Raw genomic sequence first — 96,158 nt, 5'->3', positions numbered from 1 at the left:
CGGCTGACCGCGGCACGAGAGCCTGGGCACGCGCGCCGGCCCGCGGCGGCGCTCCGGGGCCGGCATCGCGGCCTTTCCCGTCGCGCGCCGTCGCGGGCGGGACCGCGGTGGCCGGGGCGGCGGCGCTTCCCCCCCGCGGCGATTTCGTCTAGGGGTTGGAGCACTCGAACTTGCCTCGGACGGTCATGCGCGAACTCTCCCTGTTCCTCCCCGACGCGGCGGCGACCGATGCGCTCGGCGCAGCCCTCGCCGCCCGGCTCGCCCCCGGCGACACGCTGCTCCTCGACGGCACGCTGGGCGCCGGGAAATCCAGCCTCGCCCGCGCCGTCATCCGCAGCCGCCTCGCCGCGGAGGGCCGCGCGGAGGACATTCCCAGCCCCACCTTCACCCTCGTCCAGGTCTATGACACCGAGGCCGCCGCCCTCTGGCACTGCGACCTCTACCGGCTCGGCCATGCCGACGAGCTGATCGAGCTCGGCCTCGACGAGGCGCTGGAGGAGGCGATCTGCCTGATCGAATGGCCCGAGCGGCTGGGCAGCCTGCGCCCGGCCCGCGCCCTCACCATCAGCCTCGCCGACGAAGGCGAGGGCCGCCGCGCCCGCCTCACCGCCACCGGCCCCGGCTGGGACCCCCTGTTCGGAGCGCTGGAGGCATGAGCCGCGAGAGCCTGAAGACCGAATTCCTCGCCCGCGCCGGCTGGGGCGAGGCCACGCGCCGCCCGCTTGCCTCCGACGCCTCGGCCCGCGCCTACGAGCGCCTCACCGCGCCGGATTGCCGCTCCGCCATGCTGATGGACGCCCCGCGCGAGCGCGGCGAGGACGTGCGCCCCTTCCTCGCCCTCACGCTCTGGCTGCGCAGCGCCGGCTTCAGCGCGCCGGAAATCCTGGCCGAGGCCGCCGATGACGGGCTGCTGCTGATCGAGGACCTGGGCGACGACCTCTATGCCCGGGTCTGCGCCGCCGAGCCCGCGCAGGAGGCGCCGCTCTACGCCCGCGCCGTCGACCTGCTCGCCGACCTGCACCGCGAGACACCGCCCCTCGCCCTGCCCGCGGCCGGCGAGACCTTCGAGGTCGCCCCCTACGATGCCGCCACCCTGCGGCGCGAGGCGGAGCTCGTGACCGGCTGGTACCTGCCCGGCCCGGTCTCGGCCGATCTCGCGGCGGAATACGCAGCACTGGTGGACGCCGCCTGCGCGCCCGTCGCCGGCGCGCGCGACTGCCTGGTGCTGCGCGACTACCACGCCGAGAACCTGCTCTGGCTGCCCGGCCGCCCGGGCAGCGCCGCCGTGGGCCTGCTCGACTACCAGGACGCCCTGCGCGGCCATGCCGCCTACGACCTCGTCTCGCTGCTCGAGGACGCCCGGCGCGACACCAGCCCGGCCCTGCGCGAGGCCATGCTCGCCCGCTACATCGCGCGCGCCGCCCCGGCCGATCCGGAGGCCTTCCGCGCCGCCTACGCCGCCCTCGGCGCCCAGCGCAACCTCAAGATCGTCGGCATCTTCGCCCGGCTCTGCCGGCGCGACGGCAAGCCGGGCTACCTGCGCCTCATCCCCCGGGTCTGGGCCCACCTGATGCGCGACCTCGAGCACCCGGCGCTGGCCGGGCTGGGCCGGTTCGTGGCCGCCCATGTGCCGCCGCCGGAGCCCGCGCAGCTGGCCCGCATCGAGGCCGCCCGTGGCTGAGCCGGTGATGGTCTTCGCCGCCGGGTTCGGCACCCGGATGGGCGCGCTCACCGCCGATCGCCCGAAGCCGCTGCTGGAGGTGGCCGGGCGCAGCCTGCTCGACCGCGCGCTCGACCGGGCCGAGGCCGCCGGCTGCCCCCGCGCCGTGGTGAACCTGCATTACCGCGGCGCCCAGATCCGCGACCATCTCGCCGGGCGCACCGCGCCCGAGATCGCCTTCTCCGAGGAGCAACCCGGGATCCTCGACACCGGCGGCGGCCTGCGCGCTGCCCTGCCGCTGCTGCGCCCCGGCGCGGGCCCGGTGCTCACCCTCAATTCCGATGCGATCTGGACCGGGGAAGACCCCGTCGCCACCCTGCGCGCCGCCTGGGGGCCGCAGGTGGGCGCGCTCCTGCACCTCGTGCCGCGCGAGGCCGCCATCGGCTACACCCGCCCTGGCGATTTCTTCCTCGAGCCCGACGGCCGCCTGCGCCGCCGCGGCGCCGCCGCCACGGCGCCCTACGTCTTCACCGGCGCGCAGCTCCTGCTCACCGGCCCGCTCGCCGCCCTGCCCGCGGGCGCCTTCTCGCTCAACCTGCTGTGGGACCGGCTGCTCGACGAGGGCCGGCTCTTCGGCGCCCCCGGCCCGGGCGGGTGGATCGACGTCGGCACGCCGGAGGGGCTCGCCCTCGCCGAGCGCACGCTCGGGGGGGCGTGATGCTGTTCACCGGCCCGGCCCCGCGCGTGTTTTCCCTCCCCCCGGGGGTGGATTTCCCGGCCGCCTTCGCCGCCGGGCTGAAGGCGCGCGCGCAAGGCCTGCCGCCCGAGGCGCTGGGGCGCGTCGAGATCATCGTGAACGCCAGCCGCGCGGCCCAGAGCCTCACCGCCGCACTCGCCCGGGCACTGGCGCCCGGCCTGCTGCCCCGCGTGGTGCTGCTCTCCGACATCGCCGCCCGGCCGGAAGCGCCCGAGCTGCCGCCCGCGGTCGACCGGCTGCGCCGCATGCTGCGCCTCTCCGAGCTGGTGCGCGCCTTTCTCGAGAGCACCGGCAGCTTCGCCCCGGTCTCGGCGCGCTTCGACCTCGCCTCCAGCCTCGCGGAGCTGCTCGACGAGATGCAGGGCTGGGCCGTGCCGCCCGACCGGCTGGAAGGCCTCGACGTGGAGGACCATTCCGCCCACTGGCAGACCACGCTCGCCTTCCTGCGCATTGTGGCCCGCGCCTGGCCCGCCATGCTGGAGGAGGGCGAGGCGGGCGCGCTCGACCCCGAGGCGCGCCAGCGCGCCGCGGTGGAGGGGCTCGCCGCCCGCTGGGCCGCCGAGCCGCCGCAGCACCCGGTGATCGTGGCGGGCTCCACCGGCAGCCGGGCGGCCACGGCCGAGCTGATGCAGGCCGTCGCCCGCCTGCCGCAGGGCGCGCTGGTGCTGCCGGGCTTCGACGCGCATCTCCCCGGCCCGGTCTGGGCCGAGCTGCCCCCTGACCACCCGCAGGCGAGCCTCGGCCGGCTCCTCACCGCCTTGGGGCTCGACCCCGAGCGGCTGGAAAGCTGGCACGGCAGCGCCCCCGATCCGGAGCGCGCGCGGCTGGTGAGCCTCGCCCTGCGCCCCGCCCCGGTGACCGATGCCTGGCGCGACGCGGTGCCCCGCGTGGCCGCCGAGGCCGCCGCCGCGACCGCATCCCTGAGCCTGATCGAGGCCGACACCGCGCGGGAGGAGGCGCTTTCCATCGCGCTGGCGATGCGCGAGACGCTGGAGCGCCCCGGCGCCCGCGTGGCGCTGGTGACACCCGACCGCGTGCTGGCCCGGCAGGTGACCGCGGCCCTCGCCCGCTGGGACATCCGCCCCGATGACACCGCCGGCCGGCCGCTCTCGCTCACCGCGCCGGGCATCTTCCTGCGGCTCGCAGCCCGCATCGCCGGGCGCCCGGCAGCGCCCGACGCGCTGATCGCGCTGCTGAAACATCCGCTCGCCGGCGGCGCCGGCAGCATCCGGCGCGACCACATGCTCACCGTCTCCACCCTGGAGCGCGACCTGCGCGACGAGGCGGTGCCCGAGGTGACGCCCGACTGGCTCACCGCCTGGGCCGAGCGGCGGCTGGGGAAGGCCGAGCGCTCCGGCCGGCCGGTCACCGGCGGGCCGGAGGCGCTGCTCGCCTGGGCGGCCTGGCTGGCAGGCGCCCTCGCCCCGCTCACCGCGCCGGGCCCGGCCGAGCTCACCCGCCGCGCCGCCACCCTGCGCGCCGCGGCCGAGGCGCTCTGCGCCGGGGTGGGCGGCGGGCCGGCCGAGGCCGCGCGGCTCTGGGCGCTGTCCGACGGCGAGGCGGCGGAGCGGCTCTTCGCCCGGCTGGAGGAGCAGGACCGGGTGGGCGCCAGCCTCGGCGCCACCGACCTTGCCCGGCTGATGGACGAGCTGATGCAGGCCGAGAACGTGCCCCCCTCCGACCCCGGCACGGCGCCGGACCGGCGGGTGATGATCCTCGGCGCGCTGGAGGCGCGGATGCAGGTGGCCGACAGGCTGATCCTCGCCGGGCTCAACGACGGCACCTGGCCCAAGCTGCCCGGCGCCGACCCCTGGCTGTCGCGCCCGATGCGCGCCGCCCTCGGCCTGCCGCTGCCCGAGCGGCAGGTGGGCCTCTCCGCCCATGACTTCCAGACCGGGGCGAGCGCCGGCGAGGTGATCCTTTCGCGCGCGAAACGGGTGGAGGGCACGCCCACCATCGCCTCGCGCTGGCTCATCCGCCTCACCAACCTGCTGGAGGGCAGCGGCACGGAGGGCGTGGCGGCGCTGAAGGCGATGACCGCGCGCGGCGACCGCTGGCGCGCCCTCGCCCGCCGGCTCGACCGCCCGGCGGCCGGGGTGAAGCCCGAGCCGCGCCCCGCCCCGCGCCCGCCGGTGGAGGCCCGGCCGCGCGCCCTCTCGGTCACCCAGATCGAGACGCTGATCCGCGACCCCTATGCCATCTACGCCCGCCACGTGCTGGGCCTGCGCGCGCTCGACCCGCTGGGCCGCCCGCCCGATGCGCGCGACCGCGGCCAGGTGCTGCACGCGGTGATGGAGCGCTTCGTGGCCGAGACCGAGGACGGGTTGCCCGAGGCGCCCCGCGCCCTGTTCGAGCGCATCGTGGCCGAGGAGATCGACGCCGAGACCCCCTGGCCCGCCCAGCGCCGGCTCTGGCGCGGCCGCATGGCCCGCGGGGCTGACTGGTTCCTCGAGCAGGAGGCGGCGCGGCGTGAGCTAGGCCGGCCGCTGCGGCAGGAAGGGCGCGGCGTGCTCACCTTCGAGCTGCCCGCCGGCCCCTTCACGCTCAAGGCCAAGGCCGACCGGCTGGACCGGCTCACCGACGGCACCATCGCCATTCTCGACTACAAGACCGGCAGCCCGCCCACCAAGCCGCAGATGCGCGCCTATGCCCGGCAGCTCTGGCTGGAGGCGGCGATTGCCCGGGCGGGGGGCTTTTCCGGCATCCCGCGCGCCGAGGTCTCCGAGCTGGTCTACATCGGCCTGCCGGCCAGCGGCACCGAGGGCAAGGTGGAGCAGGTGGTGCTCGGCCCCGGTGAGCTTGCCGAGGACTGGCAGCGCTTCGTGGAGATGATGGCCCGGTTCGACGACCCCGACACGCCCTACACCGCCCGGCTGCGCCCGGATTTCCTCAGCTACGGCAGCGATTACGACCATCTCTCGCGCAAGGGCGAGTGGGATGACGGGGAGGACGCCGAATGACCGGCATATCCGACGCGACCCGCGCCCAGATCGCCGCCTCCGAGCCGCTGGCCTCCACCTGGGTGGCGGCGAACGCGGGCTCGGGCAAGACCCGGGTGCTGACCGACCGGGTGGCCCGGCTGCTGCTGGCCGGCACGCCGCCGGCGAAGATCCTCTGCCTCACCTACACCCGCGCCGCGGCGGCGGAGATGCAGTCGCGCCTGTTCCGCCGGCTGGGTGCCTGGGCGATGATGGAGGACGACGCCCTGCACGCCGCGCTGCAGGAGCTGCAGGTGGCGCCGCTCGAGGCCTCGCCGCAGCGCCTCGCCACCGCGCGGCGGCTCTTCGCCCAGGCGCTGGAGACGCCCGGCGGGCTGAAGATCCAGACCATCCACGCCTTCTGCGACACGCTCCTGCGCCGCTTCCCGCTCGAGGCCGGCGTCTCGCCCGGGTTCCGCGTGCTCGACGATCGCTCCGCCACCCGGCTGCTGGAGGAGGTGCGCGACACCCTCGCCCTCGCCGCCGAGCGCGGCGAGGACCCCGCCTTCGACGAGATGGCCGCCCTGCTCACCGAGGACGGGCTCTCCGGCATGGTCTCGGCCGTGCTCCACCACCGCGCGGCCTTCGCCGGCGAGGTCTCGCGCCCCGCGCTGGCCCGGGCGCTGGGCCTGACCGCCGAGCGCCCGGCGCCCGAGCGGCTCACCGCGGCGGTGGACGGGCTGCGCCCGCAGGACCTCGAGGACATTGCCACCACGCTGATGATCGGCGCGGGCAAGAAGGAGCAGGCCCTCGCCGCCGCCCTGCGCGCCGCCGGCAAGGCGCTGGGCACCAACCAGCCGGGCGCGGCGGAGGCAGCCCTCGCCGGGCTCGAAGCCGCCTTCCTGAAGAAGGACGGCGGGGCGCTGGCGGCAAGCTCGCTCACCACCAAGAAGACCCGCGAGGCGGACCCGGAGATGCCGGACACGCTCCTCGCCCTGCAGGCCTGCGTGGAGGCGGTGCGCGAGGAGCGCCTGGCGCTGGCCACGCTGGAGCGCAGCCTGAAGCTGCACCGTTTCGCCACCGCCTTCCTCGGCGCCTACGAGGCGCGCAAGGCGGCCCTCGGCATGCTCGATTTCGACGATCTCGTGCAGCGCAGCCGCGCCCTGCTCACCCGCTCCTCGATGGCGGCCTGGGCGCTCTACCGGCTCGACGGCGGCATCGACCACATCCTCGTCGACGAGGCGCAGGACACCAGCCCCGCGCAATGGGACGTGATCACCGCCCTCACCGAGGAGTTCCTCTCCGGCCTCGGCGCACGGGAGACGGCGCGCACCCTCTTCGTGGTGGGCGACCAGAAACAGTCGATCTACTCCTTCCAGGGCGCCGAGCCGCGGGCCTTCGGCGCGAAGCGCGACTGGTTCGGCGCCCGGCTGGCAGAGCTGGGCTCGGCGCTGGCCGAAGGCGCGCTGCTGCATTCCTTCCGCTCCGCCCCGGCGATCCTGGAGCTGGTCGACCACGTGTTTGCCGGCGAGGCGGCGCAGGGGCTGGCGCGGGCGGGCGAGCGGATCTCCCACATCGCCTTCCACGCCGCGAAGCCCGGGCGCGTGGAGCTCTGGCCCTTCCTGCCCGCGCCCGACAAGGCCGAGCAGCCCGAGTGGTGGGAGCCGCTCGACCAGCCGGCCCGCAACGACCCGAAGCTGCAGCTCGCCGCCACGCTGGCGCGCGAGATCGACACCTGGCTCGCCACCGGCCGGCCGGTGCCCGGCGCGGGGCGGGCGATGCGCGCCGGCGACATCCTCATCCTCGTGCAGCGGCGCGACCTGCTGGCCCGCGCGCTGATCCGCGAGCTGAAGGCGCTCGGCGTGCCGGTGGCCGGCGAGGACCGCATGGTGATCGGCGCCGAGCTCGCGGTGCGCGACCTGCTGGCGGTGCTGCGCTTCGTGGTGACGCCGGAGGACGAACTCTCCCTCGCCGCCGCCCTGCGCTCGCCGCTCTTCGGGCTGAGCGAGGAGGGGCTCTTCGCCCTCTCCCGCGCGCGTGACGGCGGAACCCTGTGGCAGGCGCTGCGCAAGGGCGGGCACGAGGCGGCCGTCGCCCTGCTCACCGACCTGCGCGACAACGCCGACTACCTGCGCCCCTTCGAGCTGCTGGAGCGGCTGCTCACCCGCCACGGCGGCCGCGCCCGCCTGCTGGCCCGGCTCGGCCCCGAGGTGGAGGACGCGGTCGACGAGCTGCTCGCCCAGGCGCTGGCCTACGAGCAGGCCGAGGTGCCCAGCCTGCCCGGCTTCCTGCGCTGGATCGACGCCGACGCGATCACCGTGAAGCGCGAGATGGACGCGGAGGCCGACCAGGTGCGGGTGATGACCGTGCACGGCTCCAAGGGGCTCGAGGCCCCGGTGGTCATCCTGCCCGACACCGCCCCGCGCCGCATCCGCCCGCGCGGCGACGTGATCGCGCGCGAGGGCACCGGCCTCTGGGCCACGGCGAAGGCGAGCGCCCCGCGCGCCGTGCTCGACACCCGCGACGAGGAGAAGACCGCCGAGGCGGAAGAGCGCCGCCGGCTGCTCTACGTCGCCCTCACCCGGGCCGAGAGCCTGCTCGTGGTCTGCGGCGCGGGCGGCATGACGGACTGGGAAAACGGCTGGTACCACCTCGTCGCCCAGGGGATGGACCGCGCGGGCGCCCGCTCCGCCCCCGCGCCCGAGGGGCTGGAGGGCGAGATGCGCGTCTTCGCCCCGCTGGAGGAGGCCGAGGGCGGCGGACCGGGCAGCGGGACGGCGGAGACACCGCCACCCGGCACCCCGGCCACCGGGCCCGTTTCGCCTGACACGCCGCCCCTCACGCCGCACGGCTCACCGGCCGGGAACCAGGCCGGGGCCGACCTGCCCGAGCTCGAACTGGAGGTGAAATCCGCCGCCCCGGCGCTGCTGCCCGGCTGGCTCTCCGCCCCGCCGGCTCCGGCCGCCCCCGAGGCGCCGGTGCTCGCCCCCTCGGCCCTTGGCGGCGCGCATGCCCTGCCCGGCGAGGCGGGCGAGGAGGAGGCCGCGGCGCTGGCGCGCGGCACCGCCCTGCACCTCTTGCTCGAGCACCTGCCGGCCCTGCCGCCGGCGGCCCGTGCCCCCGCCGCGGCCCGGCTGCTCGGCCCGGAGGCCGACCCCGCCCTGCTCGCCGAGGCGCTGGCGGTGCTGGAGATGCCCGAGGCGGCGGAGGTCTTCGGCCCCGACGCGCTGGCCGAGGCGGGCGTGGCGGCCGAGCTGCCCGCGCTCGGCGGCGCGCGCATCGCCGGCCGGCTCGACCGGCTGGTGGTGCGCGAGGACCGGGTGCTCGCGGTCGACTTCAAGTCCAACCGCGTGCTGCCCGGCACCCCGGAGGCCGTGCCCGAGGCGCTGCTGCGCCAGATGGGCGCCTACCAGGCGGCGCTGGAGCTGGTCTGGCCCGGCCGGCGGGTGGAGACCGCCCTGCTCTGGACCGCGGCGCCGCGGCTGATGCGGCTGCCTCGCGCACTCGTGTTGCAGGCGCTCACGCGGGCGTGCCCTACATCTTGACCCTGCCCCACCAACTCCCTACCTTCCGTGGCCAGTCGAACCGACACATCTTTCCTCAGGAGGCTGCAATGTCCGCTACCGTCAAGGTTACCGACGCCAATTTCGATGCCGAGGTCGTCAACTCCGACGTCCCCGTGCTGGTCGATTTCTGGGCCGAATGGTGCGGCCCCTGCCGCATGATCGCCCCGGCGCTCGAGGAGCTTGCCACCGAGTATGAAGGCAAGATCAAGATCGCCAAGGTGAACGTGGACGAGAACCCGAACACGCCCTCCAAGCTCGGCGTGCGCGGCATCCCCGCCCTGTTCATGTTCAAGGACGGCGCCATCGTGTCGAACCGCGCCGGCGCCGCGCCGAAATCGACCCTGAACGACTGGATCAAGAGCGCCATCTGAGCGCCTGCCGCGGCCCCCGGGCCGCGCGACGGATCCCCGAGCGCCCCGGCCCCAGCGGCCGGGGCGTTCGCATATCGGCAGACGGGAGGGGTGGCATGACCACGCGGCGCATCTTCGTCTTCGGGGCCTCGGGCGCCGGCACCACCACTCTGGGGCGGCTGCTGGCCTGCGCGCTCTCGCTGCCGCATTTCGACACCGACGACTTCTACTGGGACCCCGCGCCGCCGCGCTTCAGCCGCAAGCGCCCGGTGCCCGAGCGGCTGGCGCTGATGCAGGCGCTGTTCCTGCCCGGACCGGCCTGGGTGCTGAGCGGCGCGGTCGACCCCTGGGGTGACAGCATCGCGGCGCAGTTCGACCACGCCTTCCTGCTCTCGCTCCCCGACGCCCTGCGCCTGCCGCGGCTGGAGGCGCGCGAGGCACAGCGCGCCACCAGCAGCCCCGAGGCCACCCGCGCCTTCCTCGACTGGGCGGCGCTCTACGAGACCGCCGGTTTCGAGACCCGCAGCCGCACCCGGCAGGAGGCCTGGGCCGACGCCCTGCGCTGCCCGGTCACCCGCCTCACCGCCACCGGAACCCCGCGCGACACGCTCGCGCAGGCGCTCGACGCCCTCGGCCTCGAACCCTGCGCCGCCTTCCGCGACCCGCGGCCCCCGGCACCGCAGCCCACCCCGCCCGCGGGGGCCGGACCCGGGGTGCTCAAGCCGCGACGGGACTGAAGGCCGGTCGCACAGGCCTGCACAGTGTTGGTGATCGCCCTGATCCCGGCACCCGGGCACCTGCGCAAGCGGCGGCCCGGATCCGCATTGCCCGGCCCGCGGCCGGAGCCGGAGGCCGCGGGCGCATGGGCCCGTTGCGGATCGGCCCACGGGTGCTGACTTCCGCAACCGGATGTTCCGCGCCATGAGCGGGCACAGGCAGCGGCAGGCCCGGCGTTTGCAGCACTGCGGGCAGGCAGGCCGACCGCCGGGGAACGGGAGGGTTGCGCGCTGCGGGCCGCCTTCGCCGGATGTCGGCGTGCGGGAGGCTCAGGAATAGTCGCGCAGCACCACGCCGGCGAGGTAGAGCGAGCCGCAGATCAGCACGCGCGCGCCCGGCGTTTCCGCGAGGATATCGGCCAGCGCCTCGCCCACCGAGGCTGCCTCGCGGGCGTCGATGCCCTCGGCGCGAGCGGCGGCGGCGGTGATGTCGGCGGGCAGGGTCGCGGCCGCCTCGGGGATGGAGACGGCCCGCAGCCCCTGCAGGTGGGGTGCGAGCGGGCGCAGGAAGCCGCCGATGTCCTTGGTGTTGAGCATGCCGCAGATGGCGTGGGTGGGGCGCGCCGGCAGGGCGGCGAGCACGGCGGCCAGCGCCTCGCCCGCCGCGGGATTGTGCCCGCCGTCGAGCCAGATCTCCGCGCCGGTGTCGGTGAGCGGGCCGTGGCGCAGGCGCTGCATGCGCGCCGGCCACTCGGGCCCGGTCACGGCGGCCTCGGCGTCGCCCCGGCCGAGCCGGCGCAACGCGGCGATGGCCATGCCGGCATTGCCCAGCTGGTGGGCGCCGATGAGCCGCGGCATCGGCAGGTCGAGCAGCCCGGCATCATCCTCGTAGACCAGCCGGCCATGCTCGGTGCGCACCATCCAGTCCTGCCCGTGCACGAACAGGGGCGCGCCGACGCGGGCGGCCCGGGCCTCGATCACGTCGCGCGCCGCGTCATGCTGGGGGCCGACGATGCAGGGCACGCCGCGCTTGAGGATGCCGGCCTTCTCGCCGGCGATCTCCTCCAGCGTCTCGCCCAGGTACTGCTGGTGGTCGAGATCGACGGGAGTGATGACGGTGAGCGCCGGGCGCTCGATCACGTTCGTGGCATCGAGCCTGCCGCCGAGGCCGACCTCGAGCAGGGTCCATTCCGCCGGCGCCTCGGCAAAGCCGAGCAGGGCGGCGCAGGTGGTGATCTCGAAATAGGTGATCGGCGCGCCGCCGTTCGCCGCCTCGCAGCGCGCCAGCAGCTCCTCCAGCGCGGACTCGGCGATCAGCGCGCCGCCGAGCCGGATGCGCTCGTGGAAGCGCACGAGATGCGGCGAGGTGTAGGCATGCACGCGGTCGCCCGCGGCCTCGAGCCCGGCGCGGATCATCGCCTGGGTCGAGCCCTTGCCGTTGGTGCCCGCCACATGGATCACCGAGGGCAGCGCCCGCTCCGGGTGGCCCAGGGCCGCGAGCAGCCGGTGCACCCGGTCGAGCGTGAGGTCGATGATCTTGGGGTGCAGCGCCATCATCCGCGCGAGGATGGCGTCGCTCGGCGCGGGCGCGGGGCCGGCCGCGGCACCCGGGAGGATCTCGGAAACGGTCACGGGCGGCGCTCCGGCGGAGAGGGAGGGGGGCCTCAGCCGCGCGGCGGCTGGGCCTCGGCCTTCGCGGCGGGGGCCTTCGCGGCCGGGGCCGGCTCGGGCGCGGGCTCGGGCAGCGGTGCGGGGGCGGCGGCCTCGGGGGCCGGCAGGTCGCCGTGGCTGCGCGGCGGCAGGCTCATGAGCATGCGGATCAGGGTGGCGAGCTCGTCGCGCATGTCGCGGCGGTGCACCACCATGTCGAGCATGCCGTGGTCGAGCAGGTACTCGGCGCGCTGGAAGCCCTCGGGCAGGGTCTCGCGGATGGTCTGGGCGATCACCCGCGGGCCGGCGAAGCAGATCAGCGCGTTCGGCTCGGCGATCTGCACGTCGCCCAGCATGGCGTAGGAGGCGGTCACGCCCCCGGTGGTGGGATGGGTGAGCACGGTGATGTAGGGCAGCCCGGCCTCGCGCAGCATCTGCACCGCCACGGTGGTGCGCGGCATCTGCATGAGCGAGAGGATGCCCTCCTGCATGCGCGCGCCGCCGGCGGCGGCGAAGAGGATCAGCGGGCAGTGCTTGGCCACCGCGCGCTCGGCGGCGGCGATGATGGCATTGCCCACCGCCATGCCCATCGAGCCGCCCATGAAGGAGAAGTCCTGCGCGGCGCAGACCACCTCGGCCTGGCCGATGGTGCCCTCGCCCACCAGCATCGCCTCGTGCTCGCCGGTCTTGCGGCGGGCCTCGCGCATGCGCTCGCCGTAGCGCTTCTGGTCACGAAAGCCCAGCGGGTCGGCCAGCGGCTCGGGCACCGGAACGGTCACGAAGGCGCCGCCGTCGAACAGCGCCTCGAAGCGGGCGCGCGGGCTGATCGCCATGTGGTGCTGGCAGGAGGGGCAGACCATGAGCGCGTCGGTGAGCTCGCGGTGGAACAGCATGGTGCCGCACTCGTCGCACTTGCGCCAGAGGTTCTCCGGCACCTCGCGGCGGGAGAACAGCGAGTTGATCGTCGGCTTGACGTAGTTCGAGATCCAGTTCATGCGCGCGTGCCCCTGTTCTTGGCCCATGCGGCGCTAGATAGAGCGCAGCGCGGCGAAACGCAACGCGGGGGTGACGGAATTCCCCCCCGGCCCCGTTTCGCCCTCCGGGCGCCCCGCGCGCCCGCCGCCCCTTTCGGAGACAAGACATGACCGACCTCTCGCGGCGCGCCCTGCTGGCCGGGCTCGCCCTCACGCCGGTGACCGGCCTCCTGCGCCCGGCCCGGGCCGCTGACACCGGCCCGGCCTGCCGCCCCACCCCGCAGACCCCGGAAGGGCCGTTCTACTCCGACGCCCGGCTGGTGCGCGAGGACATCACCGAGGGCCGCGCCGGCCTGCCGCTCACCCTCGTGCTCGAGCTGCGCGACACCGGCTGCGCCCCGCTCGCCGGCGCGCGCACCGATGTCTGGCACTGCGACGCCACGGGCGGCTATTCCGGGGCCGACGGCGGGCCCGCCACCTTCCTGCGCGGCACCGGCTTTGCCGATGCGCAGGGCCTCGTGCGCTTCCGCACCATCTACCCCGGCTGGTCGCGCGGGCGCACCACGCATGTGCACTACAAGGTGTTCCTCGGCGGCGCCTGCGCCCTCACCTCGCAGCTCTTCTTCCCCGACGCGGTGAGCGAGACGATCTATGCCGGCCAGCAGCCCTACGCGGCCCGGGCGGCGCGGCGCGACACGTTCAACGCCTCCGACCCGCTGCGCCCCGCCCTCGGCGATGCGGTGACGGCGGAGCTGGAGCACGGCGCGCAGGGCATCACCGCCCGGCTGTCGGTGGTGGTGGCGCGACCGATGCCGGGGCGGGCGGGCTTTGCATCCGCCCCGCAACCGGTCTAGGCTCCGCCCGGTTCAGGGAGACACGCATGGCATTCGGCACGAAGATCCGCACCTATTTCGACGGCAAGTGGCATGAGGGCAACCTGCCCGTCATGGGCGCTGCCGATCACGGCACCTGGCAGGGCACGCTCGTCTTCGACGGCGCCCGGGCCTTCGAGGGAGTGACCCCCGACCTCGACCTGCACTGCGAGCGCGTGCTGCGCTCGGCCTCGGTGATGGGGCTGGAGGCGCCGCTCACCGCGCCCGAGATCGCGGCCATCGCGCTCGAGGGGCTCGCCGCCTACGCAGCCGATATGCCGGTCTACATCCGGCCGATGATGTGGTCGCGCGGGGCGCTGCCGGGGATGATCGCGCCCGACCCGGCGAGCACCGTCTTCGCGCTCTGCCTCGAGGACCTGCCGCTGGCCGACCCCGAGGCGGGCATGAGCCTCACCGTCTCGCCCTTCCTGCGCCCCCACCCGCTGGCGGCGATGACCGAGGCCAAGGCCGGCGGGCTATACGCCAACAACGGCCGCATCCTGCGCGAGGCGCAGATGCGCGGCTTCCACAACGCCCTGTCGATGGATTTCGAGGGCCACGTGGCCGAGACCGCCTCCACCAACGTCTTCGCGGTGAAGGACGGCGAGGTGTTCACCCCGGTGCCCAACGGCACCTTCCTCAACGGCATCACCCGCCAGCGCATCATCGCCCTGCTGCGCGCCGACGGCGTGAGCGTTCACGAAGTGTCGATGACGGTTGCCGATTTCGAGGCGGCGGACGAGATCTTCCTCACCGGCAACGCCAACAAGCTGCTGCCGGTGACCCGCTTCCAGGAGCGCCCGCTCGGCCACGGCCCGGTGGCCCGCCGCGCCCGCGCGCTCTACTGGGACTATGCCCACGCCACGCGGAGTGCTGCCGAATGAGCCTGCCCGGAACCATGCCCGAGAACATGACCGCCATCGAGATCTCCGCCCCCGGCGGGCCGGAGGTGCTCAGGCCCGTCACCCGGCCGGTGCCCGTGCCCGGCCATGGCGAGATCCTGATCCGGGTGAAGGCGGCGGGGGTGAACCGGCCCGACTGCCTGCAGCGCGCCGGCAGCTACGCCCCGCCCCCCGGCGCCTCCGACCTGCCGGGCCTGGAATGCGCCGGCGAGGTGGCAGCCATCGGCCCCGGCGTGAGCGGGGTCGGAGTGGGGGATGCGGTCTGCGCCCTGCTGCCCGGCGGCGGCTACGCGGAATACGCGGTCACCCCCGCCGCCCACGCCCTGCCGGTGCCCGAGGGCTACACCTGGGAACAGGCCGCGGCGCTGTGCGAGACCTTCTTCACCGTCTGGACCAACATGGTCGAGCGCGGCGGGCTGAAGGCGGGCGAGAGCTTCCTCGTGCACGGCGGCTCCTCGGGCATCGGCACCACGGCGATCCAGCTCGCCTCGGCGCTCGGCGCGCGGGTGTTCACCACCGCCGGCTCGGCGGAGAAATGCGCCGCCTGCCGCGACCTCGGCGCCGAGATCGCGGTGAACTACCGCGAGGCGGATTACGTGGAGGTGCTGCGCGAGGCCACCGGCGGCCGCGGGGTCGACCTCATCCTCGACATGGTGGGCGGCGACTACCTGCCGCGCAACGTGAAGCTGCTCGCCGATGACGGCCGGCTGGTGCAGATCGCCTTCCTCTCCGGCCCGAAGGTGGAGCTGAACTTCGCCCAGGTGATGATGCGCCGCCTCACCATCACCGGCTCCACCCTGCGGCCGCGCAGCGTGGAGGCGAAGGCGGAGATCGCCGCCAGCCTGCGCGCGCGGGTGTGGCCGCTGCTCGCCTCGGGCCGCATCGCCCCGGTGATGGACCACAGCTTCCCGCTGGAGCAGGCGGCCGAGGCGCATGCGCGCATGGAAGGCTCGGGCCATGTCGGCAAGATCGTCCTCACCCTCGGGTGAGGCGCATCCGGCGCGCTCTTCCCCCCGCCGCGCGGGGGGCGGAGCCTCCGCCGGGGCGGGTGCGCAGCACCCGGACATGCCCCAGGGCGCCGCTCGGCGGCGCGAAAGGGCGGTTCAGCCGGCTCAGTAACGGCGCAGCGAGGATCCGTCCCTGATACAGTCGGCGATCGAGCCCAGGGCCCGGTCGAGGTGTTCGGCGGAAGACACGCATTCGATCTCGCGGGCTTCCCGTGCTGCCCAGATCAACATGCGCGTGAGCGTGAGCCGCCGCATCGCGGCGTCGCTCACGGTGTTTTCCACGCGGGTATCGGCGTCAGTGGTCAAATCCAAAACCCCCAAGACTTGGACCTGCGTCTAGACTCTTACTGTGGAGCCAATCAGGTAAAATTGAAACAAGAAAAGGTTAACCAACAACTAAGCTAAAGGTTGATCAACGCAACGGTTCGATGTCAATCGTCTCGAGATTGCAATCCTGCCGTGTATCTGCGGCACAGTTTCGCGGCTCGAGTGCGCGGGTGAGGCAGATACGCAGCTCGGTGAGGCGCCCGGAGCGACAGCGCACGGTGACGCCATCGGGCCCGAGGGCGGGATTCGCCGCGAGCATCAGCGCCTCCACCCGGGCGGGCGAGAGCGCCTCGCCCCCCGCCCCGGCCAGCGCCGCGGGGGCACGGATGGCCTCGTAAGCGCGGCGCGAGAGGTCGAAATAGGCCTGCGCGGTCAGGCCGCTGCAGCGGCCATGCGCCTTCCACTCGTGCCAGGCGAGCCCGGCGGAGCCCATGATATCGGCCATGGCGGCGGTCTGGGCGCGGGTTGCGTCGGGCACCGCGGCGCGGCAGTCGCGCGGCCAGCCGCGCTCGTATTGCGGCCAGAGCCCGTGCAGGCTGAGGCCGCGCCCCGCCCCGGCGGCACATTCCGGCGCGCGGCGGGCATCGCCCTCGAGCGCGCACCAGCCCGGCGACCAGCTCAGCGCCAGCACGTAATAGTCGAACCGCCCGGGCACATCGGCCCGTGCCGGCCCGCCGGCGGCCACCAGCAGCGCCAGGACGGCCGCAACCACGCGGGCAATGCCCATGCCGAAACCCCTTTATCCTGTGGCATTATGCTTCTATATACAGGGCGATTCCCCCCTCGGAAACATGAGTAGCGTCCTGCGCCCGCGTTTTCGCAGCGTGGCGGAGCCGTTGTAAAAGCAGCCCTCGGACGGGAGAGAAGCACGATGACATTGCCGCTGATGCCCAAGGCCACCGCCGTGTGGCTTGTCGAGAACACCACGCTGACCTTTGCCCAGATCGCCGATTTCTGCGGCCTGCACGAGCTGGAAGTGAACGGCATCGCCGATGGCGAGGTCGCGCAGGGGATGAAGGGCTTCGACCCGATCGTCAACAACCAGCTCACCGCCAAGGAGATCGAGCGCGTCGAGAGCGACCCCTCCGCCCGGCTGAAGCTGAAGTTCAACCCCGCCGCCGAGGGCGAGATGAAGCGCAAGGGCCCGCGCTACACCCCGCTCTCCAAGCGCCAGGACCGCCCGGCCGCCATCGCCTGGCTGGTGAAGTTCCACCCCGAGCTGGCCGACAGCCAGATCGCCAAGCTGGTCGGCACCACCAAGCCCACCATCCAGACCATCCGCGACCGCACGCACTGGAACATCGCCAACATCCAGCCGGTCGACCCCGTGGCGCTGGGCATGTGCCGGCAGGTCGAGCTCGACAGCGCCGTGCAGAAGGCCGCCGCCAAGAAGGCCGCCGCGCAGGAAACCACCATGACCGCCGAGGAGCGCATGCGCCTGCTCGCCACCTCGCAGTCGCTGCACATGGAGCCGGACCCGCGCCTGCCCTCCTCGGTGAGCGGCTTCGAGAACTTCTCGCTCGGCGACGGCTCCGACCCCCGCGGCGAGGAGGAGGACGAGGACGACAACCGCTCCACCCTCGTGGACGCGGACAGCTTCTTCAACCTGCCCAAGGGCGGCAAGGACGACGACGAGGACGAGCAGCCCTGAGCGCCCCGCGCCACGGCCACACCCTTTCGAACGGCCCGGACAGAAGTCCGGGCCGTTTTCGTTTCGGGCGGCGATCGCCGGCGGCGCGGCCGCGGCGCCGCATCGCCCGCCCCCGACGGCACCCCGCCGCCCCGCGCGCCGCAGTTGCATTCGCGCGCGCCTTCGCACAGGCTCTGGCGGCCCCGCAGCGCTTCCGGCAGGACGGATGACCAACCTACGCGACCTGCAACTGCTCGCCGCCCTCGCCCGCCACCGGCATTTCGCCCGGGCGGCGGAGGCCTGCGGCATTTCCCAGCCCGCCTTCTCGGCCCGCATCCGCAATCTCGAGACCGAGCTGGGCACTCCTGTCGTGCAGCGCGGCAACCGCTTCATCGGCCTCACGCGCGAGGGCGAGGTGGTGCTGAAATGGGCCGGCCGGCTGCTGGCCGAGGCGGAGGGCCTGCGCCAGGAGATCGCGGCGCTCAAGGGCTCGCTCTCCGGCCACCTCACCGTGGGCTGCGTGCCCACGGCGCTGAGCTTTGCCGCCGACCTGCCGGCCCGGCTGCGCCCGGCCCACCCCGGGCTGGTGCTGCGCATCGTCTCGGCGAGCTCGGCGCAGATCCTGCGCGGGCTGGAGGATTTCAGTTTCGACGCGGGGCTCAGCTATCTCGACCAGACCGTGCCCGCCGGCATCCGCGCAACCCCGCTCTACCCCGAGCGCTACGTGCTGCTCGCCCCGCCCGCCCTCGCGCCGCGGCCGCGCGGCACCGCGAGCTGGGCCGAGGCCGCCGCCCTGCCGCTCTGCCTGCTCTCCTCGAACATGCGCAACCGGATGATCGTGGAGGAGGTCTTCGCCTCGCTCGGCCTCATGCCCGCGCCGGTGACCGAGACCACCGCCCTCACCGTGGCCCTCACCCAGGCGGCTTCCGGCGACGTGGCGACCATCGTGCCCGAGCGCCTCGCCACCAGCCTGGGCGCGGGGCTGGGCCTGGTGATGCTGCCGCTCACCGCCCCGGAGGTGGAAAAGCCCATCGGCCTGCTCACCCTGCAGCGCGACCCCGAGCCCCCCGCCGTGACCGTGCTGCGCGCCGAGGCGGAGGCGCTGGCCCGCTGATAGCCCCTCCCCGTGATAGGACTTCCCTATCACGCCTTCCCGAAATGCGATTTGCCGCCCCCCCGGCCCAGCAGAGATAATGGCCCGGAATTCCGGGGAGGAAACCGCCGAATGGCACCACTCGATCAGCGTGAAGGCGTCTGGAAGTCCGGGCGCGGCAAGGGCCGTCGTACACCCAAGGGCCGGCAATACGAGGACGGCGCGCTGGAAGAGGTGCGCGCCCTGCTGGGCGACCGCGCCCGCCGCCGCGACCACCTGATCGAGTTCCTGCACCTGATCCAGGATCGTTATCACCACCTCTCCGCCGCGCACCTGCGCGCGCTGGCCGAGGAGATGCGCCTCTCCCAGGCCGAGGTCTACGAGGTGGCGACCTTCTACGCCCATTTCGACGTGGTGAAGGAGGGGGAGCAGGCGCCGCCCGCCCTCACCATCCGGGTGTGCGACTCGCTGTCCTGCGAGATGGCCGGCGCGCAGGAGCTGATGGCGAAACTCTCCGAGCAGTACAACGGCGGCCGCGAGGTGCGGGTGCTGCGCGCCCCCTGCATGGGCCGCTGCGACACGGCGCCGGTGCTGGAACTGGGCCACAACCACATCGACCATGCGACGCCGGAAAAGGTGGCCGAGGCCATCGCCGCGGATGACACCCATGCGCATTTGCCCGGGTACCAGGACTATGCCGCCTATGCCGCCACCGGCGGCTACGGCGCGCTGAAGGCCCTGCGCGAGGGTGCGCGCAGCCCCGACGAGGTGCAGGAGGAACTGCTCGCCTCCGGCCTGCGCGGCCTCGGCGGCGCGGGCTTCCCCTCCGGCAAGAAGTGGTCCTTCGTGCGCGCCGAGCCCGGGCCGCGCCTGATGGCGGTGAACGGCGACGAGGGCGAGCCCGGTACCTTCAAGGACCGGTACTACCTCGAGCGCACGCCGCACCTGTTCCTCGAGGGCATGCTCATCGCCGCCTGGGCGGTGGAGGCGCAGACCGTCTTCCTCTACATGCGCGACGAATACCCCGCGGTGCTGGAGATCCTGCGCCGCGAGCTGGCGCGGCTGGAGGAGGCGGAGCTCATCGCCCCCGGCTTCGTCGAGCTGCGCCGCGGCGCGGGCGCCTACATCTGCGGCGAAGAATCCGCGATGATCGAGTCGATCGAGGGCAAGCGCGGCATCCCGCGCCACCGCCCGCCCTTCGTGGCGCAGAAGGGCATCTTCGGCCGCCCCACCCTCGTGCACAACGTGGAGACGCTGTGGTGGATCGGCCGCATCGCCCACGAGGGGCCCGACGTGCTCGCCGCCACCGAGAAGAACGGCCGCAAGGGCCTGCGCTCCTACTCGGTCTCCGGCCGGGTCAAGGAGCCTGGGGTGAAGCTGCTCCCCGCGGGCTCGACCATCCGCGACGTGATCGCGGCCTCAGGCGGCATGGCCGAGGGGCACGAACTGATGGCCTACCAGCCCGGCGGCCCCTCCTCCGGCCTGCTGCCCGCCACGATGGACGACATCCCGCTCGACTTCGACACCCTCCAGCCGCACGGCACCTTCATCGGCTCCGCGGCGGTGGTGGTGCTCTCGCAGGCCGACCGGGCGCGGGACGCCGCCCTCAACATGCTGCGCTTCTTCGAGAGCGAGAGCTGCGGCCAGTGCACCCCCTGCCGGGTGGGCTGCGAGAAGGCGGTGAAGCTGATGCAGGCCGAGCGCTGGGACCACGAGCTGCTGCTCGACCTCGCCAAGGTGATGGAGGACGCCTCCATCTGCGGGCTCGGCCAGGCGGCGCCGAACCCCATCCGCCTCATGCTGCGCCATTTCGCCGACGAGATCTGACGGAGAGAGACCATGAGCATCACATTCAGGCTCGACGGCCGCGACGTCACCGCCAACGAGGGCGAGAGCATCTGGGAAGTGGCGAAGCGCCACGGCACCCGCATCCCCCACCTGTGCCACAAGGACGCCCCGGGCTACCGCTCCGACGGCAACTGCCGCGCCTGCATGGTGGAGATCGAGGGTGAGCGCACCCTCGCCGCTTCCTGCATCCGCGCGCCGCGCGAGGGCATGGTGGTGAACTCCGCCGGCGAGCGGCCGGAGAAGGCCCGCCAGATGGTGATGGAGCTGCTGCTGGCCGACCAGCCGGCGCAGGAGGAGGCGCATGACCGCTCCTCGCACCTGTGGGACATGGCGGAGCTGAACAACGTCTCCGGCTCGCGCTTCCCCGCCATGGCGGCGGACCATGTGCCGCTGCTCGACGACAGCCACGTGGCGATGCGGGTCAACCTCGACGCCTGCATCCACTGCAATCTCTGCGTGCGCGCCTGCCGCGAGGTGCAGGTGAACGACGTGATCGGCATGGCGGGCCGCGGGCATGACGCGAAGATCGTCTTCGATTTCGATGACCCGATGGGCGCCTCCTCCTGCGTGGCCTGCGGCGAATGCGTGCAGGCCTGCCCCACCGGCGCGCTGATGCCGGCCTCCGCGCTCGACACCGCCCAGAAGGGCGACAGCCGCGATTATGACCGCGAGGTGAAGTCCGTCTGCCCCTATTGCGGCGTGGGCTGCCAGATCTCCTACAAGGTCAAGGATGACAGGATCGCCTGGGTCGACGGCATCAACGGCCCGGCAAACGAGGGCCGGCTCTGCGTGAAGGGCCGCTTCGGCTTCGACTACATCGCCCACCCGCACCGGCTCACCAAGCCGCTCATCCGCCGCAAGGACGCGCCGGAGAAGGGGCTCAACGTCGACCCCGCCAACCCCTGGACGCATTTCCGCGAGGCGAGCTGGGAAGAGGCGCTGGAGGTGGCGGCCCACGGCCTCTCCGACCTGCGCTCCTACTACGGCGGCAAGGCGGTGGCGGGCTTCGGCTCGGCCAAGTGCTCCAACGAGGAGGCCTACCTGTTCCAGAAGCTCATCCGCCAGGGCTTCGGGCACAACAACGTCGACCATTGCACCCGGCTGTGCCACGCCTCCTCGGTGGCGGCCCTGATGGAGAACGTGGGCTCGGGCGCGGTCACGGCCACGTTCAACGAGATCGAGAACGCCGACATCGCCATCGTCATCGGCTCGAACCCGATCGAGAACCACCCGGTGGCGGCCACCTATTTCAAGCAGTTCGCCAAGCGCGGCGGCAAGCTCGTCCTGATGGACCCGCGCGGCATGGGGCTGAAGCGCCACGCCTGGCGCACCCTGCAGTTCAAGCCCGGCACCGACGTGGCGATGCTCAACGCCATCATGAACGTGATCGTGGAGGAAAAGCTCTACGACCGGCAGTACATCGAGGGCTTCACCGAGGGCTTCTTCGAGTTCCGCGACCATATCCGCGCCTTCCCGCCGGAGCGGATGGCCGATCTCTGCGGCATCCCCGCCGAGACCCTGCGCGAGGTGGCGCGCGAGTTCGCCCGCTCCCGCGCCGGGATGATCTTCTGGGGCATGGGCATCTCGCAGCACATCCACGGCACCGACAATTCGCGCTGCCTGATCTCGCTCGCGCTGCTCTGCGGCCACGTGGGCCGGCCGGGCACCGGGCTGCACCCCTTGCGCGGGCAGAACAACGTGCAGGGCGCCTCCGACGCGGGCCTGATCCCGATGATGCTGCCCGACTACCAGCTGGTGGCCGAGGCGGACAACCGCGAGCTCTTCAAGCACATCTGGAAGGGCACCGAGATCGAGGCGAAGCCCGGTCTCACCGTGGTCGAGATCATGGACGCGATGTACCGCGGCGAGATCCGCGGCATGTACATCCTGGGCGAAAACCCCGCCATGTCCGACCCCGACGTGGAGCATGCCCGCAACGCGATGGCCAAGCTCGAGCACCTCGTGGTGCAGGACGTGTTCCTCACCGAGACGGCGAATTACGCCGACGTGATCCTGCCCGCCTCCGCCTGGGCCGAGAAGACCGGCACCGCCACCAACACCAACCGCCAGGTGCAGATGGGCCGCCCGGCCGTGCCCCCCCCGGGCGAGGCGCGCGAGGACTGGCGCATCATCGTGGCGCTGGCGCGCAAGCTCGGGCTCGACTGGGATTACGACCACCCGCGCGAGGTGTTCTCGGAGATGAAGATGTCGATGCGCAGCCTGCATCACATCACCTGGGAGCGGCTGGAGCGCGAGGGCGCGGTGACCTACCCCTGCCTCGGGCCGGAAGACCCCGGCCAGGCGGTGGTGTTCGGCGACGGCTTCCCCCGCCGCGCCGGCCGGGCGAAGTTCACCCCCGCCCGGGTCACCCCGCCGGCCGAGATCCCGGACGCGAACTTCCCGATGATCCTCACCACTGGGCGGCAACTCGAGCACTGGCACACCGGCTCGATGACCCGCCGCGCCAGCGTGCTCGACGCGGTGGAGCCGGAGGCGAACGCCTCGCTGCACCCGCGCACCCTCGCGCGGCTCGGCATCGCGCCGGGCGACATGTTCCGCATCACCACCCGGCGCGGCACCATCGAGATCATGGCGCGGGCCGACAGGGCGGTGTCCGAGGACATGGTCTTCGTGCCCTTCGCCTATGTGGAGGCGGCGGCCAACGTGCTCACCAATCCCCAGCTCGACCCGTTCGGCAAGATCCCGGAATTCAAGTTCTCCGCGTGCCGGGTGGAGCGCATCGAGGGGGCCGTCGCGGCCGAGTGATCGGCCGCGCCTTTCCGGCCCGGACGGGTAAGCCGGCCTGCATGCACCTTGGCCGGGTGCATCGGCCGCGCCCTTCAATTCTGCCCGGGTGAGTGTGCGCGCAGGTCCGCCTCGGCCGGGGCGGTCGGCCGCGCCATTCCGTTTTCCCCGAGCGGGCGACCGACCAGCCGGCTCCGCCGGGCAATCAGCCACGCGCGCCCGCTCCGGCAGGGTCATCGGTGACGTCAGCTCGGCCGTACCGGGCACGGGGTTGCGCACCCGTGCCCGCCGCGCGCGGCGGCCCGCTTCAGACGGGGCTGCCGGCGCCCTCGGCGCGGAAGCGGGCGATCCACTCGGCGCTGAGCGCGTCGGAGAGCCGGGCGGTGGGGGCGGCCACGCCCTCGGCGAGGGCGGGGTCGAGGCCCAGCGCGCCGAGCACCTGCGCCAGCACCGCCTGCGGCGCGCGCGACAGCGCATCATAGGTGAGGCGCAGCGGGGTGATGCCCTGCGCGGCAAACCATGCCTCCCAGGCCGCGTCGGCCGCGGTCATGTCGGCCACATGGGCCGCGATGGCCGCGGCGTCATAGGCGGGGGGCCGGGGAGCGGAGAGGCGCTCGAGCTCGCTGCCATCCGCCCTGCGGTGCCAGAGCCCGGTCTGCTCCGCCTTCAGGCGGGAGACGGCCTGGGCCAGCTTGTCCTCCCGCGTCAGGTGGATGAAGAGCGTCTCGCCGAAGGCGGCGCGCAGGCGCTCGGCGTCGCTGCCCGCCTGCGGAAAGAGCGCGCCGAGCCGCTCCATGAAGAAGCCGAAACTGTGCTGCTGCAGGCGCAGGCCGAAACAGCCGGTGTCGCCGCTGCCCCGCGCGATCGCGGCCTTGAGCACCGCCGCGGTGAGGGCGCGGTCATCGGGGAAACTCTCCGGCGCGAGGCCGTAATCCTCCGCCCAGGCGGCGAGCGAGGGCTCGTGGAAATGCGAATCCGGCAGGCCGGCGCGGCCGGTGGCCTGCAGCAGCCGGCACAGCAGGGTGCTGCCGCTGCGCGGGCTGGTGCAGATGATGCAGGATCGCATGCCGGTCTTCCCTCCCCATCCCGGGCCATGCTTCCTTCTAGAGCGCCGCGGGGCGTCGCGCCAGCCCCGCGCTTTGGCCTTGCAATGGCCCGGGAAACGGATCACGCAAGGGGGGCCTTCCCGGAGTTCCCGCCTGATGCCCCAGACAGCCCCCGTCTACACGCTCGCCCAGAACATGCGGGGCGCGGGCCTCATGGTGAGCTGCACCGGCATCTTCACCCTGCATGACGCGCTGATGAAGCTGGTGGCGGCGGAGATCGGGCTCTGGGAGTCGATCTTCCTGCGCGGCTGCATCGCCAGCGCGCTGCTCGCCGCCTTCACCGCCCGGCTCGACCGCTCGCGCCTGGCGCTGGCCCGGGCCGACAGGCGGGCCCTGGCCTGGCGGACGGTGGGCGAGATGGGCAGCACGCTGATGTTCCTCGCCGCCCTTTCCCACATCCCCTTCGCCAACGCGACCGCCATCCTGCAGGTGGCGCCGCTGGCGATGACCCTCGCCGCCGCCCTGCTGCTGCGCGAGCGCGTGGGCTGGCGGCGCTCGCTCGCCATCGCGGTGGGGTTCGGCGGGGTGATGCTGATCGTGCGGCCGGGCACGGAGGGCTTCACCGCCTGGTCGCTCTCCGCGCTCGGCGCGGTCGGCTTCCTCGTGATGCGCGATTTCTCCACCCGGGCGCTCTCGCCCGGCGTGCCCTCGGTGCTGGTGGCCTTCGTGGCGGCGACCTCGCTCACGCTTGCCGGGGCTGCCGGCCTCGCGGTGACCGGCTGGACCATGCCCTCGGCCACCGCGGCCCTTCAGGTGGGCCTCGCCGGGCTGCTGGTGACGGCGGGCTACATCCTCATCACCATGGCCATGCGGGCGGGCGACATGAGCTTCATCGCGCCCTTCCGCTACACCGCGCTGGTCTGGGCGCTGGGGCTGGGCGTGCTGCTGTTCGGCGATTTCCCCGCGCCGCTCACCTTCGCCGGGGCCGGGCTGGTGGTGGCCACCGGCATCTTCACCTTCCTGCGCGAGCGCGCCCTGGGCAGGCGGGCCGAGCGCGCCGCCGCCGGCACGCCGCCGCGCTGAGCCTCAGTCGCGCCAGAACAGCGGCGAGAGCAGCACCAGCGAGCCGAGGATCTCCAGCCGGCCCAGCACCATGCCCACGGAGAGCAGCGCCTTCGCCGTGTCCGGCAGGGTGGAGAAGTTGCCCGAGGGCCCGATCACGCCGCCCAGCCCCGGGCCCACGTTGGTGATGGCGGTGAGCGCGCCGGTGAGCGCGGTGAGGAAGTCGAGCCCGCAGGCGCCCAGCAGGATGGAGAGCAGCCCCAGCGTGGCGATGAAGGCCATCATCATCACCATGGCGGAGCGGAAGATCTCCGGCGCGATCTGCCGGCTGCCGTAGCGCATGGGGAACACGCCGCGCGGGTGCAGCAGCTCGGCCAGCGAGGTGCGGATGAGCTCGATCATCACGATCAGCCGGTAGGTCTTCAGCCCGCCCGCCGTGGAGCCCGCGCAGCCGCCGAGGAAGGTGAGCACGTAGAACACCGGCACCGCCAGCGTGCCCCAGAGCGTGTAGTCCCCCGCCGCGTAGCCGGTGGTGCTGATCACCGAGGTCACGTTGAACGCATCCTGCGCCAGCGCGTGCAGCCCGTGCGCCTCGTCGCCCGAGCGGCCGACGAAGAGCAGCAGCGTGGCCGCCGCGATGATGCCGATGAACACCTTCACCTGCGGGTCCACCCCCACCCGGTGGCGCGAGAACATCAGCACGATGTAGAGGCTGAACGGCAGGCTGCCGGCGATCATGAACACCGTGCCCACCCAGAGCACGCCCGAGCCCTCGAAATGGCCCATCGAGGCGTCATGGGTGGAATAGCCGCCGGTGGAGAGCGTGGTGAAGGCGTGGTTCAGCGCGTCGAAGGCGCTCATGCCGGCGAGGGCGTAGAGCGCGGTGCAGGCGGCGGTGAGGCCGACGTAGATCAGCAGGATGGTCTTGGACAGCGCCACGAAGCGCGGCATCGGCTTGTCGGCGCGGTCGGAGCTTTCCATGCGGAAGAGCTGCATGCCGCCCACCGAGAGGAAGGGCAGCAGGATCAGCCCCAGCGAGAGCATGCCCAGCCCCCCCAGCCACTGGATGATCGAGCGCCACAGGAGGGTTGCGGGGTCGAACCCGTCGAGCCCGGCCATCACGGTGGAGCCGGTGGTGGTCATGCCGGAGACCGATTCGAAATAGGCGTCGACCACGCTCAGATGCGCGGGCCCGAACATCAGCGGCACGGCGCAGATGGCGGGAGACACCCACCAGAGCATGTTCACCAGCATGAAGCCGAAACGTGTGGTGAGCTCGGGCCGCCGCGCCCCCCAGGTGGAGACGGCGACGAGCAGCGAGACCACCCCCACCATGAGCGCGCTCACCGCGAAGGCCTCGGTGCCCGGCCAGTTCAGCAGCCAGCCGAAGCCGGCCGGGGCGAGCATGATCGCCGCCAGCGCGAGGGCGACCACCGCCACCACGTGCAGCGCGCTGCGGAATTCGTCGAGCAGGTTCATGAGCGCCCCCCTGACCCGGAGGCGGGCCCGCGCGCGGCGGGAATGCAGGCGGAGTGATGCACTTCGGGGGGCCTCATCCTGTAGCGGCGCGGCTCGCCTCTGCGCTCCGCCCCGGATCAGAGAGCAGAGGCTCACGGCAAGGTCAACTCCCGCGTGCGGCCTTCCCTCGCCCCCGGCGGCCGGATAGGGTGCGCTCCGGTCGCGCCGCCCGGCCGCGACACGGAACAGCGGCTCCAGGCCGCGGAATACAGATGCGGCCTTCCGGCCGCGGAATACAGATGCGGCCTTTTGGTCGCGGGGCAGAGCAACGGAGGCCGGCTTGAAGACCGTGACAGAGTTTCCCCGCAAGGTGGTCGAAACCCCGGACATGGCCATCGTGATGCCCGATGGCTGCCGGCTCTCGGCCCGGGTCTGGATGCCCGAGGACGCGGGCGCGCACCCGGTGCCCGCCATCGTCGAGCACCTGCCCTACCGCAAGCGCGACGGCACCACGGCCCGCGACTGCCTCACCCATGCCTGGCTCGCCGGCCACGGCTATGCCTGCATCCGCATCGACATGCGCGGCAACGGCGACAGCGAAGGCCTGATGGAGGATGAATACACCGCGCAGGAGCTGCAGGACGCCTGCGACGCCATCGCCTGGATCGCCGACCAGCCCTGGTGCACGGGCAAGGTGGGGATGATGGGCATCTCCTGGGGCGGGTTCAACGCGCTGCAGGTCGCGGCCCTGCGCCCGCCGGCGCTGAAGGCCATCGTCACCATGTGCTCCACCGATGACCGCTTCAACGACGACGTGCATTACAAGGGCGGCCTGCCGCTGGCCGAGCTGCTGGGCTGGGGGGCGACCATGCTCTCCTTCACCCCGCGCCCGCCCGACCCCGCGTTGCGCGACGACTGGCGCGAGATGTGGCAGGAGCGGCTGGAGAACAACCCCATGCTCCACGCCGTCTGGGCCTCGCACCAGACCCGCGACGCCTACTGGAAGCACGGCTCGGTCTGCGAGGATTACGACGCCATCGAGGCCGCGGTCCTCGCCGTCGGCGGCTGGGGCGACGCCTACAAGAACGCCGTCTCGCGGCTGGTGGCCAACCTCAAGGCACCGGCCAAGGGCATCATCGGCCCCTGGATCCACAAGTACCCGCATTTCGCGAAGCCCGACCCGATCGGCTTCCTGCAGGAGATGAAGCGCTGGTGGGGCCACTGGCTGAAGGGCGAGGCGACGGGCGTCGACACCGACCCCGACATGCGCCTCTACCTCATGGACAGCGTGCGCCCGAAGCCCTGGTACGACCACCGCCCCGGCCGCTGGATCGCCGAGGCGGAGTGGCCGGCGCCCGGCATCGCGGAAGCCGTGCTGCACATGGGCCCCGGGGCGACGCTGGCCGCGCGGCCGCAACCCTTCTCGGCGCTGATCTCCTCGCCGGCGGACTGCGGCCTGCATGGCGGCGAGTACTGCGCGATCTACTGGGGCCCGGAGCTGCCCGACGACCAGCGCCGCGACGACGCGCTCTCCGCCTGTTTCGACAGCCCGGCCCTCTCCGAGGCGATGGACATCGTCGGCCGGCCCGAGGTGGTGCTGCGGCTTTCGGCGGACAAGCCGGTGGCGCAGGTCTGCGTGCGGCTCAACGACATCCACCCCGACGGCGCTTCCACCCGCATCACGTATGGCGTGCTCAACCTCACCATGCGCGACAGCCAGGAGGCGCCGGAACCGCTCGAGCCCGGGAAGAGCTACGAGATCCGCCTGAAGCTCGACGACATCGCCTACCGGGTGCCGGCGGGCCACCGGCTGCGCGTGGCGGTCTCCTCGGCCTACTGGCCGATGGTCTGGCCCAGCCCGGAGCAGGCGGCCCTCACCCTCACCGAGGGCCGGGTGCACCTGCCGCGCCGCAAGCTGGCGGAGGGCGACGAGTGGACCTTCGAGGCGCCGGAGGCCGCCGCGCCCTGGGCGGTCGAGACCCTGCGCGAGGCCGGCAACGACCGGCGCATCGAGCATGACCAGAAGACCGGCCGCGTCACCCTGCACCTGCGCGACGATTTCGGCGCGGTGCGCGATGCCGACCACGGGCTGGAGAACGGCTCCTGGGTGGAGGAGACCTGGTCGATCCACCCCGACGACCCGCTCTCCGCCCGCGGCGAGGCGACATGGGAGCAGACCCACGGCCGGGGCGACTGGCAGATCCGCACCATCGCCCGCACCGCCATCACCGCCGACCGCACCCATTTCCACATCACCGGCGAGGTGGTGGCCGAGGAGGGCGGCGCGGAGGTCTTCCGCCGCGCCTACGACGAGCGCATCCCCCGGGAATGGAGCTGAGCCGCCTCGCGCGGGCGGGCTGATTCCACCCCCTGCCCGTTTCGCGGGCAGCGGGGCCGGAGGGGCGGATTTCGTACCGCCCCGCCGGCCCCGCGCCCCCGCCCCCGGGGCGCGACCGCATGCGGATTTGACCCCAACCCCCTGTTCGGGCTACATCCTGCGCATCGATCCGACCTGAACATCCCGGGTGCGAGTTTCCGCGCGCTGGCCTGAGCCGGTGTGCATATTGAACGGCGGTTCAAAAATAACTCGCCCTGAAGAATTCCTCGTGGCACTCTGTGAGGCATGCGCATCCGGCCATGTCCGAAGAGGCGCCAATCAATTTGCGCGGCGCCCGCCGCCGCATCCAAAAGGAGACAGGGAAGCATGACCAAAGAACTCGAACATCTCGGCCGGCAGGTTGTCCGCGGCACGATCAGCCGCCGGCACTTCATGGGCCGCGCCGCAGCGCTCGGGCTCACGGCCACCTCCGCCGGTACCCTGCTCGGCTCTGTGGCCCGCGCCGCCGACCCGGTGATGGGCGGGCTCCTGAAGGCCGGCATGGTCGGTGGCGAGAGCACCAACAGCCTCGACCCCGCCACCTTCCTCTCCCAGGTTCCCTTCGTCTTCGGCCAGACCTGGGGCGAGAAGATCGTCGAGGTCGGGCCCACGGGCGAGCTGGAGCCGCGCATCGCCGAAGAGTGGGGTGCTTCCTCCGACGCCAAGACCTGGACCTTCAAGATGCGCGACGGGGTGGAATTCCACAACGGCAAGACCGTCACCGCGCAGGACGTGTTCGACACGCTCGACCGCCATTCCAACGAGGCTTCCGAATCCGGCGCGCTGGGCATCATGCGCGGCATCGACCGCATGCAGGTGAACGGCAAGGAGCTGGTGATCTCCCTCAAGGAGGCCAACGCCGACCTGCCCTACCTGCTGGCCGACTACCACCTCATCATCCAGCCCGGCGGCGGCAAGGACGCGCCGGATGCCGGCATCTCCGCGGGCCCCTACAAGGTGACCGTGAACGAGCCCGGCGTGCGCCACGGCGGCGAGAAGTTCGCCAACTTCTGGGACGCGGGCAACCGCGGCTACGCCGACCAGGTGGAGATCACCGTCATCAACGACGCCACCGCCCGCACCGCCGCGCTGCAATCCGGCCAGGTGCACATGATCAACAACGTCGAGCCCAAGATCGTCGACCTGATCAAGCGCGTGCCCGGCGTGAGCGTGAAGAACACCGCCGGCCGCGGCCACTACGTGTTCATCATGCATTGCGACACCGCGCCCTTCGACAACAACGACCTGCGCATGGCGCTCAAGCTCGCCATCAACCGCGAGGACATGGTCGACAAGATCCTGCGCGGCTACGGCACGGTGGGCAACGACTTCCCGATCAACTCCGCCTACCCGCTGTTCCCCGACGACATCGAGCAGCGCGCCTACGACCCCGAGGAAGCGGCGCATTACTACAAGAAGTCCGGCCATTCCGGCCCGATCGTGCTGCAGACCTCCGACGTGGCCTTCCCCGGCGCGGTCGACGCGGCGCAGCTCTTCCAGCAGCACGCCTCGGCGGCCGGCATCACCCTCGAGGTGAAGCGCGAGCCCGGTGACGGCTACTGGTCCGAAGTGTGGAACAAGCAGCCCTTCTGCGCCTCCTACTGGGGCGGCCGCCCGGTGCAGGACCAGATGTACTCCACCGCCTACATCTCCTCGGCAGACTGGAACGACACCCGCTTCAAGCGCCCCGAGTTCGACCAGCTCATCACCAAGGCCAAGGCCGAGCTGGACGAGGCGAAGCGCAAGAGCATGTACCACGATGCCGCCCTGATGGTGCGCAACGAGGGCGGGCTCATCCTGCCGATGTTCAACGACTGGATCGAGGCCGTGTCGGACAAGGTCGGCGGCTGGGAGGCGGACGGCGCCCAGACCATGATGAACGGCTACGCCCTGTCCAAGACCTGGCTCATGGGCTGAGGCGGGGGCATGGGCCTTCTGCTGAGACTGGTGCTCCAGCGCATTGCGATGGGGCTCCTTCTCCTTCTGGCGGTGTCGGTGATGATCTTCGCCGCCACCCAGATTCTCCCCGGCGACGTGGCCCAGGCGATCCTGGGCCAGTCCGCCACCCCTGAGGCACTGGCCAACAAGCGCGCCGAGCTCGGGCTCGACCAGCCCGCCGTCACCCGCTACTTCGCCTGGCTGGGCGGCATGCTGCAGGGCGACCTCGGCACGGCACTCTCCAACGGCCAGGACATCGCCACCTCGCTGGGCAAGCGGCTGGGCAACACGCTGTTCCTCGCCGCCGTGGCGGCGGTGATCGCGGTGCCGCTCGCCATCCTGCTCGGCCTCGTGGCGGTGCGCTACCGTGGCCGCTGGCCCGACAAACTGATCTCGGCGGTCACGCTGGCCTCGATCTCGCTGCCGGAGTTCTTCATCGGCTACGTGCTGATCTTCTTCGTCGGCGTGCAGCTGCAGTGGCTGCCCTCGGTCTCGACGGTCTATGACACGATGGGCTTCTGGGAGCGGCTGGAGGCGGTGGCGCTGCCCGCGATCACCCTCACCCTCGTGGTGCTGGCGCACATGATGCGCATGACCCGCGCCGCCATCCTCAACGTGATGCAGTCCGCCTATATCGAGACGGCCGAGCTGAAGGGCCTGCGCGCCTTCACCATCATCCGCAAGCACGCCTTCCCCAACGCCATCGCGCCCATCGTGAACGTGGTGATGATCAACCTCGCCTATCTCGTGGTGGGTGTCGTGGTGGTGGAGGTGATCTTCGTCTATCCGGGCATGGGGCAGTACCTCGTCGACCACGTCTCCAAGCGCGACGTGCCGGTGGTGCAGGCCTGCGGACTGATCTTCGCCGCCGTCTACATCGGGCTGAACATGATCGCCGACGTCGTCGCCATCATCTCCAACCCCCGTCTGAGGCATCCGAAATGAACTGGCGCCGCATTCCCGCAAGCGCCTGGCTCGGCCTGGTGCTGACCTTCGCGTTCATCTTCGTCGCCGTCTTCGCGCCCTGGGTGGCGCCCTACGGGCTGAACGAGACCGTGACCGACGTCTGGGCCCCGCCCTCGGCCGAGTACTGGCTGGGCGGCGACAACCTGGGCCGCGACCTGCTCAGCCGGATGATCTACGGCGCGCGCACGACGATGCTCATCGCAGCCCTCGCCTCGGCGCTGGCCTTCCTCTCCGGCTCGGTGCTGGGCTTCCTCGCCGCGGTGGCGGGCGGCTGGCTCGACCAGGGCCTGTCGCGGCTGGTGGACCTGATCATGGCCATCCCCTCGCTCATCCTCGCCCTCGTGGTGCTCTCGGTGGTGCCGGCGGACGTGGGCACGCTCATCCTGGTGATGGGGCTGGTCGAATCCACCCGCGTGTTCCGCCTCGCCCGCGCGGTGGCGGTGGACATCGGGGTGATGGACTTCGTCGAGGCCTCGCGCCTGCGCGGCGAGGGCACGCGCTGGATCATCTTCCGCGAGATCCTGCCCAACGCCCTGTCGCCGCTGGTGGCGGAGTTCGGGCTGCGCTTCATCTTCGCGGTGCTGTTCCTTTCCTCGCTCTCGTTCCTCGGGCTCGGCGTGCAGCCCCCCGCGGCAGACTGGGGCGGCATGGTGCGCGAGAACAAGGACGGCATCGTCTTCGGCATCGGCGCGGCGCTCTACCCCGCCGGGGCCATCGCGGTGCTCGCCATCTCGGTAAACCTCGTGGCCGACTGGATCCTCAACCGCACCACCGATCTGAAGGGAGGCCGCAGTGGCTGAGACGCTCCTAGACATCCGCGACCTGAAGATCGGCGCCACGGTCATCCCGCCGGGCGAAGACCCGCAGGACATCACCATCGTCCACGGCGTGTCCTTCACGCTCGAGAAGGGCCGCGTGCTGGGGCTGATCGGCGAAAGCGGCGCCGGCAAGTCCACCATCGGGCTCTCCCCGCTCGGCTACGGCCGCGGCGGGGTGCGCATCACCGGCGGCGAGGTGATCCTCAACGGAAGGGACATCCTGAAGGCCGGGCCCGGCGGGCTGCGCCGCATCCGGGGCCGCGAGGTGGCCTATGTCGCCCAGTCGGCGGCGGCGGCCTTCAACCCGGCGCAGAAGCTGATGGAGCAGGTGATCGAGACCACCCTGCGCCACAAGCTCGCCTCGCGCGCCGAGGCGGAGGCACGGGCGAAGCGGCTCTTCGCCAGGCTCGGGCTGCCCAAGCCCGAAACCTTCGGCGACCGCTACCCCCACCAGGTGTCGGGCGGCCAGCTGCAGCGCGCGATGACCGCCATGGCGCTCTGCCCGGAGCCGGACCTGATCATCTTCGACGAGCCCACCACAGCGCTCGACGTCACCACCCAGATCGACGTGCTCGCCGCCATCAAGGAGGCGATCCGCGACACCGGGGTGGCGGCGCTCTACATCACCCACGACCTCGCGGTGGTGGCCCAGGTCTCCGACGAGATCATGGTGCTGCGCCAGGGCCGGATGGTGGAGCACGGCACCACCGACCAGATCATCAACGCCCCGCGCGAGGAGTACACCCGCGCCCTGGTCTCGGTGCGCTCCATCGAGCACGAGGAGAAGGCCCCCTCCGGCGCCCCGGTGCTGGACGTGACCGGCATCACCGCCTCCTACGCGGGCTCGGTGAAGGTGCTCAAGGACGTGAGCGTGTCGATCGAGCCGGGCCACACGCTGGCGGTGGTGGGCGAGAGCGGCTCGGGCAAGTCCACCCTCGCGCGGGTGATCACCGGGCTGCTGCCGCCCGAGGCGGGCGCCATCACCTTCGACGGCCGCACCCTCAGCCCCGCCCTGCCGCAGCGCTCGCGCGATGACCTGCGCGAGCTGCAGATGATCTACCAGATGGCCGACACGGCGATGAACCCGCGCCAGACGGTGCGCACCATCATCGGCCGGCCGCTGGAGTTCTACTTCGGCCTGCGCGGCAAGGCGAAGGAGGCCCGCATCCGCGAGCTGCTCGAGCAGATCGAGATGGGCGACGGGTTCATCGACCGCTACCCGGCCGAGCTCTCCGGCGGGCAGAAGCAGCGCGTGTGCATCGCCCGCGCGCTGGCGGCCAAGCCCAAACTGATCATCTGCGACGAGGTCACCTCCGCCCTCGACCCGCTGGTGGCCGACGGCATCCTCAAGCTGCTGCTCGAGCTGCAGGCGAAGGAAAAGGTGGCCTACCTGTTCATCACCCACGACATCGCCACGGTGCGCGCCATCGCCGACGAGATCGCGGTGATGTACCGGGGCGAGCTGGTGCGCTACGGGCCGAAGAGCAAGGTGCTGGCCCCGCCCTTCGACGCCTATACCGAGCTGCTGCTCTCCTCGGTGCCGGAGATGCACCTGGGCTGGCTGGAAGAGGCGATCTCCCGCCGCCGCATGGCAAGCTCGGGCAACTGAGCCCATGGCGCCCCCCGCCGAGGGGGCGCCGTTCCTGCCCGTGCCTCCGCCCGGCGGGGGCGCCGGGCGATCTCCGCAGGGTCGCTCCCCTGCCCCGGACCCGCACGAAAGCCGCGTCCGCACGGGCGTGAGCGGCGGCCCGGCATCACCGATCGGTAACCCGCCTCGGCCCGTGCCTGCGCCACGGGGGGCATGCTGTCGCCCCTCGCACGATCCCTCCGCGCCCTGCCCCATGTTCCTCGCTGCCGCCGGGCGCCGGTGCCGGAAACATGCGCCGTTCGCCGGCCGGCCCGCCGATGCCGGTGGTTGCTGGCCCGCCTGCGCTGCCGGAAAGGAAACGCGGGTCGTCGCCGGACCCCGCCCCCCTGTGTGGCCTTCCCCCCGGCCGGTGCAGCACTCCGAAGGCGGACGCGGGAGGTCCCCGCTCAGCCCTCCGGCGGCAGGCGCCCGGCGGCGAGGTGCTTCAGCCCGAGGAGGGCACGCGAAAAGCTCTCCCCGGCCCGCGTCGACATGTGCCGCGCCCTGAGGTGACCATGAACGAGCCCCGGCTCGACATGCGCCCGCGCCACGCCGCCGGCGGCGAGGATGGCACCCGCGTAGGTCTCGCAATCGTCGCAGAGCGGGTCGCATTCGGCGGCCAGCGCCAGCACCGGCGGCAGGCCGGAGAAATCCGTGTCCGCGAGCGGGGAGAGCGTGGGGTCGGGCCCCGCCTCCGCCCCGCCGCGTATGTCGCGGTAGGCGAGCAGGTCGGAGAGGGTGAGCATCGGCGCGTTCGCATGCACCAGGTAGGAGCCCCGGTCCATCGCCCCGCCCAGCGCCGGGTAGATCAGCAGCACGCCCGCCGGCGGGCGCTGGTCGGCGCGGGTGGCATGGGCCACGGAGGCGGCAAGCGTGCCGCCGGCGCTGTCGCCGCAGAGCACCACCGGCACGTCGCTCTCGCCCGCCACGGCGCGGAAGGCGGCCAGCGCGTCGTCGAAAGCGGCCGGGTGGCGGTGCTCGGGCGCCAGCCGGTAGTCCACCGCGGTCACGGTGAAGCCGGTGCGCGCCGCGATCTCGGCGCAGACATCGTCGTGGCTCTCGAGCCCGCCCACAACGAAGCCGCCGCCATGGCAGTAGAGCACATGCGCCCCGGGCCGGCCGGGGGCCGTGTAGCGCCGCACCGGGATCTCGGTGACACCGGAGACGATCACCCGCTCCTCGGTGCTCACCCCCTCCGGCCGGCCGGCGTGGAAGGCGGCGCACATCCGGTCATACACCCGGCGCTGTTCGGCGGCGGTGAAGGTCGCGGTCTCGACGGGGTAGAAGGAATTGGTGCGCTCGATGAAGGCGAGGATCTCGGCATCGAGCAGGGCGGAATAATCGGTCATCGTGGGCCCCTCCTGCGGCGGCGCGAGCCTAGCCCCGCCCCCTGCCCCCGCGCAAGCCGTGCCTCGGGCACGGGCGGACCCGGGTGGCTCCGGCACTGGCTGTCCCGCGCCCTCCGTGCGACCGGCCCCCCCTGCCCCGGGCATGGACGAACCATCGCCGGCCCATGAGCCCGGCGCGACGCGGGCAGGCAGGCAGCGCCCGGCAGCCGTTTCACGAAACGGAACGACACGGCCGGCCGGGGGCTCGCCACGGCGGAAATCGGATCGCGGAAGGAGGGGATGCCGCCAGGGCCGGCGGCGAGTGCCCGGAAGACCCATGCAGGAGGGCCGCCGGGCGGGTGCCCGCGCGCCCGGCGGATGCGGGCCCCGGCGGGCGGGGGGCTCCCCCGGGGGGGGGAGCGCCGGGCCGGAGGCGGTGCCCCGGCCCTTGCGGGCCTCAGCCCTTCTGCAGGTGCCGGCGGCCGAGCAGCTCGGCGATCTGCACCGCGTTCAGGGCAGCGCCCTTGCGCAGGTTGTCGGAGACCACCCACATGTTGATGCCGTTCTCCACCGTGCTGTCCTGGCGGATGCGGCTGATGTAGGTGGCATATTCGCCCACGCTCTCGATCGGGGTCACGTAGCCGCCGTTCTCGCGCTTGTCGACGACCATGCAGCCCGGCGCCTCGCGCAGGATGTCACGCGCCTCGTCCTCGTCGAGGAAATCCTCGAACTCGACGTTCACCGCTTCCGAATGGCCCACGAACACCGGCACGCGCACGCAGGTGGCGGTCACCTTGATCTTCGGGTCGATGATCTTCTTGGTCTCCGCCACCATCTTCCACTCTTCCTTGGTGGTGCCGTCTTCCATGAAGACGTCGATGTGCGGGATCACGTTGAAGGCGATCTGCTTGGGGTAAACCGAGGGCGCCACTTCCTGGCCGGGCACGTACATGCCCTTGGTCTGCAGCCACAGCTCGTCCATCGCCTCCTTGCCCGAGCCGGAAACCGACTGGTAGGTGGAGACCACCACGCGCCTGACCTTCGCGCGGTCATGCAGCGGCTTGAGCGCCACGACCATCTGCGCGGTGGAGCAGTTGGGGTTCGCGATGATGTTCTTCTTCGTGTAGCCGTCGATCGCGTCGGGGTTCACCTCGGGCACGATGAGCGGCACGTCGGGGTCGTAGCGGTAGAGCGACGAGTTGTCGATCACCACGCAGCCCGCGGCGGCGGCCTTCGGCGCGTATTTCTTCGTCGCGTCCGAGCCCACGGCGAAGAGCGCGATGTCCCAGCCGGTGAAGTCGAAAGTGTCGAGGTCCTGGGTCTTGATAGTCTTGTCGCCGAAGCTGCACTCGGTGCCGAGCGACTTGCGCGACGCAAGTGCGGCGATCTCGTCGACGGGGAATTCCCGCTCGGCGAGGATGTTCAGCATTTCACGGCCCACGTTGCCCGTGGCGCCCGCGACGACGACCTTGTAACCCATCTCCTCTTACTCCTGGCTGGGTATTGCGAACGGCGTGTCCTAACGCATGCAACACATATTGTGAATGCCAATCCGGCACGCCTGCGATATTATGGTGCACATGTGGAAATGGCCGGCCCTCGCCGCAATCCCCCTCGCCGCCCTCCTGGCCCTGCCGGCAGGCGCGACGGAGGTGGAGATCGTCGACGCACGCGCCACCCCCGGGCCGCAGGGCTGGCGCATCGACGTCACCCTGCGCCATGACGACACCGGCTGGGACCATTACGCCGACGCCTGGGAGGTGCGGCTGCGCGACGGCACCGTGCTCGGCACCCGCAAGCTGCTGCACCCGCACGTGGACGAGCAGCCCTTCACCCGCTCCCTGCCCCGCGTCGCCATCCCGGAGGGCGTGCGCGAGGTGCTGATCCATGCCCGCGACCTGCAAAGCGGCTGGTCGCCGCGGAGCTTCGTGCTGCGGCTGCCCTGAGCGCGGCGGCCGCGAGGCGCCAGCCCGGGCCGGCACGCGGCCGCATCCGGCGCTCACCGGAAGCCCGGGCAGCGGGCAGCGGGCAGCGGGCAGCGGGCAGCGGGCAGCGGGCAGCGGGCAGCGGGCAGCGGGCAGCGGGCAGCGGTGATGATCCCCGCGCGATCACGCGGGCAAACCCGTTCGGGGAGCGGCGAAGTCAGTCCTGCGCGCCCACCAGCCCGGCCAGGCCCGGCTCGAACACAGCGTCCGTCTCCGGGTCGAAATCCTCGTGCCGGCAGCCCTCGGCGAAATGCAGCATGTCGAGGAAGGCGGGCAGCGCGGCCTCGATCTCGGGCAGGTGGTCCATCCCGGCGATCACGATGCCCGAGACATGGCCGCTGCGCCCGAACCAGTGCAGGTTGAGGCTCAACACCGGGGCGTCCTCGTCGGCCCAGAGGCTCTCGGTCGCCCAGGTGAGCACCCGGCGCGCCCTGTCCAGCCGGGGCGGCAGTGCCCAGCCCAGCAGGCGCTGCTCCGGCTCGCCCTCCGCGGCGCGCATCGGGGCCTCGGCGGCGATGCGGGCATGGCGCGCGGCCAGCAGGGCCTCCGGATCGGGGGCGGGCCCGTCGAGCGCCACGTGGCCACGCTCCAGCCAGCTCAGATCGAGGTTCCAGCCGCCGGAGAAGGCCGGCGGGTAGCTCAGCGGCGAGAGGCTGCCCAGCGTGTGGTCCCAGACCATGCCCTGCACCAGCTCGTTCAGCCGGTCGGTGTCCGGCCCGTCGAGGAAATACTGGCCCGGCGGCACGTCGATGCGCGCGAAATCACCCGGCAGGATCACCGTGCCCTGCCAGAGGGTGAGATCGGCGTTGAGCGCGCGCAGGTCGGCGTCCTGCGCCTCGGCATGGGGGAAGAGCCTGGTGACGCTGGCGGGACGCGCCAGCGGTCCGGGCCCGCCGGGCGCGGCGCCCCGGTAGAAGAGTGACATGGCGGACCTCCGGTGCCTGTGGCCCATTAACTTCGCGGCCGGGCGCGCCCGCGTCAACCTCGCCAAAGGAGGAGGCGGGCGCGACAGCGTTACACCCCGAGGCCCCGGCGGGTGGCGCCGGGAGCGTCACCGCCCGGCATGCCTCCGACGAGCCCGGGGCGCCCGGAGCCGCAGCGGGCCTGCGGGATCGAGCATGTTCGGCCCTGCCTCCCGGACGCGGCCGGCAGCCTTCGCCCGTCCCTGCCGGGCGGCACACGGCCACGGCATGCGGTCAGCAGACTTCAGTCGCCGGCGAGCCCGGCGAAACGGTCTGCGAACAGGCGGAAGTACACCTTCTGCTCCTGCACTTCGGCGCCCAGGGCCTCGTAGAAGCGCAGGGCACCCTCGTTCCAGCGCTCGGTGGTCCAGTCCATCCGCGCGCAGCCGCGCTCGGTGGCGATGGCGGCGAGCCGGCCCATGAGGCGGCGGCCGAGGCCGGTGCGCCGCGCGCGGGGCGAGACGTAGAGTTCCTTCATGTAGAGCGCCGGCCCCTCCGCCCCCGCGGGGTCGAGGAAGGTGTAGACGGCGAGCCCCACCGGGCCCTGCGCATCCCGCGCCATCAGGATCTCGACATGCCCGCCCGAGAGCATGCGCGCCACCTGCCCGCGCCGCGCCGCCCCCGAGAGGGGGGCGATGCGGTAATGGGCGTTTACCTCGTCGAGGAGACGGCCGAGATCGGCCGCCTCCGCGTCACCGGGGTGAAGGAGCTCCGCGCTCACAGGCTCTCGTCGAGCGCCGCGAGGATCGCGTCGCCCATGCCCTTCGTGGTGACCTGCGTGCCACCCTCCGCGGCCATCAGGTCGGGGGTGCGGTAGCCCTTGGCGAGCACGGCCTCCACGGCCTTCTCCAGCCGCTCGGCCTCCTCGCCCTGGTCGAAGGAATAGCGCAGCGCCATGGCGAAGGAGAGGATGCAGGCGATCGGGTTGGCCTTCTCCAGGCCGGCGATGTCCGGGGCGGAGCCGTGCACCGGCTCGTAGAGCGCCTTCGGCCGGCCATTGGCCATCGGCGCGCCGAGCGAGGCCGAGGGCAGCATGCCGAGCGAGCCGGTGAGCATCGCCGCGAGGTCGGACAGCAGGTCGCCGAACAGGTTGTCGGTCACGATCACGTCGAACTGCTTGGGCCAGCGCGAGAGCTGCATGGCGCCGGCGTCGGCATACATGTGGCTCAGTTCCACGTCCGGGTACTCGGCCTGGTGGATCTCGCTCACCACCTGGCGCCAGAGGATGCCGGATTCCATCACGTTGGCCTTCTCCATCGAGCAGACCTTGTTGGAGCGCTTGCGCGCCAGCTCGAAGGCCGAGCGGGCGATGCGGGCGATCTCGCTCTCGGTGTAGCGCTGGGTGTTGATGCCCACGCGCTCGTTGCCTTCCCTGATGATGCCGCGCGGCTCGCCGAAGTAGATGCCCGAGGTGAGCTCGCGCAGGATCAGGATGTCGAGGCCCGAGACCACCTCGCGCTTGAGCGAGGAGAAATCGGCCAGCGCGTCGAAGCACTGGGCCGGGCGCAGGTTGGCGTAGAGGTCCATCTCCTTGCGCAGGCGCAGGAGGCCGCGCTCGGGCTTCACCGAGAAGTCGAGGTCGTCGTATTTCGGGCCGCCCACGGCGCCGAGCAGCACCGCGTCCACCTCCTGGGCCTTCGCCATCGTGGCGTCGGTGAGGGGGGTGCCATGCGCGTCATAGGCGCAGCCGCCCACCAGGTCCTCGGTCACGTCGAAGGCGAGGCCGCGCTTCGCGCCGTACCAGTCGATGATCCGGCGCACCTCCGCCATCACTTCGGGGCCGATGCCGTCGCCGGGCAGGATGAGCAGGGAGGGAGTGGGCATGTCGTGTCTTCCTCGGTGTTATCGGGTTTTGGAACTGGGGTAGAGGCGGGGGCCGGCCCGGTCAAGCCCGGGGGGCGGCCGGCATCAGGGCGCGGGCGGCTTCAGGTCGACCCAGACCGGGCGGTGGTCGGAGGCGGCGGCAAGGAGGGCTGCCTCCGCCCCCTCCGCCGGCCACCACACGCCGCTGGCGGTGACGGTGAAGCGCGCGTCGGGCAGCAGGTAGTCCACCCGCAGGTTGCCCGGGGCCGGCGTGTCGCGGAAATCGGCGGTGTCGCGGGCGGGCGGGCCGCGGTGGGTGGCGTTGGCCCCCTCCCCCGCCTGTGCGGCGCCACCCGGGCCTTCCGGCGCGGGGTCCTGCAGGGCGGGGTGGGCGAGGAGGGCGGCGATCTCCTCATGCGCGCCCTCGCCGTCGAACGGATCGGCGTTGAGGTCTCCGGCGATGATCACCGGCGCGGGGCCGCGGGAGACGCTCTGCCCCGTGTCATCCTCGAAGGGCGTGCCGTCGAGCCAGAGGCGCCAGAAGCGGATCTCGTCGGCGTTGCGGCGGCCGTTGAGGTCATGCGCGTCGTCGAACACCGGGGGCGAGGGATGGCTGATCAGCAGCTCCGCCGTGTCGCCGCCGGGCAGCGCCACCGGCAGCACCCAATGCGCCTTGGAGGAGAGGCGCAGTGCCGCCTGCGCCGCCTCCGAGGGGAAGGGCGTGCCGTCCTCGCGCAGCGGCAGGTGGTGGCCGGGCAGCGCGCGCCAGCGCAGCTCGCGGAAGCTCCGCGCGGGGCCGAGGGCGAAACGGCTCAGCACCGCCATGCCGTACTGGCCGGGAAAGGCGCCGTAGCCGTAGGCATCGGCGCGCCCGCCGGTCTCGCCGTCGCCGTCGAGGTCGAGGCCCGAGGGCTGGCCGGTGTTCACCGGGCCGTCGAAGCGGTGCGGGTAGGCGATGGCGGGGGCGTCGGGCGCAGGCGGCTCGGCCAGCAGGCGCACGAACGCCTCGAGCGCGTGGCCCTCCGGGTCGTGGTCGAACTCCAGCAGCACGAGGATATCGGCGTTCAGCCGGGGGATCACCTCGCGCAGCGCGTCGATCTGCGCGTCGCGCCGGCCGGCGCGCACCCGCTCGAGATCGGCCCAGAGCAGGCCGGCACCGCGGCGGTAGAGCGCCACGTTGTAGACCGCCACGCGGAGGCTGCCCGGCGCGGGCGGCGGCGGCGGCTCGGCGGCTGCCGGCCCGGGAGCGAGCAGCAGGGCCGCGCAGGCCAGCGCCCCGGCGAGGGCCGGCCCGCCCGCCCGGCGGGGGGCAGGCCGTGTCGCCGCGAGGCGGGCTATGCGCGCGAGAGGGCCGGGCATGGCGCGGGGGGCGGCGCGGGCGCCGCCCGGCGGGCTCAGAGCCAGGGGCGCGCGGCGTGGGTTTCGGCCTCGAAGGCGTCGATGGCATCGCCGCGCTCCATGGTCAGGCCGATGTCGTCGAGCCCGTTGAGCAGGCAGTGCTTGCGGAACTGGTCGACCTCGAAGGAGATCTTGCCGCCGTCCGGGCCGGTGATGGTCTGCTCCTCGAGGTTGATCGAGACGATCGCGTTGGCGCCGCGGCCGGCGTCGTCCATCAGCAGGTCCACCTGCTCCTGCGGCAGCACGATGGGCAGGATGCCGTTCTTGAAGCAGTTGTTGAAGAAGATGTCGGCGAAGCTGGGGGCGACCACGCAGCGGATGCCGAAGTCGAGCAGCGCCCAGGGCGCGTGCTCCCGCGAGGAGCCGCAGCCGAAGTTCTCACCGGCGACGAGGATCTTCGCGGCGCGGTAGGCGGGCTGGTTGAGCACGAAATCGGGGTTTTCCGAGCCGTCGTCGAGGTAGCGCATCTCGTCGAACAGGTTCTTGCCCAGCCCCGAGCGCTTGATGGTCTTGAGGAACTGCTTGGGGATGATCATGTCGGTGTCGATGTTGATCTGCGGCATCGGCGCCGCGACCCCGGTGAGGGTGGTGAACTTCTCCATCAGATATCTCCTTCTGAGAGTGCGGGCGCGGCCCCGGCGGGCGGCGCGAAGGGGGCTGGCCAGCGCCCGGGGAACGCCCTAAGGCTGGGGCCATGATCACGTTTCTTCGGGGCAACCTGCGCTGGCTGGGCGCGGGGCTCCTTCTCACCTTCGCCTCGGCCTTCGGGCAGACCTGGTTCATCGCGCTCTTCGCGGGCGAGATAAAGGCCACCTACGGGCTTTCGGACGGTCAGTGGGGCGGGCTCTACGCCGCCGCCACCCTGGCCTCGGCCGCGCTGCTGTTCCGGCAGGGGCGCATGGCCGATGACATCGCGCCGGGGCGGCTCGCCCCGGGGGTTCTGCTGGTCTTTGCCGCCGTGGCCGCCGGCATGGCCTTCGGCAATTCGGTGTGGCTCCTGGCGGTGCTGATCTTCGGGCTGCGCTTCTGCGGCCAGGGGATGATGACGCATATCGCGGTCACCACCATGGCGCGCTGGTTCCGCGCGCACCGGGGCCGGGCGATCTCCATCGCGAGCCTGGGCTACGCGCTGGCCGAGATGCTGCTGCCGCCCTTGGTGATCGCGCTGCTCGCGGGCCTGAGCTGGCGCACGGTCTGGGGCGGGGTGGCGCTGGTGCTCGCCCTCGGCTTCGCGCCGCTGCTGGGCTGGATGCTGTCGCAGAGGCGCCGGCCGCAGGGCGACGCGGCCGCGAGCGAGGACGTGCCCGGCCTCGACGGCCGGCACTGGAGCCGCGGGGAGGTGCTGCGCCACCGGCTGTTCTGGCTGCTGCTGCCCGGCATCCTCACGCCCGGCTTCATCGGCACGGTGGTGTTCTTCCACCAGGTGCATATCGCGGCGGTGAAGGGCTGGGAGATGTCCTGGCTCGCGCCCGCCTACCCGCTCTACGCCGGCGTGACGCTGGTGGCGGGCCTCGTCGGCGGCGCGGTGGTCGACCGGGTGGGCGCGCCGCGCATGCTGCCGCTGTTCCTGCTGCCCATGGGGCTGGGCGCGGTCACGCTGGGGCTCGACGACGGGCTCTGGACCTGGTTTGCCACCCTGGCGCTGCTCGCGGTCACGCAAGGCACGCAGAACGCGCTCTGGGGCGCCTACCTGCCGGTGCTCTACGGCACCCGCCACCTCGGCGCGGTGCGGGCCATCGCCTCCACCGCGATGGTGTTTTCCACCGCGATCGGGCCGGGCATCACCGGCGTGCTGATCGACGCCGGCATCGCCTTTCCGGGCCAGAGCGTGGTGCTGGGCCTGTGGTGCTTCGGCATTTCCGCCGTGTTCGCGCGCCTCGCGCTGAGCGGCCGCGCCGGCTGAAGGAAGGCGGTCGCGCCGTCCCGCGCGACCGGCGCCCCGGGCCTGACCCGGGGCCTCCGGCCACAGGCGCCCCGCTCCGGACGGCGCGCGCAGCCCCGCGAGGCCCCGGAGCAGGTCCGGGGCGCCGGAGCGCAGGCTGTCTGGGGCCGGGCCCATCATCCGCTGTCACCTCTCGTCGGGGTGGGGCAGGCCCGCGCGGGCCCGCCCCGGGGGGCTTCAGACCAGCTCGCGCACGTCCGTCAGCCGGCCGGTCACGGCAGCGGCGGCGGCCATGGCGGGCGAGAGCAGGTGCGTGCGCCCGCCCTTGCCCTGCCGGCCCTCGAAGTTGCGGTTCGAGGTGGAGGCGCAGCGCTCGCCGGCCTTCAGCTGATCGGGGTTCATGCCGAGGCACATCGAGCAGCCGGCCATGCGCCACTCGAATCCGGCCTCGACCAGCTTCTGGGCGATGCCCTCCTCCTCGGCCTGGGCGCGCACGAGGCCGGAGCCGGGCACGATCATCGCGCGGATGCCGTCCTTCACCCGGCGGCCTTCCATCACCTTCGCCACCTCGCGCAGGTCCTCGATGCGGCCGTTGGTGCAGGAGCCGATGAAGACGGTGTCGATCTCCACGTCCTGCAGGCGCATGCCGGGCTTCAGGCCCATGTACTCGAGCGAGCGGGCCGCGGCGGCCTGCTTGCCGCCCTTGAAATCGCCCGGCGCGGGCACGAGCGCGGTGATCGGCAGCACGTCCTCCGGGCTGGTGCCCCAGGTGACGACCGGGGCGATCTTCGCCGCGTCGAGCGTGACCACCTTGTCGAAATGCGCGCCCTCGTCGGTGAAGAGCGTCTTCCAGTAGGCCACCGCGGCCTCCCAGGCAGCGCCCTTCGGCGCCTTGGGGCGGCCCATCACGTAGTCGAAGGTCTTCTCGTCGGGCGCGATCAGGCCGGCGCGCGCGCCGCCCTCGATGGCCATGTTGCACACGGTCATCCGGCCCTCCATGGAGAGGCCGCGGATCGCGTCGCCGCAATACTCGATCACGTAGCCGGTGCCGCCGGCGGTGCCGGTCTCGCCGATGATCGACAGGGTGATGTCCTTGGCGGTGACGCCCAGCGGCAGCACGCCGTTCACCTCCACCTTCATGTTCTTCGACTTCTTCTGGATCAGCGTCTGGGTGGCGAGCACATGCTCGACCTCCGAGGTGCCGATGCCATGCGCCAGCGCGCCGAAGGCGCCGTGGGTGGCGGTGTGGCTGTCACCGCAGACGATGGTCATGCCCGGCTGGGTCCAGCCCTGCTCGGGGCCGATGATGTGCACGATGCCCTGGCGCACGTCGTCGACGCCGTAATACTCGATGCCGGCCGCCTCGGCATTCGCCTTCAGCGTCTCCACCTGGATGCGGCTCTCCTCGTTCACGATCTCGTGGACGCGGGCCTCGTCGGTGGGCACGTTGTGGTCGGGCACGGCCACGGTCGCCTCGGGCCGGCGCACCTTGCGGCCGGTCATGCGCAGCCCCTCGAAGGCCTGCGGGCTGGTGACCTCGTGCACGAGGTGCCGGTCGATGTAGAGGAGACAGGTCCCGTCCTCCGCCTCATGGACGAGGTGATCGTCCCAGATCTTGTCATAGAGGGTCCGCGGGGCGCTGGTCTTGTCGGCGGTCATGGGGGTTTTCTCCCGGATGGTCTGGCGAAGGTCACGTGCGGGTCGGGACGACCCTGGCGACGGCTGGGCGCGGGGGCCGCGCCGGTCGGGCGCGGGGGCGCGCCACGCGGGAAGCCTCAGCCTCCGGCGGATACCGAAAGCCGCTCCCCGTGGAACCTCCAGGGAAGCCGGGAATGATCGGAGATGTTCCCAACGTGACTCATGGTCGCCTATGTAATCCCTGCCTGAAAATTGCGCAAGACGGCCTATTCGGCGGGCGTTTGTTTCCCGAACCATGCGAGCGCCCGCGGCGCCCAGCCGGCGGGCACCGCGTGGCCGCCTCCGTGCAGCAGCAATTCCAGCGCGGCACCGGGGGCACAAGCGCTCCAGCGCCGGCCGAGGAAGCCGCCCTCATCGGTGTAACCCTCGCGGTCCGGCGCATCGGCGGTGCAGCCCGAGGCGCGGCGCAGCAGCGCGAGCCCGGCGAAGAGATCGCCCTGCACCAGCGCGCCGCCGGCCACCGCCCGGCCCTCCAGCGGCACCACCGGGTCGGCCCAGCCATGGGTGTGGAGCAGCCGTACCGGCCCGGCGCAGCGCCCGGGCAGCGGCCGCCACAGCAGGCCCGCCACCGGGGCATAGGCGGCAAAACGCTCCGGCCGGTCGCAGGCCAGCCGCCAGACCATCATCGCGCCCCCCGAGAAGCCCGCCGCCAGCACCCGCTCGCGCGGGAAGCCGAAGCGGGCGGCGGCATCCTGCGCCACCGCGTCGAGGAAGGCGATGTCGTCGCGCCCCGCGGGATCTGCCTGCGCGTTCCACGAATTGCCCTGCCCGCCGCCGGGCCGCGGCATGCCGTCGGGCGCGACGAAGGCATAGCCCTGCGCCGTCACCGCCTCCACCATGGCGCGGTTGCCGATCTCGCCGGCGCCCGAGCCGCCGTAGCCGTGCAGGAACATCACTGCCCCGCGGGCCACGCCATCCGGCGGCGCCTCGGCGAAATAGGTGCCGCCGGGCAGGCTGCAGGCCTCGGCCCCGGCGCAGTCCTGCGCGGCGAGCCGGCCGGCCTGCGGCGCGGCGAGGGCGATGGCGAGCAGCACCGCCGCCCCGAAGCCCCGCAGCAACATGCGCAGGAGGCGCAGCGCCCGGATCACCCGGCGCTGGCCCCGCGTGCCGGGACGGAGGGCGAAGGGGCCGCGGGCGCGGGGCCCTGGCGCACGCGGCTGGCGGGCGCGGCGCGGCGGCGTCGGTCGGTCGTCTCGCATGGGCTGGATCTCCCCCCGGGGTGTGCCCGCCGATCCTGACCCGGGCGGCCCGCGCCTGTCACCCCGCGATTTCGCGAGCCGCCGTCGGCGCGGGCCTCAGAGCGGCGCGCCGCCCTCGTAGAAGCCCGCGGCGGGGCGGATCTCGCCGGTCACCCGGGCGGCGCGGTTGAGCTGGTGGGGGTTGAGGCGCTTCTCGATCATCGGGTGGCCGGGGTCGGCCACGCCGAGGCGCACCAGCAGCGCGGCGAGCGCGCATTCCGAGGCGCGGGTGGCGCCGTCCTCGATCTTGAGGGCGAGGCCGAGGCCCTGTTGCGGCAGGATGGCGATGAACACGCCCTCCGCCCCGGTCTTGACCACCGCGCCGCCGCCCAGGGTGGCGACGATCTCCGAGCAGGGCCGGCCCTCGCCCGCGATCAGCAGGGGGTGCAGGGCCATCGCCTCGCGCAGGCGGATGGCGGCGGCGCGGCGCGAGCCCTCGAGCACGCTCTCCGCGCCGGCGATGCGGGCCATCGCGGTGGCGATGCCGCGCAGGCTGGCGGCGAAGTTGGGCGCCGAGCAGCCGTCGATGCCGAAGCCGGGCGAGGTTTCGCCGGTCATGCCCTCGTAGGCCTCGAGCACGGCGCGCTGCACCGGGTGGGCGGGGTCGACATACTCGGACCCCGCGCCGAGGTGGCGGTTGAGGGTGAGGAAGCCCGCGTGCTTGCCCGAGCAGTTGTTGTGCAGCTGGCAGGGCCCCTGACCGGCGGCGCGCAGGGCCTGGCGGGCCGGGCCGTCATCGGGCATCTGGGCGCCGCAGCGCAGGTCGGCCTCGGCGAGGCCGAGCCCGTCGAGCCAGGCCGCCACGCGCTCGGTGTGCATCGCCGCGCCGTTGTGCGAGGCGCAGGCGAGGGCGAGCTGCTCGGAGCCCAGCCCCGCCGCCTCGGCCGCGCCGCTCTCCACCAGCGGCAGCGCCTGCAGGATCTTCACCGAGGAGCGCGGCAGGGTGATGCGCTCCGGGTCTCCCCAGGCGGCGCGCACGCCGCCCCTTGCGTCGCACACCACGGCATGGCCGCGGTGGACGCCCTCCACGAAGGGCCCACGGGTGATCTCGACGAGTGCTGCGGCTTCGGTCATGGCGGTGCGCTCTCCTGTTCCGGACGGGCATCATCTGCGCTCAATCCCGCGAAAAGGCAAATTCCGCGCGCGGGCGGCGGGCCACGCGCCGCTCCCGATCCCGTGTTCCAAACGGGGGTAGCGCTCGGGCATGGTTTTTCGGTACATTGCGCGCGCAGATCATAACAGAGCCGGGTGGGGCCCCTGCCCCGCCGCGTCGGCATGTCCGGCCGGACCGCGGAGCGCCGCGTGTCCGCCGCACGACGGAAACCGGCCGAGGCGAGAAACGGAAAGAGGCGGAGTAGCAGATGAAAGTGATGGACTGGAGAATGATCGGCGCGTCGGTGCTGGTTGCCGGGGCGCTCGGCGCCACGATGGCGGAGGCCGCGGCGGAAACCCGTGTCGACGCGAAGGCGGACTGGAGCGTCTTCAAGGCCGACAACGCGAAGGAATGCTGGATCGTCTCCGCCCCCACCGGCTGGAAGGCCGAGCGCGGCGGCCGCGATGTCACCAGCTCCGTCAGCCGTGGCGACATCCTGCTCATGGTCTCCGTGCGCCCGGGCGACAACGTGAAGAACGAGGTCAGCTTCACCGCCGGCTACCCGCTGCGCAAGGACAGCAAGGTGAGCGTGCGCATCGGCTCGGGCAGCTACGAGCTGTTCACCGACGGCGAATGGGGCTGGATGTCCTCGCCCTCCGAGGACGACCAGGTGGTCGGCTCCATGCGCCGCGGCGCGGTGGCCGTGCTCACCGGCGTCTCGCAGCGCGGCACCACCACGGTGGACACCTTCTCGCTGAAGGGCTTCACCGCGGCGCTCGACGCGGCGCAGGACCTCTGCCGCTGAGCCCGGCCGGCTGACCCCCGGCGCGCTCCGCCCCGGGGCGCCGGACGACCGGCCCGCGCTTTCCGGCGCGGGCAGCTGCCCCCGGCCCCGCGCCGGGGCGAATCACCCCCCCCTGACAGCAGCAGCGCCCGATGCCGGGCGACGCCCCCCCGCTCAGGCGGGCCCGGGACCGGCGGGCTCCGCCGCCTCGCGGTCCTGCTGCTCCTGCCACAGGCAGCGCAGGGTGGCGCCCTGGCCCGTGAAGCGGGCATCGAGCGCGAGGCAGCCGTGGATGCGGTCGGAGCGGAAGTGGCGGAAGCCGCCGCGCAGCTCGCACCAGCCGGCCACCATCACGCATTCGAGGTGGTAGATCAGCGCCACCGGGCGGATGACACGCACCGTCTCCTCGCCACTGGCGCTCACGTAGGTGAGCTTGAGCTTGCGCTCCTCGCGAATGGCCCTGCGCAGAGAGGCGATGGCCACGCAGCCGCGGGCGGGGTCGTCCTGCGGCGCGCCCCAGGGCGCCACCTGCAGCCAGTCGGCCGGGGCGCCGAGCCCGTCGACCTTCTCCTGCACGCGCAGGGCGGCGCGCTGCAGCGCGCTGTCGCCGGTGCGCGCGAGCATCGAGAGGCCGACGCGCAGCGCTTCCAGCTCCTCCGCGTCGAAGTTGAGCGGCGGCAGGTCGTAGCCGCGGCGCATCACGTAGCCCAGGCCCGCCTCGCCCTCGATGGGCGTGCGCATCGCCTGCAGGGCGGCGATGTCGCGGTAGATGGTGCGCGGCGAGACCTCCAGCGCCTCGGCCAGCGCCCGGGCGGTAAGCGGCGCGCAGGAGGCGCGCAGGATCTGGATGATCTCGAAAAGCCTCGTCGTGCGGTGCATCGCGCCCCTCTTCCCCCCGGTGCCGGAGCTGACAGCATAGCACCCCCTGCTGACACACGGCTGTCAGCAGGGATGCGCTCTGCTGTGCCCGAAGCGCATTTCGGGAGGCAGGCCATGTCATGGTACGATCACGCGGTGATGATGCGGCTCCGGCTGGGTCCCTGGGCGGAGGCGGGGCGGGAAGAGCGGCGAAACCCGCCGGCGCGCCCCCACTGGCCTTTTGCCCTGCGCGGTGCTATGTACCCGCTTTCGCGCGCCCGCAGGCCATGGGGCGCACCGCGTGCCACCCCTTCAGACCCGGATCAGGACATCGCCATGAGTGCAGCCGCCCCGATCACGCCCGATATCATCGCCCTGCCCCGTCGCCAGACCGGGCTGCCCAACCTCGTGGGCATGACCCGCGAGGCGCTGGCCGAGGCGCTCGTCGCCGCCGGCACGCCGGAGAAGCAGGTGAAGATGCGCCTGGGCCAGGTCTGGTCCTGGCTCTACCAGCGCGGGGTGAAGGACTTCTCGGAGATGACCAACCTCTCCAAGGCCTTCCGCGCCGAGCTCGCGGAGCGCTACCGCATCGCCCGGCCCGAGATCGTCACCCGGCAGGTCTCCACCGACGGCACGCGGAAATACCTGCTGCGCATCGAGGGCGGGCACGAGGTGGAGGCGGTCTACATCCCCGAGGAGGACCGCGGCACGCTGTGCATCTCCTCGCAGGTGGGCTGCACGCTGACCTGCTCCTTCTGCCACACCGGCACCCAGAAGCTGGTGCGCAACCTCACCGCCGGCGAGATCGTGGGCCAGATCCTCGTGGCGCGCGACGACCTGGGCGAATGGCCCGGCTCCGACGGCCGCCAGCCGGAGAAGCGCCTGCTCTCCAACATCGTGCTGATGGGCATGGGCGAGCCGCTCTACAATTTCGAGGCGGTGCGCGACGCGATGAAGATCGCGATGGACGGCGAGGGCATCTCGCTGTCGCGCCGGCGCATCACCCTCTCCACCTCCGGCGTGGTGCCCGAGATCGCCCGCGCGGGCGCCGAGATCGGCTGCATGCTCGCCATCTCCTTCCACGCCACCGAGAACGCGACGCGCGACAGGCTGGTGCCGATCAACAAGCGCTGGAACATCGAGGCGCTGCTGAAGGCCTGCCGCGACTACCCGCGCCTGTCGAACGCCGAGCGCATCACCTTCGAATACGTGATGCTCAAGGACGTGAACGACAGCGACGCCGACGCGCGCCGGCTGGTGCGGCTCATCGCCGGCATTCCGGCGAAGATCAACCTGATCCCGTTCAACCCCTGGCCCGGCTCGCCCTACGAGCGCTCGGACTGGGCGCGCATCGAGGCCTTCGCCGAGATCGTGAACAAGGCCGGCTACGCCTCGCCGGTGCGCACGCCGCGCGGGCAGGACATCATGGCCGCCTGCGGCCAGCTCAAGTCCGCCACCGAGCGCAGCCGCAAGAGCCGCGCCGAGATCGCCGCCGAAGCCGGCATCGCCTGAGGGCGGGCCGGCGGAGGCCTGTCGCGCGCTCCGGAAGCCCTCGCAAGCGCCGCCCTCCCCCCCCCGGGGTGCCGGCGGCGCGCAAGGCCGGTATCTCCGCCCACGACGGCCTTCGCGCCGCGGGCTCCGGCTCGAGGGGCGAGACCCGCGACCGGAGCACCGCACCGGGCTGAGGTTCGTCAACGAAACCGCTTCACGGATCATCGCGCCCCGTTCGCGCGGATGCGCCGATCCGCGGGCGGTCATGCCCGCACTCCCCCCACTCCTCTCTGAAACGCTCCCGCCAGCCGGCATGTCATCCGGGTGGGCGGAGGGCTGCAAGGCGGAACGCGTCGGCTCCGCGGGGCTTCGGCAGGGGAGCCCTACTCGATGAAAGAGGCAGCCCTGGCCGGGGCGCGGAGCGGGGGCGTGGTGACGGGACGGGGGCCTCCCGCCCGCTCTGGTCGCCTGCCTGCGGCAGGCTTCCGCGCCGTTGGGCCGGGCCGGGAGCTGCGCCCCCGGCCGCAGCGCCACCCGCGGGCCACCGGACCAGATGGCGGGCTCAACCCTTGCTGCTCCGGCTCGTCGGCCGGCACGACCCGGTTGCGCCACCTGTGCCGGCCGGGCGGCTTGCGTGCCCTGCATGGCGCGGAAGCCTGCGCGCGCACTGTCTGCGGGTTGCGGCCCGGCCACGCCGGTCGGGGCGGAAGACGGAGCCGGCATCCGTGGCAGCGGATGCCGGCGCAGGGCGCGGGGAGGCAGCCCCCGCCGGGCCCCGATGTCAGACTGCCGCGGCGTGGCGCAGGGCGCCTGCCTCGGGCAGGTACTGGTCGAAGACCGCCGCGACGAGGCGCATTGCGGCGCGGAAGGCCGGGGGGATGGTGATCCGGCCCTCGGGCGAGAGCATCACCAGGCCGTCGGCCGCAAGGGATTCAAGCCGGGCCATCTCGGGCGCGAAATGGGTGGCGGGGAAGCCATGCGCCTGCGCGAGCGCGGCCGGCGTGACGGCGAGGTCGCACATCAGGCGCTCGATGACGGCGGCGCGCAACCGGTCCTCGGGGCTGGTCGCGACACCTTTCGCGACCGGAGGCAGGCCGGTTTCGACGCCGCGGGTCCAGGCCCGGGTCTCGCCGATGTTCTGGGCATAGCCCTGTGGCAGGGCGCTGATCGAGCTCGCGCCGAGGCCGATCAGCGCGTCGGCGCCGTCGACCGTGTAGCCCTGGAAGTTGCGGCGCAGGCGGCCCTCGCGGGCGGCGACGGCCATGCTGTCACCCGGCAGGGCGAAATGGTCGAGGCCGACGCGCTCGTAGCCGTGGCGCTCCAGCAGGTCGGCGGCGAGCGAGGCCTGTGCCACCCGCGCCGCGGCATCCGGCAGCGCCGCCTCGGGCAGCATGCGCTGGTTGCGCGCCATCCAGGGCACGTGGGCGTAGCCGAAGAGCGCCACCCGGCCGGGGGCGAGCGCGGCGGTGCGCGCCATCGTTTCCCCGATGGTGGCGAGGGACTGGTGCGGCAGGCCGTAGATCAGGTCGAAGCTCAGCGCGCCCACGCCGCAGGCGCGCAGTTCCTCCACGACGTCGCGCACCTGTTCGAAGGGCTGCACCCGGTTCACGGCTGCCTGCACCACGGGGTCGAATTCCTGCACGCCGAGCGAGGCGCGGGTGGCGCCGAGCCCGGCCAGCGCGCGGACCGTCTCGCGCGTGGTGGTGCGGGGGTCGAGCTCGAAGGCGATCTCGGCGCCGGGCGCGATGTCGAAGCGCGCATGCAGCAGCTCGGTAATCTCCGCCAGCGCCGGGAGGGGCATCGCCGTGGGCGTGCCGCCGCCCCAGTGCAGGTGGCTCACCTTCATCCGTGCCGGCAGCAGATCGGCCAGTCGGCCGATCTCGCGTTTCAGTGTCCGGGCATAGGCGAGCACCGGCTCGGGCCGGGCGGCGAGCTTCATGTTGCAGGCGCAGTACCAGCAGACCTGCCGGCAGAACGGCACATGCAGGTAGAGCGAGAGCTCGGCCTGCGGGTCGAGCTCGGAGAGCCAGCCGGCCATGACCGCGCCGTCCACCTGCGGGGTGAACTGCGGCGCGGTGGGGTAGCTCGTGTAGCGCGGGGCCCGCTCGGTGGCGTATCTGGCAAGGACCTGGTTCATGGGTCGGTTCTCGCGCCGATCGGACGCCCGCGCCTTGATCCGGATCAAACGCCTGCCCGGGGGGAAACGCGCCTCTCGCCGAGGGGGCTCGCGCCCCCGCAGCTCGACGCGCGTGACAGGCGACCGACGGTCGCCTGTCCGGCCGGGCGGAGAGGTGCGGGAGAGCGCCGGGCGGACCGCCATCGGGAAGAGCAGCCCCGGGCGGCGCGGGAACCGGGGCGCCGCCGGCCCGCAGGGCGTGGAAGCGAGGGGCCATGCGTTGCCCGGCCACCGGGGGGCGATGCGAGGCGCCCCGCGATCCGCCCGGCCGGTCGTTTCCCCCCCGCGAACTCAGAGCGCTGAACGGCACCGGCGTGCACGCCTGCCGGACCGGCAGGCGCGCCTTTCCCGCCCTCACGCGCCGGGGGCGAGCCAGGCTGGTCCGCCCCGCCCCGCGCTCCCTGCGGGCCGGCTTTCGCGCGGCGAGCGGAGCCGGGAGCGGCCTGCGGGATGGGCCTCCGGCAAGCACCCCCCGAGGGAAGCGCCCGGGCCCGGTCGGCGCATCGGCCCGCCCGGGCGATCCTTGCCGGGAGCAAGGAGCCCCGGCCGAGCGGCGCGGGGCATGGCCATGGAGCTCTCCCGCCGGGAGGGTCGGGCGCGGCCCTGGCCGGGCGCCCGGGCGGAAGGGTCGAGCGTCTCCGCCCGGAGTTGCCCGTGTGACCGGGTGCCGCCGCGGCGGAGGCCCCTCGGGGCCTTCGCGACGCCCGCCGAGCTGCGGGGGCCGGAGGCCCCCTCGGCGAGGCGGGCGTTCCCCGCGCGGGCGGTGCGCTCAGTCGGAGAGGGGTTCGGCAGCCTCCGGGGTCCGGGCGGCGGGCCAGGCGACCGGCTGCGCGAGGGCCTCGGCGAGCGGGCGTGGCCGGCAGATGTGGTGGCCCTGGCCGTAGTCCACGCCGAAGGCCGCCAGCATGTCGGCCACCTCGTCGGAGCCGACGAACTCGGCGATGGTCTGGGCGCCGATCGCGTGGCTGATGTCGTTGATCGATTCCACCACCCGCCGGTCGAGCTTCGAGCTGGCGATGTTGCGCACGAAGGCCCCGTCGATCTTCACGTAGTCCACCGGGAACTGCCGCAGGTAGGAAAAGGAGCTGAGCCCGGAGCCGAAATCGTCAAGCGCGAGCCGCACGCCCAGCGCCCGCATCGCCTCGAGGAAGCCGCGCGCCTCGGTCACGTTGCTGATCAGCGCCGTCTCGGTGATCTCGAGGCAGAGCCGCGCCGGCGGCAGGCCGGAGGCCTCCAGCTCGCGGTGCAGGAAATCGCTCAAGCCCGGGTCGTTGAGCGAATTGGCCGAGAGGTTCACCGCCACCCAGCCGCCGGGCAGCGCCCCGATCTCGCCGGCATGGCCGCGCAGCACCCGGCTGATCACCCAGCGGTCCACGTTGCCCATCAGGTCGTAGCGCTCGGCCGCCGGCACGAAGGCCGCCGGCAGGTGCATGCGCCCCTCGCGGTCGCGCAGGCGCACGAGCACCTCGAGAAAGCGGCTGCCCGGAGGCGTGCCGGGCTGCAGCGGCACGATCTCCTGGGCATGCAGCAGCAGCCGGTCCTGCTCGATCGCCTCGCGGATGCCGGAGGCGACCTGGATCTCGCGGTGCCGCCGGCCGGCCTCGCCGGTGACCTCGTCGTAGATGCTCAGCCGGTCGCGCCCGGAGGACTTGGCCGCGTAGCAGGCGACATCGGCCTGCTGCACGGTCTCCTGCGGAGTCACGGCCGCGTCGGAGATCATCGCGGCACCGATGCTCGCGCTCACGGCGTAGCTCTCCCCCTCCCAGGTGAAGCGGAAGTCGCGCACCGCCTCGAGGATGCGGCGGCACACCGCCTCGAGGGTGGTGCGGCTGACCTCCGGCAGGATGATGGCGAACTCGTCGCCGCCGATGCGCGCCAGCCGGTCCTGCACCCGCAGGCTGGAGGCCATCAGCTTCGCCACGTCGCGCAGCAGCTGGTCGCCCGCCTGGTGGCCGGCGGTGTCGTTCACGATCTTGAAGCGGTCGAGGTCGATGTAGCACAGCGCGAAGGGCCGGCCGTCCCGAGCGAGCTGGGCATGGGTGGCCTCCAGCGCCTCCTCGAAGGAAAAGCGGTTGAGCAGCCCGGTCAGCGGGTCGCGCCGGGCGCGGTAGGCGAGCTCGCGCTGCAGGGCCCGGGTGTGGGTGGTGTCCTGGAACACCAGCACCGCGCCCACCACCGTGCCGTCGGCGGTGCGCACCGGGGCGGCGCTGTCGGTGATGGGGATGTGGTCGCCCGAGCGGCTCACCAGCAGGGTGTTCTCCGGCAGGCCCTGGGGCATGCCGGTGCGCAGGCAGGCCTCCACCGGGCTGGGAATGGGGTCGAGCGTGTCCTCCTCCACCAGGTGGAAGATCTGCGACAGCGGCTTGCCCTCCACCTCCTCCAGCGCATAGCCCATCAGCCGGGTGGCGACGGGGTTGAGGAAGGTCACGTTGCCCTCGGCATCGGTGCTCACCACCGCGTCGCCGATCGAGGTGAGGGTGATGCGCAGGCGCTCCTTCTCCTCGAACAGCGCCTCGGTCATCTCCACGTCCTCGGTGATGTCCCAGTGGGTGCCGAGCATGCGGTCCCGCCCGTCCGGGCCGCCGGCCACGAAATGGCCCTGGGTGCGCATGATGCGCCAGTGCTCCTCGCCCGGCCGGCTGTCGGGGCGGCGCACGCGCACGGTCATGTCGAGCTTCCCGCGCGAGGCGATGGCCTGCTGCAGCTGCTCCTGGGCATGGGGCGCGTCCTCCGGGTGGACCAGCCGGACCCAGGTGCCGCGCTCCAGCACGAAGGCGTCCGGCGCGGCGCCGTAGAGCGCGTACATCCGCCGGTCCCACAGGGTGCGGCCGCTCTCGATGTCGTGCTCCCAGATGCCCACCTCGGCGGCGCTCACCGCCAGATCGAGCCGCTCGTGGGCGGCGCGCAGCTCGGCCTCGGCGCGCTTGCGCTCGTCGATGCTCAGGATCTGGCCGATGAAATAGTCCACCTCGCCGCTGTCGCGGCGCACCAGGCTCACCGCGAGCTGCCCCCAGACATGGTGTCCCTCGCGGTGGCGGTAGCGCTTCTCGTAGCGGTAGGTCTCGCGCTCGCCGCGCACCAGTTCCTCGAGCAGCTCCAGGTCGCGGGTGAGGTCGTCGGGGTGGGTGATCTCGGCAAAGGTGAGGGTGGAGAACTCCGCCTCGCCATAGCCCAGCATGCGGCGCAGCGCCTCGTTGGTGCGCAGGAAACGGCCATCGGGCGCGACGATGGCCATGCCGATCGCCGAATGCTCCATGGCCCGGCGGAAGATGTCGTCGCTGCGCCGGATGCCCGCCTGCTTCTCGGCGAGGTCCTCGCGCAGGAGCGACAGCAGGAAGGGCGGCACCGTGGCCAGCGACACCGCGACGACCTGCATCGCGAAGCCCCAGGGCGTCGCCGTCTCGCGCAGGCCCGGCAGCGCCAGCACCGCGATCACCGCCACCGCCACGCTGCAGCAGATGGCGGTGCGCAGCGGCCCGCAGCACAGGGCCGCGAAGATCATCGGCAGCGCGATGACCACGAAGGGAAAGGGAAAGGCCAGCAGCGCCGCCGCCGCCAGCCCGCCGGACACCAGCGCCAGCACCGCCGACCAGGCCAGCCAGCGCCGCGCGCGCAGCTGCCGCGTGTGCCGGTAGCGATAGCCCAGCCCCAGCGGCATCAGCATCACCAGCCCGGCGAGCCCGCCGGCCCACCAGCCCTCGGGCGAGATCCCGGCGAAGCGCTCCGGCCAGGCCGAGGCGGCGAGGCCGAAGGCCGCCGCCGAGAGCGCCGGCACCAGCAGGAGCTGCCCGGCCAGCAGCCGCAGCGCCGCCACCGCCTTGTCGCGCGCGGGGCCCAGCAGGCCATCGGCACGCAGCAGCGCCACCGCGACGGCCAGCTCGGCCAGCCGCAACAGCCCGGGCCCGGCGGGCAGGCCGAACAGCGCCTCGGCCCCGAGCGAGGCAAGCCCGAGCCCGACCAGCGCAGCCGGCAGGAGCGGCCGCAGGTCGCGCTCCGGCCGCGCGCAGAGCAGCGCCACGGCAAGACCGGTCAGCAACCAGGGCGCGGGCGCCGAGACGCTGCACAGCCAGAGGTTCGCCATCCCGGCGAGCACGGCCGCCACGAGCACCAGAGGGGCTTCGCGCAGTGCGGAGCCGAGAGCGGAGCCGCCTGCCCCGGTCACCCGGTCGCGGGAGGAATCGTCCATGTATCCAACTTTCCCAGTCGTGTCGCCGGCCACCCCTCGACCCGGGCACGTTAACCACACTAGGCCGCGCGCGCCCGTGGTGCAAATCGCCTTTCGCCCGCCGGACGGGCAGCGAAGGTCGCGCCCCGCCCGGCCGCCCCGCGGGGCGGCTTCAGCCGGTGAGGCGCACCGGCGCGCGCTCGGGCCAGAGGTCGCCCGGCCCGGGGTTTTCCGGGGCGCAGGCGCCGCCCATCCGGTGCATCACCCCCCAGACCGCGTTCAGCGCCGTCTGCACCGCGCCTTCCACCCAGCCCGGCGTCCAGCTCACGTCATCGCCGCACAGGAACAGGCCGCGCTGCTCCGGCGGCAGGGCGTCCTGCATGAAGTGGCGGAACATGCGGTGGTTGTAGCGGTAGTGCCCGGGCAGCGCGCCCTTGAAGGCGCCGAGGAAGTTGGGGTCGCTCTCCCAGCTCACGGTGATCGGGTCGCCCAGGATGTGGGAGGCGATGTCGACCCCGGGGTAGATCTTCGCCAGCGCGCCCAGCGCCAGCTCCACCCGGCGGTCGACGCTGAGCGGCAGCATCTTCAGCGCGTCCGACATCCAGGAATAGGTGAGGCAGATCACCCCCGGCCTGCCCGGCCCGTTGTCGAAGAGATAGGTGCCGCGGGTGAGCCGGTCGGTCAGCGTCATCGACATCACCTGCCGGCCGGTGGCGGGGTCGCGGTCGGTCCAGAACGGGCGGTCGACCATCACGAAGGTCTTCGAGCTCTGCATGTAGCGGGTCCGGTCGAGGGCCATCCACAGCTTGTGGTCGAACAGGCTCTCCTCGGTCTCGATGGCGGTGGTGAGCAGCCAGCTCTGGCAGGTGGCGATCACGGCGTCGAAGCTCTCGGTGCGGCCCCAGCGGTCGGTCACGGCGATGCGTTCGCCGTCGCGCGCGATGCGGGTCACACCGGGGCGCGTGGCGCCGCCGTTGAGCGCGGCGAGGGTGGTGCCCTCCGGCCAGTGCGCGACGCGTTCGGGCGCGTGGCGCCACAGGCGCTGTGGCACCTGCTCCACCCCGCCCACCACCAGCCGCTGGTTCTCGTCCTGCGCGGTGACGGCCACGCGCAGGATCTCGAGCATCGAGTTGGGGAAGTCGCTGTCCCAGCCGCCGGTGCCGAAGCCCACCTGGCCGAACAGCTCGCGGTGGCGGAAGCTCAGCGCCTGGAAGGCCCGCGAGGAGGCGATGAAATCGTAGAAGGTCCGCTCGTCCCAGGCGCGCACGATGGGGGCCCAGATCTCCGCCACCCGGGGCGCGTCGCGCATGCGGATGGCGGTCTGCAGGTCGGAGAGGCGGGCGCCCTCCTCCAGCGCCGCGTCATAGGCGGCGGCCACCTCGCGGAAGATCGGCGGCAGGTCGGCCAGGGTCTCGGCGTAGAAGGTCTCGCCCTCGAGGTCGATCACGGTGGAGCCGGCGGCGGGGGTGAGCGGGTTCGGGAACGGCTTCGAGCCCACCCCCGCGAGGCCCGCGTAATGCCAGAACCCGGCGGAGGAGGCGGGAAAGCGCATGCCGCCGAGCTCGGCCACCACGCCGTCGGCGCCCTCGAAGGGGCGCGAGCGCAGCCGCCCGCCGATCTCGCCCGATTCGTAGAGCACCGGGCACAGGCCGAGCCGCATCAGCTCGTAGCCCGCCACCATGCCGGAGATCCCCGCCCCCACGATGGCCACCCGCGCGCCCTGCCGCGCGGCCGGGATGCGCCCCAGCCCGGCGGGATGGGCAAGCCAGTCGTCGTAGGCGAAGGGGAAGTCCGGGCCGAACATCGTGAGCGCCTCGGTCATGCCATGCTCCTGAAAGCCGTGAGGAAACCCCGCATTGGTACCGCCGCCGCCCCGGCCTGTCACCCCGAGGGTGCCCCGACGTCATCGCGATGCCTCCCCGGTGGCGCCGCGCACGGGGGGGGCGGGAGGAGGGCCCCGGCGGGATGCTGACTCGCCGTTCAAAAATGCCGCGAAGATTGACTCAGGGTATTTACTCAATCAGAATGAGTAATATAAACAGAGGCGCGAAGAATGCCTTCTGGGAGGAAAAAACGTGACGCATTCCAAAACAATCGGGCTCGCATTCGGGGCCCTTCTCGCCTCTACCGCGCTGGCCGGCGCCGAGACGCTGACCATCGCCACGGTGAACAACGGCGACATGATCCGGATGCAGAAGCTCACCGGCGCATTCACCGAGGCCAATCCCGACATCGACGTGGAATGGGTGACGATGGAGGAGAACGTTCTCCGCCAGAAGGTCACCACCGACATCGCCACCAAGGGCGGCCAGTACGACATCATGACCATCGGCACCTACGAGGTTCCGATCTGGTCGAAGCAGGGCTGGCTGGTGCCGCTCGAGTTCGACGACAGCTACGACGTCGACGACCTGCTGCCCGCCATCCGCGACGGCCTCACCACCGACGGCGAACTCTACGCAGCGCCCTTCTACGGCGAGAGCTCGATGGTGATGTACCGCACCGACCTGATGGAGGAGGCGGGCCTCGAGATGCCCGACGCCCCCACCTGGGACTTCATCAAGCAGGCCGCCGAGGCGATGACCGACAAGGAGAACGAGGTCTACGGCATCTGCCTGCGCGGCAAGGCCGGCTGGGGCGAGAACATGGCCTTCCTCTCCGCCATGGCCAACAGCTACGGCGCGCGCTGGTTCGACGAGGAGTGGAACCCGCAGTTCGATGGCGAGGCCTGGAAGGCCACCCTCACCGACTACGTCGACCTGATGCAGAACTACGGCCCCCCGGGCGCCTCCTCGAACGGGTTCAACGAGAACCTCGCGCTGTTCCAGACCGGCAAGTGCGGCATGTGGATCGACGCCACCGTGGCCGCCTCCTTCGTGACCAACCCCGACGAGAGCCAGGTGGCCGACAAGGTCGGCTTCGCGCTCGCGCCCGACAAGGGCCTGGGCAAGCGCTCCAACTGGCTCTGGGCCTGGAACCTCGGCATCCCCGCCGGCTCCGCCAAGACCGAGGCCGCGCAGAAGTTCATCGCCTGGGCCACCTCGAAGGACTACGCCGAGCTCGTCGCCTCCGAGGAGGGCTGGGCCAACGTGCCGCCGGGCACCCGCAAGTCGCTCTACGAGAACCCGGAATACCAGGAAGCGGCGCCCTTCGCGGAAATGACGCTCGAGAGCATCAACGCGGCCGACCCGACGAACCCCGCCGTCGACCCGGTTCCCTACGTGGGCGTGCAGTTCGTCGCCATCCCGGAGTTCCAGGGCATCGGCACCGCGGTGGGCCAGCAGTTCTCCGCGGCGCTCGCCGGCTCGGTCTCGGTCGACCAGGCGCTGCAGACCTCCCAGATGCTCACCCAGCGTGAGATGATGAAGGGCGGCTACATCAAGTAAGCGGCGCCGCCCCGGCCGGGGCGGCTCCTCGCCCGCCCCCCCGCGGGGGCGGGCAACGGATGGGCTCCGCGCCCAGAGCTTCGCGGCTGTCCCGGGTCTGCCCGGGGGCTCCCTTCCCGGGGCAGAGAGGCCCCCGGGGCAGCCCGCGAAGCGACATCCGGCCCCCCTGGCCAGAGGGGCCCGGTGCCACCGGCGGGGACAAGATCACACGCGAAAGATCACGGGGCGCGCGCGCGCACACGCACGGCAGAGACCCCCGGGGAGGACAGGCAATGGCCACTTTACACACGCGCTCATCGGCACGGCTCATGCTCACGCCATCGGTCATCCTGCTGCTGTGCTGGATGATCGTGCCGCTGGCCATGACCCTCTACTTCTCGTTCCTGCGCTACAACCTGCTGATGCCGGGCACCGAGGAGTGGATCGGCTTTCTCAACTACCAGTTCTTCGTGGAAGATCCCGCCTTCTGGGCCTCGCTGATCAACACGCTGCTGCTGGTGGGCGGCACGCTGCTGATCACCGTGGTGGGCGGCACCTTCCTCGCCATCCTGCTCGACCAGCCGTTCTTCGGGCAGGGCATCGTGCGGCTGCTCGTCATCGCGCCGTTCTTCGTGATGCCCACCGTCTCGGCGCTGGTGTGGAAGAACATGCTGATGCACCCGGTGAACGGGCTCTTCGCCTGGGTCGCGCGCGCCTTCGGCGCCCAGCCGGTGGACTGGCTGGCCGAGGTGCCGCTCCTCTCCGTCACCATCATCGTGTCCTGGGCCTGGCTGCCCTTCGCCACGCTGATCATCCTCACCGCGCTGCAGTCCCTCGACCAGGACCAGAAGGAAGCCGCCGAGATGGACGGCGCCGGCATCTTCTCGATCTTCTGGCACATCACCCTGCCGCATCTCGCGCGCGCGCTCACCGTGGTGGTGCTGATCGAGACGATCTTCCTGCTCTCCGTCTTCGCCGAGATCTTCGTGACCACGAACGGCGGCCCGGGCACCGAGAGCACCAACCTCACCTACCTGATCTACATGCAGGCGCTCTTGTTCTACGACGCGGGCGCGGCCTCCGCCGGCGGTGTCATCGCCATCATCCTCGCCAATATCGTCGCGATCTTCCTCATCCGGATGATCGGCAAGAACCTGGAGGCCTGAGCGATGGCGCGCACCGTCACCACCAACCGCAAGCTGGTGTTCACCGTGATCGGCTGGGCGATCGGGCTCACGCTGTTCTTCCCGATCCTCTGGACCTTCCTCACCAGCTTCAAGACCGAGGGCGAGGCCATCGCCACCCCGCCCAGCTTCCTGTTCTTCGACTGGACGCTGGAGAACTACCTCACCGTGAACGACCGCTCGGACTATTTCCGCCACGCGATCAACTCGGTGGTGATCTCGCTGGGCTCCACGGCGCTGGGGCTGCTGGTGGCCATCCCGGCCGCCTGGTCGATGGCCTTCACCCCCACCAAGCGCACCAAGGACATCCTGATGTGGATGCTCTCCACCAAGATGCTGCCGGCGGTGGGCGTGCTGGTGCCGATCACGCTGATCTTCCGCGACACCGGGCTGATGGACACCCGCACCGGGCTGGTCATCGTGCTGATGCTGATGAACCTGCCGATCATCGTGTGGATGCTGTTCACCTACTTCAAGGAGATCCCCGGCGAGATCCTGGAGGCCGCGCGGATGGACGGCGCCACCCTGGGCAAGGAGATCATCTACGTGCTCGCCCCCATGGCGGTGCCGGGCATCGCCTCCACCCTGCTGCTGAACATCATCCTCGCCTGGAACGAGGCGTTCTGGACGGTGCTGCTCACCACCAACAACGCCGCCCCGCTCACGGCGATGATCGCCCAGTACTCGAGCCCGGAGGGCCTGTTCTGGTCCAAGCTCTCGGCGGCCTCCATGCTCGCCATCGCGCCCATCCTGGTGATGGGCTGGTTCAGCCAGAAACAACTCGTGCGCGGCCTGACCTTCGGCGCGGTCAAATAACAACAAGGGACAGGAAGAATGGGTAGCATCACGCTTGAGGCGGTCACCAAGAGCTTCGGGGGCGTCAAGGTCATCCCGGGCGTCGACCTCGAGATCAACGACGGCGAATTCGTCGTCTTCGTCGGGCCCTCGGGCTGCGGCAAGTCCACCCTGCTGCGGCTGATCGCGGGGCTGGAGGACGTCACCTCCGGCCGCATCCTCATCGACGGGCAGGACGCCACCGGCATGCCGCCGGCGCGGCGCAAGCTGTCGATGGTGTTCCAGAGCTACGCGCTCTACCCGCACATGTCGGTCTACAAGAACATCGCCTTCCCGCTGAAGATGGCCGGCATGGACCCCGCGAAGATCAAGGAGAAGGTGGAGGGTGCCGCCGGCATCCTCAACCTCACCGACTACCTCGACCGCCGGCCGGGCCAGCTCTCGGGCGGGCAGCGCCAGCGCGTGGCCATCGGCCGGGCCATCGTGCGCGAGCCCTCGGCCTTCCTGTTCGACGAGCCGCTCTCCAACCTCGACGCGGCGCTGCGCGTGAACATGCGCCTCGAGATCTCCGAGCTGCAGAAGAGCCTCGGCACCACCTCGATCTACGTGACCCACGACCAGATCGAGGCGATGACCATGGCCGACAAGATCGTGGTGCTGAACGCGGGGCGCATCGAGCAGGTGGGCTCGCCGCTCGACCTCTACCACAAGCCGGCGAACCTGTTCGTGGCCGGTTTCATCGGCTCGCCGAAGATGAACCTGGTGGAGGGCGAGGCCGCCCGCAGCCGCGGCGCCACCACCATGGGCATCCGCCCCGAGCACCTCACCCTGTCCAAGACCGAGGGCGAGTGGCAGGGCCGCGTGGGCGTGGCCGAGCACCTGGGCTCCGACACCTTCCTGCACGTGCATGTGCAGGGCATCGAGGCCCCGCTCACCACCCGCGTGCCGGGCAACGTGGAGGTGAGCCACGGCGACACGGTGTTCCTCACCCCCGACCCCGCGCGCACCTATCTCTTCGGGCCCGACGGCCAGGCGCTGTGATGCAACGCCTCGAAGGCAGGTCGGCGCTCATCACCGGGGCGGCGCGCGGCATCGGCGCGGCCTTCGCGGCCGCCTATGTGCGCGAGGGCGCGCGGGTGGCGATCGGGGACATCGACCTCGAGCGCGCCCGCGCCACCGCCGCGGGGATCGGCCCGCAGGCTTACGCGGTGCATCTCGACGTCACCCGGCAGGAGAGCATCGACGCGGCGATGGAGGAGGTCACCGCCACCGCCGGCGGGCTCGACATCCTGGTCAACAACGCAGCCCTCTTCCACGCCTCCCCCACGGTGGAGATCGAGCGCGGCGCCTGCGAGCGGCTGATGGCGGTGAACCTCGCCGGCACGCTCTTCACCCTGCAGGCGGCGGCGAAGGTCATGATCGCGCAGGGCCGCGGCGGGCGCATCATCAACATGGCCAGCCAGGCCGGCCGCCGGGGCGAGCCGCTGGTGGCGCTCTACTGCGCCACCAAGGCGGCGGTGATCTCGCTCACCCAGTCCACCGGGCTCGACCTCATCCGCCACGGCATCAACGTGAACGCCATCGCCCCCGGCGTGGTCGACGGCGAGCACTGGGACGGGGTGGATGCCTTCTTCGCGAAATACGAGGGCCTGGCGCCGGGCGAGAAGAAGGCCCGTGTCGGCGCCGCGGTGCCGTACGGGCGCATGGGCACGGCGGAAGACCTCACCGGCATGGCTGTCTTCCTCGCGTCGCGGGAGGCGGACTATATCGTTGCCCAGACGTACAACGTCGATGGCGGCAACTGGATGAGCTGAAGCATGAAAGCGATTTTCTGGGATATGGACGGCACGCTGGTGGACAGCGAGCCGATGCACGAAGCGGCACTGCTGAACGCGCTGGACGATTGCGGGCTCGACGCGCCCGCCGACCTGCATGACCACGTGGTGGGCATGGACGCGCGCTCGGTGCACGCCTGGGCGGTGGCCGAGCTGGGCCTGCCGCTGGCGCTGCCCGAGTGGCTGGCGCTGAAATACAAGACCTACATGAGCCTGGTGCCCGGGCTGAAGGGCCGCCCCGGCGCGCTCGAGCTTTTCGCCGCCCTGCGCGACGAGGGCGTGACCCAGGCCGTGGTGTCGAACTCCGACCGCATGGTGGTGGGGGTGAACCTCGACGCCGTGGGCCTCACCCGCCCCGGCCTGCTCACCGTGAGCCGCAACGACGTGCGCCGCGGCAAGCCCGACCCCGAGCCCTACCTGCGCGCCGCCTGGCTGGCGGGCGCCGAGCCTGCCGACTGCATCGCCGTGGAGGACAGCCTCACCGGGGCGGCCGCCGGCATCGCCGCGGGCATGACCACGATGTTCTGGCCGCAGACGCCGCTGGAGGCCCCGGCCGGCGCGGTGGCCATCGCCACGACAGACGAGCTCGCCTCCGCCATCCGTGAAAGGATCGCTGCATGAAACTCTCTCTCGCCACGCTGGACGCGCTGCCCGAAGGCATCGCCCGCCCCGCCTATGCCCGCGCCGACCTCGCGCCGGGCATCGTGCACGTGGGCACCGGCAACTTCCACCGCGCCCACCAGGCGGTCTACCTCGACGACCTGTTCAACAAGGGCCTGAGCCGGGATTTCGGCCTCGTCGGCGCCGGCGTGCGCCCCAATGACGCGAAGATGCGCGAGACCCTCGGCGCGCAGGACTGGCTCACCACCGTGGTCGAGCTGGAGCCGGGCAACAACCGTGCCCGGGTCACCGGCGCGATGATCGATTTCGTCGAGGTGGAGCGCGAGAACCGCGCGCTCATCGCCCGGATGGCGGCGCCCGAGATCCGCATCGTCTCGCTCACCGTCACCGAGGGCGGCTACTGCATCAACCCCGCCACCCAGGCCTTCGACCCCGAGCACCCCGAGATCGCGCATGACGCGCAGAACCCCGACACGCCGATGAGCGTGTTCGGCGCCATCGTGGCGGCACTGAAGGCGCGAAGGGCCGCCGGCCTGCCGCCCTTCACCGTGATGTCCTGCGACAACATCCCCGGCAACGGCCACGTGGCGAAAAATGCGGTCGCCGGCCTCGCCGAGCTCTCCGACCCCGCCTTCGCCGCGTGGATCCGCACCAATGTCGCCTTCCCCGACGGCATGGTCGACCGCATCACCCCCGCCACCGGCAGCCGCGAGCGCGAGGCGCTGAAGGCCAATTTCGGCGTGGAGGACGGCTGGCCGGTGTTCTGCGAGCCCTTCCGGCAATGGGTGCTGGAGGATCATTTCCCCGAAGGGCGCCCGGCCTTCGAGGAAGTGGGTGTCACCTTCACCTCCGATGTCTCGGCCTTCGAGCTGATGAAGATCCGCATCCTCAACGGCGGCCACGCGATCATCGCCTACCCCGCGGCGCTGATGGACATCCATTTCGTGCACGAGGCGATGGAACACCCGCTGGTGCGCGGCTTCCTGCTCAAGCTCGAGCGCGACGAGATCATCCCCATCGTGCCCCCCGTGCCGGGCCAGGACCTGGGCGATTACCTCACCCTCATCGAGGGGCGCTTCGCCAACCCCGACGTGGGCGACACCATCCCCCGCCTGTGCCAGGACGGCTCGAACCGCCAGCCGAAGTTCATCCTGCCCTCCACGCGGGACCGGCTGGCGCAGGGCGCCCCGGTGACCGGCCTCGCGCTGGAGAGCGCGCTCTGGGCCCGCTACTGCTACGGCGAGAGCGAGAGCGGCAAGCCCATCACGCTGGACGACCCCAACGCCGGGCGCCTCACCGCCCACGGCCGCGCGGCGAAGGACGACCCGCTCGCATTCCTCGCGATGACCGAGATCTTCGGCGACGTGGGCACGAACGAGGGCTTCCGCACCGCCTTCGCCGCCGCCCTCACCAGCCTCTGGGCACGCGGCGTCACCGCGACGCTGGAAGACTACATCGCCGGAAAGCCGTTCTGATGAGCGTGTTTGCGGGCATCGACCTCGGCACCTCGGGGGTGAAGACCGTCCTCGTGGACGAGGCGCAGCGGGTGATCGGCGACGCGCATGCGGCGCTCGAGGTCTCGCGCCCGCATCCCGGCTGGTCCGAGCAGGACCCCGAGGCCTGGTGGCGCGCGGCGGAGGAGACGCTCGACGCCCTCGCCACCCGCTTCCCGGCCGAGATGGCGGCGCTCTCGGCCATCGGCCTCTCCGGCCAGATGCACGGCGCCACCCTGCTCGACGCCTCCGATGCCGTGCTGCGCCCGGCCATCCTGTGGAACGACGGCCGCTCGGCGGCGGAATGCGCGGCACTGGAGGAGCGGGCCGATTTCCGCGGCATCGGCGGCAACATCGTGATGCCGGGCTTCACCGCGCCCAAGCTCGAATGGGTGCGGGCCCATGAGCCGGAGATCTTCGCCCGGGTGGCGAAGGTGCTGCTGCCCAAGGACTACCTGCGCCTGAAGCTCTCGGGCGAGCATGTCTCCGACCTCTCGGACAGTGCCGGCACCCTGTGGCTCGACCTCGCGGGGCGGCGCTGGTCGCCCGCGCTGCTGGAGGCCACGGGGCTTGCGGAGGCGCAGATGCCCCGGCTGGTGGAGGGCAGCGCCCCCGGCGGCGCGCTGCGGCGCGAGCTCTGCGCGCGCTGGGGCATCACCGGCGCAGCACCGGTGATCGCGGGCGGCGGCGGGGACAACGCCGCCTCGGCCTGCGGCGTGGGCGCGGTGGCGCCGGGCACCGGGTTTCTCTCGCTCGGCACATCCGGGGTGGTGTTCGTCGCCACCGCCGGGCCTGCGGCAAACCCCGGCCGCGCGGTGCACACCTTCTGCCACGCGGTGCCGGGCACCTGGCACCAGATGGGCGTCACCCTCTCGGCCACCGACAGCCTCAACTGGCTCTCCGAGATCACCGGGCAGAGTGCCGCGCGCCTCGCCGAGCTCGCCGCCGTGCAGCCCTGCTCGGAGGCGGACCCGCTGTTCCTGCCCTATCTCTCCGGCGAGCGCACGCCGCACAACGATCCCGGCGCGCGCGGCGCCTTCACCGGCCTCTCGCGCAGCACCGACACCGGCGCGCTGGCCCGCGCGGTGCTGGGCGGGGTGGCGGCCTCGCTGGCCGATTGCCTCGACGCGCTGAAGGAAAGCGGCACCGAGCCCGCGCTGCTCTATGCCGTGGGCGGCGGCGCGCGCTCCGACTACTGGCTGCAGGCCATCGCCGACGCGGGCCAGGTCACCATCGCCCTGCCCGGCAAGGGCGATTTCGGCGCGGCCATCGGGGCGGCCCGCCTCGCCATCTGCGCCACCGGCACCAGCCCGGCCGAGGTGATGACCCGCCCCGCCCCGGAGCGCGAGATCACCCCGCGCGCCGGCACCGACTGGCCCGAGCGGCTCGCCCGCTACCGCGCCGCCTATCCGGGCGTCGCGCACGCCTGAGCGGATCTGGAAAGGCTCACGCCTAGGGCCTCGGGGCAGCGCACACCGAGCCCGCAAAAGCAAAGGGCCGCCTCCCCCGGGAAGCGGCCCTTTCGTGTCTCGTGAGGCCCCGCGCCTCAGCGGCGCATGGCGCGGCCGGTCTCCATCGCGACGAGGAAGGTCTCGGCCAGCGTGGCGGCATCCGCGCCGTTGCGCGCCCGGGCCGCCATGGCGGCAAGACGTCGGCGGCGGGCGATGCGCCGCATCACCATCAGCATCAGCGCCGAGAGCACCACGAAGCCACCGCCCACGAACAGGGAGGCCTCCGCGCTGCCGCGCTCGGCCGCGATCAGCGACCAGACACCGGCAGTGAGGAAGGCGAGCCCCGCCACCAGCGCGAACCCGGCCAGAACGCCCCAGCACGCCGTGCGCCCCAGGCGCACGGCGGCCAGTTCGACATCGGAGATGATCCGCGCGAGCACGCCCCTGCCTTACTTGCGGCCCGAGAGGAAGCCGACGGCCAGCCCAACGCCGGCGGCGATGGCGATGGCGGTGAAGGGACGGTCCTTGATCGAGGTGGACATGTTCTCGCCCAGGCGCTCGGCGGCGAGCCGGGCCTCGTGTGCGGCATCGCGGCCGGCGGCGGCGGCAGCCTCGGCGCGGGCGCGGGCGGCGTCGGTCGCGTTGTCGACGCGCTGCACTCCCAGGGCCTTCAGGGTGGCGGCGATGTCCGCCATGTCGGCCTTGAGCGAGTCGATCTGCAGGGAAAGCTGCTCGGAGGTGGCCTCCGTCCGGGCATCGTCAATGGCGGTGGGCAGTTTCGAAGCAGTCTGAGCCATGGGAACTCTCCTTGGTGTGCGGGTTCGGCGCCTCAGCGGCGGAGTATCAGTCATCAAACGCCGGCCGGCCGCGAACGTTCCCGGCTGCCGGCAAAAATTAACCCATCTTCACGCCCGTTCGCCGCAGGTCTGTCCGGGGCCCCCGAGAGACCGGCGCCTGCGCGCGCCTGCGCGCGCGCGTACGCACCTCCGATCTCTCTCCGATCTGCGGCGCGCCGCTTCTGCTGCGCCTGTCGGCGGGCATGGGCACGGGCACGGGCATGGGCATGGGCACGGGCAGGTTCCTTCCGGGCGGCCGGAACCTTCCGGGCACTGCTGACGTTAGCATGTCATGAAATTACAGGAGTTGAAAAGATGCTGTACTGGGCTGTTGTCTTCCTGATCGTGGCACTTGTCGCGGCCGTATTCGGTTTTGGCGGCATTGCATCGGCTTCCGCAGGTATCGCGCAGATCCTGTTCTTCGTGTTCCTGGTTCTGTTCGTGATCGCGCTTATCGCGCGCGCCGTTCGGGGCCAGCCGCCGCGGATGTGATCCGGGACGGCCGGGCGGCTCGCCCGGCTTCCCCGCAACACGGACGATGCCCCGCTTGCCAGGGGTGCCGCCCGCATTCGCGACCACCCGTGCGCGCGGCCGCTGCCACGGCCCGCACGGCCTGAGCGCGAACCGCAGGTCCCCGGCTCTCCGGGGCCTGCGCCGCGCCCCAACCATCGGATGAAAGGCAAGGAAAATGGCTTCTCCCCTCAAGGCGACTCCCTCCGCAACCCGCAAGGTCGACACCGGCGTTAAGAACCGCGCCAAGGTGGCCTCGGGCCTCGAGGAAGTGCTGGCGGATACCTACCGCCTGCTGTTCAAGACCCATACCTACCACTGGAACGTGACCGGGCCGCTGTTCTACTCGGTGCATCACCTGACCGAGGAACAGTACCAGGACCTGTTCGAGGCGGCCGACGTGCTAGCCGAGCGCATCCGCGCCCTGGGCCAGGTGGCCCCGATGCGCTTCGGCGACATCGTGCGCGATTCCGCGATCTCGGACCTCGACGGCACGCCAAGCGCCGGCGAGATGATCGACGACCTGCGCAAGGACCACGAGCATCTCGCGAAGCGGCTGCACCAGCTCATCCGCACCGCGGAGGAGCATGACGACGACGTGACCGGCGATCTCGCCATCGCCCGCTCCTCGGTGCACGAGAAGGCGGCATGGATGCTTCGGGCGATGACAGACGGCTCCTGACCCCGGACAACGGAAAGCCCCCCGACCCGCAAGGTCGGGGGGCTTTTTCGTGGCAGCGCTGCGGAGAGTTCAGCTCATCCGCGCGGTGGAGGAGAAGAACAGCGCCTGGCTCACGGCGGCGCGCACCTGCTCCTCCTTGAAGGGCTTGGAGATGAGGAAGGTCGGCTCCGGCCGCTCGCCGGTGAGCAGGCGCTCCGGGAAGGCGGTGATGAAGATGATCGGGGTGGCCGAGTTGACGCTGAGGATGTCATGCGCCGCATCGATGCCGGAGGAACCGTCGGCGAGCTGGATGTCGGCCAGCACCAGGTCGACGTCGTTCTCCGAGTACATCTTCACCGCCTCGTCGCGGGTACGGGCGATGCCGACGCACTCGTGGTCCATCGAGCTGACGATGGAGCGGATGTCCATCGCGATGATCGGCTCGTCCTCGATGATGAGGATGCGCCCGTTGAGCCGGCTCTTCACCTCCTCCTCGCCGATGCGCACGAGATTGGCGGCCTCGGCCTCGGAGACGTCCATCACGGCGGCGATCTCGGAGGTGCCGAAGCCTTCCAGCGCGCTCAGCAGAACGGCCTCGCGGGTGTGGGGGGTGAGATCGGCGAGACGCTGCTGCGCCACGCGCTCGAGCGGGTCGATGTCATCGGCGGGCTCCTCGATGGCAGCGCCCGTGGTGCTCCAGATCGAGTGGAATACCTTGAAGAGGGCGACGCGCGGCGCGAGCGAGAGATCGAAACTTTCACGGTTTGCGATCAGTGTCTCGAGCGTGGCTGCGGCATACCCGTCTCCGCGCGCCTGCGTGCCGGTGAGGGCCCTTGCGTAGCGACGGAGATAAGGCAATTCCGCCGCGATGGTTGAAGACAGATCGGTGGCGGTCTGGGCCTGGGGCATGAACGAGGTCCTCTCAGGATTTTTTGGGCTCATTGCGGGAACCAACGCAACTCCGGCGCGTTTGGTTCCCAACGAGCGACTGCGCTGCGCAAAAAAGTTAGGGTTCGAAATGGTGCGGAAAGATCTGTCTGCCGCTGATCCGAAACGGGAAGCGATCAACCGGCAAATCGAGGAGAACTTGCGTAAGGTCTACAACGAAACGGTTTCCGAGGCTCTCCCCGATCGCTTTGCCGACCTGCTCGCCCAGCTCAAGACGGGCGAACCCAAGGGAAATTCCGAAAATGACCGATAAGCTCAATCCCCGCGAAGAGCTTGTCACGCTGATCCCGTCCATGCGGGCCTTCGCGCGATCACTCACCCGCGACCATTCGGCCGCGGACGATCTGGTGCAGGACACCATCGTGAAGGCATGGACGAACTTCGACAAGTTCAAGGAAGGCACCAACCTGCGTGCCTGGCTGTTCATCATCCTGCGCAACACGTTCTATTCGAACATGCGCAAGGGCAAGCGCGAGGTCCAGGACGTGGACGGCGTGTTTTCCGGCAAGCTGATGCAGAAGCCGTCGCAGGATTCCGCCATGGAGTTCAATGACTTCAAGAAGGCCTTCTCGACCCTGCCGGACGACCAGCGCGAGGCGCTGATCCTCGTCGGTGCCTCCGGCTTCTCCTACGAGGAGGCCGCGCGCATCTGCGACTGCGCGGTGGGCACGATGAAGAGCCGGGTGAACCGCGGGCGCACCAAGCTCGCACAGATCATGGAGATGTCCGCCGAGGAGATCGGGGCGGCAGATGCTTCCACGCTTGCCGTTCTCTCAGCATCCACCCTCTCATGAGACTTGGCTGGCCGAGGCAGTTTTCCCGGATCCGGAATGCCAGCCTTTACAAGCAGATAGCCCTTCTGCTCACCATCGCCGTGTTCCCGATCGGCATCATCGCGGTGCTGCAGGCGCTGAACTCGGTGGAGGAGGGGCGCAAGCTCCAGGCCGCGGCGTTGCTGGGCGAGACGATCCATGCCGCGGGGGTCGAGAGCGCGATCATCGACACCGCGCGCGGCGTGGCGCGCGCGCTCGGCACCGCTGCGCTCCACTCGGGGCCGGATACCGAGCTGTGCAGCGATACGCTCGAGCAGTTCGCCTCCCGGTCGCCCACCTACACCTTCGCCGGCTTCATGGGGCTGGACGGGATGATGAACTGCGTTTCCTCCGGCACGCCGATCGACCTCAGGAACTCCGAGCGCTTCACCCGGCTGATCGAACGCCCCCGCCCCATGGCCCGGGTGCTGGAATACGCGCCGATCTCCAAGCAGAAGATCCTGCAGATCACCGAGCCGGTGAGCGAGGGCGGCACGGTGCGCGGCTTCCAGATGATCTCCATCCCCTACGGCGTGGTGACCGCGCGCGCCCTGGCACAGGACCGCGAGAACGTCTTCGACATGGTTCTGGTCGACGGCGAGGGAAACATCGTCGCCCGGCGCAAGGAGGAGAGATCGCGCATCGAGCTGCCACCGGCCTGGGCGCTGAAGCCGCATCTGCAGGGCGGCGGATCGACGTTCGTCGCCCCCCTCGAGGACGGGCGGATGGCCACCTTCGCGGTGGCCAGCGTGCTTGAGGGAGACATCTACGCCGTCGCCACCTGGAGCACCGCCAGCGGACGCCCCACCGCCTTCGCCGACGTGTTCCGCGCCCTGCTCGTGCCGGTGTTCATGTGGCTCGTCGGCCTCGCCGTGTCCTACATGGCGATGCACCGGCTGGTGATCCGCCACGTCACCCGGCTGGTGCGGATGATGTCGGAGTTCGAGGGCGGCAAGCGCAACATCGACGGGCTGATCCTGCGCGACGCGCCGGAGGAGATCCGCTCGCTCGGCTCGCGCTTCGCCTCGCTCACCTCCACCATCACCCAGGACGAGACCGAGCAGCAGCGCGCGCTGGAGGAGAAGACCATCCTGCTGCGCGAGATCAATCACCGGGTGAAGAACAACCTCCAGCTCATCGTGAGCATCATGAACATGCAGGTGCGCCACTCCCGCTCGGACGACGTGCGCAATGCCCTCAAGCGCCTGCAGGAACGGGTATCGAGCCTCGCGTCGGTGCATGCGCGGCTCTACACCTCGGCCGACTTCGTCTCCATCCGGGCCGACACGGTGCTCTCGGACATCGTGGAAAACCTCGTCAGTGCCGCGGTCGACACCTCCGGCAAGGTGCAGACCGTGCTCGACATCGCGCCCATCGAGCTCACCCCGGACCAGGCGGTGCCCGTCACCCTCTTCGTGAGCGAGACGGTGACCAATGCCATCAAGCACGGGCTGGGCGCGAACGGCGGCACGCTGAAGGTGAGCCTGCGCGAGATCGAGGACGGCCGGGTGACCCTGCGGGTCTCCAACTCCATGAGCGCCGATACGGGCGTGGAGCCGCTGGCCCAGAGCACCGGCGTGGGCTCGCATCTCATCGAGGGCTTCGCCGGCCAGCTCTACGCCATCCTGCGCCAGGACACGACGGAGGATTTCTTCCACGTCAGCCTGACCTTCGACCTCGAGCCCCTCGGCCTGCGCGCGCCCTTCGCCCCCTCCTCGCGCAAGGCGGCGAACGGCTGAGGCCGGCCGGAAGAACAGCCGCGGGCCCCCTGCGGCCTCGCCGCCATCCCGAACGATCATCCCCGGCCCGCCCTGCCCTGCCCTGCCCCGGGCCGCGCTCTGGCAGGCGCCTCCCCGGCAGCGCCCGCGGCCGGGCGCCGGCGCCGGGCGGCGGCACCCGGCGACAAGGGCGCCGGTTTGCCCCGACAGCCGGAACCGCCCGATCCGGCCTCATGGCTGCAGCCCGGGGGCTGCCTCCGCGCGCGGCGGCATCGGCGACATGCCGGGGCTCCGCGGTCCCGGCCCGCAGACAGGCAACGCCGCCGGCCGGGGGGCCGACGGCGTTGCACCGGGCTTTCCGAGGGGGTGGGATATGGGGAGAGCCCGGATCTCGCAGCGCTCAGGAGGCGGCGGAGAGCTCTCCGAGCTCCGCGCGCAGCGCCCGCGCCGCCGCCACCATGTTGCGCAGGGCGGGTTCGACCGTGTCCCAGTCGCGCTCCGCGAGCCCGCGATCGGGCGTGAGCCAGAGGCGCTCCGCCGGCACCTGCTCCGCCACCGCGCGCAGCCGGGTGGCGATGTTGCCGGCCTCCGGCACCCCCGGCGCGCCGACATTCCAGGCCCCGGCGGCAATGTCGTTCGGCCAGTCGCGCAGCGCCGAGACGCAGGCAGGGCCGTCAGGCGTGGCGAGGCTCAGCACGTCGGCGTCCAACTCCGAGAGTGCATCGGGCAGTGCCGCCGCCTCGGGCAGGCAGACATGCGCGTGGATCTGTGTCGCGTCGCCCACCACCGCGGTGGCGAGGCGGAAGGCGGCGGCGGCCATGGCCAGGTACTCTTCCCGCTCCGCCGCGCGCGGGGGCAGGCCCTCGTGCAGCCCCGCCTCGTCGAGCTGGAGGATGCGGATGCCGACGGTCTCGAGGTCGCTCACCTCGGCGCGCAGCGCGAGCGCGAGCTGGGCACAGGTCTCGGCCCGCGGCTGGTCCTCGCGCACGAAGCTGCGGTTGAGCAGCGTCACCGGCCCGGGCAGCAGGCCCTTCACCGGGCGTCTGGTGAGCGACTGGGCGTAGACCGTCCAGTCCACCGTCATGGCGCGCGGGCGGCTCACGTCGCCGTGCAGGATCGGCGGGCGCACGCACTCCGCGCCGAAGCTCTGCACCCAGCCGTGGCCGGTGAGGGCGAAGCCGCGCAGCTGCCCGGCGAACCAGCCTTCCGGGTCGTCACGCTCGGCCGCGCCATGCACCAGCACATCGAGCCCGAGCTCTTCCTGCCGGGCAACGATCTCCTTCGTCGCGGCACCGAGGCGGCGCAGGAAGCCGGCCTCGTCGATCTCGCCGCGCGCATGCTCCGCATGGGCGGCGCGGATCTCGCCGGTCTTCGGGAAGGCGCCGAGGGTGGTGACCGGCAGCGGCGGCAGCTTCAGCCGGGCGCGCTGCAGGGCGGCGCGCTGCGGGTGCGGGCTTGCGCGGCGGCCCATGGCGGGCGTGACGGCGGCGAGGGCCGCGCGCACCGCGGGGTCGGGCGTGGCGGGGCGCGGCGCCGGGGCGGGGGCCTGGCCGGTCTCCAGCGCCCTGGCGAGCAGGGTGAGCTCGTCGAGCTTCTGGCGGGCGAAGGCCAGCCGGGGCGCGAGCGCGGGGTCGAGCCCCTGCTCCGCCGCGAGGTCGGCCGGCACGTGCATGAGCGAGCAGGTGGGCGCGAGCCACAGCCGCGCGCCCAGCGCCCGCGCCAGCGGCGCGAGCCGGGCCAGCGCCGCGGCGGGGTCGCAGCGCCAGACATTCTGCCCGTCGATGATCCCGGCGGAGAGCACCTTCGGGGCCGGCCAGTCCGCCGCGAGGCGCTCCGCCTCGTCGCCGCCGCGCAGCAGATCGAGGTGCAGCCCGTCCACCGGCACGTCCCGCGCCAGCGCGAGGTTCTCGCCCAGCCGCCCGGGCCCGGCGGCGAGCAGCAGCCGCGCGCCCTGCCCCGCCAGCCGCGCATAGGCGGGCGCGAAGGCGGCCTGCCATTCCGGCGCGAGATCGGTGGCGAGCACCGGCTCGTCGAGCTGCACCCAGGCCACGCCGAGCGCCGCCAGCCGGGCGATGAGCGTGGCATAGACCTCCGCCACCGCCGGCAGCCAGCCGGGTCCGGCCGCCGGGCCGCGGGCCAGCGAGGCCCAGGTCACCGGGCCGGGCAGCACCGCCTTCACCGGATGGCCCTCGGCCAGCGCCTCGGCCGCCTCCTCCAGCAGGCGGGTGGAGGACAGGCGCAGCGCCATGCCCTCCTCCAGCTCCGGCCGCACGCAATGATAGGCGGTGCCGAACCATTGCGCCCGGGCGCAGGGCCGGGCCGGCGCGCCGGAGGGCGCCTCGCCCAGAGCCATGCGCAGGCGGGTGTCGAGGCTCACTTCCGCCCGGGCCGCGCCGAAGCGCGCCGGCACGGCGCCGAGCGTGGCCGACATGTCGAGCACATGGTCGAAGAAGGAGAAATCCCCCACCGTGACGAAGGAGAGCCCCGCCGCCCGCTGCGCGGCGCGGGTGCTGCGGCGGATGTCGCGGCCGATCTCCTCCAGCGCGTCGGCGCCGATCTCGCCGGCCCGGTAGGCGTCCAGCGCGCGCGGCAGGGCGCGGTCGGTGCCGATGCGCGGCGCGCCGGGCGTGTGGGTGAGGGGCATGGCGGGGTCTCCGGTGTGTCTCGTGTCTTGCGGTCAGTATGTCGGCGGAGAGGAGAGTTGAATCAACTTCATTGTTCTCATAGACAAGATGAGACCCGCTCACATCGACAGGAGCACCGGATGATCGACCTGCGGCACCTGCGCTCGCTGCGCGCGATACACGAGAAGGGCAGCCTCGCCCGGGCGGCAGACACGCTCTGCGTCACGCAATCGGCTTTGTCTCATCAGATCAAGGGGTTGGAGGCGCTGCTGGGGCTCGACCTCTACATGCGCAACTCGCGGCCCTTGCGCCTCACCGCGGCGGGGGCGAAGGTGCTGGAGGCGGCCCAGCGCCTGCTGCCGGAGGTCGAGGCGCTGGAGGAGGATCTCTCGCGCATGGCCGGCGGGCAGAGCGGCCGGATGCTGATCGCCATCGAGTGCCACGCCTGTTTCGAATGGCTGCTGCCGGTGCTGGAGGGGTTCCGCACCCGCTGGCCGGAGGTGGAGATCGACATCCGCATCGGGCTGAGCTTCGAGGCCATTCCGGCGCTGCAGCGCGGGCTGGTGGACCTGGTGATCTCGTCGGACCCGGTGGAGACGGGCGATGTGATGTTCGCGCCGCTCTTCGGCTACGAGGGGCTGCTGGTGGCCGCGCCGGGCCACCCGCTGGCCACCAAGCCGTTGATCGAGCCGGAGGATTTCCGCGACCAGACGCTGATCACCTACCCGGTGGAGCGCGGGCGGCTCGACGTGTTCACCGGCTTCCTCGGCCCCGCGGGGGTGGAGCCGGCGGAGCTGCGCCCGGTGGAGCTGACGGCCGTCATCCTGCTGCTGGTGGCGAGCGGCAAGGGCATTTCGGTGCTGCCCGACTGGGTGCTGCGCTCCGCCGCGCGGGACACCAACCTCGCCCGCCGCTCGCTCGGGCCCGCGGGCCTGCACCGCACGCTCTTCGCCGCACACCGCACCGAGGAGGCCGGGCGGGCCTATCTCGCCGATTTCATCGAGGCCGCGCGGGCCTGGAAGGGCGGCCGGGAGGACTGAGCCCGGCCGGCCCGCGCGCCGTTTCTCGAGAGCCACGCCAGCCACTGCACCGCGCACCCGGTTGACGCGCAGCGGCCGGGATGCCGCGCCTCGCCCTCCACGATGAGGAAGGGGCCGCCCGTGGCGACCCCTTCCCTTTTGTCACTCCGATGTCCCCGGCACGCGCCACCGGTCTGCCCGTGCCGGAGGCACCGCTCAGGCGGCGGAGGCGGCGCGGGCGCGGGCCAGCACCTCGAGGCGCCTGTTGAGCAACTCGGAGGGCGCGGAGGCGGCGGAGGGCAGCGGCAGCGGCTCGGCCTGTTCCGCATGGTGGCACGCCACGTTGCTGCCCGAGACGGCGCGCAGCTCGGGGCGCTCCGTGCGGCACCGCTCGGTCGCAAGCGGGCAGCGCGGGTGGAAGGCGCAGCCCGAGGGCGGGTTGAGCGCGCTCGGCGCGTCGCCCCGCACCGCCTCGCGGCCCGTCACCGCGCCGGGTGCCGGACGCGGGGCGGCGGCGATCAGGGCGCGGGTGTAGGGGTGGCGCGGGTCGGCGAAGAGGGCGGAGGTCTCCGCCTCCTCCACGATGCGGCCGAGATACATCACCGCCACGCGGTTGGCGATGTGGCGCACCACTGCAAGGTCGTGGCTGATGAAGACATACGTCAGGCCGAACTCGCGCTGCAGGTCCTGCAGCAGGTTCACGATCTGCGCCTGCACCGACACGTCGAGCGCCGAGACCGGCTCGTCGCACACGATCAGCCGCGGCCGGGTGGCGAGCGCGCGGGCGATGCAGATGCGCTGGCGCTGGCCGCCGGAGAACTCGTGCGGGTAGCGCTCGGCATGGTAGGGCGCGAGGCCCACGGTGCGCAGCAGCTCGGAAACCCGCGCCTCCGCCCGCTCACCGCTGGCGATGCCGTGCAGCACCATCGGCTCGACGAGGATCTCGCGCACGGTCATGCGCGGGTTGAGCGAGCCGAACGGGTCCTGGAAGACCATCTGCATCTGCCGGCGCGCGGCGCGCAGCCGCGAGGGCGGCAGGGCGGTGATCTCCTCGCCGTCGAGCTTCACCGAGCCGGCGCTCGGCTCGAGCAGGCGCAGCAGGGCGCGGCCGGTGGTGGACTTGCCGCAGCCGCTCTCGCCCACGATGGCGAGGGTCTCGCCCGCCTTCACCGAGAAACTCACGTCGCTCACCGCCTGCACGGCGCCGACCTGCCGGCGCAGCAGGCCGCGGCGCACCGGGAAATGCTTCGTGAGGTTCGAGACTTCGAGAACCGTGCTCATGCCACATCCTCCAGGGGCGCGCGCCAGCAGGCGACGGAATGGCCGGGGGCGAGCTCGCGCAGCGGCGGCAGCTCGGCCCGGCACTGGTCGGTGGCCACCGGGCAGCGCGAGGCGAAGCGGCAGCCGTCGATCTTGGCGTAGGGCGGCGGCACCGAGCCGGGGATGGTCTCCAGCCGGTCGGACTGGATGTCGAGCCGCGGCACCGCCGCCATCAGGCCGATGGTGTAGGGGTGCTGGGGCGCGGCGAAGAGCGCGGCCACCGGCGCGCGTTCCACCACCCGGCCGGCATACATCACCACCACGTCGTCGCAGGTCTCGGCCACCACGCCGAGGTCATGGGTGATGAGCACGATCGCCGCCCCGGTGCGGGCCGAGAGGTCGCGCATCAGCTCGAGGATCTGGGCCTGGATGGTGACGTCGAGCGCGGTTGTCGGCTCGTCGGCGATCAGCAGCTCGGGGTCGTTGGCGAGCGCGAGGGCGATCATCACGCGCTGGCGCTGGCCGCCGGAGAGCTGGTGGGGGAAATCGTCCACCCGCTTTTCCGGCGAGGGCAGGCGCACCAGGTCGAGCAGTTCGATGGCGCGCCTGCGCGCCGCGGCGCGGCCGAGGCCCGAGTGCACGCGCAGGCTCTCGATGATCTGGTCGCCGATACGGTAGACCGGGTTGAGCGCGGTCATCGGCTCCTGGAAGATCATGCCGATGCGGCCGCCGCGCATGCCGCGCATCTCCTTCTCGGAGAGCTTGAGCAGGTCGCGGCCGTCGAACATCACCTCGCCGCCGGCGAAGCGGCCCGGGGGCATCGGCACCAGCCGCATGATGCCCGAGGAGGTGACCGACTTGCCGCAGCCGCTCTCACCCACGATGCCCAGCGTCTTGCCGCGCTTCACCGAGAAGCTCACGCCGTCGACGGCGCGGAAGGTGCCGGCTTCGGTGTCGAAATGCACCTTGAGGTCGCGCACGTCGAGCAGCACGTCGTCGGTGGCGGCGGCGGTGGCGGGAGGGGCCTGGGTTGCGGTTTCGCTCATGCGTCGCTCCGGATCGGGAAGACGAAGGGAACGGCCTCGTCATGGCTGCGGCCGGCGAAGTCGAGCGTGGTGAAGGCCTGTTCGGCGCGGCGCTGTGCGGCCTCCAGCCCGTCGAGGGCGGCGTCGAGGTCGAAGGCCAGCACCGAGCCCTCGCGCACCACCTGGCGGCCGTCGACCCAGACGTCCTTCAGGGCGCGCTCGGCGGCGGTGTAGACCAGCGACTGCACCGGGTCGCGCAGCGGGCGCATGGCCGGGTGCTTCACGTCGACCATGAAGAAATCGGCCTTGGCGCCCTTCGCGAGGCGGCCGATGTCGGAGCGGCCGAGGATCGCGGCACCGCCCACCGTGGCGGCGTTGTAGATGTCCGAGGTGCGCAGGTCGTAGACGTTCTGGGACATCACGCGCGAGTTGGTGAGCGCGTTGCGCATCTCCTCCATCATGTTGTGGGGGAAGGTGTCGGTGCCGATGCCCACCGGGATGCCGGCGCGCAGGTAGCGGCCCACGGTGCGCATGGTGATGCCGCGGCGCTGGAACACGGTGGGGCAATGCGCCACCGCGGCGCCGGAGGCCTTCAGCAGGTCGAAGTCATCCGCCAGCGGCCAGTTCGCGCTGGGATGGTCGTTGAGGAAGATGCCGTGGCCGATGATCGCCCCGTCCTTCAGCACGCCCAGGTCGTCGAGCCACTGGAAGGGGGTGCGGCCGTGGCGGCGGGTGATCTCGTGGAACTCGACCATGCTCTGCGCGGCGTGGAGCTGCATCTTCAGCCCCCGCTCCTGCGCGGCGTCGAAACTGTCGCGGATGAGCTCGGGCGTGCAGGTGTCGATCTGCGAGGGCGCGATCATGCCCGAGAGCCGGCCGGAGGGATGCGCCTCGGCGGCGGCGACCACCTCGAGCGCGTTCTCCATCGCGGCGCGGCCGGCGGCCTCGTCCCATTCGTATTCCACCGAATGGCCGTTCTTCGTGTACCAGCGCGCGGAGCGGTACATGGGCGCGATGACGCCGCGCAGGCCGGACTGGGCCATCAGGTCGAGCCACTGCGGGTGTGCCACCGAGAGGTCGACCAGCGTGGTGACACCGGAGAGCAGCGCCTCGGAGAGCGCCACGCGCACGCAGTCCGCCACGCCCTCGGCGTCGGGGCGGAACAGCGGCATGAATTCGTAGAGCGAGGACATGTAGAGCCGCGGCGAGCCCAGCTCGTCCAGCATGCCCTTGTTCATCGCCTCGGAGGAGGGGTGGGAGTGGATGTTGACCAGGCCCGGGCTGACCAGCCGGCCGCGGCCGTCGATCTCGGTCTCCGCCTCGCCCTCGTAGCGGCCGCCCACCTGGATGAGCGCGTTGCCGGAGAAGGCGACATCCTGGCCCTGCAGGTAGCAATGCGCGCCGGCGGCCTCGTCCCAGGCGATGATCCAGTCCGCGTTGCGGATCACGGTGGTAGCGGTCATGTCACTTCGTCTTTCCGTGGGGTTGGGTGGCCGGCCCCCCGCCCCGGGGGGGGGGGAGCCGGCGTCTCCTGCCGGAGGGATCAGTCGGCGTAGGCGATGCTGATGCCCTTGTAGAGCCCGCAGCCGTAGAGGTTGTGCGGCACGACCGGCTTGAGCTCGGTGGACGAGGCGATGGTCATCGGCTCGTGGTAGAGCGGCAGCCAGACATAGGCCTCGTGCACCTGCTTGAGCACCTCGCCATAGGCGGCGGCGCGGTCGGCGTCGTTGGTGGCGGTGAGGCCGGTGCGCAGCAGCTCGTCGGTCTTCGCGTCGTTCCAGTTCATCCGGTTGGGCGAGGGGATGTTGGCCGAGCGGAAGTACAGGTTGAGCGCGTCACCCGAGGAGACGTAGGGGAAGGACATGCCGAACATGTCGAACTCCTGCGTCGACATCTTGCCCCAGGCGATGGTGGCGTCGAAGGCCTGGATCTGCATGTCGATGCCGACCTTCAGCAGGTCCGCCTGCACCGCCTCGGCGATCTTCGACCAGGTGGAGCCGGCGAAGACATAGGCGAGCGGCTGCAGCTTCACGCCGTCCTTCTCGCGCACGCCGTCGGAGTTGAGCGTCCAGCCGTCGGCCTCGAGGATCTCGACGGCCTTCTCCGGGTCGTATTTCGGCAGCTCGTCGTCGAGGGCGTGGTTCCAGTCGAGCGCGCCTTCCGAGACGTAGGAATAGGCCGGCTGCACTTCGCCGAAGTAGAGGTCCTCGGTCATGGCCTGCTGGTTCACCGCGAGGTTGATCGCCTCGCGCACCACCGGGTCGGACACGGTGGGCTTGTCGACCTTGAAGCCCAGGAAGTAGGTCCAGAACGCGGCGTCGGACTGCTCGATGTTCACGTTCGGCGCGGCGCGCAGCTGGCTGAGCGCGATGTAGGGCACGTACTGGGTGATCTGCGACTGGCCGGTGAGCACGGCCACGGTGCGGGTGTTCTCCTCCGGCACGATCTGCCAGGTGATCTCGTCAACCTGCGCGTCGGGCGTGTCGTAGATGGGGGGACCCCAGTTGTAGCCCTCGTGCTTGGTCAGCGTCATCGTGTTGCGCGGGGTCCATTCCTGCCAGCAGAACGGGCCGGTGCCGTTGAAGCCGGTCACGCCGAAATCGGGGCCCAGGGCCTCGACATTCGCCTTGTCGATGATGGTCGCGAAGGACTGGGTGAGCTGGTAGAGCAGCTCCGAGTGCGGCGCCTTGAGCTTGTAGACCACGGTCAGCGGGTCGGGGGCGGTCACGCTCTCCACCTCGCCGGCGCGCCAGGCCACGGGAGACTTGGTCTCCGGGTCCAGCCAGCGGTCGAAGGTGTAGACCACGTCATCCGCGGTCATCGCCTTGCCGTCGCAGAACTTCACGCCGTCCTTGAGGTGGAAGGTGTAGGTCAGGCCGTCCTCGGACATCTCCCAGCTCTCGGCGAGCATGGGCACCACGGTCTGCATGTCCGGGTCGAGGCCCACCAGCGTGTCGCCCATCATGAACAGCACTTCGGAGGCGCTGCGCGCGGTGGACTTCTGCGGGTCGTAGTTGTTGCTGTCGACCTCGCGCACGATGGTCACGGAGGTCTGGGCGGCGGCGATCGCCGGCGCGCCCAGCGCCAGCGCGGCCGCGAGGCTCAGCCTGATGGGTGAGAAGGACATGGTCGGGACTCTCCTTGTTGTAACGGACCGCGTTCGCGGTTTCTGGTGTTGCCCGCCCCGGGGGATCAGCCCCGGAGGCGAGGATCGAGCACGTCCCTGAGCGCGTCGCCGGCCACGTTGGCGCAGAGCACGATCAGGAAGATGAGAACGGAGGGGATCACCGCGATATGCGGCGCGAAGAGCAGGAAGTCGCGCCCCTGCGCGGCCATCATGCCCAGCTCGGCCTGCGGCGGCCGGGCGCCGAGGCCGAGGAAGCTCAGCGCCGCCCCGAGCAGGATGAGCTGGCCGAAGCGCAGGCTCATGAAGATCATGATCGAGGAGATCGCGTTGCGCAGCAGGTAGCGCACGAAGAGCGTGAGGTCGGACAGGCCCACGGCGCGGCCGGCCTCGATGAACTCCTGCTTCATGATGCCCACCGCGATGCCGCGGGCGATGCGCGCGCAATCGGGGATGGAGGCGACACCCAGCGCAATGGTGACCGGCACCACCCCCTGCCCCATCACCGCCACCAGCGCGAGGCCGAGCAGGATGGCGGGGAAGGACAGCATCATGTCGACGAGGCGCATGATCCAGGGGTCGAGCCGCGGGTAGAAGGCCGAGACCAGCCCCATGAGCGAGCCGATCACCCCGCCCAGCCCCATGCCGATCAGCCCGATCAGCAGCGTGACACGGGTGCCGTAGAGCAGGCGCGAGAGGATGTCGCGGCCCTGCCCGTCGGTGCCCAGCAGGTGCTCGGCCATGCCGCGCTCCGACCAGATCGGCGGGATCATCACGTTGCGCGAATTGGCGAAGGGGTCGGCCGGGGAGATCAGCGGCGCGAGGATCGCGGCCAGCACGATGAGCCCGAGCAGGATCAGCGCCGCGGCCGCCGCCCTGTCACGCAGCAGGCGCAGCCACCAGGGGGCGCGGCGCGGGGGCGCCGCGTCCTCGGGGGTGGCGGTGGTGGTGTTTGCGTCAGCGGTCACGGTCATCCCTGCACCCTCGGATCCAGCAGTGCGTAGAGCACGTCGACGATCAGGTTGATCACGATGAAGGCCAGCGCCAGCACCAGGATGGTGCCCTGCGCGACGGGGAAGTCGCTCGACAGGATGGCGCCCACCGCGAGCCGGCCGATGCCCGGCCAGGAGAAGATGGTCTCCGTCACGATGGCGCCGCCGAGCAGGTAGCCCGCCTGCAGCCCTACCAGCGTCACCACGGGGATGAGCGCGTTGCGCAGCGCGTGGCGCAGGATCACCGCGCGCTCGGAGAGGCCCTTGGCCCTCGCGGTGCGCACATGGTCGAGCTTGAGCACCTCCAGCACCGAGGAGCGGGTCATCCGCGCCACCGGCCCGATGAAGATCAGCCCCAGCGAGACCGCGGGCAGCACGATGTGCATGAACCCGTCATAGGTCCACACCGGCCCGCCCCGCCCGATGAACGGGAAGATCGGCCAGTACACGCCGAGAAACTGGATGGCGAGCAGGCAGATGAAGAAGATCGGCAGCGAAACCCCGCCCACCGAGAGCGCCATCACGATGCGGTCGGCGATGGAGCCGCGCTTCACCGCCGCCACGGTGCCCATGCCGATCCCCAGCGGGATCGACCAGAACAGGCAGGCGACCATCAGCTCGACGGTGGGGATGATCGCCCCGCCGAGCTCGCTGAGCACCGTCTTGTTGGAGATGAGCGACCGGCCCATGTCCCCGCTCGCCACGCGGGCGAGGTAGTTCCAGAACTGGACCATGACCGGCTGGTCGAGGCCCATTTCCTGGCGGATGGCATCGAGCACCTCGGGGGGCGCGGCTGGGCCGGCAATCACCACCGCCGGGTCTCCGGGGACGAGCTGCAGCAGGAGGAACCCCAGCAGCAGCACCCCGAAGAGCACCGGGACAGACAGGATGAGCCGGTTGGCGATCTGCCCGATCATGCGGTCTCGAGCTCCTTCTCCCGCTCATAGACGACCTTGCCGCCCAGGATGGTCATGTCGCAGGTGAGCGACGGGATGTCCTCGACGTCCACCTCGAAGATGTCACGGGTGAGCACCGCCACGTCGGCGAGCTGCCCGGGGATCAGCCGGCCCTTGATGCCCTCTTCCTTCGCCGCGTAGGCGGAGGCGTAGGTGTAGGCGTGCAGCGCCTCGGCCACCGAAAGCGCCTCGGCCTCGCCCAGGATACCACCGGTATCGGACTTGCGGGCAATCATTGCGTACATCGTCGGGAACGGGTTGATCCGCGTCACCGGGCAATCGGTGGAGGCGGAGGGCTGCAGGCCCGCGTCGATCCACTTGCGCATCGGGTAGCAGCGCTGCGAGCGGTCGTGGCCGAGATGGGTGAGGTAGAGGTCGCCGAAGTAGTAGATGAAGCTCGGCTGGCCGGCGGGCAGCGCGTGGATGGCGCTCATCCGGGCGATCTGCTCGTCGGTGAGCCAGCCGCAATGCTCGATGCGGTGGCGGCGGTCCTCGACGGGGTCGGAGGCGAGGGCGGCCTCGTAGGCCTTGATCACCTGCTCGATGGCCACGTCGCCGATGGCGTGGATGGCCATCTGGTAGCCCAGCTTGTGGGCCTTCAGCACCAGGGCGGCGCATTCCTCGTCGGACAGCAGCATCAGGCCGTAATTGTCGGTGGTGCCCTCGTAGGGTTTCGACACCGCGGCCGTGCGGCCGCTCATCGAGCCGTCGGTGAACAGCTTCACGCCGCCGATGCGGAACATCTCGTCGCCCGCGCCGGTGACAAGGCCGCGCTCGGCGGATTCGTCGAGGATGCTGGTGGTCTTGTCGCCCATGATGGTGCCGTAGACGCGCACCGGCAGGCGGCCGGCCTCGTGCGCCTCGAGATAGGCTTCCATCTCGGTCCAGCCGTCGCGGATGCCGATGGCGGCTTCCATCACCGAGGTGATGCCGTAGGTGAGCAGGTCCGCGCCGCCGCGCTCGATGGCCTCGATCAGGTCCTCGCGGGTGTTCTTGGGCATCACGGCATAGACCGGGTCGCGGCCGGTCTCGGCCAGCAGGCCGGTGAGCTTGCCGTCCTTCACCTCGATGAGCCCGCCCACCGGCGAGGGCGTGTCGGCGGTGACACCGGCCAGCTCCATCGCCTTCGAGTTCGCCACGGTCACGTGGCCGTCGGTGCGGGTGAGCAGCATCGGGTGGTCGGGGGCGACCGAGTCGAGCTCGTCGATGGTGGGCATGCGGCGCTCGGGCACCTTGCCGTCATCGAAGCCGCGGCCGGTGATCCACTCGCCCGCCGGGGTGGTCTTCACCCGCTCGGCGATGGCGGCCAGCGCCTCGGGGATGGTGGAGATGGCCGAGGGGCGGAAGTCGATTTCCTTCATCGCGAGGCCGTACATGTGCAGGTGCATGTGCGCATCGTTGATGCCCGGCACCGCGAGGCGGCCCTTCAGGTCGATGACCTTCGTCTCCGGCCCGGCCATCGCCTCGATCTCGGCGCGGCTGCCCGCCGCGAGCACCTTGCCGCCGGCCATGGCCAGCGCTTCGGCGAAGCCTTCCGCGAGGCCCTGCCAGATGCGGCCGCCGACGAGAATGGTTTCCGGTGTTTCGGTCATCTTTTATGTCCCTGTTGATCTGGGGCCCGCGCGAAACGCGGGTCTTGCAGTTTGGCCGGCGGAAAGCCGGGGAAGGTGGGCCGGCGGGCCCGGAGGCGCGCCGGCCGCGATGTCGCGTGCGGTCAGTACCCGGCGTGCGGGTCGACCAGGTTGGCGGGGCTGCGCCCGGCCATCACCTCTTCCACCGCGTCGGCAAGCTGGCGGATCACCTCCTGGGGGGTGGTGTCGCTTGCCGTGTGCGGGGTGATGATGATGTCGGGACGGCTCCAGAACACGTGCCCCTCGGGCAGCGGCTCGGTGCGGAACACGTCGAGCGAGGCGGCGGAGAGCTGGCCGCTGTCGAGCGCCTCCAGCAGGTCGTCCTCCACCAGGTGCTCGCCGCGACCGAGCTGCACCAGCACCGCGCCCTTCGGCATCTGCGCGAAGAAATCGGCGTTCAGCACGTCGCGGGTGTGCTCGGTGAGCGGCAGGAGGTTGATCAGCACCTTCGAGCGCCGCGCCACCTCGCGCATGGAGCCCTCGCCACCGACCACCTCGATGCCCGGCTCGCCCTCGCCGCCGCGGCGGCTGGCGGCGATCACCGGGTAGCCCAGCGCGGCGAGGCCGCGGGCCACGGTCCGGCCCATCAGCCCGTAGCCGAGGATGCCCACCGTCCAGTCATGGAACGGCTCGGGCGCCGCGGCACGCTGCCAGCGGCCCTCGGCCGCGTTGGCCAGCAGCTCGGTCATGTGGCGGTGATGCGTGACCACGTGCCAGGCCGCGAAGGCCGCCATGCGCGAGGCCTGCGCCTCGTCGCGCACGCGCACCACGGCCACGCCCTCCGGCAGGCTGGGGCAGTTGGTGATGCTGTCCACGCCCGCGGCGATGGAGGAGATCAGCTTCAGGTTCGGGTAGCGGGTGAAATCGTCCGGCGCCGGCCGCCAGGCCAGCGCGAACTGCACCGCGGAGGGATCCTCGATCTCCTCCGGGGGCAGCAGGCGGACACGGGTCTCGCCGGGCGAGACATAGCGCGACTTCAGGTCGATCGTGGTGGAGAGGTAGACACCAAGGACGGGCTCAGTGCCCGTGGGGACATCCTTCATCGTACTTCCCGGATCAGCTGTCGAAGTCGGGGTAGTGCTTCTTGGCGAGGCGCATGTAGGCGTCCCATTCGGGGTCGTCCTTCTCGTCATGCATCTTCGACCAGTTGGCGAACTGTTCGCCCACGTAATCGGCCAGCTTCTCGTCCACGAGGCGCATCTTGCCGCCCGAGGCCATGATCTGCAGCTGGGCGCGGCAGGTGCGCTCGAGGTTGTACATGCGCTTGAACGCCTCGCCCACCGTGCGCCCGCAGGTGAGCATGCCGTGGTTGCGCAGGATCATCACGTCGAGATCGCCGAGGTCGGCCACGAGGCGCTCGCGCTCCTCGAGGTTCAGCGCCACGCCCTCGTAATCGTGGAAGGCGATGCGCTTGTGGAAGCCGAGCGACCACTGGTTGAGCGGCAGGATGCCCTCCTCCAGGCTCGAGATCGCCACGCCGGCCACGGTGTGGGTGTGCAGCACGCAGCCCACGTCGGGCCGCGCGGCATGCACGGCGGAGTGGATGGTGAAGCCGGCCTTGTTCATGCCCTTGCCGTAGGTGTCGCGCAGGATGTTGCCCTCGACATCGACGGTCACGAGGCTGCTCGCGGTCACCTCGTCGAATCGCAGGCCGTAGGGGTTGATCAGGAAGGCATGCTCGCCCTCGTCGGCCGGGGCGCGGGCCGAGATGTGGGTGAAGATGCTGTCATCCATGTTGAAATGCGCGACAAGCCGGTAGGCGGCGGCGAGATCGACCCGCTCGGTCGGCTGCGCGGCGGAGACGCGCTCTTGCAGTGTCATCGTCCGTTTCCCTGAGGTGCTGAGTTTCGATTGCGGGGCAGACTGCCAGCAATCTCCGGACAGTTCAACTGTCGACAATCGACTTAACATGTCGTTCAATGGCCGGAATGCCGGCATCACCCGGCGGGCGTACGGGAGGAGCCATGGCGGCTGAGAGAAGCGGAGACGGTCAGGCAGCGGAGCAGACCTTCCGACCACTGGAGAGCGACGACCTCGCCACCCGCATCGCGGGGCAGATCGTCGAGGCGATCGGCGACGGGCGCCTGCGCCCGGGCGAAAAGGTCACCGAGCTGCGCCTGAGCAAGGAAATGGGCACCAGCCGCGCCCCGGTACGCGAGGCGCTGCGACTGCTGGAGAGCCAGGGGCTCATCGTCTCGCACCCGCGCCGCGGCTTCTTCGTGCACAGTTACGACACGGGCGAGCTGGAGGAGATCTACGACCTGCGCATGTGCCTCGAGCTGCACGCCGCCGAGCGGGCACTGGAACGACTCATCCCGGCCGATGTCGACCGGCTGGAGGCCCAGGTGCAGCTCATGTACAGGCTCGGCCGCGCCGGTGCGGCGCAGGAGCAGGTGGCGGCGGACTACGCCTTTCACCGCATGGTCTGCGAGATCGGCGGCAACGAGCGCATCGTGAAGATCTTCGACACTCTGGCCACCGAGATGCGCTCCGGCATCGCCCTCATCGGCTCGCTCTACGACGACCCCGTGCGCATCGCCGAGACGCATGACCCCATCGTGGCCGCCCTGCGCAACCGCGACGCGGCCGAGCTGCGTCGGCGCCTCACCGCCCATATCGCGGACGCGCAGAAGCAGGTGGTGAAGCTGTTCGAGAAAGCCCGGGGCCCGGCGGCGGCCCGGGAGTGAGGCACGGCTCCGACGGGGCCCACCCATACCCAACTCGTTTTGTCGGGGATCTTGACAGGCCCGGCCGCCACGCCGTATCGCCTTGGTCGACGACCCGCCCCGGCGCCCCGCCGCGGCCGGTCGCGCACAGCACGCTTCGCTCGGAGGACCGCGCCGCCGTGAGACCCGGACCGCAACCGCCCGCCGCAAGGCCCGGGCCCGCCCGCCGCGCCGCCACGGCCCTGGCGCAGCCCGCGACCGGCCCGGAGCAGGCCCGCGTGCGGTTTCATGTCCGGGCCCGGGTGCAGCCCGGAGCGCGCGGATGATCGCCGCCGAGCCCGCCGCCTTCCTCGAGGCCCTGCGCAGCCGCGCGCCGCTGCTTGCCGGCGAGCCCGGGCCCTGCCCTCCGGGCTGGATCGCCGCGGGGGCCGACAATTCCGCCCCGATCGCCGCCCTGCTCGAGGCGCTGCAGGCGGCAGAGCCCGCCGCGGGGCCGGCCTACTGGGCCACGAGGGCCTGGGGGATGCTGGAATGGCAGCCGGCTTCCATCGCGGTCTGCGCCGTGCACGGGCTGGGGGCGCTGCCGGCGCTCGACAGCATCAGCCTGCGGCCGCAGGGCAGCGTGGTCTACGGCTTCCGACTCGGCTCCGCCGCGCTGTCACGGGCCTGCGAGGACACGCTCGTCACCCTGGCCGGCGGCGCCCTGCGCGCCCAGACCGACGCGCTGCTGGCCGACCTGCGCCGCCTCGCCCCGGTCAAGCCCGCCAACGCCCGCCGCCTGCTGGCCGACCAGATCCTCTTCGCGCTCCAGCAGGTGTCGGGCTTCGCCCCCGGGCTGCAGGACCCCGGGCGGCTGGCCGCGCTCTCCGAGGCCTGGCTGGCCGCAGCGGGGCTGACCGGCGAGAGCCGGTTCCTGCCCGTCACCCTGTCGGACGGCCGGGTGCGGCTGGTGGTGGACCGCAGGAGCTGCTGCCTCGCCTATCGCACCGCCTGCGGCGCGGTCTGCGAAAGCTGCCCCACCCGGCAGGACGACGCGACCCGCTTCGCCCGCATGAAGGAAAGCTGGGAGCAGGCCCCGGCCTGAGCCCCCCGCGGAGGCGCCCGGAGGGGGAACGCCCGCCTCGCCGAGGGGGCCTTCCGGCCCCCGCAGCTCGCCGGCCGTGGCGAAGGGCCTGCGGCCCTCCGCCGCCCGGCACGAAACCCGGCGCGCCCAGCCCCGGGGCCGGATCGTGCAGACAAGCCCCGCAGAGGATGAAAGCAGCACCGCCGGCCCGGCATCGGCGACCGTTCGCCCCCGCCAGGCGGAGGCCCGCAGGGGCCTTCTCCACGCCCGTCGAGCTGCGGGGGCGCGAGCCCCCTCGGCGAGGCGGGCGTTCCCCGGCCGGGCCCGGGCGCCTCAGCCGGCTTCGACGGCCGCGCGGATCGCGCGCATGTTGGCCCCGTAGACTTCCGGCCTGCCCACCGAGCCGCCCTTGAACACCGCCGAGCCCGCGACCAGCACATCCGCCCCGGCGGCCACCACGCGCGGCGCGGTCTCGGGCGTCACGCCGCCGTCGATCTCGATATGCACCGGGCGGTCGCCCACCAGCGTGCGCAGGCGGCGCACCTTCTCCACCTGGGCTTCGATGAAGCTCTGGCCGCCGAAGCCGGGGTTCACCGTCATCACGCAGATCAGGTCGATGTCGTCGAGCACGTATTCGATCGCTTCCGCCGGGGTGGCGGGGTTGAGCGCCACGCCGGCCTTGCAGCCAAGCGCGCGCACGGCCTGCAGCGAGCGGTGCAGGTGCGGCCCGGCCTCCACGTGCACGGTGAGCACGTCGGCGCCCGCCTCGGCGAAGGCCTGCAGGTAGGGGTCGGCCGGGGAGATCATCAGGTGCACGTCCATCACCGTCTTCACATGCGGGCGGATGGCCTTCACCATCGCCGGGCCGAAGGTGAGGTTGGGCACGAAATGCCCGTCCATCACGTCGACATGCACCCAGTCGGCGCCCTGCGCCTCGATCGCCTCGCATTCCGCGCCGAAGGCGGCGAAATCGGCCGAGAGGATGGAGGGCGCGATCTTGACGTTGCGGTTGAAGTCCATGCTGCGTTTCCCCGTTCTGCGAAGCCCGGCGGGCCCTTGCGCGCTCTCTAGCCCGGCCGCCCGGGCCTGTCGAGCCCGCCCGTCCCTCAGGCGCGCCAGGCCAGCAGCAGCCGCTCCACCCGCCCGATGAGGAAGCTCACCACCAGCCCCAGCACCGAAAGCACCGTGACCCCGGCGAAGAGCCGCTCGAGGTCGTAGAGCGCGCCCGCCTCCAGGATATAGGCACCGATACCGTATTCCGCACCCAGCATCTCGGCGGCCACCAGCAGGATGATGGCGATGGCGAGGCTCACCCTGAGCCCGGAGAGGATGCCCGGCAGCGCCCCCGGCAGCACGATCTTGCGCACGATGGAGAGCCAGGTGAGGCCGAAGCTCTGCCCCATGCGGATCAGCGTGCGGTCCACCCCGTCGACCGCGCCATAGGTGGCGACCACGGTGGGCGTGAAGGTGCCGAAGGCGATGAGCGCATATTTCGACGCCTCGTCGATGCCGAACCAGATCACGAAGAGCGGCAGCAGCGCGATCTTCGGAATGGGGAACAGCGCCGCCACCAGCGGCACCAGCCCGGCGCGCACCAGCGTGAAGAGCCCGATCATCACCCCGACGAGGATGCCGAGCCCGGCCCCGATGCTGGCCCCCACCACCAGCCGTCCCAGCGAGGGCGCGAGGTGCTTCCACAGCAGGCCCGAGCGCGCGAGGTCGACGAGCGTGGCAAAGACATCCGAGGGCCGCGGCAGGGTGAGGTTCGAGATCACCCCGCTGCGCGTTCCTGCCTCCACCAGCGCGATCAGCACCACGAAGAGCACCGGCGCCACCCAGCGCCGTTGCCCGGGGCGGAAGCCGCCGCCGCGGAACGGCACCTCGCGGCCCTGCTCGGGCCCGGTGCCTTGGGCGGCGCGCACGGGGGCGGTGGCGGTCACGCGCTCAAGCATCGATCAACTCCGCATCGGCGGCGCGGGCCTCCTCGCGCATCAGCTCCCACAGGTGCGCCTGCACCCGCTCCAGCCCGGCCTCGCCGGTGCGCCGCTCCGCGAGCGGCGTGTCGATCTCCACGATCTCGCGGATGCGCCCCGGCCGGCGCGAGAGCACCGCGATCCGGTGGCCCAGCCGCACCGCCTCGGCGAGGTTGTGGGTGACGTAGACCGCGGTGAAGGGCGCCCGGCTCCACAGGCCCACGAGATCCTCCATCAGCAGCTCGCGGGTCTGGGCGTCGAGGGCGGAGAGCGGCTCGTCGAGCAGCATCACCGCCGGGTTCACCGCCAGCGCCCGGGCGATGGCCACGCGCTGGCGCATGCCGCCCGAGAGCTGCCGCGGCAGCGCATCGGCGAAATCGGACAGCCGGGTGCGGGAGAGCACGTCGGCGATCACCGCCTCGCGCCGCGCCCGGGCCAGCCGGTGGTCCTCCAGCGCGAGCGAGACATTGCCCGCCACCGTGCGCCAGGGCAGCAGCGCGAAATCCTGGAAGACGAAGGTGAGCGGGTTGAGGCAGCCCTCGGGCGCCGCGCCGCGGGTCATCACCCGGCCCTGCGCCGGGCGCTCCAGCCCGCCGATCATCCGCAGAAGGGTGGACTTGCCGCAGCCCGAGGGCCCGACGATGCACAGCACCTGCCCGGCCGGGATCTCGAGGGATATGCCCTCGAGCACCCGGGTCTGGCCATAGGAATGGCCGATGTCGAGCAGGGAAAGGTCCATCGTCGGGGTCTCCTTCAGTGTGGCTCAGGCGGCGTCGACGTAGGAGGTGTCGACCAGCATCTCCGTGCTCACCTCGCCGCGGATCAGCCCCTCGGAGGTGAACCAGCCGAGCTGGTCCTCCACCGAGGCAAGGTCGAGCGCGCAGCCGGGCGAGAGGCGCATGGCGCCGGCGGCGATCTTCTTCGCCGCCACCTCCGGCGTGTCGTCCTCGTAGACGTACTTGTGGATGATGGCGGCGAGCTCGTCGGCGTCATCGGCGGTCCTGTCCACCAGGGCCGCGTTGAAATCGGCCGCGCCGCGGGCGAAGGCGGCGATGAAGGCGGCGGTCTTCTCGCGCTCCTCCGCGGCGTTGGTGGCCGAGCACATCAGCGTGGTCACCTGGTAGTCGGGGATATAGTCGGCGATGAGGCCGATCTGCTTCGCGGCACCCGAATTGACCAGCGATCCGGCGATGTTGGGCACGATGGACCAGGCGTCGACCTGGCCCGATTTCAGCGCCCCGATCACCGCGCCCACCTTCTGCAGCGGGCGGAACTGCAGCTCCGCCGGGTCGACCCCCGCGGCGGAGGCCACGCGCGAGCCCATGTAGTGGAACGACGAGCCTGCGGTGGTGACCCCGAAGGAATGCCCGCCCAGCGCCGCCGGCTCGGTGAGCCCGGCGTCATACGCGGCGTTCGAAGCGAGGATCACCTGGCCGGGAATGCCCTTCTCCTCGCGCAGCGCGCCGCCGATAACCTTAGCGACACCTTTCTGCGCCAGGCTGATGAGGCCGCCGGTGATGGCGGTGGCGCCGTAGCCCACGTCGCCGGAGGCGATGGCCACCGCCATGGGCTGGGCGGCCTGGAAGAAGCTGAACTCCACGTCGAGCCCGGCCTCCTCGAAATAGCCGCGCTCGAGGGCGATGAAGCTCGGCGCATGGCTCACCAGGCGCAGGGCGCCGACGTTCACCTTGCTCGCCGCGGCGAAGGCCGGCAGGCCGAGCCCGGCCGCGCCGGCAGCGACACCGATGCCGCCGAGCAGGCGGCGGCGGGACAATGTGGTCATGACTGGGTCTCCTCCCCGATGCTCCGTCTGCCCGGGCGGCGGCGGTCTTGGCGCGCCGCTCCCCCCGGGCGGCGGCATAATGCAACCTGACCCCGGGGAAGTCGATGGCCGGTTTCCCGGCGCCCGTCCGCCCGCCCGCCCCGGATCCCGCCGCCTGCGACCTGCCGCCGCAGGCCGGGCCTTCGCCCCCGCCTGCCCCCGCCACTCGGCAGCCCGCGCGACCCCGTGCAGGCCCGGCGCTGCACCCCCGGAGCGGACCAGTGCCGCACCAATATCCGAATTGGCGAGTACATCCGGAGATGAGCAGCCATGGGTTGAAATCATTGCCGGTATCGCGCTACTTAGCGGGGCCGAGGTGTAGCGTCCGCAGTCCTCGTTTTTTCTTCGACTTCAAGGAGACCGGAGCCATCGCCCGCCCGCGCGACCCTTCCATCGACGACCGGATCAGGGAAGCCGCCATCCGCCTCTACAACGAGGGCGGATACGGCGCCCTGACGATGACAGCCGTCGCCGCAGCCGCCGGAATCGGCAAGCCTGCGCTGTACCGCCGGTTCCCGACCATCGGGGACCTCCTGTTCGACACGTCCATCTCCTCCTCCATCCCGCCGCAGGTGCCCGACACCGGCTCGCTGCGCGGCGACATGTACGCGATGGTCGAGCGCCTGGTGTCCGTGTGCCGCGACGCGCCGCGCCAGGTGATGGCCAGCCAGTATTACCGCGCCATCTGCGAGGTCGATTACGCCCGCGGCGTGGAAGACCTGCATGCCACGGTGACCTATCGCCACGTGATGGTGATCTGGGACCGCGGCGTGACCCGCGGCGAGATCGACCCCCAGATGAACGCGCGCGAGTGCTTCCGCGACCTCACCTCCGCGGTGGCGCTGCGGGTGCTCTTCTATCACATGGACCTCGACGCCACCGCCATCACCCGGCTGGTGGAGCGCTTCTGCCGCGCCGTCTCCCCCCTGCCCGCCTGAAGCCGCTCAGCCCGGCAGGACCCCCGCGCCCTGCCCAGCCAGCTCCCCTGCTCCTCGCCAGACCGCGTCCACCGCCCGCAGGAACTCGCGCAGCGCTGCCGTGCGCCGATGGCCGCGGGGCAGGATCAGGTCGAACCGGGCGCGGTAGAGCAGCCGCTCCGGCGCCACGGCCCGCAGCGCGCCGCGCGCCACCCAGGGCGCGGCGTAGTGCTGCGGCAGGAAGCCGATGTAATGCCCGGAGCGGATGAGCATGAACTGCGGCTCGATCTGGTAGACCGTGGCCTGCACGTTGGCGAAACCATGCGCGCGGGTGACCTCCTCGCTCCAGTAGCCGCGGTGCACGTAGGCCGCCTCGCGCAGCATCGCCGGGGTGATCGCGGCATCCTCCATGGCGAAGAACGGGTGCCCGCGGCCGCAGTAGAGCCCGTGGTCCTCGATGTAGAGCGGGCGGTAGACGAGCCCGTCGATCTGGTGGAGGAAGGCGCCGATGCCGCAGTGATAGGCGCCGTCGCGCACCCGCGCCTGCAGCTCCTGCGGGCGCTCCTGCGACAGCGACAGGCCCAGCCGCGGCGCCTGGGTCTTCAGCCGGGCCAGCACCTCGTGCAGGCGGTTTCGCGGGTCGCCCGCCACGGCGTCGACGAGGCCGATCTTCAGCTCGCCGCCGATGCGGCCCTGCACCTCGCCCACCTCGGAGGTGAAATCGGCGAGCGCGGTGTCGAGCCGCGCCGCCGCGGCATGCACCGCCCGCCCCTCCTCGGTGAGGCGGAAGCCGCGCCGGCCGCGCTGGCACAGCCGCATGCCCAGCCGCTCCTCCAGCGCCGACATGTGGTTGGAAATCGTCGAGGGGCTGAGGTTCAGCTCGCTTTCCGCGGCAGCGAAGCCGCCATGCTCCACCACCGCCACGAAGACCTGCAGCAGCCGCATGTCACTCGCATTGAAGCGCATCGGGAGGCCTTTCACATGGATGGTTTCCACGTATGCTTTGAGAAACACCGTTTTACAAGCCGGCGAAACCGGCCTTATGGTTATTTTTCAGGCTTTAAGGATCTTCGGAAGCGGGAACCATGGGCTGACAGGGCAAGCCTGCCCAATGCAAGGGCAGGCGACAGGGAAAACGGGGTTTGCATGACGACACTTCCGGCGGCAGCGATGCGCGGGCCCGGGGCATGATGGCGGAGGCCACGCCCTTCCTGCGCGCCAGCGGGATCGAGAAGCACTACGGCCAGACCCGGGCGCTCGACGGCATCTCGCTCGACATCGCCAACGGCGAGTTCCTCACCCTGCTGGGGCCCTCCGGCTCCGGCAAGACGACCTTCCTGATGATCCTGTCGGGCTTCGTGAGCGCCTCGGCCGGCAGCCTGCACGAACTCGGCACCGACATCACCCGCCGCCCGCCCGAGGCGCGCGACTACGGCATGGTGTTCCAGGGCTACGCGCTGTTCCCGCACATGAGCGTGGAGGACAACGTGGCCTTCCCGCTGCGCGTGCGCGGCATGGAGCGCGGCACCCGGCGCACGCTGGTGCATGACATGCTGGCCCGCGTCGGCCTCGCCGCGCATGCGCGCAAGAAGGTGAGCCAGCTTTCCGGCGGCCAGCAGCAGCGGGTGGCGCTGGCGCGCGCGCTGGTGTTCCGCCCCCGGGTGCTGCTGCTCGACGAGCCGCTCTCCG

General features: G+C 71.8%; 80 protein-coding genes (1 of these 80 only partly in view). 42 read left to right on the top strand and 38 right to left on the bottom strand.

Annotated features, from left to right (window positions below; translation table 11 throughout):
* Nucleotides 1-185 precede the first annotated feature (185 nt).
* From tsaE to D3P35_RS03860, 7 genes are all read left to right on the top strand, one after another.
* Nucleotides 186-656, top strand: coding sequence for a tRNA (adenosine(37)-N6)-threonylcarbamoyltransferase complex ATPase subunit type 1 TsaE (gene tsaE, locus D3P35_RS03890; protein WP_118133130.1), 471 nt, complete (start codon nt 186-188; stop codon nt 654-656).
* Nucleotides 653-1,681 carry an aminoglycoside phosphotransferase family protein gene (locus tag D3P35_RS03885; protein WP_118133129.1) on the top strand — a complete coding sequence of 343 codons (1,029 nt, stop codon included), beginning with the start codon at nt 653-655 and terminating at the stop codon, nt 1,679-1,681. The genes tsaE and D3P35_RS03885 overlap by 4 nt, the downstream gene beginning before the upstream one ends.
* A complete protein-coding gene (locus tag D3P35_RS03880) occupies nt 1,674-2,378 on the top strand; it encodes a nucleotidyltransferase family protein (protein WP_118133128.1) in 705 nt (234 codons plus the stop codon). The genes D3P35_RS03885 and D3P35_RS03880 overlap by 8 nt, the downstream gene beginning before the upstream one ends.
* Nucleotides 2,378-5,377, top strand: coding sequence for a double-strand break repair protein AddB (gene addB / locus D3P35_RS03875; protein WP_157982024.1), 3,000 nt, complete (start codon nt 2,378-2,380; stop codon nt 5,375-5,377). Before D3P35_RS03880 ends, addB begins: the two co-directional genes overlap by 1 nt.
* Nucleotides 5,374-8,880, top strand: a complete 3,507-nt coding sequence (gene addA / locus D3P35_RS03870; protein ID WP_118133126.1) for a double-strand break repair helicase AddA — start codon at nt 5,374-5,376, stop codon at nt 8,878-8,880. The genes addB and addA overlap by 4 nt, the downstream gene beginning before the upstream one ends.
* A 68-nt stretch (nt 8,881-8,948) precedes the next feature.
* Nucleotides 8,949-9,272, top strand: a complete 324-nt coding sequence (gene trxA, locus D3P35_RS03865; RefSeq protein ID WP_118133125.1) for a thioredoxin — start codon at nt 8,949-8,951, stop codon at nt 9,270-9,272.
* A gap of 95 nt (nt 9,273-9,367) precedes the next feature.
* Nucleotides 9,368-9,988 (top strand): hypothetical protein, encoded by a 621-nt coding sequence (locus tag D3P35_RS03860; RefSeq protein WP_118133124.1) that lies wholly within the window; start codon nt 9,368-9,370, stop codon nt 9,986-9,988.
* A gap of 309 nt (nt 9,989-10,297) precedes the next feature.
* On the opposite strand, the gene D3P35_RS03855 is transcribed toward D3P35_RS03860, so the two are convergent.
* Both D3P35_RS03855 and accD read right to left on the bottom strand, forming a co-directional pair.
* Nucleotides 10,298-11,524, bottom strand: coding sequence for a folylpolyglutamate synthase/dihydrofolate synthase family protein (locus tag D3P35_RS03855; RefSeq protein WP_118133161.1), 1,227 nt, complete (start codon nt 11,522-11,524; stop codon nt 10,298-10,300).
* 107 nt (nt 11,525-11,631) lie between these two features.
* The gene (gene accD, locus D3P35_RS03850; protein WP_118133123.1) at nt 11,632-12,612 is read right to left on the bottom strand and encodes an acetyl-CoA carboxylase, carboxyltransferase subunit beta; all 981 of its coding nucleotides are present in this window, start codon (nt 12,610-12,612) and stop codon (nt 11,632-11,634) included.
* Between the two features lie 146 nt (nt 12,613-12,758).
* Between accD and D3P35_RS03845 the strand changes: the two genes are divergently transcribed.
* From D3P35_RS03845 to D3P35_RS03835, 3 genes are read left to right on the top strand one after another with little or no spacing between them, the layout of a single operon-like run.
* Nucleotides 12,759-13,445 (top strand): protocatechuate dioxygenase, encoded by a 687-nt coding sequence (locus D3P35_RS03845; protein WP_118133122.1) that lies wholly within the window; start codon nt 12,759-12,761, stop codon nt 13,443-13,445.
* A 26-nt stretch (nt 13,446-13,471) separates the two neighbouring features.
* On the top strand, nt 13,472-14,347 hold the full coding sequence (locus D3P35_RS03840) for a branched-chain amino acid aminotransferase (RefSeq protein ID WP_118133121.1): 876 nt from the start codon (nt 13,472-13,474) through the stop codon (nt 14,345-14,347).
* 14 nt (nt 14,348-14,361) lie between these two features.
* Entirely contained in the window at nt 14,362-15,354 is a 993-nt protein-coding gene (locus tag D3P35_RS03835) for an NAD(P)H-quinone oxidoreductase (protein WP_118133160.1), read from the top strand.
* Between the two features lie 123 nt (nt 15,355-15,477).
* Here the strand turns inward: D3P35_RS03835 and D3P35_RS03830 are convergent, their stop codons facing one another.
* Nucleotides 15,478-15,678, bottom strand: coding sequence for a hypothetical protein (locus tag D3P35_RS03830; protein WP_157982023.1), 201 nt, complete (start codon nt 15,676-15,678; stop codon nt 15,478-15,480).
* Between the two features lie 106 nt (nt 15,679-15,784).
* Nucleotides 15,785-16,426 carry a ribonuclease T2 gene (locus tag D3P35_RS03825; protein WP_118133119.1) on the bottom strand — a complete coding sequence of 214 codons (642 nt, stop codon included), beginning with the start codon at nt 16,424-16,426 and terminating at the stop codon, nt 15,785-15,787.
* Nucleotides 16,427-16,570: 144 nt separating this feature from the next.
* Between D3P35_RS03825 and D3P35_RS03820 the strand changes: the two genes are divergently transcribed.
* From D3P35_RS03820 to fdhF, 4 genes are all read left to right on the top strand, one after another.
* Nucleotides 16,571-17,350 carry a DUF1013 domain-containing protein gene (locus D3P35_RS03820; protein ID WP_118133118.1) on the top strand — a complete coding sequence of 260 codons (780 nt, stop codon included), beginning with the start codon at nt 16,571-16,573 and terminating at the stop codon, nt 17,348-17,350.
* Between the two features lie 205 nt (nt 17,351-17,555).
* Nucleotides 17,556-18,443, top strand: coding sequence for a LysR family transcriptional regulator (locus D3P35_RS03815; protein WP_118133117.1), 888 nt, complete (start codon nt 17,556-17,558; stop codon nt 18,441-18,443).
* Between the two features lie 111 nt (nt 18,444-18,554).
* Nucleotides 18,555-20,249: an NAD(P)H-dependent oxidoreductase subunit E gene (locus D3P35_RS03810; RefSeq protein WP_118133116.1), complete on the top strand. Its 1,695-nt coding sequence runs from the start codon at nt 18,555-18,557 to the stop codon at nt 20,247-20,249.
* Nucleotides 20,250-20,261: 12 nt separating this feature from the next.
* Nucleotides 20,262-23,036 carry a formate dehydrogenase subunit alpha gene (fdhF, locus tag D3P35_RS03805; RefSeq protein WP_118133115.1) on the top strand — a complete coding sequence of 925 codons (2,775 nt, stop codon included), beginning with the start codon at nt 20,262-20,264 and terminating at the stop codon, nt 23,034-23,036.
* Between the two features lie 286 nt (nt 23,037-23,322).
* Here the strand turns inward: fdhF and D3P35_RS03800 are convergent, their stop codons facing one another.
* A complete protein-coding gene (locus D3P35_RS03800) occupies nt 23,323-24,081 on the bottom strand; it encodes a Stf0 family sulfotransferase (RefSeq protein ID WP_118133114.1) in 759 nt (252 codons plus the stop codon).
* Between the two features lie 136 nt (nt 24,082-24,217).
* Between D3P35_RS03800 and D3P35_RS03795 the strand changes: the two genes are divergently transcribed.
* A complete protein-coding gene (locus D3P35_RS03795; RefSeq protein ID WP_157982022.1) occupies nt 24,218-25,144 on the top strand; it encodes a DMT family transporter in 927 nt (308 codons plus the stop codon).
* 3 nt (nt 25,145-25,147) lie between these two features.
* On the opposite strand, the gene D3P35_RS03790 is transcribed toward D3P35_RS03795, so the two are convergent.
* Nucleotides 25,148-26,602, bottom strand: coding sequence for a TrkH family potassium uptake protein (locus tag D3P35_RS03790; protein WP_118133112.1), 1,455 nt, complete (start codon nt 26,600-26,602; stop codon nt 25,148-25,150).
* A 319-nt stretch (nt 26,603-26,921) separates the two neighbouring features.
* Between D3P35_RS03790 and D3P35_RS03785 the strand changes: the two genes are divergently transcribed.
* From D3P35_RS03785 to D3P35_RS03765, 5 genes are all read left to right on the top strand, one after another.
* Entirely contained in the window at nt 26,922-28,919 is a 1,998-nt protein-coding gene (locus D3P35_RS03785) for a CocE/NonD family hydrolase (protein ID WP_118133111.1), read from the top strand.
* Nucleotides 28,920-29,285: 366 nt separating this feature from the next.
* Nucleotides 29,286-30,875 (top strand): ABC transporter substrate-binding protein, encoded by a 1,590-nt coding sequence (locus D3P35_RS03780; RefSeq protein WP_118133110.1) that lies wholly within the window; start codon nt 29,286-29,288, stop codon nt 30,873-30,875.
* Between the two features lie 9 nt (nt 30,876-30,884).
* The gene (locus tag D3P35_RS03775) at nt 30,885-31,841 is read left to right on the top strand and encodes an ABC transporter permease (RefSeq protein WP_118133109.1); all 957 of its coding nucleotides are present in this window, start codon (nt 30,885-30,887) and stop codon (nt 31,839-31,841) included.
* A complete protein-coding gene (locus D3P35_RS03770) occupies nt 31,838-32,662 on the top strand; it encodes an ABC transporter permease (RefSeq protein WP_118133108.1) in 825 nt (274 codons plus the stop codon). The genes D3P35_RS03775 and D3P35_RS03770 overlap by 4 nt, the downstream gene beginning before the upstream one ends.
* On the top strand, nt 32,655-34,289 hold the full coding sequence (locus tag D3P35_RS03765; protein ID WP_118133107.1) for an ABC transporter ATP-binding protein: 1,635 nt from the start codon (nt 32,655-32,657) through the stop codon (nt 34,287-34,289). Before D3P35_RS03770 ends, D3P35_RS03765 begins: the two co-directional genes overlap by 8 nt.
* A gap of 425 nt (nt 34,290-34,714) precedes the next feature.
* Here D3P35_RS03765 and D3P35_RS03760 read toward each other — a convergent pair whose 3' ends face one another.
* Complete coding sequence (locus D3P35_RS03760; protein WP_118133106.1) at nt 34,715-35,656, bottom strand: alpha/beta hydrolase; 942 nt, start codon at nt 35,654-35,656, stop codon at nt 34,715-34,717.
* Nucleotides 35,657-36,092: 436 nt separating this feature from the next.
* Nucleotides 36,093-37,115, bottom strand: coding sequence for an aspartate-semialdehyde dehydrogenase (locus tag D3P35_RS03755; RefSeq protein WP_118133105.1), 1,023 nt, complete (start codon nt 37,113-37,115; stop codon nt 36,093-36,095).
* Between the two features lie 100 nt (nt 37,116-37,215).
* On the opposite strand from D3P35_RS03755, the gene D3P35_RS03750 reads away from it, so the two are divergent.
* Entirely contained in the window at nt 37,216-37,581 is a 366-nt protein-coding gene (locus D3P35_RS03750; RefSeq protein WP_118133159.1) for a hypothetical protein, read from the top strand.
* A 196-nt stretch (nt 37,582-37,777) separates the two neighbouring features.
* Here the strand turns inward: D3P35_RS03750 and D3P35_RS03740 are convergent, their stop codons facing one another.
* The 5 genes from D3P35_RS03740 to leuD form a co-directional block, all read right to left on the bottom strand.
* Complete coding sequence (locus D3P35_RS03740; protein ID WP_157982021.1) at nt 37,778-38,545, bottom strand: DUF2167 domain-containing protein; 768 nt, start codon at nt 38,543-38,545, stop codon at nt 37,778-37,780.
* 281 nt (nt 38,546-38,826) lie between these two features.
* Nucleotides 38,827-39,303 (bottom strand): GNAT family N-acetyltransferase, encoded by a 477-nt coding sequence (locus D3P35_RS03735; RefSeq protein WP_118133102.1) that lies wholly within the window; start codon nt 39,301-39,303, stop codon nt 38,827-38,829.
* Nucleotides 39,300-40,406, bottom strand: coding sequence for a 3-isopropylmalate dehydrogenase (gene leuB, locus D3P35_RS03730; protein ID WP_118133101.1), 1,107 nt, complete (start codon nt 40,404-40,406; stop codon nt 39,300-39,302). Before leuB ends, D3P35_RS03735 begins: the two co-directional genes overlap by 4 nt.
* An 84-nt stretch (nt 40,407-40,490) precedes the next feature.
* Entirely contained in the window at nt 40,491-41,576 is a 1,086-nt protein-coding gene (locus D3P35_RS03725) for an endonuclease/exonuclease/phosphatase family protein (protein WP_232830360.1), read from the bottom strand.
* 203 nt (nt 41,577-41,779) lie between these two features.
* Nucleotides 41,780-42,385 (bottom strand): 3-isopropylmalate dehydratase small subunit, encoded by a 606-nt coding sequence (gene leuD / locus D3P35_RS03720; RefSeq protein WP_118133099.1) that lies wholly within the window; start codon nt 42,383-42,385, stop codon nt 41,780-41,782.
* A gap of 92 nt (nt 42,386-42,477) precedes the next feature.
* Between leuD and D3P35_RS03715 the strand changes: the two genes are divergently transcribed.
* Entirely contained in the window at nt 42,478-43,686 is a 1,209-nt protein-coding gene (locus D3P35_RS03715; protein ID WP_118133098.1) for an MFS transporter, read from the top strand.
* A gap of 216 nt (nt 43,687-43,902) precedes the next feature.
* On the opposite strand, the gene leuC is transcribed toward D3P35_RS03715, so the two are convergent.
* The 3 genes from leuC to D3P35_RS03700 all read right to left on the bottom strand — a co-directional run bounded on the left by leuC (nt 43,903) and on the right by D3P35_RS03700 (nt 47,675).
* Nucleotides 43,903-45,324 carry a 3-isopropylmalate dehydratase large subunit gene (gene leuC, locus D3P35_RS03710; protein WP_118133097.1) on the bottom strand — a complete coding sequence of 474 codons (1,422 nt, stop codon included), beginning with the start codon at nt 45,322-45,324 and terminating at the stop codon, nt 43,903-43,905.
* Nucleotides 45,325-45,569: 245 nt separating this feature from the next.
* Nucleotides 45,570-46,562, bottom strand: a complete 993-nt coding sequence (locus D3P35_RS03705; RefSeq protein ID WP_232830359.1) for a PHB depolymerase family esterase — start codon at nt 46,560-46,562, stop codon at nt 45,570-45,572.
* Nucleotides 46,563-46,658: 96 nt separating this feature from the next.
* A complete protein-coding gene (locus D3P35_RS03700) occupies nt 46,659-47,675 on the bottom strand; it encodes an asparaginase (protein ID WP_118133096.1) in 1,017 nt (338 codons plus the stop codon).
* A gap of 296 nt (nt 47,676-47,971) precedes the next feature.
* On the opposite strand from D3P35_RS03700, the gene D3P35_RS03695 reads away from it, so the two are divergent.
* On the top strand, nt 47,972-48,499 hold the full coding sequence (locus D3P35_RS03695) for an invasion associated locus B family protein (protein WP_232830369.1): 528 nt from the start codon (nt 47,972-47,974) through the stop codon (nt 48,497-48,499).
* A 153-nt stretch (nt 48,500-48,652) separates the two neighbouring features.
* Here D3P35_RS03695 and D3P35_RS03690 read toward each other — a convergent pair whose 3' ends face one another.
* On the bottom strand, nt 48,653-49,357 hold the full coding sequence (locus tag D3P35_RS03690) for a YafY family protein (protein ID WP_118133094.1): 705 nt from the start codon (nt 49,355-49,357) through the stop codon (nt 48,653-48,655).
* Nucleotides 49,358-49,672: 315 nt separating this feature from the next.
* On the opposite strand from D3P35_RS03690, the gene rlmN reads away from it, so the two are divergent.
* Entirely contained in the window at nt 49,673-50,848 is a 1,176-nt protein-coding gene (rlmN, locus tag D3P35_RS03685) for a 23S rRNA (adenine(2503)-C(2))-methyltransferase RlmN (RefSeq protein WP_118133093.1), read from the top strand.
* A 760-nt stretch (nt 50,849-51,608) separates the two neighbouring features.
* Here rlmN and hemN read toward each other — a convergent pair.
* From hemN to D3P35_RS03670, 3 genes are all read right to left on the bottom strand, one after another.
* Nucleotides 51,609-52,964 carry an oxygen-independent coproporphyrinogen III oxidase gene (hemN, locus tag D3P35_RS03680; protein ID WP_118133092.1) on the bottom strand — a complete coding sequence of 452 codons (1,356 nt, stop codon included), beginning with the start codon at nt 52,962-52,964 and terminating at the stop codon, nt 51,609-51,611.
* Nucleotides 52,965-53,772: 808 nt separating this feature from the next.
* Complete coding sequence (locus tag D3P35_RS03675; RefSeq protein WP_118133091.1) at nt 53,773-57,189, bottom strand: EAL domain-containing protein; 3,417 nt, start codon at nt 57,187-57,189, stop codon at nt 53,773-53,775.
* 151 nt (nt 57,190-57,340) lie between these two features.
* Nucleotides 57,341-58,990, bottom strand: a complete 1,650-nt coding sequence (locus tag D3P35_RS03670) for an NAD(P)/FAD-dependent oxidoreductase (RefSeq protein WP_118133090.1) — start codon at nt 58,988-58,990, stop codon at nt 57,341-57,343.
* Between the two features lie 253 nt (nt 58,991-59,243).
* Between D3P35_RS03670 and D3P35_RS03665 the strand changes: the two genes are divergently transcribed.
* The 8 genes from D3P35_RS03665 to xylB all read left to right on the top strand — a co-directional run bounded on the left by D3P35_RS03665 (nt 59,244) and on the right by xylB (nt 67,891).
* Nucleotides 59,244-60,554, top strand: a complete 1,311-nt coding sequence (locus D3P35_RS03665; RefSeq protein ID WP_232830358.1) for a sugar ABC transporter substrate-binding protein — start codon at nt 59,244-59,246, stop codon at nt 60,552-60,554.
* Nucleotides 60,555-60,826: 272 nt separating this feature from the next.
* A complete protein-coding gene (locus D3P35_RS03660; protein WP_118133089.1) occupies nt 60,827-61,699 on the top strand; it encodes a carbohydrate ABC transporter permease in 873 nt (290 codons plus the stop codon).
* 3 nt (nt 61,700-61,702) lie between these two features.
* Entirely contained in the window at nt 61,703-62,533 is an 831-nt protein-coding gene (locus D3P35_RS03655) for a carbohydrate ABC transporter permease (RefSeq protein WP_118133088.1), read from the top strand.
* Nucleotides 62,534-62,551: 18 nt separating this feature from the next.
* On the top strand, nt 62,552-63,553 hold the full coding sequence (locus D3P35_RS03650) for an ABC transporter ATP-binding protein (protein ID WP_118133087.1): 1,002 nt from the start codon (nt 62,552-62,554) through the stop codon (nt 63,551-63,553).
* Nucleotides 63,553-64,326, top strand: a complete 774-nt coding sequence (locus tag D3P35_RS03645; RefSeq protein WP_118133086.1) for an L-iditol 2-dehydrogenase — start codon at nt 63,553-63,555, stop codon at nt 64,324-64,326. The genes D3P35_RS03650 and D3P35_RS03645 overlap by 1 nt, the downstream gene beginning before the upstream one ends.
* Nucleotides 64,327-64,329: 3 nt before the next feature.
* Complete coding sequence (locus D3P35_RS03640; RefSeq protein WP_198670451.1) at nt 64,330-64,968, top strand: HAD family phosphatase; 639 nt, start codon at nt 64,330-64,332, stop codon at nt 64,966-64,968.
* Nucleotides 64,965-66,443 carry a mannitol dehydrogenase family protein gene (locus tag D3P35_RS03635; RefSeq protein WP_118133085.1) on the top strand — a complete coding sequence of 493 codons (1,479 nt, stop codon included), beginning with the start codon at nt 64,965-64,967 and terminating at the stop codon, nt 66,441-66,443. The genes D3P35_RS03640 and D3P35_RS03635 overlap by 4 nt, the downstream gene beginning before the upstream one ends.
* Nucleotides 66,444-66,448: 5 nt before the next feature.
* The gene (gene xylB / locus D3P35_RS03630; RefSeq protein ID WP_118133155.1) at nt 66,449-67,891 is read left to right on the top strand and encodes a xylulokinase; all 1,443 of its coding nucleotides are present in this window, start codon (nt 66,449-66,451) and stop codon (nt 67,889-67,891) included.
* Nucleotides 67,892-68,007: 116 nt separating this feature from the next.
* Here the strand turns inward: xylB and D3P35_RS03625 are convergent, their stop codons facing one another.
* Together D3P35_RS03625 and D3P35_RS03620 are read right to left on the bottom strand one after the other, a co-directional pair.
* Nucleotides 68,008-68,352, bottom strand: a complete 345-nt coding sequence (locus D3P35_RS03625; RefSeq protein WP_118133084.1) for a hypothetical protein — start codon at nt 68,350-68,352, stop codon at nt 68,008-68,010.
* Nucleotides 68,353-68,361: 9 nt separating this feature from the next.
* Complete coding sequence (locus D3P35_RS03620) at nt 68,362-68,709, bottom strand: DUF883 C-terminal domain-containing protein (RefSeq protein ID WP_157982020.1); 348 nt, start codon at nt 68,707-68,709, stop codon at nt 68,362-68,364.
* Between the two features lie 354 nt (nt 68,710-69,063).
* Here D3P35_RS03620 and D3P35_RS03615 point away from each other — a divergent pair, with 354 nt between their 5' ends.
* Both D3P35_RS03615 and D3P35_RS03610 read left to right on the top strand, forming a co-directional pair.
* Nucleotides 69,064-69,240, top strand: coding sequence for a DUF1328 domain-containing protein (locus D3P35_RS03615; RefSeq protein WP_118133082.1), 177 nt, complete (start codon nt 69,064-69,066; stop codon nt 69,238-69,240).
* Nucleotides 69,241-69,436: 196 nt separating this feature from the next.
* Nucleotides 69,437-69,940 carry a Dps family protein gene (locus D3P35_RS03610; RefSeq protein WP_118133081.1) on the top strand — a complete coding sequence of 168 codons (504 nt, stop codon included), beginning with the start codon at nt 69,437-69,439 and terminating at the stop codon, nt 69,938-69,940.
* A gap of 69 nt (nt 69,941-70,009) precedes the next feature.
* Here the strand turns inward: D3P35_RS03610 and D3P35_RS03605 are convergent, their stop codons facing one another.
* Nucleotides 70,010-70,828, bottom strand: coding sequence for a response regulator (locus D3P35_RS03605; RefSeq protein WP_118133080.1), 819 nt, complete (start codon nt 70,826-70,828; stop codon nt 70,010-70,012).
* Between D3P35_RS03605 and D3P35_RS26960 the strand changes: the two genes are divergently transcribed.
* From D3P35_RS26960 to D3P35_RS03590, 3 genes are read left to right on the top strand one after another with little or no spacing between them, the layout of a single operon-like run.
* Entirely contained in the window at nt 70,827-71,120 is a 294-nt protein-coding gene (locus tag D3P35_RS26960) for a NepR family anti-sigma factor (RefSeq protein ID WP_370029987.1), read from the top strand. The two genes, D3P35_RS03605 and D3P35_RS26960, sit on opposite strands and share 2 nt — an antisense overlap.
* Entirely contained in the window at nt 71,110-71,661 is a 552-nt protein-coding gene (locus D3P35_RS03595; RefSeq protein WP_118133078.1) for an RNA polymerase sigma factor, read from the top strand. Before D3P35_RS26960 ends, D3P35_RS03595 begins: the two co-directional genes overlap by 11 nt.
* Nucleotides 71,658-73,418: a sensor histidine kinase gene (locus D3P35_RS03590; RefSeq protein ID WP_157982019.1), complete on the top strand. Its 1,761-nt coding sequence runs from the start codon at nt 71,658-71,660 to the stop codon at nt 73,416-73,418. Before D3P35_RS03595 ends, D3P35_RS03590 begins: the two co-directional genes overlap by 4 nt.
* 379 nt (nt 73,419-73,797) lie before the next feature.
* On the opposite strand, the gene metE is transcribed toward D3P35_RS03590, so the two are convergent.
* The gene (gene metE / locus D3P35_RS03585) at nt 73,798-76,041 is read right to left on the bottom strand and encodes a 5-methyltetrahydropteroyltriglutamate--homocysteine S-methyltransferase (protein WP_118133076.1); all 2,244 of its coding nucleotides are present in this window, start codon (nt 76,039-76,041) and stop codon (nt 73,798-73,800) included.
* Between the two features lie 120 nt (nt 76,042-76,161).
* On the opposite strand from metE, the gene D3P35_RS03580 reads away from it, so the two are divergent.
* Entirely contained in the window at nt 76,162-77,061 is a 900-nt protein-coding gene (locus D3P35_RS03580) for a LysR family transcriptional regulator (protein ID WP_118133075.1), read from the top strand.
* Nucleotides 77,062-77,256: 195 nt separating this feature from the next.
* Here D3P35_RS03580 and D3P35_RS03575 read toward each other — a convergent pair whose 3' ends face one another.
* The 9 genes from D3P35_RS03575 to D3P35_RS03535 all read right to left on the bottom strand — a co-directional run bounded on the left by D3P35_RS03575 (nt 77,257) and on the right by D3P35_RS03535 (nt 87,849).
* Nucleotides 77,257-78,321, bottom strand: a complete 1,065-nt coding sequence (locus D3P35_RS03575) for an ABC transporter ATP-binding protein (protein ID WP_118133074.1) — start codon at nt 78,319-78,321, stop codon at nt 77,257-77,259.
* Nucleotides 78,318-79,346, bottom strand: a complete 1,029-nt coding sequence (locus D3P35_RS03570; RefSeq protein WP_118133073.1) for an ABC transporter ATP-binding protein — start codon at nt 79,344-79,346, stop codon at nt 78,318-78,320. The genes D3P35_RS03575 and D3P35_RS03570 overlap by 4 nt, the downstream gene beginning before the upstream one ends.
* On the bottom strand, nt 79,343-80,788 hold the full coding sequence (locus D3P35_RS03565; protein WP_118133072.1) for an amidohydrolase family protein: 1,446 nt from the start codon (nt 80,786-80,788) through the stop codon (nt 79,343-79,345). Before D3P35_RS03565 ends, D3P35_RS03570 begins: the two co-directional genes overlap by 4 nt.
* Nucleotides 80,789-80,868: 80 nt before the next feature.
* Nucleotides 80,869-82,452 carry an ABC transporter substrate-binding protein gene (locus D3P35_RS03560; protein ID WP_118133071.1) on the bottom strand — a complete coding sequence of 528 codons (1,584 nt, stop codon included), beginning with the start codon at nt 82,450-82,452 and terminating at the stop codon, nt 80,869-80,871.
* A 65-nt stretch (nt 82,453-82,517) separates the two neighbouring features.
* Complete coding sequence (locus D3P35_RS03555; RefSeq protein WP_198670450.1) at nt 82,518-83,417, bottom strand: ABC transporter permease; 900 nt, start codon at nt 83,415-83,417, stop codon at nt 82,518-82,520.
* A gap of 2 nt (nt 83,418-83,419) precedes the next feature.
* Nucleotides 83,420-84,358, bottom strand: coding sequence for an ABC transporter permease (locus D3P35_RS03550; RefSeq protein WP_118133069.1), 939 nt, complete (start codon nt 84,356-84,358; stop codon nt 83,420-83,422).
* On the bottom strand, nt 84,355-85,989 hold the full coding sequence (locus D3P35_RS03545) for an amidohydrolase (protein WP_118133068.1): 1,635 nt from the start codon (nt 85,987-85,989) through the stop codon (nt 84,355-84,357). The genes D3P35_RS03550 and D3P35_RS03545 overlap by 4 nt, the downstream gene beginning before the upstream one ends.
* Nucleotides 85,990-86,111: 122 nt before the next feature.
* Complete coding sequence (locus tag D3P35_RS03540; protein ID WP_118133067.1) at nt 86,112-87,071, bottom strand: glyoxylate/hydroxypyruvate reductase A; 960 nt, start codon at nt 87,069-87,071, stop codon at nt 86,112-86,114.
* Between the two features lie 13 nt (nt 87,072-87,084).
* A complete protein-coding gene (locus D3P35_RS03535) occupies nt 87,085-87,849 on the bottom strand; it encodes a class II aldolase/adducin family protein (protein ID WP_118133066.1) in 765 nt (254 codons plus the stop codon).
* Between the two features lie 143 nt (nt 87,850-87,992).
* Between D3P35_RS03535 and D3P35_RS03530 the strand changes: the two genes are divergently transcribed.
* Entirely contained in the window at nt 87,993-88,715 is a 723-nt protein-coding gene (locus tag D3P35_RS03530; protein ID WP_118133065.1) for a GntR family transcriptional regulator, read from the top strand.
* Nucleotides 88,716-89,016: 301 nt separating this feature from the next.
* Nucleotides 89,017-89,778: a siderophore ferric iron reductase gene (locus D3P35_RS03525; protein ID WP_118133064.1), complete on the top strand. Its 762-nt coding sequence runs from the start codon at nt 89,017-89,019 to the stop codon at nt 89,776-89,778.
* Between the two features lie 312 nt (nt 89,779-90,090).
* On the opposite strand, the gene rpe is transcribed toward D3P35_RS03525, so the two are convergent.
* The 4 genes from rpe to D3P35_RS03505 all read right to left on the bottom strand — a co-directional run bounded on the left by rpe (nt 90,091) and on the right by D3P35_RS03505 (nt 93,513).
* Complete coding sequence (gene rpe / locus D3P35_RS03520) at nt 90,091-90,777, bottom strand: ribulose-phosphate 3-epimerase (RefSeq protein WP_118133063.1); 687 nt, start codon at nt 90,775-90,777, stop codon at nt 90,091-90,093.
* 86 nt (nt 90,778-90,863) lie between these two features.
* Nucleotides 90,864-91,709, bottom strand: coding sequence for an ABC transporter permease (locus tag D3P35_RS03515; protein ID WP_118133062.1), 846 nt, complete (start codon nt 91,707-91,709; stop codon nt 90,864-90,866).
* On the bottom strand, nt 91,702-92,469 hold the full coding sequence (locus D3P35_RS03510; protein ID WP_118133061.1) for an ABC transporter ATP-binding protein: 768 nt from the start codon (nt 92,467-92,469) through the stop codon (nt 91,702-91,704). Before D3P35_RS03510 ends, D3P35_RS03515 begins: the two co-directional genes overlap by 8 nt.
* 24 nt (nt 92,470-92,493) lie before the next feature.
* The gene (locus tag D3P35_RS03505) at nt 92,494-93,513 is read right to left on the bottom strand and encodes an ABC transporter substrate-binding protein (protein WP_118133060.1); all 1,020 of its coding nucleotides are present in this window, start codon (nt 93,511-93,513) and stop codon (nt 92,494-92,496) included.
* A 104-nt stretch (nt 93,514-93,617) separates the two neighbouring features.
* Here D3P35_RS03505 and D3P35_RS03500 point away from each other — a divergent pair, with 104 nt between their 5' ends.
* Nucleotides 93,618-94,490 carry a TetR/AcrR family transcriptional regulator C-terminal ligand-binding domain-containing protein gene (locus tag D3P35_RS03500; RefSeq protein WP_118133059.1) on the top strand — a complete coding sequence of 291 codons (873 nt, stop codon included), beginning with the start codon at nt 93,618-93,620 and terminating at the stop codon, nt 94,488-94,490.
* Between the two features lie 6 nt (nt 94,491-94,496).
* On the opposite strand, the gene D3P35_RS03495 is transcribed toward D3P35_RS03500, so the two are convergent.
* Nucleotides 94,497-95,435 carry a LysR family transcriptional regulator gene (locus tag D3P35_RS03495; protein WP_118133058.1) on the bottom strand — a complete coding sequence of 313 codons (939 nt, stop codon included), beginning with the start codon at nt 95,433-95,435 and terminating at the stop codon, nt 94,497-94,499.
* Nucleotides 95,436-95,611: 176 nt separating this feature from the next.
* On the opposite strand from D3P35_RS03495, the gene D3P35_RS03490 reads away from it, so the two are divergent.
* Nucleotides 95,612-96,158: the 5' portion of an ABC transporter ATP-binding protein gene (locus D3P35_RS03490; protein WP_232830356.1), read on the top strand. It continues 587 nt past the right edge of the window; 547 of the gene's 1,134 nt are visible here — the first part of the coding sequence; it begins with the start codon at nt 95,612-95,614; its stop codon lies beyond the right edge, outside the window.

Origin of the sequence: Oceanicella sp. SM1341 (assembly GCF_003448965.1) — a bacterium.
In the GTDB taxonomy this organism is placed as follows: domain Bacteria; phylum Pseudomonadota; class Alphaproteobacteria; order Rhodobacterales; family Rhodobacteraceae; genus Paroceanicella.
The sequence above is the reverse complement of the archived record's forward strand: the minus strand, read 5'-3'. Positions and strand labels throughout refer to the sequence as shown.

Bases quoted from the DNA above. Each gene is read 5' to 3' on its own strand.
- tsaE (WP_118133130.1), top strand. From the start codon at position 186: ATGCGCGAACTCTCCCTGTTCCTCCCCGACGCGGCGGCGACCGATGCG.
- D3P35_RS03885 (WP_118133129.1), top strand. From the start codon at position 653: ATGAGCCGCGAGAGCCTGAAGACCGAATTCCTCGCCCGCGCCGGCTGG.
- addB (WP_157982024.1), top strand. From the start codon at position 2,378: ATGCTGTTCACCGGCCCGGCCCCGCGCGTGTTTTCCCTCCCCCCGGGG.
- addA (WP_118133126.1), top strand. From the start codon at position 5,374: ATGACCGGCATATCCGACGCGACCCGCGCCCAGATCGCCGCCTCCGAG.
- trxA (WP_118133125.1), top strand. From the start codon at position 8,949: ATGTCCGCTACCGTCAAGGTTACCGACGCCAATTTCGATGCCGAGGTC.
- D3P35_RS03860 (WP_118133124.1), top strand. From the start codon at position 9,368: ATGACCACGCGGCGCATCTTCGTCTTCGGGGCCTCGGGCGCCGGCACC.
- D3P35_RS03855 (WP_118133161.1), bottom strand. From the start codon at position 11,524: ATGATGGCGCTGCACCCCAAGATCATCGACCTCACGCTCGACCGGGTG.
- accD (WP_118133123.1), bottom strand. From the start codon at position 12,612: ATGAACTGGATCTCGAACTACGTCAAGCCGACGATCAACTCGCTGTTC.
- D3P35_RS03845 (WP_118133122.1), top strand. From the start codon at position 12,759: ATGACCGACCTCTCGCGGCGCGCCCTGCTGGCCGGGCTCGCCCTCACG.
- D3P35_RS03840 (WP_118133121.1), top strand. From the start codon at position 13,472: ATGGCATTCGGCACGAAGATCCGCACCTATTTCGACGGCAAGTGGCAT.
- D3P35_RS03835 (WP_118133160.1), top strand. From the start codon at position 14,362: ATGCCCGAGAACATGACCGCCATCGAGATCTCCGCCCCCGGCGGGCCG.
- D3P35_RS03825 (WP_118133119.1), bottom strand. From the start codon at position 16,426: ATGGGCATTGCCCGCGTGGTTGCGGCCGTCCTGGCGCTGCTGGTGGCC.
- D3P35_RS03820 (WP_118133118.1), top strand. From the start codon at position 16,571: ATGACATTGCCGCTGATGCCCAAGGCCACCGCCGTGTGGCTTGTCGAG.
- D3P35_RS03815 (WP_118133117.1), top strand. From the start codon at position 17,556: ATGACCAACCTACGCGACCTGCAACTGCTCGCCGCCCTCGCCCGCCAC.
- D3P35_RS03810 (WP_118133116.1), top strand. From the start codon at position 18,555: ATGGCACCACTCGATCAGCGTGAAGGCGTCTGGAAGTCCGGGCGCGGC.
- fdhF (WP_118133115.1), top strand. From the start codon at position 20,262: ATGAGCATCACATTCAGGCTCGACGGCCGCGACGTCACCGCCAACGAG.
- D3P35_RS03800 (WP_118133114.1), bottom strand. From the start codon at position 24,081: ATGCGATCCTGCATCATCTGCACCAGCCCGCGCAGCGGCAGCACCCTG.
- D3P35_RS03795 (WP_157982022.1), top strand. From the start codon at position 24,218: ATGCCCCAGACAGCCCCCGTCTACACGCTCGCCCAGAACATGCGGGGC.
- D3P35_RS03790 (WP_118133112.1), bottom strand. From the start codon at position 26,602: ATGAACCTGCTCGACGAATTCCGCAGCGCGCTGCACGTGGTGGCGGTG.
- D3P35_RS03780 (WP_118133110.1), top strand. From the start codon at position 29,286: ATGACCAAAGAACTCGAACATCTCGGCCGGCAGGTTGTCCGCGGCACG.
- D3P35_RS03775 (WP_118133109.1), top strand. From the start codon at position 30,885: ATGGGCCTTCTGCTGAGACTGGTGCTCCAGCGCATTGCGATGGGGCTC.
- D3P35_RS03770 (WP_118133108.1), top strand. From the start codon at position 31,838: ATGAACTGGCGCCGCATTCCCGCAAGCGCCTGGCTCGGCCTGGTGCTG.
- D3P35_RS03760 (WP_118133106.1), bottom strand. From the start codon at position 35,656: ATGACCGATTATTCCGCCCTGCTCGATGCCGAGATCCTCGCCTTCATC.
- D3P35_RS03755 (WP_118133105.1), bottom strand. From the start codon at position 37,115: ATGGGTTACAAGGTCGTCGTCGCGGGCGCCACGGGCAACGTGGGCCGT.
- D3P35_RS03750 (WP_118133159.1), top strand. From the start codon at position 37,216: ATGTGGAAATGGCCGGCCCTCGCCGCAATCCCCCTCGCCGCCCTCCTG.
- D3P35_RS03740 (WP_157982021.1), bottom strand. From the start codon at position 38,545: ATGTCACTCTTCTACCGGGGCGCCGCGCCCGGCGGGCCCGGACCGCTG.
- leuB (WP_118133101.1), bottom strand. From the start codon at position 40,406: ATGCCCACTCCCTCCCTGCTCATCCTGCCCGGCGACGGCATCGGCCCC.
- leuD (WP_118133099.1), bottom strand. From the start codon at position 42,385: ATGGAGAAGTTCACCACCCTCACCGGGGTCGCGGCGCCGATGCCGCAG.
- D3P35_RS03715 (WP_118133098.1), top strand. From the start codon at position 42,478: ATGATCACGTTTCTTCGGGGCAACCTGCGCTGGCTGGGCGCGGGGCTC.
- leuC (WP_118133097.1), bottom strand. From the start codon at position 45,324: ATGACCGCCGACAAGACCAGCGCCCCGCGGACCCTCTATGACAAGATC.
- D3P35_RS03705 (WP_232830359.1), bottom strand. From the start codon at position 46,562: ATGCGAGACGACCGACCGACGCCGCCGCGCCGCGCCCGCCAGCCGCGT.
- D3P35_RS03700 (WP_118133096.1), bottom strand. From the start codon at position 47,675: ATGACCGAAGCCGCAGCACTCGTCGAGATCACCCGTGGGCCCTTCGTG.
- D3P35_RS03695 (WP_232830369.1), top strand. From the start codon at position 47,972: ATGGACTGGAGAATGATCGGCGCGTCGGTGCTGGTTGCCGGGGCGCTC.
- D3P35_RS03690 (WP_118133094.1), bottom strand. From the start codon at position 49,357: ATGCACCGCACGACGAGGCTTTTCGAGATCATCCAGATCCTGCGCGCC.
- rlmN (WP_118133093.1), top strand. From the start codon at position 49,673: ATGAGTGCAGCCGCCCCGATCACGCCCGATATCATCGCCCTGCCCCGT.
- hemN (WP_118133092.1), bottom strand. From the start codon at position 52,964: ATGAACCAGGTCCTTGCCAGATACGCCACCGAGCGGGCCCCGCGCTAC.
- D3P35_RS03675 (WP_118133091.1), bottom strand. From the start codon at position 57,189: ATGGACGATTCCTCCCGCGACCGGGTGACCGGGGCAGGCGGCTCCGCT.
- D3P35_RS03670 (WP_118133090.1), bottom strand. From the start codon at position 58,990: ATGACCGAGGCGCTCACGATGTTCGGCCCGGACTTCCCCTTCGCCTAC.
- D3P35_RS03660 (WP_118133089.1), top strand. From the start codon at position 60,827: ATGGCCACTTTACACACGCGCTCATCGGCACGGCTCATGCTCACGCCA.
- D3P35_RS03655 (WP_118133088.1), top strand. From the start codon at position 61,703: ATGGCGCGCACCGTCACCACCAACCGCAAGCTGGTGTTCACCGTGATC.
- D3P35_RS03650 (WP_118133087.1), top strand. From the start codon at position 62,552: ATGGGTAGCATCACGCTTGAGGCGGTCACCAAGAGCTTCGGGGGCGTC.
- D3P35_RS03645 (WP_118133086.1), top strand. From the start codon at position 63,553: ATGCAACGCCTCGAAGGCAGGTCGGCGCTCATCACCGGGGCGGCGCGC.
- D3P35_RS03640 (WP_198670451.1), top strand. From the start codon at position 64,330: ATGAAAGCGATTTTCTGGGATATGGACGGCACGCTGGTGGACAGCGAG.
- D3P35_RS03635 (WP_118133085.1), top strand. From the start codon at position 64,965: ATGAAACTCTCTCTCGCCACGCTGGACGCGCTGCCCGAAGGCATCGCC.
- D3P35_RS03620 (WP_157982020.1), bottom strand. From the start codon at position 68,709: ATGGCTCAGACTGCTTCGAAACTGCCCACCGCCATTGACGATGCCCGG.
- D3P35_RS03615 (WP_118133082.1), top strand. From the start codon at position 69,064: ATGCTGTACTGGGCTGTTGTCTTCCTGATCGTGGCACTTGTCGCGGCC.
- D3P35_RS03610 (WP_118133081.1), top strand. From the start codon at position 69,437: ATGGCTTCTCCCCTCAAGGCGACTCCCTCCGCAACCCGCAAGGTCGAC.
- D3P35_RS26960 (WP_370029987.1), top strand. From the start codon at position 70,827: ATGAACGAGGTCCTCTCAGGATTTTTTGGGCTCATTGCGGGAACCAAC.
- D3P35_RS03605 (WP_118133080.1), bottom strand. From the start codon at position 70,828: ATGCCCCAGGCCCAGACCGCCACCGATCTGTCTTCAACCATCGCGGCG.
- D3P35_RS03595 (WP_118133078.1), top strand. From the start codon at position 71,110: ATGACCGATAAGCTCAATCCCCGCGAAGAGCTTGTCACGCTGATCCCG.
- D3P35_RS03590 (WP_157982019.1), top strand. From the start codon at position 71,658: ATGAGACTTGGCTGGCCGAGGCAGTTTTCCCGGATCCGGAATGCCAGC.
- metE (WP_118133076.1), bottom strand. From the start codon at position 76,041: ATGCCCCTCACCCACACGCCCGGCGCGCCGCGCATCGGCACCGACCGC.
- D3P35_RS03580 (WP_118133075.1), top strand. From the start codon at position 76,162: ATGATCGACCTGCGGCACCTGCGCTCGCTGCGCGCGATACACGAGAAG.
- D3P35_RS03575 (WP_118133074.1), bottom strand. From the start codon at position 78,321: ATGAGCACGGTTCTCGAAGTCTCGAACCTCACGAAGCATTTCCCGGTG.
- D3P35_RS03570 (WP_118133073.1), bottom strand. From the start codon at position 79,346: ATGAGCGAAACCGCAACCCAGGCCCCTCCCGCCACCGCCGCCGCCACC.
- D3P35_RS03565 (WP_118133072.1), bottom strand. From the start codon at position 80,788: ATGACCGCTACCACCGTGATCCGCAACGCGGACTGGATCATCGCCTGG.
- D3P35_RS03560 (WP_118133071.1), bottom strand. From the start codon at position 82,452: ATGTCCTTCTCACCCATCAGGCTGAGCCTCGCGGCCGCGCTGGCGCTG.
- D3P35_RS03550 (WP_118133069.1), bottom strand. From the start codon at position 84,358: ATGATCGGGCAGATCGCCAACCGGCTCATCCTGTCTGTCCCGGTGCTC.
- D3P35_RS03545 (WP_118133068.1), bottom strand. From the start codon at position 85,989: ATGACCGAAACACCGGAAACCATTCTCGTCGGCGGCCGCATCTGGCAG.
- D3P35_RS03540 (WP_118133067.1), bottom strand. From the start codon at position 87,071: ATGAAGGATGTCCCCACGGGCACTGAGCCCGTCCTTGGTGTCTACCTC.
- D3P35_RS03535 (WP_118133066.1), bottom strand. From the start codon at position 87,849: ATGACACTGCAAGAGCGCGTCTCCGCCGCGCAGCCGACCGAGCGGGTC.
- D3P35_RS03530 (WP_118133065.1), top strand. From the start codon at position 87,993: ATGGCGGCTGAGAGAAGCGGAGACGGTCAGGCAGCGGAGCAGACCTTC.
- D3P35_RS03525 (WP_118133064.1), top strand. From the start codon at position 89,017: ATGATCGCCGCCGAGCCCGCCGCCTTCCTCGAGGCCCTGCGCAGCCGC.
- rpe (WP_118133063.1), bottom strand. From the start codon at position 90,777: ATGGACTTCAACCGCAACGTCAAGATCGCGCCCTCCATCCTCTCGGCC.
- D3P35_RS03515 (WP_118133062.1), bottom strand. From the start codon at position 91,709: ATGCTTGAGCGCGTGACCGCCACCGCCCCCGTGCGCGCCGCCCAAGGC.
- D3P35_RS03510 (WP_118133061.1), bottom strand. From the start codon at position 92,469: ATGGACCTTTCCCTGCTCGACATCGGCCATTCCTATGGCCAGACCCGG.
- D3P35_RS03505 (WP_118133060.1), bottom strand. From the start codon at position 93,513: ATGACCACATTGTCCCGCCGCCGCCTGCTCGGCGGCATCGGTGTCGCT.
- D3P35_RS03500 (WP_118133059.1), top strand. From the start codon at position 93,618: ATGGCCGGTTTCCCGGCGCCCGTCCGCCCGCCCGCCCCGGATCCCGCC.
- D3P35_RS03495 (WP_118133058.1), bottom strand. From the start codon at position 95,435: ATGCGCTTCAATGCGAGTGACATGCGGCTGCTGCAGGTCTTCGTGGCG.